The 112655-nt window shown below is 63.8% G+C and carries 112 protein-coding genes and 3 pseudogenes (1 of these 115 running past the window's edge); 52 read left to right on the forward strand and 63 right to left on the reverse strand.

Translation table 11 applies throughout. The features are described 5' to 3' along the window. The 4 genes in view from lysA to dapA are tightly spaced (at most 43 nt apart) and all read right to left on the reverse strand, a layout consistent with a single transcriptional unit that may run on beyond the window. Positions 1–271, reverse strand: partial view of a diaminopimelate decarboxylase gene (gene lysA / locus NGM68_RS11950; protein ID WP_252698369.1) — the beginning only. It extends 1106 nt beyond the left edge of the window; only the first 271 of its 1377 coding nucleotides appear in the window; the start codon lies at positions 269–271; its stop codon lies beyond the left edge, outside the window. Continuing rightward, positions 268–1107 (reverse strand): 2,3,4,5-tetrahydropyridine-2,6-dicarboxylate N-succinyltransferase, encoded by an 840-nt coding sequence (locus NGM68_RS11955; protein WP_252698371.1) that lies wholly within the window; start codon positions 1105–1107, stop codon positions 268–270. Before NGM68_RS11955 ends, lysA begins: the two co-directional genes overlap by 4 nt. A gap of 43 nt (positions 1108–1150) precedes the next feature. Next, positions 1151–1918, reverse strand: coding sequence for a 4-hydroxy-tetrahydrodipicolinate reductase (gene dapB / locus NGM68_RS11960; protein ID WP_252698376.1), 768 nt, complete (start codon positions 1916–1918; stop codon positions 1151–1153). Then, a complete protein-coding gene (gene dapA / locus NGM68_RS11965) occupies positions 1918–2832 on the reverse strand; it encodes a 4-hydroxy-tetrahydrodipicolinate synthase (protein WP_252698377.1) in 915 nt (304 codons plus the stop codon). The genes dapB and dapA overlap by 1 nt, the downstream gene beginning before the upstream one ends. A gap of 360 nt (positions 2833–3192) precedes the next feature. Between dapA and NGM68_RS11970 the strand changes: the two genes are divergently transcribed. After that, positions 3193–4017 carry a M48 family metallopeptidase gene (locus NGM68_RS11970; protein ID WP_252698379.1) on the forward strand — a complete coding sequence of 275 codons (825 nt, stop codon included), beginning with the start codon at positions 3193–3195 and terminating at the stop codon, positions 4015–4017. A 70-nt stretch (positions 4018–4087) separates the two neighbouring features. After that, positions 4088–4585, forward strand: coding sequence for a LabA-like NYN domain-containing protein (locus tag NGM68_RS11975; RefSeq protein WP_252698380.1), 498 nt, complete (start codon positions 4088–4090; stop codon positions 4583–4585). Between the two features lie 20 nt (positions 4586–4605). On the opposite strand, the gene NGM68_RS11980 is transcribed toward NGM68_RS11975, so the two are convergent. Further along, positions 4606–5076, reverse strand: coding sequence for a M10 family metallopeptidase domain-containing protein (locus tag NGM68_RS11980; RefSeq protein ID WP_252698382.1), 471 nt, complete (start codon positions 5074–5076; stop codon positions 4606–4608). A gap of 90 nt (positions 5077–5166) precedes the next feature. Further along, a complete protein-coding gene (locus tag NGM68_RS11985) occupies positions 5167–5343 on the reverse strand; it encodes a hypothetical protein (protein WP_252698389.1) in 177 nt (58 codons plus the stop codon). A gap of 278 nt (positions 5344–5621) precedes the next feature. On the opposite strand from NGM68_RS11985, the gene NGM68_RS11990 reads away from it, so the two are divergent. After that, positions 5622–6113 (forward strand): PUA domain-containing protein, encoded by a 492-nt coding sequence (locus NGM68_RS11990; protein WP_252698391.1) that lies wholly within the window; start codon positions 5622–5624, stop codon positions 6111–6113. Positions 6114–6219: 106 nt separating this feature from the next. Beyond that, positions 6220–6849 carry an SDR family NAD(P)-dependent oxidoreductase gene (locus NGM68_RS11995; RefSeq protein ID WP_252698393.1) on the forward strand — a complete coding sequence of 210 codons (630 nt, stop codon included), beginning with the start codon at positions 6220–6222 and terminating at the stop codon, positions 6847–6849. Between the two features lie 114 nt (positions 6850–6963). On the opposite strand, the gene NGM68_RS12000 is transcribed toward NGM68_RS11995, so the two are convergent. Next, on the reverse strand, positions 6964–7761 hold the full coding sequence (locus tag NGM68_RS12000; protein WP_252698394.1) for a class I SAM-dependent methyltransferase: 798 nt from the start codon (positions 7759–7761) through the stop codon (positions 6964–6966). 133 nt (positions 7762–7894) lie between these two features. Here NGM68_RS12000 and NGM68_RS12005 point away from each other — a divergent pair, with 133 nt between their 5' ends. Together NGM68_RS12005 and NGM68_RS12010 are read left to right on the forward strand one after the other, a co-directional pair. Continuing rightward, a complete protein-coding gene (locus NGM68_RS12005) occupies positions 7895–8305 on the forward strand; it encodes a nascent polypeptide-associated complex protein (RefSeq protein ID WP_252698400.1) in 411 nt (136 codons plus the stop codon). Positions 8306–8336: 31 nt separating this feature from the next. Then, positions 8337–9137, forward strand: a complete 801-nt coding sequence (locus NGM68_RS12010; RefSeq protein WP_425493620.1) for a methyltransferase domain-containing protein — start codon at positions 8337–8339, stop codon at positions 9135–9137. A gap of 111 nt (positions 9138–9248) precedes the next feature. Here the strand turns inward: NGM68_RS12010 and NGM68_RS12015 are convergent, their stop codons facing one another. Continuing rightward, positions 9249–9557, reverse strand: coding sequence for a transcription factor S (locus NGM68_RS12015; RefSeq protein WP_252698408.1), 309 nt, complete (start codon positions 9555–9557; stop codon positions 9249–9251). Between the two features lie 128 nt (positions 9558–9685). Then, on the reverse strand, positions 9686–9940 hold the full coding sequence (locus NGM68_RS12020) for a DUF5789 family protein (RefSeq protein ID WP_252698410.1): 255 nt from the start codon (positions 9938–9940) through the stop codon (positions 9686–9688). 610 nt (positions 9941–10550) lie between these two features. Between NGM68_RS12020 and NGM68_RS12025 the strand changes: the two genes are divergently transcribed. From NGM68_RS12025 to NGM68_RS12035, 3 genes are all read left to right on the forward strand, one after another. Continuing rightward, positions 10551–11510: a hypothetical protein gene (locus NGM68_RS12025; RefSeq protein ID WP_252698412.1), complete on the forward strand. Its 960-nt coding sequence runs from the start codon at positions 10551–10553 to the stop codon at positions 11508–11510. 565 nt (positions 11511–12075) lie between these two features. Then, positions 12076–14148 (forward strand): right-handed parallel beta-helix repeat-containing protein, encoded by a 2073-nt coding sequence (locus tag NGM68_RS12030; protein WP_252698414.1) that lies wholly within the window; start codon positions 12076–12078, stop codon positions 14146–14148. A gap of 237 nt (positions 14149–14385) precedes the next feature. After that, positions 14386–15183, forward strand: a complete 798-nt coding sequence (locus NGM68_RS12035; protein WP_252698415.1) for a class I SAM-dependent methyltransferase — start codon at positions 14386–14388, stop codon at positions 15181–15183. Between the two features lie 117 nt (positions 15184–15300). Here the strand turns inward: NGM68_RS12035 and NGM68_RS12040 are convergent, their stop codons facing one another. The 4 genes and pseudogenes from NGM68_RS12040 to NGM68_RS12055 all read right to left on the reverse strand — a co-directional run bounded on the left by NGM68_RS12040 (position 15301) and on the right by NGM68_RS12055 (position 18844). Then, positions 15301–15642 (reverse strand): tRNA-binding protein, encoded by a 342-nt coding sequence (locus NGM68_RS12040; protein ID WP_252698417.1) that lies wholly within the window; start codon positions 15640–15642, stop codon positions 15301–15303. A gap of 82 nt (positions 15643–15724) precedes the next feature. Continuing rightward, a pseudogene (thiD, locus tag NGM68_RS12045) lies at positions 15725–16522 on the reverse strand (bifunctional hydroxymethylpyrimidine kinase/phosphomethylpyrimidine kinase); the annotation flags it as partial. Between the two features lie 34 nt (positions 16523–16556). After that, on the reverse strand, positions 16557–17597 hold the full coding sequence (locus tag NGM68_RS12050) for an AIR synthase family protein (RefSeq protein ID WP_252698429.1): 1041 nt from the start codon (positions 17595–17597) through the stop codon (positions 16557–16559). A 209-nt stretch (positions 17598–17806) separates the two neighbouring features. Then, complete coding sequence (locus tag NGM68_RS12055) at positions 17807–18844, reverse strand: AIR synthase family protein (RefSeq protein ID WP_252698431.1); 1038 nt, start codon at positions 18842–18844, stop codon at positions 17807–17809. A gap of 144 nt (positions 18845–18988) precedes the next feature. Here NGM68_RS12055 and NGM68_RS12060 point away from each other — a divergent pair, with 144 nt between their 5' ends. From NGM68_RS12060 to NGM68_RS12070, 4 genes are all read left to right on the forward strand, one after another. After that, positions 18989–19858, forward strand: coding sequence for a dihydrodipicolinate synthase family protein (locus NGM68_RS12060; RefSeq protein WP_252698433.1), 870 nt, complete (start codon positions 18989–18991; stop codon positions 19856–19858). 211 nt (positions 19859–20069) lie between these two features. Next, entirely contained in the window at positions 20070–21182 is a 1113-nt protein-coding gene (locus tag NGM68_RS12065; protein WP_252698435.1) for a putative sulfate/molybdate transporter, read from the forward strand. 128 nt (positions 21183–21310) lie between these two features. Beyond that, positions 21311–21433, forward strand: coding sequence for a hypothetical protein (locus NGM68_RS18205; RefSeq protein WP_256469883.1), 123 nt, complete (start codon positions 21311–21313; stop codon positions 21431–21433). Beyond that, on the forward strand, positions 21426–21899 hold the full coding sequence (locus NGM68_RS12070) for a DUF7384 family protein (protein ID WP_252698436.1): 474 nt from the start codon (positions 21426–21428) through the stop codon (positions 21897–21899). The genes NGM68_RS18205 and NGM68_RS12070 overlap by 8 nt, the downstream gene beginning before the upstream one ends. Before the next feature lie 93 nt (positions 21900–21992). On the opposite strand, the gene NGM68_RS12075 is transcribed toward NGM68_RS12070, so the two are convergent. Both NGM68_RS12075 and rdgB read right to left on the reverse strand, forming a co-directional pair. Further along, positions 21993–22829, reverse strand: a complete 837-nt coding sequence (locus NGM68_RS12075; RefSeq protein WP_252698441.1) for an SDR family NAD(P)-dependent oxidoreductase — start codon at positions 22827–22829, stop codon at positions 21993–21995. Positions 22830–23239: 410 nt separating this feature from the next. Further along, entirely contained in the window at positions 23240–23845 is a 606-nt protein-coding gene (gene rdgB / locus NGM68_RS12080; protein ID WP_252698448.1) for an RdgB/HAM1 family non-canonical purine NTP pyrophosphatase, read from the reverse strand. Between the two features lie 100 nt (positions 23846–23945). Between rdgB and NGM68_RS12085 the strand changes: the two genes are divergently transcribed. The 3 genes and pseudogenes from NGM68_RS12085 (at position 23946) to NGM68_RS12090 (ending at position 27827) form a co-directional block, all read left to right on the forward strand. Beyond that, a complete protein-coding gene (locus tag NGM68_RS12085; protein WP_252698450.1) occupies positions 23946–24710 on the forward strand; it encodes a VOC family protein in 765 nt (254 codons plus the stop codon). Between the two features lie 720 nt (positions 24711–25430). Continuing rightward, positions 25431–25526: pseudogene (locus NGM68_RS18345) on the forward strand (surface glycoprotein); the annotation flags it as partial. Positions 25527–25688: 162 nt separating this feature from the next. Further along, complete coding sequence (locus NGM68_RS12090; RefSeq protein WP_252698452.1) at positions 25689–27827, forward strand: DUF7827 domain-containing protein; 2139 nt, start codon at positions 25689–25691, stop codon at positions 27825–27827. Positions 27828–28518: 691 nt separating this feature from the next. Here the strand turns inward: NGM68_RS12090 and NGM68_RS12095 are convergent. Together NGM68_RS12095 and NGM68_RS12100 are read right to left on the reverse strand one after the other, a co-directional pair. Next, complete coding sequence (locus NGM68_RS12095; protein WP_252698454.1) at positions 28519–29895, reverse strand: FAD-dependent oxidoreductase; 1377 nt, start codon at positions 29893–29895, stop codon at positions 28519–28521. Positions 29896–29988: 93 nt separating this feature from the next. Then, positions 29989–31278: a TIGR00341 family protein gene (locus tag NGM68_RS12100; protein ID WP_252698456.1), complete on the reverse strand. Its 1290-nt coding sequence runs from the start codon at positions 31276–31278 to the stop codon at positions 29989–29991. 129 nt (positions 31279–31407) lie between these two features. On the opposite strand from NGM68_RS12100, the gene NGM68_RS12105 reads away from it, so the two are divergent. The 4 genes from NGM68_RS12105 (at position 31408) to NGM68_RS12120 (ending at position 34385) form a co-directional block, all read left to right on the forward strand. Beyond that, the gene (locus NGM68_RS12105) at positions 31408–31692 is read left to right on the forward strand and encodes a DUF357 domain-containing protein (protein WP_252698458.1); all 285 of its coding nucleotides are present in this window, start codon (positions 31408–31410) and stop codon (positions 31690–31692) included. Positions 31693–31907: 215 nt separating this feature from the next. Then, positions 31908–32897, forward strand: a complete 990-nt coding sequence (locus NGM68_RS12110; RefSeq protein WP_252698459.1) for a transcription initiation factor IIB — start codon at positions 31908–31910, stop codon at positions 32895–32897. A gap of 651 nt (positions 32898–33548) precedes the next feature. Then, a complete protein-coding gene (locus tag NGM68_RS12115; RefSeq protein WP_252698460.1) occupies positions 33549–33728 on the forward strand; it encodes a DUF7836 family putative zinc-binding protein in 180 nt (59 codons plus the stop codon). Between the two features lie 420 nt (positions 33729–34148). Further along, complete coding sequence (locus tag NGM68_RS12120) at positions 34149–34385, forward strand: UPF0058 family protein (RefSeq protein WP_252698462.1); 237 nt, start codon at positions 34149–34151, stop codon at positions 34383–34385. A gap of 377 nt (positions 34386–34762) precedes the next feature. On the opposite strand, the gene NGM68_RS12125 is transcribed toward NGM68_RS12120, so the two are convergent. Then, complete coding sequence (locus tag NGM68_RS12125; protein ID WP_252698464.1) at positions 34763–35308, reverse strand: DUF555 domain-containing protein; 546 nt, start codon at positions 35306–35308, stop codon at positions 34763–34765. Between the two features lie 96 nt (positions 35309–35404). On the opposite strand from NGM68_RS12125, the gene NGM68_RS12130 reads away from it, so the two are divergent. Beyond that, positions 35405–36307: a DNA-3-methyladenine glycosylase family protein gene (locus NGM68_RS12130; protein ID WP_252698466.1), complete on the forward strand. Its 903-nt coding sequence runs from the start codon at positions 35405–35407 to the stop codon at positions 36305–36307. 194 nt (positions 36308–36501) lie between these two features. Here the strand turns inward: NGM68_RS12130 and cruF are convergent, their stop codons facing one another. The 3 genes from cruF to NGM68_RS12145 all read right to left on the reverse strand — a co-directional run bounded on the left by cruF (position 36502) and on the right by NGM68_RS12145 (position 39825). Next, positions 36502–37380, reverse strand: coding sequence for a bisanhydrobacterioruberin hydratase (gene cruF, locus NGM68_RS12135; RefSeq protein ID WP_252698467.1), 879 nt, complete (start codon positions 37378–37380; stop codon positions 36502–36504). Continuing rightward, complete coding sequence (locus tag NGM68_RS12140; protein WP_252698469.1) at positions 37373–38257, reverse strand: prenyltransferase; 885 nt, start codon at positions 38255–38257, stop codon at positions 37373–37375. Before NGM68_RS12140 ends, cruF begins: the two co-directional genes overlap by 8 nt. Positions 38258–38340: 83 nt before the next feature. Then, on the reverse strand, positions 38341–39825 hold the full coding sequence (locus NGM68_RS12145; protein WP_252698471.1) for a phytoene desaturase family protein: 1485 nt from the start codon (positions 39823–39825) through the stop codon (positions 38341–38343). A gap of 165 nt (positions 39826–39990) precedes the next feature. Between NGM68_RS12145 and NGM68_RS12150 the strand changes: the two genes are divergently transcribed. Next, a complete protein-coding gene (locus NGM68_RS12150) occupies positions 39991–40716 on the forward strand; it encodes an SDR family NAD(P)-dependent oxidoreductase (protein WP_252698472.1) in 726 nt (241 codons plus the stop codon). Between the two features lie 127 nt (positions 40717–40843). On the opposite strand, the gene NGM68_RS12155 is transcribed toward NGM68_RS12150, so the two are convergent. The 11 genes and pseudogenes from NGM68_RS12155 to NGM68_RS12205 form a co-directional block, all read right to left on the reverse strand. Next, entirely contained in the window at positions 40844–41422 is a 579-nt protein-coding gene (locus NGM68_RS12155) for a YkgJ family cysteine cluster protein (RefSeq protein WP_252698475.1), read from the reverse strand. Positions 41423–41478: 56 nt separating this feature from the next. Next, complete coding sequence (locus NGM68_RS12160; protein WP_252698479.1) at positions 41479–41661, reverse strand: hypothetical protein; 183 nt, start codon at positions 41659–41661, stop codon at positions 41479–41481. Between the two features lie 79 nt (positions 41662–41740). Further along, positions 41741–42169: a DUF8009 family protein gene (locus NGM68_RS12165; RefSeq protein ID WP_252698481.1), complete on the reverse strand. Its 429-nt coding sequence runs from the start codon at positions 42167–42169 to the stop codon at positions 41741–41743. A 60-nt stretch (positions 42170–42229) separates the two neighbouring features. Next, positions 42230–42982 carry an adenosylcobinamide amidohydrolase gene (locus NGM68_RS12170; RefSeq protein ID WP_252698483.1) on the reverse strand — a complete coding sequence of 251 codons (753 nt, stop codon included), beginning with the start codon at positions 42980–42982 and terminating at the stop codon, positions 42230–42232. Then, positions 42975–44006 (reverse strand): threonine-phosphate decarboxylase CobD, encoded by a 1032-nt coding sequence (gene cobD / locus NGM68_RS12175; RefSeq protein ID WP_252698485.1) that lies wholly within the window; start codon positions 44004–44006, stop codon positions 42975–42977. The genes NGM68_RS12170 and cobD overlap by 8 nt, the downstream gene beginning before the upstream one ends. Continuing rightward, positions 43996–45042 carry a nicotinate-nucleotide--dimethylbenzimidazole phosphoribosyltransferase gene (locus NGM68_RS12180; protein WP_252698487.1) on the reverse strand — a complete coding sequence of 349 codons (1047 nt, stop codon included), beginning with the start codon at positions 45040–45042 and terminating at the stop codon, positions 43996–43998. Before NGM68_RS12180 ends, cobD begins: the two co-directional genes overlap by 11 nt. Before the next feature lie 149 nt (positions 45043–45191). Beyond that, positions 45192–45800: pseudogene (locus NGM68_RS12185) on the reverse strand (NTP transferase domain-containing protein); the annotation flags it as partial. After that, entirely contained in the window at positions 45800–46642 is an 843-nt protein-coding gene (gene cobS, locus NGM68_RS12190; protein WP_252698489.1) for an adenosylcobinamide-GDP ribazoletransferase, read from the reverse strand. The pseudogene NGM68_RS12185 and the gene cobS, both read right to left, overlap by 1 nt. Then, complete coding sequence (gene cbiB / locus NGM68_RS12195) at positions 46639–47667, reverse strand: adenosylcobinamide-phosphate synthase CbiB (RefSeq protein WP_252698490.1); 1029 nt, start codon at positions 47665–47667, stop codon at positions 46639–46641. Before cbiB ends, cobS begins: the two co-directional genes overlap by 4 nt. Beyond that, complete coding sequence (locus NGM68_RS12200) at positions 47664–48383, reverse strand: HAD family hydrolase (RefSeq protein ID WP_252698492.1); 720 nt, start codon at positions 48381–48383, stop codon at positions 47664–47666. The genes cbiB and NGM68_RS12200 overlap by 4 nt, the downstream gene beginning before the upstream one ends. Positions 48384–48859: 476 nt before the next feature. Next, complete coding sequence (locus NGM68_RS12205) at positions 48860–49456, reverse strand: DUF7344 domain-containing protein (RefSeq protein WP_252698493.1); 597 nt, start codon at positions 49454–49456, stop codon at positions 48860–48862. Positions 49457–50540: 1084 nt separating this feature from the next. Between NGM68_RS12205 and NGM68_RS12210 the strand changes: the two genes are divergently transcribed. Next, positions 50541–51494, forward strand: a complete 954-nt coding sequence (locus tag NGM68_RS12210; RefSeq protein ID WP_252698494.1) for a transcription initiation factor IIB — start codon at positions 50541–50543, stop codon at positions 51492–51494. Positions 51495–51733: 239 nt separating this feature from the next. On the opposite strand, the gene NGM68_RS12215 is transcribed toward NGM68_RS12210, so the two are convergent. Next, positions 51734–51910: a hypothetical protein gene (locus NGM68_RS12215; RefSeq protein WP_252698496.1), complete on the reverse strand. Its 177-nt coding sequence runs from the start codon at positions 51908–51910 to the stop codon at positions 51734–51736. A 352-nt stretch (positions 51911–52262) separates the two neighbouring features. Here NGM68_RS12215 and NGM68_RS12220 point away from each other — a divergent pair, with 352 nt between their 5' ends. Next, a complete protein-coding gene (locus tag NGM68_RS12220; protein WP_425493567.1) occupies positions 52263–54242 on the forward strand; it encodes a DEAD/DEAH box helicase in 1980 nt (659 codons plus the stop codon). Positions 54243–54349: 107 nt separating this feature from the next. On the opposite strand, the gene NGM68_RS12225 is transcribed toward NGM68_RS12220, so the two are convergent. Next, a complete protein-coding gene (locus NGM68_RS12225) occupies positions 54350–54742 on the reverse strand; it encodes a hypothetical protein (protein WP_252698498.1) in 393 nt (130 codons plus the stop codon). 175 nt (positions 54743–54917) lie between these two features. Next, the gene (locus NGM68_RS12230; RefSeq protein ID WP_252698499.1) at positions 54918–55124 is read right to left on the reverse strand and encodes a hypothetical protein; all 207 of its coding nucleotides are present in this window, start codon (positions 55122–55124) and stop codon (positions 54918–54920) included. A 193-nt stretch (positions 55125–55317) separates the two neighbouring features. On the opposite strand from NGM68_RS12230, the gene NGM68_RS12235 reads away from it, so the two are divergent. Continuing rightward, positions 55318–57180 carry a helicase HerA domain-containing protein gene (locus NGM68_RS12235; protein WP_252698501.1) on the forward strand — a complete coding sequence of 621 codons (1863 nt, stop codon included), beginning with the start codon at positions 55318–55320 and terminating at the stop codon, positions 57178–57180. A gap of 136 nt (positions 57181–57316) precedes the next feature. On the opposite strand, the gene NGM68_RS12240 is transcribed toward NGM68_RS12235, so the two are convergent. Continuing rightward, positions 57317–58033 (reverse strand): class I SAM-dependent methyltransferase, encoded by a 717-nt coding sequence (locus NGM68_RS12240; RefSeq protein WP_252698503.1) that lies wholly within the window; start codon positions 58031–58033, stop codon positions 57317–57319. 186 nt (positions 58034–58219) lie between these two features. Then, positions 58220–58432 carry a hypothetical protein gene (locus NGM68_RS12245; protein WP_252698504.1) on the reverse strand — a complete coding sequence of 71 codons (213 nt, stop codon included), beginning with the start codon at positions 58430–58432 and terminating at the stop codon, positions 58220–58222. Between the two features lie 85 nt (positions 58433–58517). Between NGM68_RS12245 and NGM68_RS12250 the strand changes: the two genes are divergently transcribed. From NGM68_RS12250 to NGM68_RS12260, 3 genes are all read left to right on the forward strand, one after another. Beyond that, a complete protein-coding gene (locus NGM68_RS12250) occupies positions 58518–58868 on the forward strand; it encodes a MazG nucleotide pyrophosphohydrolase domain-containing protein (RefSeq protein WP_252698506.1) in 351 nt (116 codons plus the stop codon). 229 nt (positions 58869–59097) lie between these two features. Continuing rightward, a complete protein-coding gene (locus NGM68_RS12255; protein ID WP_252698507.1) occupies positions 59098–60621 on the forward strand; it encodes an MATE family efflux transporter in 1524 nt (507 codons plus the stop codon). 164 nt (positions 60622–60785) lie between these two features. After that, positions 60786–61934 (forward strand): tyrosine-type recombinase/integrase, encoded by a 1149-nt coding sequence (locus NGM68_RS12260; RefSeq protein WP_252698509.1) that lies wholly within the window; start codon positions 60786–60788, stop codon positions 61932–61934. 44 nt (positions 61935–61978) lie between these two features. On the opposite strand, the gene NGM68_RS12265 is transcribed toward NGM68_RS12260, so the two are convergent. The 11 genes from NGM68_RS12265 to NGM68_RS12315 all read right to left on the reverse strand — a co-directional run bounded on the left by NGM68_RS12265 (position 61979) and on the right by NGM68_RS12315 (position 73008). Beyond that, a complete protein-coding gene (locus NGM68_RS12265) occupies positions 61979–63064 on the reverse strand; it encodes a DUF354 domain-containing protein (RefSeq protein ID WP_252698511.1) in 1086 nt (361 codons plus the stop codon). After that, positions 63061–64224, reverse strand: coding sequence for a glycosyltransferase family 2 protein (locus NGM68_RS12270; protein ID WP_252698513.1), 1164 nt, complete (start codon positions 64222–64224; stop codon positions 63061–63063). The genes NGM68_RS12265 and NGM68_RS12270 overlap by 4 nt, the downstream gene beginning before the upstream one ends. A 227-nt stretch (positions 64225–64451) precedes the next feature. Beyond that, positions 64452–66308 (reverse strand): Na(+)/H(+) antiporter subunit D, encoded by a 1857-nt coding sequence (locus NGM68_RS12275; protein ID WP_252698515.1) that lies wholly within the window; start codon positions 66306–66308, stop codon positions 64452–64454. Further along, on the reverse strand, positions 66301–68271 hold the full coding sequence (locus NGM68_RS12280) for a proton-conducting transporter transmembrane domain-containing protein (RefSeq protein ID WP_252698517.1): 1971 nt from the start codon (positions 68269–68271) through the stop codon (positions 66301–66303). The genes NGM68_RS12275 and NGM68_RS12280 overlap by 8 nt, the downstream gene beginning before the upstream one ends. Next, positions 68271–69851 carry a proton-conducting transporter transmembrane domain-containing protein gene (locus tag NGM68_RS12285; RefSeq protein ID WP_252698518.1) on the reverse strand — a complete coding sequence of 527 codons (1581 nt, stop codon included), beginning with the start codon at positions 69849–69851 and terminating at the stop codon, positions 68271–68273. Before NGM68_RS12285 ends, NGM68_RS12280 begins: the two co-directional genes overlap by 1 nt. Continuing rightward, positions 69844–70221: a cation:proton antiporter subunit C gene (locus NGM68_RS12290; RefSeq protein ID WP_252698520.1), complete on the reverse strand. Its 378-nt coding sequence runs from the start codon at positions 70219–70221 to the stop codon at positions 69844–69846. Before NGM68_RS12290 ends, NGM68_RS12285 begins: the two co-directional genes overlap by 8 nt. Beyond that, positions 70214–70741: an MnhB domain-containing protein gene (locus NGM68_RS12295; RefSeq protein WP_252698522.1), complete on the reverse strand. Its 528-nt coding sequence runs from the start codon at positions 70739–70741 to the stop codon at positions 70214–70216. Before NGM68_RS12295 ends, NGM68_RS12290 begins: the two co-directional genes overlap by 8 nt. Then, complete coding sequence (locus NGM68_RS12300) at positions 70741–71280, reverse strand: DUF4040 domain-containing protein (RefSeq protein WP_252698524.1); 540 nt, start codon at positions 71278–71280, stop codon at positions 70741–70743. The genes NGM68_RS12295 and NGM68_RS12300 overlap by 1 nt, the downstream gene beginning before the upstream one ends. Further along, entirely contained in the window at positions 71277–71687 is a 411-nt protein-coding gene (gene mnhG / locus NGM68_RS12305; RefSeq protein ID WP_252698525.1) for a monovalent cation/H(+) antiporter subunit G, read from the reverse strand. The genes NGM68_RS12300 and mnhG overlap by 4 nt, the downstream gene beginning before the upstream one ends. Beyond that, positions 71684–71962, reverse strand: a complete 279-nt coding sequence (locus tag NGM68_RS12310) for a cation:proton antiporter (protein WP_425493621.1) — start codon at positions 71960–71962, stop codon at positions 71684–71686. Before NGM68_RS12310 ends, mnhG begins: the two co-directional genes overlap by 4 nt. Next, complete coding sequence (locus tag NGM68_RS12315) at positions 71962–73008, reverse strand: monovalent cation/H+ antiporter subunit E (RefSeq protein WP_252698528.1); 1047 nt, start codon at positions 73006–73008, stop codon at positions 71962–71964. The genes NGM68_RS12310 and NGM68_RS12315 overlap by 1 nt, the downstream gene beginning before the upstream one ends. A gap of 705 nt (positions 73009–73713) precedes the next feature. On the opposite strand from NGM68_RS12315, the gene NGM68_RS12320 reads away from it, so the two are divergent. Both NGM68_RS12320 and NGM68_RS12325 read left to right on the forward strand, forming a co-directional pair. Beyond that, on the forward strand, positions 73714–73980 hold the full coding sequence (locus NGM68_RS12320) for a hypothetical protein (RefSeq protein WP_252698530.1): 267 nt from the start codon (positions 73714–73716) through the stop codon (positions 73978–73980). A 155-nt stretch (positions 73981–74135) separates the two neighbouring features. After that, complete coding sequence (locus NGM68_RS12325) at positions 74136–75200, forward strand: quinone-dependent dihydroorotate dehydrogenase (protein WP_252698531.1); 1065 nt, start codon at positions 74136–74138, stop codon at positions 75198–75200. A 45-nt stretch (positions 75201–75245) separates the two neighbouring features. On the opposite strand, the gene allB is transcribed toward NGM68_RS12325, so the two are convergent. After that, entirely contained in the window at positions 75246–76610 is a 1365-nt protein-coding gene (allB, locus tag NGM68_RS12330) for an allantoinase AllB (protein ID WP_252698533.1), read from the reverse strand. A gap of 182 nt (positions 76611–76792) precedes the next feature. Between allB and NGM68_RS12335 the strand changes: the two genes are divergently transcribed. From NGM68_RS12335 to NGM68_RS12350, 4 genes are all read left to right on the forward strand, one after another. Beyond that, positions 76793–77794: an NAD-dependent epimerase/dehydratase family protein gene (locus NGM68_RS12335; RefSeq protein WP_252698535.1), complete on the forward strand. Its 1002-nt coding sequence runs from the start codon at positions 76793–76795 to the stop codon at positions 77792–77794. 309 nt (positions 77795–78103) lie between these two features. Further along, positions 78104–78457, forward strand: a complete 354-nt coding sequence (locus tag NGM68_RS12340; RefSeq protein ID WP_252698537.1) for a hypothetical protein — start codon at positions 78104–78106, stop codon at positions 78455–78457. Between the two features lie 350 nt (positions 78458–78807). Next, entirely contained in the window at positions 78808–79293 is a 486-nt protein-coding gene (locus tag NGM68_RS12345; protein WP_252698539.1) for a helix-turn-helix transcriptional regulator, read from the forward strand. A 389-nt stretch (positions 79294–79682) separates the two neighbouring features. Continuing rightward, positions 79683–81554, forward strand: coding sequence for a DUF7282 domain-containing protein (locus NGM68_RS12350; RefSeq protein ID WP_252698541.1), 1872 nt, complete (start codon positions 79683–79685; stop codon positions 81552–81554). Between the two features lie 172 nt (positions 81555–81726). Here NGM68_RS12350 and NGM68_RS12355 read toward each other — a convergent pair whose 3' ends face one another. The 3 genes from NGM68_RS12355 to NGM68_RS12365 form a co-directional block, all read right to left on the reverse strand. Next, entirely contained in the window at positions 81727–83040 is a 1314-nt protein-coding gene (locus tag NGM68_RS12355) for a DUF1616 domain-containing protein (protein WP_252698542.1), read from the reverse strand. A gap of 509 nt (positions 83041–83549) precedes the next feature. Continuing rightward, positions 83550–83825, reverse strand: a complete 276-nt coding sequence (locus NGM68_RS12360; RefSeq protein WP_252698543.1) for a PadR family transcriptional regulator — start codon at positions 83823–83825, stop codon at positions 83550–83552. A 181-nt stretch (positions 83826–84006) separates the two neighbouring features. Further along, positions 84007–84387: a winged helix-turn-helix domain-containing protein gene (locus tag NGM68_RS12365; RefSeq protein ID WP_252698544.1), complete on the reverse strand. Its 381-nt coding sequence runs from the start codon at positions 84385–84387 to the stop codon at positions 84007–84009. Between the two features lie 482 nt (positions 84388–84869). Here NGM68_RS12365 and NGM68_RS12370 point away from each other — a divergent pair, with 482 nt between their 5' ends. Together NGM68_RS12370 and NGM68_RS12375 are read left to right on the forward strand one after the other, a co-directional pair. Continuing rightward, complete coding sequence (locus NGM68_RS12370; protein ID WP_252698545.1) at positions 84870–85061, forward strand: DUF7563 family protein; 192 nt, start codon at positions 84870–84872, stop codon at positions 85059–85061. Between the two features lie 213 nt (positions 85062–85274). Beyond that, positions 85275–85778 carry a DUF7344 domain-containing protein gene (locus NGM68_RS12375; RefSeq protein ID WP_252698546.1) on the forward strand — a complete coding sequence of 168 codons (504 nt, stop codon included), beginning with the start codon at positions 85275–85277 and terminating at the stop codon, positions 85776–85778. 120 nt (positions 85779–85898) lie between these two features. On the opposite strand, the gene NGM68_RS12380 is transcribed toward NGM68_RS12375, so the two are convergent. Then, the gene (locus tag NGM68_RS12380) at positions 85899–86432 is read right to left on the reverse strand and encodes a DUF7344 domain-containing protein (RefSeq protein ID WP_252698547.1); all 534 of its coding nucleotides are present in this window, start codon (positions 86430–86432) and stop codon (positions 85899–85901) included. A 407-nt stretch (positions 86433–86839) separates the two neighbouring features. On the opposite strand from NGM68_RS12380, the gene NGM68_RS12385 reads away from it, so the two are divergent. The 5 genes from NGM68_RS12385 (at position 86840) to NGM68_RS12405 (ending at position 92965) form a co-directional block, all read left to right on the forward strand. Beyond that, entirely contained in the window at positions 86840–87436 is a 597-nt protein-coding gene (locus tag NGM68_RS12385; protein WP_252698548.1) for an acyltransferase, read from the forward strand. Beyond that, positions 87433–88542, forward strand: coding sequence for a DegT/DnrJ/EryC1/StrS family aminotransferase (locus tag NGM68_RS12390; protein WP_252698549.1), 1110 nt, complete (start codon positions 87433–87435; stop codon positions 88540–88542). The genes NGM68_RS12385 and NGM68_RS12390 overlap by 4 nt, the downstream gene beginning before the upstream one ends. Then, entirely contained in the window at positions 88539–89531 is a 993-nt protein-coding gene (locus tag NGM68_RS12395; RefSeq protein ID WP_252698550.1) for a Gfo/Idh/MocA family protein, read from the forward strand. The genes NGM68_RS12390 and NGM68_RS12395 overlap by 4 nt, the downstream gene beginning before the upstream one ends. Beyond that, the gene (locus tag NGM68_RS12400; RefSeq protein WP_252698551.1) at positions 89528–90994 is read left to right on the forward strand and encodes a nucleotide sugar dehydrogenase; all 1467 of its coding nucleotides are present in this window, start codon (positions 89528–89530) and stop codon (positions 90992–90994) included. Before NGM68_RS12395 ends, NGM68_RS12400 begins: the two co-directional genes overlap by 4 nt. Before the next feature lie 357 nt (positions 90995–91351). Next, positions 91352–92965, forward strand: a complete 1614-nt coding sequence (locus NGM68_RS12405) for an alkaline phosphatase family protein (protein WP_252698552.1) — start codon at positions 91352–91354, stop codon at positions 92963–92965. Here NGM68_RS12405 and NGM68_RS12410 read toward each other — a convergent pair. After that, complete coding sequence (locus NGM68_RS12410) at positions 92956–93708, reverse strand: Lrp/AsnC family transcriptional regulator (protein WP_252698553.1); 753 nt, start codon at positions 93706–93708, stop codon at positions 92956–92958. The two genes, NGM68_RS12405 and NGM68_RS12410, sit on opposite strands and share 10 nt — an antisense overlap. Before the next feature lie 148 nt (positions 93709–93856). After that, positions 93857–94054 carry a hypothetical protein gene (locus NGM68_RS12415; RefSeq protein ID WP_252698554.1) on the reverse strand — a complete coding sequence of 66 codons (198 nt, stop codon included), beginning with the start codon at positions 94052–94054 and terminating at the stop codon, positions 93857–93859. A 383-nt stretch (positions 94055–94437) separates the two neighbouring features. Between NGM68_RS12415 and NGM68_RS12420 the strand changes: the two genes are divergently transcribed. After that, positions 94438–95403 carry a glycosyltransferase gene (locus tag NGM68_RS12420; RefSeq protein ID WP_252698555.1) on the forward strand — a complete coding sequence of 322 codons (966 nt, stop codon included), beginning with the start codon at positions 94438–94440 and terminating at the stop codon, positions 95401–95403. Positions 95404–95480: 77 nt separating this feature from the next. Here NGM68_RS12420 and NGM68_RS12425 read toward each other — a convergent pair whose 3' ends face one another. Beyond that, complete coding sequence (locus NGM68_RS12425; RefSeq protein ID WP_252698556.1) at positions 95481–96416, reverse strand: polysaccharide deacetylase family protein; 936 nt, start codon at positions 96414–96416, stop codon at positions 95481–95483. Between the two features lie 310 nt (positions 96417–96726). On the opposite strand from NGM68_RS12425, the gene NGM68_RS12430 reads away from it, so the two are divergent. The 4 genes from NGM68_RS12430 (at position 96727) to NGM68_RS18355 (ending at position 99690) form a co-directional block, all read left to right on the forward strand. Beyond that, positions 96727–98322 (forward strand): alkaline phosphatase family protein, encoded by a 1596-nt coding sequence (locus tag NGM68_RS12430; RefSeq protein ID WP_252698557.1) that lies wholly within the window; start codon positions 96727–96729, stop codon positions 98320–98322. 183 nt (positions 98323–98505) lie between these two features. Further along, positions 98506–98922: a DoxX family protein gene (locus NGM68_RS12435; protein ID WP_252698558.1), complete on the forward strand. Its 417-nt coding sequence runs from the start codon at positions 98506–98508 to the stop codon at positions 98920–98922. Positions 98923–99352: 430 nt separating this feature from the next. Beyond that, complete coding sequence (locus NGM68_RS18350) at positions 99353–99535, forward strand: DUF7344 domain-containing protein (RefSeq protein WP_425493568.1); 183 nt, start codon at positions 99353–99355, stop codon at positions 99533–99535. A gap of 14 nt (positions 99536–99549) precedes the next feature. Further along, a complete protein-coding gene (locus NGM68_RS18355; protein ID WP_425493569.1) occupies positions 99550–99690 on the forward strand; it encodes a hypothetical protein in 141 nt (46 codons plus the stop codon). Between the two features lie 458 nt (positions 99691–100148). Here NGM68_RS18355 and NGM68_RS12445 read toward each other — a convergent pair whose 3' ends face one another. Next, positions 100149–100805, reverse strand: coding sequence for a helix-turn-helix domain-containing protein (locus NGM68_RS12445; protein ID WP_252698560.1), 657 nt, complete (start codon positions 100803–100805; stop codon positions 100149–100151). Between the two features lie 140 nt (positions 100806–100945). Further along, a complete protein-coding gene (locus NGM68_RS12450; RefSeq protein WP_252698561.1) occupies positions 100946–102358 on the reverse strand; it encodes a hypothetical protein in 1413 nt (470 codons plus the stop codon). A gap of 368 nt (positions 102359–102726) precedes the next feature. On the opposite strand from NGM68_RS12450, the gene NGM68_RS12455 reads away from it, so the two are divergent. Then, positions 102727–104520: a hypothetical protein gene (locus NGM68_RS12455; RefSeq protein WP_252698562.1), complete on the forward strand. Its 1794-nt coding sequence runs from the start codon at positions 102727–102729 to the stop codon at positions 104518–104520. 131 nt (positions 104521–104651) lie between these two features. Here NGM68_RS12455 and NGM68_RS12460 read toward each other — a convergent pair whose 3' ends face one another. After that, the gene (locus tag NGM68_RS12460; protein ID WP_252698563.1) at positions 104652–105266 is read right to left on the reverse strand and encodes a VOC family protein; all 615 of its coding nucleotides are present in this window, start codon (positions 105264–105266) and stop codon (positions 104652–104654) included. A gap of 186 nt (positions 105267–105452) precedes the next feature. Between NGM68_RS12460 and NGM68_RS12465 the strand changes: the two genes are divergently transcribed. The 3 genes from NGM68_RS12465 (at position 105453) to pstB (ending at position 108219) form a co-directional block, all read left to right on the forward strand. Then, on the forward strand, positions 105453–106571 hold the full coding sequence (locus NGM68_RS12465) for a thiamine pyrophosphate-dependent dehydrogenase E1 component subunit alpha (protein ID WP_252698564.1): 1119 nt from the start codon (positions 105453–105455) through the stop codon (positions 106569–106571). 238 nt (positions 106572–106809) lie between these two features. Next, complete coding sequence (locus tag NGM68_RS12470) at positions 106810–107301, forward strand: hypothetical protein (protein WP_252698565.1); 492 nt, start codon at positions 106810–106812, stop codon at positions 107299–107301. Between the two features lie 60 nt (positions 107302–107361). Further along, entirely contained in the window at positions 107362–108219 is an 858-nt protein-coding gene (gene pstB / locus NGM68_RS12475; protein WP_252698566.1) for a phosphate ABC transporter ATP-binding protein PstB, read from the forward strand. Positions 108220–108315: 96 nt separating this feature from the next. Here the strand turns inward: pstB and NGM68_RS12480 are convergent, their stop codons facing one another. Next, positions 108316–108525: a ribbon-helix-helix domain-containing protein gene (locus NGM68_RS12480; protein WP_252698567.1), complete on the reverse strand. Its 210-nt coding sequence runs from the start codon at positions 108523–108525 to the stop codon at positions 108316–108318. Positions 108526–108670: 145 nt separating this feature from the next. Here NGM68_RS12480 and NGM68_RS12485 point away from each other — a divergent pair, with 145 nt between their 5' ends. Both NGM68_RS12485 and NGM68_RS12490 read left to right on the forward strand, forming a co-directional pair. Beyond that, positions 108671–109000, forward strand: coding sequence for a DUF5789 family protein (locus NGM68_RS12485; RefSeq protein ID WP_252698568.1), 330 nt, complete (start codon positions 108671–108673; stop codon positions 108998–109000). Positions 109001–109446: 446 nt separating this feature from the next. Beyond that, positions 109447–109884, forward strand: coding sequence for an ester cyclase (locus NGM68_RS12490; protein ID WP_425493622.1), 438 nt, complete (start codon positions 109447–109449; stop codon positions 109882–109884). A 277-nt stretch (positions 109885–110161) separates the two neighbouring features. Here NGM68_RS12490 and NGM68_RS12495 read toward each other — a convergent pair whose 3' ends face one another. The 3 genes from NGM68_RS12495 to NGM68_RS12505 all read right to left on the reverse strand — a co-directional run bounded on the left by NGM68_RS12495 (position 110162) and on the right by NGM68_RS12505 (position 112448). Then, complete coding sequence (locus NGM68_RS12495; protein WP_252701426.1) at positions 110162–110593, reverse strand: YeeE/YedE family protein; 432 nt, start codon at positions 110591–110593, stop codon at positions 110162–110164. 83 nt (positions 110594–110676) lie between these two features. Then, positions 110677–111234, reverse strand: a complete 558-nt coding sequence (locus tag NGM68_RS12500) for a YeeE/YedE family protein (protein WP_252698570.1) — start codon at positions 111232–111234, stop codon at positions 110677–110679. A 20-nt stretch (positions 111235–111254) separates the two neighbouring features. Next, entirely contained in the window at positions 111255–112448 is a 1194-nt protein-coding gene (locus NGM68_RS12505) for an MBL fold metallo-hydrolase (protein ID WP_252698571.1), read from the reverse strand. Between the last annotated feature and the right edge of the window lie 207 nt (positions 112449–112655).

The following is a 112655-nucleotide window of genomic DNA, read 5'->3' on the forward strand; positions in this document are numbered from 1 at the left end:
CGAGTTCGCCGGCGGAGGCACACTCGATGCCCGCACCCGCCTCGAGGAGCGTCTCGAGGACGTATCCGAGGGCGTTCGCCTTCGCGGCGTACAGGATTTCGGCGTCGGGGAACGCCGCCTCGAGTCGGGCGTAGTTCTCCCGTACGCGCCCGCGGTCGAGCACGTACAGCGGGGTGTCGTGAGCTTCGGCCAGCGCTCGAAGCTGGCTCCCGTCCCAGTCGCCGAGGCGGCGAACTGGCGGGTTCGATACCCCCGAATCGGCTGCGGTCATTGGTCTCGTAACACCTCTTCTCGTTCCGAGCGCTCGAGGGTACGATCCTCGAGGGCCGTCGCGACGACGGCTGGCTTGTAGGCCCCGCCCTCGAACAGGTCGTGTTCGCCGATGGATGATTCGACGAACCGCGTGAATGCCCGCCGTTCGGGTGGCAGTTCGCCGTACAGGATCTCCTCCTCGACGAGGTCGTAGACGGGGATTCTCGGCGTGAGCAGTGTATTCTCCCCCACGACGGAGTCCTCCCCGACGACGAAGCCCGAGGTGACCCGACAGCCGGCTCCCAGCGAGACGCCGTCCTCGACGACGACGGGGGCGCTCTCGACGGGCTCGAGCACACCGCCGATGAGCGTGTTCGCGCCGAGTTTGACGTTTGCGCCGATCTGTGCACAGGAGCCGACGGTGTCACAGGAGTCGACCAGCGCGCCGTCGCCGACGTACGCGCCGATGTTGACGAACGCCGGACTCATCAGGATGCAGTTCGATCCGACGTGGGCACCTCGTCGGACGACCGTTCCGTCGGGCGTATTTCGGGAGCCGCGCTCGCCAAAGTCGCTCGAGTCCGCGAGCGGGAGGACGTCGTTGTACGTGACGTCGCCGTACTCGCGGGTGCGGGTCTCACGTAGCCCGAAGTTGAGGAGGATGCCCTGTTTCACCCAGGCGTTCGCCTCCCAGGTGCCGTCACGAGGTTCGGCCGCCCGCACCTCGCCGGCCTCGAGCGCGTCGAGGAAGGCATCGAGGGTTGCGTAGTCGCCCTCGGTGGCGGTCTCGGCGGCGACGTCGTCGGTCTGATAGCGGTTCCAGAGGTCGGTGATGTCGGATTCGAGCGTGGTCATGGTGGTTGGCTGGTGGTCACAGGCGAAGGGTATAGATCGGTAGTCATGCAGCGATCACGTCCGAAAAGTCGTACTGTCCGGGATCCTGGTCGGCGAGCCAGACGGCCGCGTCGACGGCGCCGGCGGCGAACACGCCGCGGTCTTCGGCGCGGTGGGTGAGCCGCAGTTCCTCGTGGTTACCGGCGATCACGATCTCGTGTTCGCCGGTGACGTCTCCCGCTCTGAGAGCGTGGACGCCGATCTCGCCCCGTTCGCGTGGCTGGTCGCCCTCCCGACCGTGGGTTCGACCGGTGAAGTCGCCGGCGGCTTCGATCTCCTCGAGCAGTCGGTTGGCCGTCCCGCTCGGGGCGTCTCGCTTGCCGTTGTGGTGCGTCTCGACGAGTTCGACGTCGTAGCCCGGGAGGCTCGCGACGGCGTCGCCGATGATGTCGACGAGCGTCTGCACGCCGCGGGCGAAGTTGGGTGCGTGCAACAGGGGAATCTGTTCGCCGTACGACTCGAGTTGGTCGCGTTCACCGGCCGAAAACCCGGTGGTGCCGGTGACGAAGGCCACGCCGGCCTCCGCGCAGGCGGCGGCGTACTCGAGGGCCGATTCGGGGCCGGTGAAGTCGACGACGACCCCGGGCTCGCGCTCGGCCAGTAGGGGACCGAACTCGAGGGCGGATTCGATCTCGACGTCGCCAATTCGTTCGGGGTCGGGACGCCGGTTGACGGCGAAGGCCACCTCGCAGTCGGGACGTTCCGCGACGATGGCGAGGACGCGTCGGCCCATGCGGCCCGCGGCCCCCGTGATCCCGACCCGGATTGCCATCACTCGGCCTCCGCCCGGGAGACGGGACGGTTCTCCAGATCCTCGAGTACGGCCTCGAGGTGGTCGCGGTGTTCCTCGTCGAGTCGGGTGAGCGGCGAGCGCATCCGCGCCGGGCCGTAGCCGCGGATTTCCATGGCTTCGTTCACGGGGATCGGGTTGGTCTCGACGAACAGCGCGCGCATCAGCGGGCCGAGTTCGTGGTGGATCGCGCGTGCGCGCTCGTAGTCCCCCTCGAGGGCGGCTCCGACCTTCGCGACGGTTCGCTCGGGTTCGATGTTGGCGACGACGCTGATCGCACCGTTGCCGCCGACCGAGAGGATCGGGACGTTGAGCGGGTCGTCACCCGAGAGGACGGCGAAGTCCTGATCGGTCGTCCGCTCGACGATCTCGCCGATCGCGCCGAGGTCACCTTCGGCGGCCTTGTACCCCGCGATGTTTGGATGGCTCGCGAGGTCGACGACCGTGTCGGGTTCGATCGTTCGGCCCGTCCGGGACGGGACGTTGTAGACGATCTGTGGGACGTCGACCGCGTCGGCAATCGTCCGGTAGTGCTCGAGCAGTCCCTGTTGTTCGGGCTTGTTGTAGTACGGCGAGATCAGGAGGAGGCCGTCCGCGCCGGCGTCCGCCGCGCGTTCGGAAAGCTCCAGGGCCTCGCGGGTGTTGTTCGAGCCGGTACCGGCGATGACCGGTACGTCGTCGACGGCGTCGATCACCGCCTCCACGACGCGAACGTGTTCGTCGTGGGTCAGGGTGGCCGATTCGCCGGTCGAGCCGACGGGAACGAGTCCGTCGACGCCGGCAGCCTCGAGGCGCCGGGCGTCAGCTTGCAGTGTGTCGAAGTCGATGCGTTCGTCGGCGTCGAACGGCGTACACATCGCCGGAAAGACGCCAGTGAAGTCGATGTCGTGTGTCATTGGTCTGGATCTGGATGCTGTGGTGTGGTCGAAGCGATGCAGCCGATCCGGCTACCGCTTCTCGGTGGTAGTTCTGGTGTGCGTTCGATCCGGGTCGCGCCCAGGACGAGGATGCCAGCCTCGCAGCGAGCGCTCTCACGCACGTTTTTTCGATTTTGTGGGGGAAAAACGGGAAGCCGCGCCGCTCGAGGACATCGGGCGAGTCTCGAGTGGGGCGCGGCGCATACACAGTGTACGGAAGCCGGGGGACTTATCGGTTGTGACTTTCGTCAAATGCTGCCGCGTGTGCTACCACGAAACACGACAACGCTTCGGAGTTCCCGCGGCATTTATAGGTTCGAATTGCTTACTGTGGGGTGTATGACTGACTTTGGATTGAAAGTTCGAATGGCCGTCGTGGGAGCGATCCTGTTTGGTTTCTACATGCTCGTCGCGACGTTCGGCCTGATGATGCTCGGCCCGGGTGCGTGGCCGATCGTCCTCATCGGGATCCTGATCCTGCCGGTAATCCAGTACAAAATCGGCAAGTGGGCGGCCCTCAGAGGGGCCGAGGAGATGCCCGAGGAGGGACAGTTCCAGCAGATTCACTTCATGACCGAATCGCTGAGCCGGAAGATGGGCATCGACAAGCCCAAACTGATGGTCATGGACATGGGTACGCCCAACGCCTTCGCCACCGGCCGCAAAGGCGCCGGCGTCGTCGTCGTCTCGACCGAACTGATCCAGTTGCTCGACCAGGACGAACTCGAGGGCGTCATCGCCCACGAACTCGCCCACATCAAAAACCGGGACGTCGTCGCCATGGTGGTCGGCAGTTCGATCGCCATGATGGTCGGCTACGTCGCCTACTTCGCGGTGCTGTTCGGCGGCCAGCGCAACATCGCCACCTACGTCCTCGCCATGGTCGCCTCGATGCTGGCGAACATGCTCGTGATGATCTTCGTGCTCGCCATCTCCCGATACCGCGAGTACGTCGCCGACGACGACGCCCGGCAGGCGATCGGCTCCGGCGACCCCCTCGCACGCGCCCTCGAGAAGATTTCACGTGGCGCGCAGGGCCGCGAGTCGAAACTCGAGGACAGTGTCAACGCGATGGCGATCTTCAACGCCGACACGAGCCTCCTGTCCCAGTTGTTTGCGACCCACCCGCCGGCCGAAAAACGCATCCAGAAACTCCGGAACTAACCCGGTCGAGTAATTTTCACCCCTCACATCGAGGGAAGCGGTTTTGACACTGGGCCACAGAGAGATCGGTATGTCGGATATCCATCCGGGCCAACGCGTCGCGGTGCTCGTCGACGCGCAGAACCTGTACCACACGGCCCAGAGTATTTATAGCCGCAATATCGACTACTCGGAACTGCTCGAGGGGGCGGTCGGCGAACGCCAACTCTCGCGGGCGATCGCCTACGTCATCCGCGCCGACTCGCCCGAAGAGGAGAGTTTCTTCGAGGCGCTGTACGATATCGGCTTCGAGACGAAGATCAAGGACATCAAGCGATTTTCGGACGGAACGAAGAAGGCCGACTGGGACGTCGGGATGAGTCTCGACGCCGTTACGCTCGCCAACCACGTGGACGCGATGGTGCTCTGTACGGGGGACGGCGACTTCTCGCGACTCTGTTCGCACCTTCGTCACGAGGGCGTGAAAGTCGAGGTGATGGCTTTCGAGGCCTCGACGGCCGAAGAACTGATCGCGGCCGCCGACGACTTCGAGGATCTGGGGTCGGATCACGAGACGTACCTGCTGTAGCGCGTGTGATAACGGGAGGATCAGGGGCGGAACTCTCCGTGATATCTTTGCAGTTTCTCACGGGCGCACGTAGAGAAGTCGAACGAGAGGTAGTAGTTCCCGTCGCGTCTCTCGGGATAGAGTCCCCCGCAGGCGCATTGATCAGCGGAGAACTGTCCCCGCTCGTCCACCCACGCGTAGGTACTCACCATCGGGCTTGCAACAGTGCCCTCGTCTATACTCTCGATCGATCCGTGTTCGTGTGCCAGTCCCAGCACGTGACCGATTTCGTGGAGGAGCACCTGCATGACCTGCATTGAGGACTCGTATGGCACGATGTCGGCAATTTCGGCTCGCGGTGGGACGCGTTCGAGATAGCGGGCCCCGCCAACGGACGCGAGATTGTACACCCCAATCCCGGTTGGCGCGTGCTCCATCGCCCCGTCTGTCACGAGCAGGTTGACGTCGGTAACGGGATCAATGCCATTTGTTCCCTGATGTCCGTGGAGCACTCGTCGTGGCCACTCACCACTCCTCGTGACACCGTACCCGTGCTCGGTCTGTACGGGTACGACGCCACCAAACGACAGGTCGACCCCGTCTTAGACTGCCGTGAACGCCGTTTCGACGTACTCCGTGATGCGGTCGTGTACCTCGTAGTCGGCACCTCGGTCACTGAGCCAGTATCGAATCTCGATCGATTCACGTGGCTGTCGCCTGGCGTACCAGACGCCTCCCCCGACGCCCCCCAGGGCAGCGAGGAATCGTCGTCGCCTCACTCGTTCATACTCGGTAATCGGACAGTTATACCTTTTTTCGCTCACGCCTGTGATTCACTTCGAGCGACTCGAGTTAACGACAGACTCGAGTCAACGACGATCGGTTCACTCTGCTCGAGTCAACCGACTGGCCTGGAATCGCTCCACTCGAGCGTCTGAGAACCACTCTACTCGAGCGTCTGATCAGACCGCACGCCAGAATCCGACACTTGCACCGACGTCCCCCGGGAACGGACGAACTCGAAGGGCTTTCCTCACGCCACCGCGAACGACCGACAATGACCCAGCACGCTGGCGACGGTGCGGGCGAGGCGTACGCCGACCTCCGAACCATCGCCGACTACCAGTTCGGTGCCGGGGCCGGCGAGGCGTTGTTTCCCGCCGACGAATCCCTGCGCATCGAACGCACGACCTCCGGTCGTCCCCAGCAGATTCACGCCGACGCCGGCCGCCTCGTCTCCTTCGGTACCGACGGCCGGTTCACCCTCGGACTTGAGGGTGGGCGACGACTGCAAGAGGTCCTCGAGCACCCGGCCTATCGCGTCGTCGTAGACGACGAGAGCGAACCGTTCGTTCGCGACGGCAAGAACGTCTTCTCGAAGTTCGTGCTCGAGGCCGGCCCCGAGATTCGGCCCGGCGACGAGGTGCTCGTGGTTCACGAGCGGGGCGACCTGCTCGCGGTCGGGCGGGCGGAACTCGACGGGGAGTCGATCCTGGATTTCGAGACGGGGATGGCGGTGAACGTTCGGAGCGGTGCAGAATCTGTCTGAGGGGGACTGAAGTCGGCGCAGGGAATTAGAGCGGCGTTCGTGTTCGTTTTCCTACTGATACTGGTTTCAGGAATCGTTTACCTCCCCTCGAGTTCTCGGTTTACCTATGACGAACACGCTGTGGATTCTGGGCGGATCGGGGGACATCGGCCGCGCCGTTGCCCGTCGGTTCGGTGACGAGGGGCGGTCAGTGTGGCTGAGCGCCCGTACACCTGCTCGACTGCAGGATGCCGCCGACGAACTGGTCGCCGACGGCATCGACGCACGAGCGACCCGGGCGGATGCGGCACGGCGGGATGACGTGACGCGTGCGGTGCCCCGACTCGAGGAACTGACGGACTCCGTGACGGTGTTCGTCTACAACATCACCCCGCAACACGATCCCGACGAGCGGCCGCTCGAGGGGTACCTCCGCCACACGGTCGAGGGGTTCGCGACCGCCGTGGATGCGCTGTTCGACGCCGGGATGGGGGCCGAGCAGGTGGTCGTCCCGACTAGCTCGAGGGCCCGGAATCCGGATCGCCTCTCACCGGCTTCGTACGCGGCGAAACAGGCGTTGTTCGGCTACCTCCGGGGGATCAGTTCTGAGCGAGAGACGACGGGAACGGTACTGTGGCTGGGTCGACGCGGAACGGAGACCGATTGGCGATGGCTGCGCCCCCAGGAGATGGCCGAGAGTGCCTGGGAATCCTACGAGGATCGACCCGACGAACTGCTCGTGGGGGATCTGTACTGACTCCTACTTATTGTCCACCGTCAACCTACGTTCGCGGAGTAACTCGAGGTACCGATGAGCACCAGGGTTACATCGCCACGCCCGAACTGACCGTTCGGGGCGTCGTCGACCGGTTTACTCGAGCAAACGCGCTCGGATCAAACACTTGTGGTTCGCGAACGACTCCACCCGTCCGTCCACCTCCTCGATATCGAAAGCGGCTTTCGCGTCGGGGCTCGCCTCCCGAAGCAGCCGTTCGACCTCCTCTCGAGGCTCGCCCGTACACGACTGGCCGTCGGCCCAGTCCTCGAAGTCGAGGCGCTTTTTCATGCGCTCGGTCGTCTCGATCTCGAACCCAGCGGCGCGCAGCCACTCGAGCCACCGCTTGATCGTGTAACACTCGACGTGGGTCGGATCGCGAAGCCGCTCGACGCGGTTGATGAACGTCCCGAGCGACTCGTCCTCGGGGGCTACCGAGTCCTCGAAGGCAAACGTGCCGCCGGGCTCGAGGACGCGGGCGACTGCCGAGACGAATTCGACGGGATCGGGAAAGTGGTGGGCCGCAATGCGACAGGTGACCGCATCGAAGGCTCCGGACGCGAACGGCAGGCGCTCGGCGTCGACGACCGCCCCCTCGAGTCCGTCGTACGCCTCGAGCGTCGTCGCGACCATCGACGGGGCGGCGTCGGCGGCGATTACGGAGTTGACGCCCCGGTCGGCGACCGCGCCCGCGGTGTGTCCGGCACCAGTCGCGACGTCCAACGCCCTCGTCGCGTCTCTGCACCAGTCGGCTAGCCGCTCGAGGTCGGCCCCTCGGCGGTGGACGTCGCTCTCGAGGTAGTGTGCCGCGGCGTCGTCGAACGCGGCGGCGGTCGCCCGCTTTCGTTCGTTGGCGGGGCCATCCGATTCGTTATCCACGGCGTCGTCGTCCATATTCTCGGTGGGTTCGCGGGGGCCGTGAACGTACCGTTTGGAACGACTTTTCGCCCCGAGAACGGGTAACCAGGCCGGCGACGTCGGGTACGGTTCCGGTGGGTTTTTGGCCGCGGCTGGCCACGTCTCGAGTATGTTCGGAGGAGGCGGCGGACTCAACCCGCGAAAGATGGAACAGATGATGAAGCAAATGGGCATCGACGTCGACGAACTCGACGCCGAGGAGGTCATCATCCGGACGGCGGAACACGACCTCGTATTCACCGACGCGGACGTCACGAAGATGGACGCACGCGGCCAGGAGACCTACCAGGTCATCGGCACCCCCGAGGAGCGCGAGCGCGGGAGCGCCGGTGACGCCGGTGGCGCTGGTGGCGACGCCGACGCCGGATTCGAGGACGACGGTGGATCCTCGGGGAGCGCCATCCCGGACTCCGACATCGAAATCGTCGCCGCCCGAACTGGCGTCAGCGAGGACGAGGCCCGCGACGCGCTCGAGGCCGTCGACGGTGACCTCGCCGCTGCGGTCGACCGACTCGAGTAAGCCGTTTCCTGTATCTATCGTGACGACACCAATCGACGGCGAGACTGATGACTCGAGTGGATCCGACGGCGAGGCCCAATCCGACGACAACATCGACCGTCCACCCGTCGTCCTCATCCACGACGATCGAGAACACCTGGTACAGCCTGGCGAGGAGTTCGGCTCCGATCTCGGCGTGCTCGAGGTACCACCAGACGTCGAACCAGGGCAGGTACTCGAGACTCACCTGGGATCCGAGTTTCGCGTCCGTCGACTCCGCGGCCCGGATCTCTTCCATCACTTCGAACGCACCGGCGCGCCGATGGTGCCCCGCGACGTGGGGTTGATCATCGGCGAGACAGGCGTCGGCGTCGGCGACCGCGTTCTGGACACCGGCACCGGGACGGGCGTGCTTGCCGCATCGCTGGCCCGTGCGGGCGCGTCGGTCGTGAGCTACGAACGCGACCCCGACTTCGCCGACGTGGCCCGGGAGAACATGGCGCTGGGCGGCGTCGACTCGGACGTGGACGTGCGAACGGGCGATCTTCGGGACGATCTCGAGGATCTCTCGGCTGGCCCGGGATTCGACGTGCTCACACTCGATACGGGGAACGCCCCGGAAATCGTCGCCCACGCGCCCGACCTCCTCGTCGAGGGTGGGTTCGTGGCCGTCTACAGTCCCTTCGTGGAGACGGCCAGGGCGGCGACCGAGACTGCTCGGGAAGCAGGGCTCTCGGGAATCGTCACGCGCGAAACCATCCAGCGGGAAATGACCTTCGACGAGCGCGGCTCCCGGCCGTCGACGGCTCCCGTCGGTCACACCGGCTATCTGTTGATCGCTCGATCGGAGTGACCGGCTGTCGCGTTTTCGCTTTCGGCTGTCGCTGTTCGACCGGTAGTCCCTCTTCCCGCTCGAGTCATTGGTTGTCGGTAGGAAGCGCCGACTCGAAACGGATGAGTATAATTAGTTGTCGTCCTCGCGCCACTTGTACTCACAGGCGGTGCAGATGAAAAAGCGCGTCTCGGACTCGTCTGCCGAGCGGATCTGCTGGAGATACCAGTAGGCTTCCTCGTTCCCACACTCGGGACAGCGGGTTTCCGTTTTAGGGAGGGCGGATTCCTCGGAGGATTCGATCACTTCGGAGGCTTCCTGGTCTTCCGTGACGATGTAGGCGTCGCTGTTGCCTTTCGGCTTCGTGAAGTCACAGCTGCCACAGACCCACAGTCCGTCGTCCGCTTTCATCATCGAGCCGCATTCGTCGCAGAACTCCATGTATCCGGCTACAGCGGTCGAGACACATTAATGGCGCGTTCTCCCGCTGGGCGCTGGCCGACCGCGGCCATCTCGAGCGACGGCAGGAATTGATCGGGGATGCTGGAGCGACGATCTCGGTTGGGTGGCTACCCCTCTCCTTCCGACTGGTACGGCTCGCCGATGGCTTCCCGCGGGAGCACGTTGTACAACGAGTCTTCGAGGGCATCTGCGGAGTCGTACTCGTCGCTGTGCGTGTCCGCAATGGCGTCTCCCAGGTTGGTTTCGCCGTCCGCCAGCAACAACGTCACGTCGTCGAACGCGCTAGCGGCCTCCGCCCGAGAGACAGGGTAAGGGAGTTCCTCGAGGATCTGTTCGACCCGGCTGAGTTTGACCTCGTCCATACCTCAAGTGTCGACTCCCCCGGCCTTGTACTGTGCTGGCTATTCACATGAGTGTCAGTTCCGGTGATGCATTGGTGTCCCGCGAGGGCGCTCGTTCCGTCGATAGGACGTCGACTACGTTGGTGTCGTGGCGATAGGGCGTCGACTGCGTTGGTGTCATACGCGCGAGCACGCATTCGCGCATTATGCAATAAATCGCCTCGAGGATCAGCTAATCGGCTCGAGGTCAGTGGAGGATCGACACGACCCCGGTGAAGCCCGTCCCCCGGTAGGTCGACGTATCGGGCTCAGTTGCCAACTGTTTCATTCGGTAGTAGTGGCTTACACGTACAGCGGAATTCGTATGATCGTGTTACGACCGGTTCGAGCGTCGTAATCCCTGCATACAGGAGAGCGATAGCGCTATCAGAGGGAAAATGATTGCCTGGAAGCGCGTAATCGTCGCTTATTCGGCCGACGGAGGCCTGTCCAATCGATCCGTATGTTCTTCTCTACCTGATCATTCGTCCAAAAAATCGTGAACGAACAGTCTGGTTCGAACTACAATATGTAAATTTAATGAATGTGCAACGAAAAAGTTTATGTGTGAAAGGCCAGGTTACGCAAATGCATGGCGAAGAAGTCTCCCACTACCGACGTTGAATCTTCGACTTCCACCCGTAATTCGGTCTTACCCCGCCGATCGTACCTCCGTTCGATCGCGACGGCCGCTGTCGCGACGGCCGCGGTCGGTGCTGGCACCGCTGCCGTGGCGGCCGACACCGACGACTACGAGACGGTGACACTCGATGCCGGTGAGGATCTCCTGGTCACACTCGAGGACGGCGAGACGCTGGAGAACGTGCTGTACGACTGCACGGCCGAGGGTGCGCGCGTGACGATCGCCGCGCACGCGACCGACTGGACGGTTCGCAACGTCGGTATCAAGGGCGAGTTCGACAACGGCGCGCCGGACGCCGCGTTCGGCATCTCCGACGTCGGCGGCGGCTCGAGCACGATCGAGAACGTTTACGTCGCCGACGGCGCGGTTCACGGTTCCCAGGCAGTCGGCGAAACGGCGTTCTGGGTCGCTCCGGATCACAACGGACACATCGATTTCAAGCGCGTCAACGTTCAGAACTTCCCAGACAACGGCATCTACGCCTCCGCGCCCGCCGGTAAGGGCGGCGGCTCGATCCACATCGATCAGTGTTTCGCGGCGAACAACTACGTCTCCAACTTCCGGATCGGTTCTGAAGGCAGCGCCGTGACGAACTCCAACGTCTACGTCGACCGTGACGGCTACGGCGGTCGCGGGATCTGGGTCTGGTCACCCGGCACCTGCGAGATCGAGAACTGCCAGCTCGACATCAACGGCCACAATTACGCGATCGACGCCGGGGCGAACGGCAACGGTACGACGGTCGAGGTCGAAGAAACCGACTACAGTACGGACTTCCACGGTGGGGTCAACGAGACGGCTGGCTCGACGGTTCACCTCGGCGACGACGTCGGGACGGATCCCGATCCGGTCATTCCCAACGGCGTTCCAGAAACGCCCGAGGAGGCGGCGGCTGGCGACGACGCCTGATTCGACGATCATACGACGCTGACGTGTGCGGTGGTTCCTGCTGACGCGTGCGGTGCGCCCTCCTACGCCTGGTGCATACACCGATTCGGTGCAATTCGGTCTCGCTGTTTTCCCGGCTTGCTGCTGACTCACAAGAGGCGGTATTTTTGTTTTCGTACGGCTCCTAATGTCTGTTTCCAGACGTCGCACGTACGCTCACCTCTTCTCTCGCGTGTGAACTCGAGCACTGCCTATTCCAGTGTTCGACGGAACCTCTTGCTCCTGCTTCCGGTAATCGCTCCGTGATAGTCTCCGTTCCCGAGGGGTAGTAGCTCGTTACCCGGATGTTACTCACTCGAGCAGAACTATCTCGAAGGTGGATACATCGATTCGTTCGGGCTAATTCGGGCGTCTGGCCTGGTAATACCATATTAGACGTCTTGCTTCCCCAAGTTGAGATATAAAGAATTGTGGGAGTTCAACCATAGTTTCTTCGAGATAAATTCTCACAACTGTTAGTATCTGTAAAATCAACTGTTAATATCTACGGAAGATTTATGTTGGTATGTCCGGATTACCAACTTGCATGGCACGCGACTCTTCGGAACTGGATAGCGACGATTTGGCCGCAGGATGCGACGAAAACGGCGATTTTACCGGTAATAACGGATTACTCCACCGACGAAGCTACCTGAAGCTCGCCTCGGCGAGCGCGATCGCGAGCACGGCGATCGCCGCAGGCGCAGGCAGCGCCGCCGCGTCGGAGTACGACGTCATTTCCGTCGGTGCGGGACAACGACGCGTAATCAACGTCGACTCGAACGAGACGCTCGAGAACGTGTTGATCGATTGTACGGCTACTGGTGCGCGCGTGACGATCGCCGCCCACGGCACGAACTGGACGATCCGAAACGTCGGGATCAAAGGACGTGTGACCGGAACGAACGCGACGTTTGGTGTCTCCGACCGGGGCGGCAACACCTCGCGCATCGAGAACGTCTACATCGGCGACGGCGCGACGAGCGGCCACCGCCACGGACTCGGCATCTGGGTCGCCCCCCAGCACAGCGGGCACATCGACATCGACCGGGTCAACATTCAGGAGATGGGTGACAACTCGTTTTACTGCTCCGCGCCGATGCACGGCGGTGCCGGTGGGACGGTCGACCTGTCGAACTGTTACTCCCGGGACTCCTGGGTCTCTCACTTCCGCCTCGGCGAGGGCTCGGTGACGAACTGTACCGCCGTCAACACGGCCGCACACAAAAACGGCCGTGGCGTCTGGGCCTGGGCACCCGGCATGGTCACCGTGGAGGACTGTCAGCTCGCGACGGGCGGTCGCCACTACGCGGTCGTCGCCGGGGCAAACGGCCGAGGAACCAGCGTCCACATGCGTAACACGCAGTACGACACCGGATTCAACGGCGGTCTCAGGCGGACGAGCGGCGCGACGATCGACCTCCAGTCGGGCAACGGCACGAACCCGCGCGATATGGTCCCCGACGGCTGTCCGACCAGCGCGGAGGAAGCCGCGGGCGGGTCGGCGTCCTCGAGCGCCGACGGTCAGAGCCAGGCGAGCGGTCAGGAGTCCACCTCGAGTCTGCCGAACACCATCGTCTTCGACGGCCGCGAGGCGACGGCCGAGACGACCGAGTACGAGTTCACGGCCAGCGGTGCGGTCGAACCCAGCACGGACGACGACGCGACGATCGACGCCGAAGCCCAGGTCGACGGGAGCCACGCCGAGGGTGTCGTCGCCAACTACCTCGACGCCTTCCGTTTCGAGGGGTCGATCGTGTCCCTCCGCGTCGACGGCGACGCAGCGGTTCGGGTCAATGGCGTCGAGATCGACCCCAACCGGTTCGACGACCGACTCGAGAACGTCCTGCTCGTCGAGGGCAGTGACGAGTCGGCTTCCCGGTACGAGTTCACCGTCGACGGCGAGCTCGTTCCCTCGACCGACGAGGGCGCGACGATCGACGACGGGCTCGAACTCGAGGACGGCCACGTCCAGGGAACCGTCGCCAACTGGCGCGACGCCTTCCGGTTCGATGGCGACCTCGAGCAACTGACGATCGACGGGCCGGCCACGGCTATTCTCAACGGCGAGGAGATCGACCCCAGCGACTACGGCGTCGACCGTCCGAACGTTCTCGAGATCGAGGGTACCGGCGAGCCTGCGAGCTTCGAAGTGACCGTCGACGGGACGATCGCCTACGACGGCGACGATGTCGAGGACGTGACGGTCGTCTCCGGGACGACGGTGCAGAGTTCGATCACCGACTCGACCCAGCGATTCACCTACTCGGGCGCGCTCACCGACGTCACGTTCACCGACGGTGACGCAACGGTTCGAGTCAACGATGACGCCGTCGACGTCGCGGACATCGGCGACCACGAACTGCTCCCTCACGCGATCGTTATCGACGGGACGGAGACAGACGATCCGGCAACGTACTCCTTCAGAACCACCGGGAACGTCGTGAAATCCGACTATCGGAACGCCTCGATCGACGAGGACGACATCATCGAGGGTCGGGCCGTCCGCGGTGCCGTCGGCAACTGGCTCGACGCCTACTGGTTCGACGGCGAGGTCGAGGACGTGACCGTCCTCGGTGACGCCGACGTCGACATCGTCTACAATGCCCGCGATCAGTAGACCATAGACACCGTCCCGACCTGACCACTCTCGCTGTCGCATCAGTATCGAGGTGAGACTCGCGCTTTGAGGACGCGTCTTCTGGATACCGGGGTGCGATCAGGAGAACGGGTGTCCGACGTGCCGAACGTATCTGCTACGCATTTTATCATTCCTACTTATATAATGGCGATTATACTTCCGGGAAATTGGTCAATACTAATGACTTTGAGCCCAGTTTTTCGGCACTGAAGGGAAATGAACGAGATCGAAGTAGGCCAGTATTTTGATACAGCGTCAGAAACATACACGCACGAGAAATCCGTAGAAGAAATCAGTTCCTGGCCCATCGTCGATGAGTTTATCGCCGACCTGAGTAGCGAGGGCGACCGGCTGCTGGAGATTGGGTGTGGCGACGGACTCTTGCTCGAGTACGCGTTGAACCAAACTGACGTGACGGAGGCGTACGGACTGGATCTCTCGACGACGATGCTCCCCGACCCGAACGACGCCGTTCAGGCCCGCTATGTCCAGGGATCAGCAACGGATCTCCCGCTGCCGTTCGAGCCGGAATCGTTCGAGTTTGTCGTCATGAGTGATGTTCTTCACCACCTCGTTGGAGCGAACCGGTCGCAGTCGAAACTGAAAGCTCAAGCCGCATTGATCGAGGCGGTGAACCTCCTGAAGGAGGGAGGCCATCTCATCATCAAAGACATTTATCACCCGAGCCACGTTGGGCCCGACAAACTGGTACCGTACGCCATTTTTTACGGGCTCAAGTACTTCGTCGAGATCGCCTCTGCAATCGACGAGGAAGCCACACGGGGGCTATTGGTATCGTTTTACACGGCGGACGAACTGGTTGAGATGCTCCAGCAGGCCGGAACGACGGTCGTGAAAGAAGAAGAGGTCAGTCGAGGCAAGCAGAAAACCGTGGTGAGGCGCGCTCTCATTGGCGAGTCGACCTGTATCCGATTGTACGCCAGAAAGCAATCGAGACAATTGGAACGAGCTCGTAGTTCTCATAATACCCACCGAAAGTCAAAACATACCTGATCGCAATCAGGGGATACGATCCGTGTATACCTCGTTGCAGTTGCTGCTCTATTTATTTGGATACTTTGGTGATGAACCGAATTATGTGGGGAAGCGATTCACGTACAAATCGTATGCTCAGTACAACACGCCGCCGAGGGGGATTTCGCTCCCGACTTCGAAATCGGGCGTCACCAGTACCGGATACCCGTCCTCGCTCGGGACGCCGACGGTGAGTACCTCGGATGTGAATCCGGCGATCCGAACCGAGCCGAGGGTCGTCGCACACAGCACCTGTCGCCCGACCAGTTCCTCGGGGTCGTAGTGGTAGTCGTGCTGGCCGGCCGACTGCACCGTGCCGTGTTCTTCGCCGAGATCGATCCAGAGCTTCGTCATGTACTCCTTTCGCGCCTCGGGGAACGCCTCCGCGCGGACGACCTCACCGACGACGATCTCGACGTCGAATGGGCTTTCGGGCATGCGTCGAGTCAGGGCCGCCGGCGGCATAATCGTGCTGGCAGGGGCGAGTGCTACCGCGGTTGCACGTCACCCTTCACTCGAGCAGGTCGACGAACGGATTCACCGCACCGGGCCCCCGGCCCACGTCGTAGTGGGAGCGGACGGCTCGCCCGACGAACGCGGTCGACGCCTCGACGGCGGACTCGAGGCCTTCCCCGCGTGCCAGTCTGGCGGCAATCGCCGCCGAGAGAGTACACCCCGAGCCGTGGGTCGCTTCGGTGTCGATCCGTGGGTGGGTGAACGTCGTGGCGCCATCGGGAGTAACCAGCAGGTCACGAACGGTGTCGCCCGGGACGTGGCCGCCTTTTACCAGCGCCGCGTCGACGCCGAGGTTGAGCAGGGCGTCCCCGGCGGCACGGGCACTCTCAGCGTCCTCGACCAACACGTCGGTCAGCACCTCGGCTTCGTCGGCGTTGGGGGTGACGAACGTGGCTTCGGTCAGCAGGTGTTCGTAGGCCGCCTCCGCTTCGGGATCGAGCAACCTGTCGCCCGAGGTGGCGACCATGACGGGATCGACGACGACCGGCACCTCGAGTTCGGCCGCGTGGTCGGCGACGAGATCCACGATTTCGGCGGTCGCGAGCATCCCCGTCTTGACCGCCCGGACGTCGAAATCGTCGGTGACGGCGCGAATCTGGGCGTCGATTTCCTCGAGCGGGAGGACGTGTGCGGACTCGACGCCGCGGGTGTGCTGGGCCGTCACCGCCGTGATGGCCGTCGTCCCGAAGACCCGGTGGGCGGCCATCGTCTGGATGTCGGCCTGGATGCCCGCGCCGCCACCGGAATCGCTGCCGGCGACGGTGAGCGCGACCGGTCGCGAAATCGGCGTGGCTCGTTCCATCAGCGGTCACCTCCACTCGAGGCGTGTTCGGCCATCACCACTCACCTCCGCTCGAGGCGTGTTCGGCCATCGCCTCGAACGCACCCCAGAACGGGTCGGTTCCCGGGTGGTCGATCGACTCGCCGTCGACGGTCACGCCGCTCCCGTCGGTGACCTCGCCGACGATCGCTGCGGGAATCCCCTCGTTCTCGAGGGCCGAGAGGACGTCGTCGACGCCTTCGGGGGCGACCGTCGCCAACAGGGTGCCCTCGCTGATCGAGATCCAGGGATCGATGCCGACGGCGTCGCAGGTCTCGAGCACGCCGGACAGGACGGGAATTCGGTCGCGTTCGATCGCCATGCCGACGCCGGCGGCCCGGGCCATCTCGAAGAGGCCGCCGTAGACGCCGCCCTCGGTGGCGTCGTGCATCGCGGTGACGGCATCCCCGGCGACCGAGGCCGTGAGCATCGCCTCCTGGATAGGACTCATGTCGAAGTAGCGGTCTTTCGCCGCCTCGAGCACGTGGGGTGCGAGGTCGTCGGCGAGGACATCCCCGTACTGGATGGCCATGAGGCCGGTCGCCTCGACGGCCGGCCCTTTGGTAACGACGACGTGATCGCCTGGCTGGGCACCGTCTGGACGGATTAGATCCTCCATATCGCCGACGGCGAGTGCGGTAGCGCCGCCGACCATGGGGTAGTTGCACCCGGCGTAGCGAGCAGTGTGTCCGGTGACGACCGAGACGCCGAGGTCGCGAGCCTCGCGGTCGAACGTCTCCCAGACCGTCGCGAACTCCTCGTCGGTGATCTCGGGCGGGAGGTTGAAGTCGATGCTCAGGTACGCCGGCTCGAGCCCGGAGACGGCGACGTCGCTGAACAGGATGTGGAAGGCGAACCACGCGGCCCGCTCGAAGCCGAGCGAGGGCATGATGAACACCGGATCGGTCGCCATCGCGACGGCTCGTCCGCCGACGTCGATCACGCCGAAGTCGACGCCGTGGGCCGGCGAGAGCCGGACGTCCTCGCGGTCGGCACCGAGGTTCGGGTAGATGTACTCCTCGAAGAACGCGCGGTCGGCTTTGCCGAGTTCGTCCATACTGGTGGTATTACTTGGTTGTACAAATGGCTACTGCCTCGGCTGCTGTATGGTCTCGAGATCCTGTGGGTCAGTGATACTGGACGATTTCTGCCCCTGATCGTCGGATCGAGACCGGCGTGTTGGTTCGGTTCGTTCCGTCGGCTCTGCTCGAGGTGGCTCGAGACGACTCGAGTTGGTTCCACCTGCGCCCTGCTCCTGTGGAAGCCCTACTCGTCGGCCAGTCTGGCGTACACGTCCCAGGACGGATCGGTTTCGGGGTGGGGGAGGGGCTCGCCGTCGACGACGACTGCGGGGGCGTCCGCGTCGCGCTCGTGAACCGTCCCGATGGGGGCGACGGTCGTTCTGCGGCCCTCGAGCGCTGCCAGTACGTCGTCGACGCCCTCCGGGTCGACGGCCAGGACGAGCGAGCCACAGCTGGTGGCCGTCCAGGGGTCGAACGCGAGGGCGTCACACACCGATTCGACTGCGGGTCGCAGGGGAACGGCCGACCGCTCGACGTCGAACTGGGTGTTCGAGCCGGTCGCCATCTCGTTGAGCGCACCGGCGAGCCCGCCCTCGGTAACGTCGTGTATCGCCCGCACCGGGCCGGCCGCGGCAGCCGTGAGCGCGTCCCGAACGCAGTAGACGTCGTCGAGGCAGGACTGGGCGGCCTCGAGCGTCGTCCCCGAGACGCCGACGCGCTCGCCGAAGAGGGTGCTCAACAGGCCGACGGCTTCGACGGCGGGGCCGGTGGTCACGAGCAGGCGGTCGCCGGGTCGAGCGCCGTCGGGGCGGATTACCTCGGCGTGGTCGCCGACGCCGAGGACGGTAGCCGCTCCGACCCATGGGTACGCACAGTCGGAATAGCGGGCGGTGTGGCCCGTCGTCACCGCGACGCCGAGATCGGCGCACTCGGCGTGGATGGTCTTCCAGACGGTGGCAAACTCGGCGTCTGTCATCTCCGGGGGGAGCGTGAAACAGATCGAGAGGTGGCTCGGTGGGATCCCGCTGACGGCGACGTCCGCCAGGATCAGGTCGAGGGCGAACCGCGCCGCCCGCTCGAAACCGAGGTCGGGAAGAATCGACACGGGGTCGGTCGCCATCGCGACGGCCTGGTCGCCGACGTCGACCACCCCGAAGTCGACGCCGTGAGTCGGCCCGAGGGCGACGTCCTCGCGATCGGCACCGAGACGGGTCGCCACGTGGCGGTCGAAGAACGACCGGTCGATCTTGCCGAGGGCGGGCTCTGAATCGGGATCAGTCACGACCGTCGGTTCTCGAGGCGCGGGCTTAGAATTGCTGATCTGACGGGACACGTGGTCGGTCGCCGGCTGTCGTCCGGTGGCTACAGTGGTGACGTCACCTGCCGCGACCCCTCGAGATAAACCCCCGCCGACCGAACGGCCGCTATGCACGGCACTGGCGTCCCACTGGCAACGCCGTTTACCGAGGCGGGAGCAGTCGACCACGACGCGCTGGCGTCGCTCACTACCTGGCTCGAGGACGGCGGGGTCGACTTCTTCGTCCCCTGTGGCTCGACCGGCGAAGCACCGCTTTTGACCCTCGAGGAACGGACGCGGGTCGTCGAGACCGTCGCGGCCGCTACTGACAAGCCGGTGCTCGCGGGCACCGGTCACGAGGGGTTCGAGCCGACGCTCGAGGCGACCGAGCGCGCCGCCGAAAGTGGTGCCGATGCGGCGCTCGTGGTCACCCCTTCGTACTACGGCAGCGACGACGCCGCGCTGGGGCGATACTACCGGGAACTGGCCGACGCGTCGCCGATCCCGATCTACTGCTACAGCGTCCCGAAGTTCACCGATCACGCGCTCTCGCCGCGAACGGTCGAGTCGCTGGCGAGCCACGAGAACGTCGCCGGGATCAAGGACTCGAGTGGCAGCCTCGAGTCGATACAGCGACTCGTCCGGTTCACGGACGATGCGGACTTTTCGGTGCTCGTCGGTAGCGGCAGCGTTTATGCAGCGGCGCTCGACACGGGTGCAGCGGGTGGGGTGCTGGCGCTGGCCAACGCCGTCCCCGAGCGAGCCGCGACGGTGTTCGAGCGCCACCGGGGTGGGGATGTCGATGGGGCACGGTCGCTGAACGCCGACCTTGTCGAACTCAATCGCGCGATCACAGCGCGCTACGGCGTGCCGGGCGTGAAAGCGGTGCTGTCGCTCCGGGGCCAGCCTGTCGGATCGCCGCGACGGCCGCTCGAGCCAGTCGACGACGACGTGGAGGCCGAACTCGAGACGTTGCTATCGGTTGCGCTCGAGGCCTGACGCTGTCGACTGCGCTCGAGGGCGACGCTGGCAACAATGCTCGAGGTTCAATGCGGACGGACTCGCATTTTCTCGCGGTGTTCGGAACGACTGGTGTAACTGGTTTGGTGCAGCTGGTTTGGTGTAACTGCTTTCGGTTGCGTATACGGCATCTCTTACCCGCCCTCGGTTGCGAAACTGCTACCCCAACTGAGGCCGTTCGTTTGTTCTAATGGCACTCTCGAGCGTCGACCTCCCGGGACGCCCCATCGAGTTCACCGTCTCGGAGGTAACCGGTGCAATTGGGGATTCGGTTACGGTCGTTCCACTCATCGTGGCCCTCGCCGCGACGACCGACGTCTCGTTGGCCCACATTTTCGTCGGCTTCGGCGTCTTCCAGATCGTCTGGGGACTGGTGTACGGGATGCCGATGTCGCTTGAGCCGATGAAGGCGCTGGTCGGACTGGCAATCGTCGGGTCGCTGTCGGCCCCCGAACTGGCCGGAGCCGGGTTGCTCGCCGGGGCCGCGTTGCTGGTCGCCGGCCGGATGGGGCTCGTCGGCCGACTCGAGGCGATCGTCGGCGAACCCGTAGTACGGGGGATCCAGCTGGCCGTCGCCCTCTTGCTCCTCGAGGCCGCGTTCGACCTCTCGATGGCGTCGATGCCCGTGGCGCTCCTGGGCGTCGCCCTCGTGATCGCTCTTTCCCTGGTCGGGTTTCGGCGGGCGAGCGCGCTCGTCGTCCTCGGGATCGGCGGTGGCGTCGCCGTCTTCGCCTACGGCGTTCCAACGCCACGACTCCCTGCGCTGGCGATCTTCCCGAGCGGGGTTCCCACCCTCACGACCGGTGCGCTCGAGGGGATGGTCGCCCAGCTGGGAATGACTCTCGGGAACGCCGCCATCGCGACGGCGCTGCTGTCCGCGGATCTGTACGACCGACGAGTGTCGCCGGACGACCTCGCCCAGAGCATGGGAGCGACGTGTCTCGCGGCGATTCCCGCCGGGGGCCTGCCAATGTGTCACGGCAGCGGTGGCCTCGCCGGAAAGTACGCCTTCGGGGCCCGGACGGCCGGGGCGAACCTTATCCTCGGCGGGGGCTACCTCGCGCTCGCGCTCGTCGTCACCGGGGGTCTCCTCGCGGCGTTCCCGCTCGCGCTACTCGGCGTCTTGCTCGCCGTAGTCGCGGTCGAACTCGGGCGGAGCGCGCTGGCCCCGCTGTCCGGTTCCCGCGAGTGGGCGGTCGTCCTCGGGGTCGCCCTCGTGGGCGCGTTCGTCAACATCGGCATCGCCCTGGTGGCCGGCCTCCTCGTGTGGCTGGTACTCGAGCAGGCGTCGACAGGGGCGTGAAACCGCTACCAGTAATCCGGTTTCACCCATCAGTTCGGACTTGGATAGCACGAGCGCTCGAGTGGTGGGAAGCATTGGTACTCGAGCGACGGGAAGGGCTTTTTCCTCGCGCACGCGAGTAACGAGATATGACCGAGAGTGGTATGACCGAGAACTGGCAAGCGCTGTTCGAGCGCGGGGCGACGTTCGACGTCGATCGGGAGGCGATCGCGACGGCGCTGGCAACGCGGCGGGAGGACGACGATGCCTGAGCAGCCGAACCCGGCCCGGGTGGTCGCCGACGCGGACGTGCTCGCGGCCGATGTCTTCCTCGGCGGGCCGGCCCGGGAGGCCATGGATCAGGTTCGGCGTCACTCCTGGGTCGAGCTGGTCGCCTCCGACGAGTTGCTTGCGGATACGGAAGCGATCGTCGCCGAGCTGGGGGATCGCGACCTGGCGGCGGCCCACCGCGAGCGACTCGAGGCCGAGCGCGTCCGGGTCGAACAGCCACCGGGGGATCACCCCGCGCTGGCTTCGGCCTACCAGGGCCGGGCCGCCCACCTGCTGTCGTTCGACGACCGGCTCACGTCGGCGAAAGCCGGGCTCACCCTCCAGCCACGGGTGTCTGTGAGCGTGCGGCCGCCCGACGCGTTCGCCACGCTGTTCGATCCCGAGAGCCTCTACGAGGCAGTCGAAGGCGGTTCGTATCCGGGGCCGGATCGGAATCCGCGCGCGTGAGCGGTCGTCAGTAATCGGCTGGGGCTTGTGAACCGGTGCTCGAGCAGCAACTGGCAGCGAGGCCGCGAGCGATGTCGCTCGGTCTCGAGACGCTCACTCCTGTTTCCGCCAGGGAATCACACCGGGGACGACCACCCACCGTCCGAAGCGACGCCGCAGGCGATGGGGGAGCAGGCGGGCGAACGTGGCGAGGATCCGGTTTCGGCGGCCGGGAATCACCATCCCGTCACCGCGCTTTGCGCCCCGATAGCCCGCCGCCGCGACCCGTTCGGGGGTGAGCATGAATCGACGCTCAAGCCACGACGACCCCCGACCGCTGCGGTCGTGGATGCCCGTCGAGACGGGCCCGGGACAGAGGGTCGTGACGGTGACGCCTGAATCCCGGCACTCCTCGGCGATGGACTCGGTAGCGGAGACGAGCGCGGCCTTGCTCGCGTGGTAGCCGGCCATGTACGGCCCCGGCTGGAAGGCGGCCGTCGAGGCTACGGTGAGGATGAGCCCGTCGTTTCGCTCGCGCATGGGCGGCAGAAACTGGCTGATGAGCGCGAGCGGAGCTTCGACGTTGACCCGCAGGAGGTTACGTTCGGTCTCGAGGTCACTCTCGGCATACGGGCCGTAGGTCGCCGTGGCGGCGTTGTTCACCAGGGCGTCGATCCGGATCTCGCGTTCGAGGAGGTGATCGCGGATTCGCTCGGGGGCGTCGGACTCGACGAGGTCGATCGAAATCGCCGTGACGGCGACGTCGTACTCGTCGTGGAGGTTCCGGGCCGCTGCCTCGAGTCGTTCCTCGTCTCGAGCGACCAGCACCAGCTCCCAGCCGTCGGCGGCGAACTCGGCGGCCAGGGCGCGACCGATGCCGCGGCTACCGCCGGTGATGAGGGCCGTTTTTGGGTGGCGCTGGTCGCTCGAGCCCGACTCCTGAGTGGGCATGCTCGAGGGTAGGAGGGTGGGATCGAAAAAGCGCGGGGGTTCTCGTGTGTGTGGATCTATTGGGTTGGGCGTGCTGCGAACAATCGAATCGCAGTGTAATCACCGCGAAAGCCCCTGGCACGCTCGACCCACCGGGGCTCCATGCGCGCGCTCGCGTCGCTCGCGTGCTTTAGTCGCCCGGGAGGGATCGACCGCGCCAGCCCCTTTCATTCCCACCCATGTCAGCTGGCCGAACAGGCATTGCGGGTGGGAATGAGGGGCTTTCGCGGTGTTCGATGCGGTTACAGATCAGTCTGTGTGTACGCTGACCACCACTCTTTGACCACTATTGATTCGAACTTTCAGTCGTTGACCACGCACGCGAGGACTCGAGCGTATGAGCTGAGAGCAGTACGACCTGAACCGGATCGTCAGCGTTCGGCGTACCAGTCGGCGAACGTTGCCAGGGCGCGTCCGCGGTGGGAGATGGCGTTTTTCTTCGCGGCGGTCATCTCCGCGAGCGTCTGGCCGTTGTACTCGAAGATTGGGTCGTAGCCGAAGCCGCCCTCGCCGCGGGGGGCGACGAGCGTTCCGGCGACCGAGCCCTCGAAGGTTTCGACGCCGTCGGCGTCGGCGTAGGCGAGGACGGTTCGGAAGTGTGCCCGGCGGTCGTCCTCTGCTTCGCTTTCGGCGAGTCGCCACAGCCGTTCGACGCCGACGGTGTGCTGGACGTAGGCCGCGTAGGGGCCGGGAAAGCCGCCCAGCGCGTCGACGAACAGGCCGGTGTCGTCGACGAGGACGCCCTCGAGGTCGCGATCCGGATCGTCCTCTCTGAGGGCGTCGTAGGCCTCTCGAGCACCTCGAGTGGCGATGTCGGCGAGCTCGTCGCTCTGGATTTCGGTGTAGTCGTAGCGTACCTGTTCGACGTGTGCCAGGCCCTCGAGGTACTCGCGGGCTTCCTCGACTTTGCCCTCGTTGCTGGTGACGAATTTGATCGTCGGGATCGAGGCCGAGGTCGGGTTCGCGGTCGGGGTCATACTCGATGGCCTGTCTGGGAGGGTCAAAGCGTCGTCGGTTGCCGTCGTCCAGATCGCCGTCTCCGCTATTCTTTTGCCGCCGGCGACTGAGGATTCGGATATGGACGCAACGCTCGATCACGTTATGCTTCGCGTCGAAGACCTCGAGGAATCGCTGGAGTGGTACCAGACGCATCTGGACTACGAGGAGAAGGGCCGCTGGGAGGCCGACACCTTCACCAACGTTTTCCTCGGATCGGCGGACATGCACGACGACGGCTCGCTCCTCGAGCTCACGTACAACCACGACGGCCGGAGCTACGAGATGGGCGACGCCTGGGGGCACATCGCCGTTCGGGTTCCGGAGGACGAACTCGAGTCGAGCTACCAGCAGCTGATGGACGAGGGCGTCGAGGACTACCGCGATCCGGAGTCCTGCGGGAACCGCTACGCCTTCGTTCAGGATCCGGACGGGCACGAGATCGAGATCGTGAAGCGCGACTACGGCGCGAAGTGGTCGCTCGATCACACGATGATCCGCGTCGAGGATGCGACTGAGGCGCTCGGCTACTGGACGCGGACGTTCGAGTACGACGAGATCGGTCGCTGGGAGGCCGACACCTTCGCGAACTACTTCGTGCAGCGCGAGGGGGCGGCCGACGAGGAGATGACCGTCGAGCTGACGTACAACTACGACGGGCGGAGCTACGAGATGGGCGACGCCTGGGGCCACCTGGCGGTTCGGGTCGACGACCTCCACGACGTCTGGGAGCAGGTGCTCGAGCGCGAGAGCGAGGACTATCGCGATCCGGAGTCCTGTGGGGATCGGTACGCGTTTACGAAGGATCAGGACGGGCACGAGATCGAGATCGTGACGCGGGATTGAGGCGGTTTCAGGAGGGTTCGTTTTTTGACGGTGGATCGGTGGCCTCGAGTCCTGTGTTTAACTCTTGGTGCTGGGTTGGCTCGAGTCGCCGTACCGATTCAGGATACAGGGCTGGCTCGAGTTCTCGGTCTGATTCGGTACGCTATGTGGGCTCGAGCATTCGTTCGGGATCGCAGGGACGGGTTGGGTCGTAGCGACATCTCGGCTGCGTAGACGAGTGTCGAGTCTGCGCTCCCGATGGGAGTCGGTCGGTCGCGTCTCCACCCTGATGGGTTTCCCACACTCTCAGACGCGTTCGAAACTGTGAGCGTGCGACGTTCCTGATTGTCTCGAGTCCGGAGACTACACTTTCATTTTCTGATCTCTGGGATGGGAAAAACTACGCAAACCGGTGTTTATATCGCTCGAGCGACGCGTTTTGCCGGTGTTTCGTGCTGTCAGCCTCGCTGAGTGTTTCACGCTCGACAGTCACGGGACTTTATATGTGATCTCGCGGTGATTTGTCGATCACGTCTCGAGTAATACAGGCTTACACTGCTCCTCGAGGCCATTTGTGTGGGTTTCGCACACCCCAGACCCACCACAAAGCATTTATAATTATAGGCCATCGGTATCTAATACCCCTACCCAGGGTGACAGTAGTAAGTAGGGCCTCACACACGGTAATGTGTGATTGGGCACGAACGATACTGTTGCCGTAACAACAATACAACGATAACAATGACAGGAACGAAACAGAAAGTTAGCTCAGCCCTGATGGCTGTGCTGATGGTGCTTTCCGTTGTTGCCATCGGTGGCGCTGCCTTCGCAGGCTCCGCTGCTGCTGCGCACAATGACGGTGAGCGCACAACCACATTTGAGAATATCTCCTCAGATGAGGACTATTACCAGGGACAGACTATCAACGTAACCGAACTCGGTGCTAACGCTGACGCGGTTAACGTCATCGAAGGTACAAGTGGCAGCGAAGGTGACAGAGTGACCACGCTCCGTGTGAGCGATGAGTCCGTCACCCTTAGCTCCGCTCTGACCGAAGACCTCGATGGTCCGTACTACCTCGAGGTTGAGTACGATGACACGACCGCTGACGAAGACTCGAGCACCATGTGGTTCAGTGAGCAGGTCATTGAGGTTGACTGGGACTCTGAGGAAGTCAATGCTGGCTCCTCCGCTACCCTCAGCTACGATGATGTTAGCGACCAGCCACGCGACGAAGTTGACCTCTACGTGAGTGCCGAGGACGCTGACGGCGATGCTGTCAGCGCCGAGGATCTCAACGCAACCTTCGGTGACGCTGCTGACACCATGGAAGACGTTGATGACGCAGTCGTGATCGAGGGTCACACCGCTGACGAACTCGACGCCGACTTCACCGGCTGGGCCGAGGGCGACTACACGTTCACCGTGAGCGTCTCGGACACCACCGCTGAGGACACGGCAGAGATCAGCGTCGGTGAAGCACCTGACTTCGCAACCAGCTTCAGTGCTGACAACTACGACGGTATCACCGGCGACTACGTCGAGTTCACCGTCGAATTCGATGGTGGTGACTCCGCAAACGTCACGATCTTCGACGACAGTGAAGAATACTACGAGGCTAACCTGACGGTTGAGGACGGCAGCGGTGACGGCGAAGTCACCGTCCGTATGAACACGTACCTGGCCGGTCAGGGCGGAACTGATGCCTTCGAAGCTGTTGACGAGGACGACACTGTTACTGTCGAAGACGACAACAGCCTGGAGGAATACGACGATGCGCGCCTCCCAGCAGACATCCTCGAGATGCACGTCTTCCCAGACGGTGAGACGGAGGACGAGGATGACATTGCGTTCATCACGCTCGAAGCCGGCTCCGTTGGCGACCTGAACACCTACGTTGTCTCCGAGCCTGCTGCCGATGACGATCTCGAGGACATCCTCGAGAACGCGCTCGAGCGCAACAACGTCGCTGAAGGTGACCACCTCGTCTTCGAAGTTGAGGCAACCGGTCTCTACGGATACCTCGACGCTGATGACTTCGACGACGACGAAGGTCTCGAGATGATCTTCCAGGACACTGAGGAGCCACGATTCGGCTCGGCTGACTCGGTCAACCTGAGCGACGCTATCTCCGCCGAATGGGCGGAAGTCCACACGGACGCTGACAGCGGCGCGTTCTACGTCGTCGTTGATCAGGAAGCAAGCAACGCTAGCGTTGACCAGACCTGGGACGTGACGTTCAGCATCGACGCTGACGAGAACGTATACCACGACGAGGACGTCGAAGTCTCGGACACCTTCTCGGTTGAAGAGCGCTCCGTCGAACTCGTCGGCGACTTCGACGAGGACGACCGACTCCAACTCACCCATTCCGATGAAGCAGTCATCGAGGGTGAGACCAACATCGCCCCCGGTGGAGACAACGCTGAGTTCCGTCTCCGCTTCGCCGAGAGCGTCGCACGCACGTCCGCTGACGTCAACGATGACGGCTCCTTCGCCGCCACCGTTGACCTGAGCGACCGTGCAGTTGGCGACGAGTTCGAAATCCGAACCACGCTCGGTGACGACCGGATCTACAACGACGCAGTCGTCGTGGACGCCGAGCCTGAGCCAGAAGCTCAGTTCGAAGCCACGCACGACGTAACCGTTGACGAGGACACGGCCAACATCGACGTCGAAGTCTCCAATACTGGTGACGCCGACGGCGAGACCACGGTCGAGTTCGTCTTCGACGGCGAGTCCGTGATCGACGAGGAAGTGTCCCTCGAAGCAGGTGCCTCCGAGGCATTCAGCGAAGCAGTCGCTGACCTCGAGGACGGTACCTACGACTGGACGCTCTCCCTCGACGGTGAAGAACTCGACAGCGGCTCCGTCGACGTCGAAACTGAGGCCCCTGACGATGACGAGGCCCCTGACGACGACGATGACGAAGCCCCTGACGACGATGACGATGACGCGGCACCTGACGACGACGATGACGACGATGCCGCACCTGACGACGACGACGATGACGATGTCGTCGACGACGACGATGACGACGACGAGACCGATGACGACGGTCAGCCCGGATTCGGTGTCGCCGTCGCCCTCGCAGCCCTGCTCGGAGCCGCCATGCTGGCACTCCGCCGTCAGGACTAACGTCGTAACCTAACCACCGGATTCACTCCGGCCCGCGGTTTCACTTTTATTGAACGCTACACTTCGTAGCCGCAGTACTATCCTCCATAGCGACCGCTCACCGCGAGTCCTGGCGTTGCTTCGAGTAACGGGTGCAGGACGTTAGCGAAACCGCACTGTTCCGTCTCGCCGTTTCACCCTATCCGATGACCTAGCCACCGATACACCACTCTCGCCTGCTCGATCCTCGATCGCCCCCAACAGCGGCTCACGTTCGTCCCCGACAGCCGGCTCGAGTGGGTCGATCGCGATCAAGATGGGTCACGCTATCGGATGGCGTGTTCCGCAACTGTTCCGCTATTTTCATTCATCACGCGTACCCGCGCGAGGATCTGAGTCAGGTCGTGATGAATGGACGTGTACGGTGGATCGTGATGAGTAGACGAGTATGATGGTGGAGAGATCGATCAAGTAGCTGTCCATCACACTCGAGCCTCACGCGGACACTACTACAGACACGGTCGGGCACCTAACAGACACGACTAGGAACGCTCCACGGTACACCATCGCAACTGGCACAATTCGGATCGACGGCTCGAGCAACTCGGATCCGACTCGCTACAGTCGCTAACCAGCGTTAACACACGCACCAAACGCGCACCAAATACACACTACAACCGCAACACAAACCGAACCTCGATCCAGGCCCCAATCAGTCGTCGGCCGCCGGCACGTCCGCTGTCTCCTCAAGCTCGCTCTCGCGCTCGCGCTCGAGATACTCTAGATACTCGTCGGCGTCGATTGCCGCCTTCGAGCCCATACCCGCCGCGGTCACGGCCTGCTGGTAGTGGAAGTCGACAACGTCACCTGCACCGAAGATGCCCTCGACGCCCGTCGCCGTCTGGCCGCCACCGTCGCCTCCGCGGGTCTGGAGGTAGCCCTCCTCGTCGAGTTCGACGCCGGTGCCCTCGAGGTACGCCGTGTTGGGGGTGTGGCCGATGGCGAAGAAGACCGCGCCGACCTCGAAGTCGAACTCCTCGGTTTCGGGATCCTCGAGGCGGTCGGTGGGGTGGCCCAGTTCGTTGCGCACGAGGGTGGCGTGGTCGATGCCGTCCTCCGGCGAGCCGTGGATCTCGATCACCTCGGTGTTCTTCATGATCTCGATGTTCCCGTCCTCGACGTGCTCGTGGACGCGGTCGATCCAGTAGTCCTCCGCGCGGAACTCCTCGCGGCGGTGGGCGATGTAGACCGTGTCGGCGAACTTCGTGAGGAAGGAGGCTTCCTCCATGGCGGCGTCACCCCCGCCGACGACGAGCATGTCCTCGTCGCGGAAGAACGCGCCGTCACAGGTCGCACAGGTCGAGAGCCCGTAGCCCATCAGCTCCTCCTCGCCGGGGATGCCGAGGGTGCGGGCGCTGGCACCCGAGGCGGCGATGACGGCGTCCGCGGTGTACAGGTCGCCGTTGGTCAGCTCGACGCAAAACGAGCGGTCGGAGGCGCCGGCTTCGTGGGCGGCGTCACGGCTCTCCGCCCGCTCGGAAACGCGCTGGACGTCGGTGACGATGCCGTTTTTGAACTCGGCACCGAACTGGCGGGCCTGGGCTTTCATGTTGTTCACCAGCTCCGGGCCGCTGATTCCGTCGGGGAAGCCGGGGTAGTTGGCGACGTCGGTCGTCAGGGTAAGCTGGCCGCCGGGTTCGTCGCCCTCGATCACCAGGGGGGCGTTGTTCGACCGACCGGCGTAGATTGCAGCGGTCAGGCCGGCGATGCCCGTCCCGGCGATGAGCAGGCGTCGGTGCTCGACGATCTCGCAGTCGGGGCGTTCGATCCCGAGTTTCTCGTCGAGTTCGCCGGTCTCGTCGAGGGCGCTGGTCTCGTCCCAGCCGCCGACGAGCTCGTCGTCGATGAACACCTCGGGGGCGGTCTTTCGCCCCTCGGCGCGCTCGACCATCTCCTCGAACAGGTCGTCGTCGCCGGTGACGTTGTAGGTCTCGTACTCGATGCCCTTGGCGTCGAAGAGATCCTTCGCCTTCTCGCAGTAGGAACAGTCATCTTTGGTGTAGATTTCGACTCGAGGCTGGTCGCTCATGTTCTACTGTTCGGCGAACACGGCGTAAAGCCTTACGTTCGCGGAGCGCGTTTCCCGCCCGGCCGCCTAGCGGAAGCGAGGCACACAAACGACCTACGTGCCATCCACCTGATCGACAAACTCGACGGTGACGGCGACGTCCCGATCGGTTCGTTCCTCGATGGCGGTTTCGAACGCCTCGACGAGATCGGGATAGCTGACGCCGTCGGGTCGGCGGACGACGATCGTGACCGCATTGGTCTCGGCGAGGTTTGCCCCGGCGAACGTCGACTGGACGTCGACGAGTTCGAGTTCCTCGTAGGCAGGATCTTCGAGCACCTCGCGGGCCTCGTCGTTGACGGCGTGTTCGAAGAGGACGTGCTGACCGAGGACGCCGCCGGTGACGAGGAGGGCCGCCATGAGAATTGCGAGCGCCGGAGCGACGTTCGCGAGGTGTTCTCGGCTGAGGTTGGCCCGGAACGCCCCGCGTGTCCAGTCGTCGGGGCGATAGCCCAGGTACCAGAAGACGAGCAGGCCCGAGAGGACGATCGAGACGGTGTTGATCGCGAGCAGGACGAACGCGCCGAAGGCGACCGTGAGGCCACCCCACGCCAGGCCGATGCCGACGGCGGCGGCCGCGGGGATGAGTGCGGCGGCGATCATCACGCCGACCAACGAAACCGGGAGGGCGGTGGCGAGGCCGAACGCGCCGGCGGCTCCCGCACAGATGCCGACGATCAACGAGAGGAGTCCTGGGGCGATGCGGGTGCTGACCTGGTTGATAGCCGTGATCTCGAGCGTCGTCGGGACGACGCCACCGTAACGAAGGAGCCAGGCGAAGACAAACGCACCCCCCATCGCCGCCACGAGGCCGCTGACGAGCGAGGAGATTCCGCCCACGATCATCCCCCGGTCGTTGAGCACCATCCCGACGGTGCCGGTCAGCGCGGCGCTCACCTGGGGGGCGATGACCATCGAGCCGACGACGATGGCGGGCGAGTCGAGCAGGAGGCCGGCCGTCGCGACGATGGCGCTCAGGACGGTCATCGCGTAGTAAGTGAGCCGACTCGGCGTCATGTTCAGCGCCCGCGTCCGAATCTCCTCGGAGAAGATGCTGTCGTCGGTTTCGGTGCCGCTGACGAACCGCTCCTCGAGATCCTCGATACCCGGCGTCCGGGCGGTTTCGATCGAACTCACGATGACGAACTGATCGTCGATTCCGGCTTCCTCGAGGGATTCGAGCACCTCCTCGACGGCCTGGGTCGGGAGCGGAAACTGGACGAGGACGTCGGCGCTATCCGTGCTGTCCTCGGTGACGACCACGTAATCGATCCCATCGGACTCCAGCGCGGACAGCACCGCCTCCCGGTCGTCGCTCGAGACGAGCACCTCGATGAGTCGCATCGGTGGCGATATCACGCCGAGCGGGATACGTCTTTGGCGCGATCGCATGTGCTGGTGTGACACGGTCATACGGGAGAGGAGATGATCTCGAGTCGACGCGTTTACGGCCGCGTCGGACGTCCAACCAATATGGCCGCAGATCTCGAGGAAAAGACCGATCGCTACGGAACGCTACTCGCGGAGGCCCTCGAGGCAGCGACGGTCGCCCCACCAGCGGAAACACCGATGGCAGTGGCCGCCGAGGAGTGTTACGAGATGGCCGAATCGTACCTCGAGGACGGCCGTCACTTTCGGGACGACGACGATCTGGTGAACGCGCTCGCGGCGTTCTCCTACGGCCACGCCTGGCTCGATGCGGGTGCTCGTGTCGGCCTCTTCGACGTCCCCACGGAGGGACACCTTTTTACTGTCTGACCTGGTGGAGCACGCCAAGTGGCCCCTGCTGGACGCCGTAATTATCAATGATCGATCATCCTATAACCGAAACGCACATAACTGTTCCGGGGACTGTTTATATAGTAGCCGAAAACTTTATATACTTTTCGCCCTTACCATGTGTTAGCTGAGGCGACCGGGTTTTCTTTCTGGTTCCCCCACCCGGCAGCCTTGAGTAACCAACCCGATTCACCATGACAGATACGACACTCCGAACCTACAGTGGCGAGACACAGCGAGAGCAGGAGCCACGGTCGACCGAGAGCGAGCACGAGCACGAAGACGAGAGCGAACACTGCCCCGAGTGTGGCGGCCGGCTCGTCTCCGACAGCGAACACGCCGAGACGGTGTGTTCTGATTGTGGCCTCGTCGTTGAGGAAGACGAGATCGACCGCGGGCCCGAGTGGCGTGCGTTCGACTCCGCCGAAAAGGACAAAAAGAGCCGCGTCGGTGCCCCGACCACGAATATGATGCACGATCAGGGACTGTCGACGAACATCGGCTGGCAGGACAAAGACGCCTACGGCCGCGCCCTCTCGAGCCGCCAGCGCCAGAAGATGCAGCGGCTTCGCACCTGGAACGAGCGCTTCCGCACCCGCGACAGCAAAGAGCGCAACCTCAAGCAGGCCCTCGGCGAGATCGACCGTATGGCCAGCGCACTCGGACTCCCGGAGAACGTCCGCGAGACCGCCAGCGTGATCTACCGCCGGGCACTCAACGAGGATCTGCTCCCCGGCCGCTCGATCGAGGGCGTTGCGACGTCGTCGCTGTACGCGGCGGCCCGCCAGGCCGGCACCCCGCGCAGCCTCGACGAGATTGCCGCCGTCAGCCGCGTCGACCGGATGGAGCTCACCCGCACCTACCGGTACATCGTTCGTCAGCTGAACCTCGAGATCAAGCCCGCTGACCCCGAAAGCTACGTCCCGCGGTTCATCAGCGACCTCGACCTCTCCGACGAGACCGAGCGCCGTGCCCGCCAGCTGCTCGACTCGGCTCGCGAGGAGGGCGTCCACAGCGGTAAGTCGCCGGTCGGCCTCGCCGCCGCCGCGGTGTACGCCGCCGCGCTGTTGACCAACGAGAAGGTTACCCAGAACGAGGTGAGTTCCGTCGCCAACATCTCGGAAGTAACGATCCGGAACCGGTACAAGGAACTGCTCGAGGCCGGCGACACGATGACGGTCTAAGGGTGGCGATACAGTCGCTGTCGATGGTGGTGCAAGTACGGATGTCGATGGCGTGAGCGATTTTGTTTTCGGACGAACGTCCCAACCACCAGTCCAGCATGTGCTCTGACAGCGCTATGCATGGACTGTCCGAGTGCTCTCGAGCGGTCACTGGTGGTTGGTGGTAACTCGTGTGGTCGTTCGTGTCCAGTCCAGTGCTGGGTTCCCCGGACGTACTGACTGGTCTACGACCAATTCGAACATCACGAAATCCCCTGCGGTTCCTTCGGTCACGACACGCTGCCCTCGTTTTCTCCGCTCGCGACAAACTGCCCCTCGTTTTCTCCGTTCGCGAGGACGTCTCTCGCCCGCCGAAAGCGACAGCGACTCCCGGAGTCGAGCGAGTCTGCCCCTTTCGTGGTGATTGCACCGCGTACCGAGTACTCGTGGTCATCTCTGAACACGGCCGTCCAGTGCAATCAAATCGGCCGTAACCGCCACTTACCGCCGAGAAATTCGGACGATAGAGACTCGAGGCTGCCCGAAAGCCGACGACAGACTGCCCAGAAGTGTCGACAGACGGCCCGGAAGTCGACGCCACAGCTACTCGGCGTCGGTGTCGCTGTCAGTGTCGCGGCAACGTTTTTGAGGGTGGGTGTGTATTGCCATAGCATGGTCGAAACGACCGTTCAACTATTGTGTCCTGAATGTGTGAAAGAGTGGCAGGTCTCCCCGGGCGAACTCCCGTCCTCCACATCGATGTTTCACTGTCCGAACTGCCACGCCTCCCGTCGGATGGCCGAGTTCATGCGAACCGATCGTGACCTCCGAACGCTGAAACAATTAGGCTAGCGCTACCGACTCCTGGCAGCGCACACGTTCAGCTAGCACTTCTCGAGCGGCTGGTGCGGGTACTGTCTCCACGTTTCACGTTTCGAGTCACTGTTTCTCTGTTCCGTCGAGTGTCTCCGGTGTGGTGCCAACGGTGTGAACGGTTCCTCCTCGCGCACGCGCCGTGCACGCCAGGATCTGTCGCCGAGACCTGTTCGAGTACGTGACTGTTTCGGCCTCGATTCCGTCGGTTTCCACCAGCACCGGGATAGTAGGGATCGGCAACGAGCTGTTAGGCTGTCCCTGTCAGTGGGTTTCCGTCGGACGTATTTCTCAGTCAAACGGTCTCGAATAATGATATCCTGGGTGGCCATTAACAGGTGCGTGTTAACGCGACTCAAGATAATAATATAACCCTGCAGTGGATAGGATTGCATGGTTATGAAGAAACAAGAGCTCATTCACCTTCACGGCCTTCTTGCCGAAGTATCGAACCACTGTGCCAACTGGGATGACTGTCAGATTTCGCTCGATGAATACGAGTCTCTTGGTATTCGACCGACATCAATTCACAAATCGAAAACTGATCACAAAGCGGCTGTTTTTGCACTTGCGGGGGGAATCACGGAACCGATGCGAGAGGGGGAAGCCGAGGCAGTCGCCGCCACGGCCGACTGAGTTGCCTGTGACACCCTACGCGTAGTCTACAGCCCGAGCGGATGCGCTTTTCTCTCTCCTGTCTTGCCGTGTTCGGTTCGTTCTCAACAAGTGGTGGTGTCTGTAGTACGTCCGTACGATTTCAACCGCTGCTTTCGATCGGTTCGCGGTTTGGACGATCACGACATTGTGGCGGTCTGTAGGTGCTACTGCACGTCTATCCACACCCGATCGCAGACTCATCTTGCGATCGGTGTGTACATCGTTTCGGTTGGTACGATAGCGTTTCGTGAGAACGGTCGTCGAGAAACGGCCCGCGTCACAGCCGTTCGAGTCGAGGTCGTCGGAATACCGTGTTCGCTGGGTTCGTCGTAGGGTTCTCTACCCGGCTTACATGCCTACTCGAGGAGGTCTTCGAACTCGGGGAGGACGTCGTCGCCTTCTTCGTTGTCGGTATCGGTGTCTCCGTTGTCGGTATCGGTGTCGCTGTCGTCGTCGGTATCGGTCGTTTCCGGTTCGTCGATACTGTCGTCGGCTGACTCGGTATCCGCCTGGTCTTCGTCGACTTCGTCGACATTATCGCCATCGCCGTCATCGTCATCGTCGTCCTCTTCGATAACGACGACCGAAAGCACCTCGAGCGGGATATTCGCCAGACGCTGACCGATCTCCTTGCGGGCGATGCGGGAGGCGTGTTCCTCTCGCTCGACGTTGAAGACGGTCATCTCGAGTTCGAGGGCGACGAGAGCCTCGTCGGCGGCGATGAAGGCGGGCGGAAGCTCCTCACCGGAGGGGGAGGTGCGCTCGCCCATGTTGATTTCGACGTAGTTCAGGTCAGGGTTTAGCATCTCGCCAGTCTTCGAGATCGCGATGCGGATTGCCTCGTCTTCCGTCTCGACGTCGTACACCGGCACAGCAGCTTCGACGACAACCCTGCAGTGCATAGGTAGGTATTGTATCGCATGTGGTATGAAGGTTCGCCCGCCGACCATCTTCGACACTTCGAAAGGCCCATGCCCGCCCTCGCTCACGCTCCGGGCATGGAAACGGGCGTCATCTCGAGCGACGAACTCGTGGGTGGTTTCGACCTGTATCTGACCCTCGAGAGCGGGCAGTCCTACCTCTGGACGCGGAACGACGGCGCGATGTACACCGGTGAGCGCACCCCCGAGGCGTGGTACCAGACGGTCGTCGATGGGACGCCGATTCAGGTGCGCCAGCCGACGGGAGCGGCCGACGGGAACGTCGAGTGGCGCTCGAGTACCGACGCCGACCCCCTCGTCCGGCGGCTGTTGCGACTCGAGGACGACCTCGAGGCCATCGCCACCGACGCCCCCGACGATCCGCTGATCAGAGAGGCCTACACGACCCACGACGGGATGCGACTGGTGGCTGATCCGGCCTTCGGCACGCTCATCTCGTTTATCTGTTCGGCGCAGATGCGGGTCGGTCGTATTCACGGCATGGTGTCGACCCTCGCCCGCGAGTACGGCGACGCGTACGCCCTCGGCGGGGAGCCGATCCACGCCTTCCCGACCCCCGAACAGCTCGCGACGGCGAGTGAGGCCGACCTGCGCGACCTGAGCCTCGGCTACCGGGCCCCCTACGTCGAACGCACCGCCGAGATGGTCGCTACGGGCGAGGCTCACCCGGCGGAGGCCCGCGACCTCGAGTACGAGGCCGCTCGCGACTCCCTCACCCAGTTCGTCGGCGTGGGCGACAAGGTGGCCGATTGTGTCCTGCTGTTCGCGCTCGGATTCGACGAGGCGGTTCCCCTCGATACGTGGATCAAGACGGCCATCGCGGAGTATTACCCCGACTGCGACCGCGGGAACTACGGTGACACCTCTCGGGCGATCCGCGAACGTCTCGGCGGTCGGTACGCGGGCTACGCCCAAACGTACCTCTTTCATCATCTTCGAACGGGTGCAGTCGACGCGTAAGGGACAGCCGGGGCACTTGTCGGATCGGAACGCAACCGGTTCCGGTGAACTGCGTCCGTTGGCCACAACTATAGTATTTGCACCATATCGATACAGATAGTGTACTATTATCGCTCAACGCTCGTCGGTTTTGGATAGAGCGTCGACTCGCTCTCGCTCGAGCGACGAAATCGTCTCTGATCGCCGTTGGCTGGTCACTCGCCGACTCGAGCCCGAATCGGGCCCGGAATCGCCTCGAGCACCATCGTCCGATCGTACCGGCCGGTTCGGATCAGGCCGAAACAGAACACTCCGGCGACGCCCGCAGCGATCCAGTTGCCGTACAGGAGGTTGATCGACCCCCACAGCACCACGAAGCTGACCAGGTCGTCGAGGATGAAGCGACAGGAGTGGACGCGCTGGAGCAGCGCCGCCCGGTCGAAGGCGATGTCGACCAGCACGACGGCGACGGTGCCCGAGATGAGCCAGCCAACGTAGTTCGAGACGGGGACGCCGTAGTAGACGCCGGACTCGAACGACCAGAAGCCCACGGCGACGGCGGCGGGGTCGAGCACGAGGTCGACGGCGACGACCGCGGCGATGGCTGCCGGGAGGCGCACGAGGGCGCTCTCCGCATGCGACCTGCACACCAGCAGCGTGAGCAGGTACGCGTTCAACACGAGCGGGATGAAAAACAGCGGGAGCGCAAGGGGCACCTCCCCGAAGAGCATCGGCCCGAGCTGGATCGTGTACTCGAACGCGCCGTAGGGCCAGTCCGTGCGAACACCCACGAGCTCGATCGCGTAGGTGTACGCCGTCAATAGCCCCAGGCAGGCGAGCGCCCACCGGCCGATTCGGGGCAACAGGCCGACGATCAGCGGGGACCGCATCACGAGCGTCCCGAAGAGGATCAACAGCGGGTTGTACGCCAGCGGCGCGGGTAACAACCCCTCTGCGCTGCCGACCAGGGTGATCGCGCCGACGAGGGGAAAGATGACGGCGATGGTAAACCGGTTGTTCGTTATCAGGGTCTCGAGGCGACGCTGGACGGTTGCCCTGTCGACCGTCTCGGATCGTGCGGAGCGATCAGCCATAGAACACCCTCCAGAGCCCGCCCATCGTCAGCGTGGCGCCCACGACGGTGTTGATCGCCGGGAACCACCAGTACGCCCTCGAGACGGCGACGCTCGAGGTGGCGATGGCGACGACGAGCGCGGGGTAGACCGCCATCGCGAGGCCCATGCGATAGTCGATAGCGCCGAAGGCGACAGCGCTGCCGAGCCAGCAGCCCCCGCAGTAGGCGTAGGTTCGCCGTTCGCCGAGTACGGTCGCCGTCGTTCTGATCCCAGCCTGCCGATCCGGCTCGATGTCGGGAATCGCCGAAAACGTGTGCATCCCCATCGCCCACAGCCACGCGCCGGCGACGGCGAGGAGTGGGGGCTGGGTGCCCGCCACGGCGGCGTAGGCGGCAGCACCGGGGACGATGTAGAGCCCGTTCGAAACGGAATCGAGCACCGGCGTCGTCTTGAAGCGCACGGGCGGCGCGCTGTAGCCGGCTCCGAGAGCGAGGAAGAGGGCGATCCAGGGCCAGGACGGACGCGGAAGCCACGGGAGCAAGAGCAGTGGCGCGACGGCACCCACGACGACGGCCACCGGTACGATCCGATGGCCCGCATACCGCGCCTCCCGGTCGTCCTTTTTGGGATTCTCGGCATCGATCTCTCGATCGTAGATGTCGTTGATCCCGTACAGAAAGACGTTCGCCGGGATCAGGAAGTACGCGAACAGCACGATCACCGCCGGCGTGACCAGATCGGTCGGCGTCTCGGCCGCGTAGGCGACCCCGACGAGTACCGGCCCGGCCAGATAGAGCCAGAAGCGTGGTCGGGAGAGCGTGAGCAGGTACGAAAGCTGGTCGACCCAGCGACTCGAGACATCCTGGTCGACCAACTCGTCACGGCGTCCCGTCACGGTGACTCACCGCCTGGGGGTACCAGCACGCGTGACTCGCAGTGGGTCGACGGGACACGGTAGGGTGACGGAACGACCATAGGCTATTCGCCGTGATCCTCGAGCACTTTTTCGGCCGTCAGTTCGCCGCTGATCAGACACATGGGGACGCCGATTCCGGGCGTCGTGTACGAGCCAGCAAAGTAGAGCCCGTCGACTTCCTTCGAGCGATGCGGTGGCCGGAAGAGCGACGTCTGTCGGAGTGTGTGAGCCATGCCCAGCGCCGTCCCCGCGTAGCTGTTGTACCGATCGGCGAAGTCCTCGACGCAGAACGACTCCTCGAAGACGATGCGATCCCGGAGGTCGGTGCCGGTGTTGTCGGCGATGTCCTCGAGTACCTGGTCACGATAGGACGACCGCAACTCGGGGGTGTCCTCGAGGCCCGCGGCGATGGGCACGAGGACGAACAGGTTGGTGTGTCCCTCGGGCGCGACGGTGTCGTCGGTTTTCGAGGGCACACAGAGGTAGTAGGCGGGGTCGTCCGGCCAGGCAGGATCGTCGAAAATCTGTGCGAAGTGCTCGTCCCACCCGGTGGGGAGGACGAGCGTGTGGTGGGCCAGCTCGGGGACGTCTCCCTCGACGCCGAGGTAGAGCAGGAACGCGGATGGGGCGTAGGTTCGCGACGCCCAGTAGTCGGCGGCGTAGCCTCGGCGTTCGGTTGCCAACAGCTCCTGTTCGGTGTGAGCGTAGTCGGCGTTACTCACCACGTAGTCCGCCGTGAGCGGGCCGTCCGGCGTTTCGACGAGGAACGACCCGGCGTGGCCTTTGATCTCGGTCGCGGGTCGTCCCGTCTCGTACTCGACGCCCAGTTCCGAGCCGAGGTCGGCGATGCCGTCGATGACGCCGCCCAGCCCGTTCTCGGGGTACCAGACGCCCAAGTTGAAATCGACGTGACTCATCAGGTTGTACAGCGCGGGCGTGTTCCTCGGAGAGCCGCCGAGAAACACCAGCGTGTACTGCATGATCTGCTGGAGCTTCGGGTGGTCGAAGTATTTCTCGACGTGGCCCTGCATCGAGCCCAGTAACGAGAGCCCGCGGGCCTGACGGGCCACGTCCAGATCCAGGTAATCGCGCAGTCGTTCCCGATCCTCGTAGACGAAGTGTTTCATCCCGACCTCGTAGTTCTCTCGGGACGTCTCGAGGTAGCGTTCCAGAGCGTCGCCAGCACCGTCTTCGTACGCCTCGAACACGTCCTTCGTCCGCTCGAGGTCGGGCGTGATGTCGACTCGATCCCCGTCCTTGAAGAAGATCCGATAGTGGGGGTCGAGGTGGGTCAACTCGTAGTAGTCCGCGGGCGTCCGATCGAAGGTCGCGAAAAAGCGCTCGAAGACGTCGGGCATCAGGTACCACGACGGCCCCATGTCGAAGCGAAAGCCGGCTTCCTCAAGGCGACTTGCCCGGCCGCCGAGCTGGTCGTTCTTCTCGATCACCCGGACAGTCGCACCGGCGTCGGCGAGGTAACACGCCGTCGACAGTCCACCGATTCCAGCGCCGATGACGACGACCGACGCTCCCGCCAGCGATTGCATGGTCGTCTGTGGTCTCGGCTAGTTGATAAACCTGTGTCATACTTTGGGAGGGGTGGTATAAACACGCGTAGGGAGCGCGACCATACACAGCGAGGGATGGAACCCAGTCGACGCTCACCAGCCGGTATCCGGTGGCTTGGTATTCCCGGCCGTCCTCGAGCCCGTATGGACGAATCAACTGTCGTCGTCACCGGCGGCACGGGCGGCATCGGCAGCGCGGTGGCAGCGGCGTTTCTCGAAGCGGGCGCGACGGTCGTCATCGGTGCTCGAGACGCCGCCGAAATCGAGGAAACGGTCGACTCGCTGGCTAGCGATGGCGACGGTGACGGTGACGATGACGGGCACCCACAGATCGAGGGGCTCCGAACCGACGTCCGCGACGAGTTCGACCTCGAGCGCCTGATGGAGACTGCCTCGAGAGCAGGAAAAACGGGCGGCATCGACGTCGTCGCCGCCTGCGCGGGCGTCTACCACGGAACGCCGGGCGAGACCCCCAGCGATAGCGAGCCCTACAGCCGGTTCGACGATCACCTGGCGACGAACGCGAGAGGTGTGTTCGGAACGATCACCGAAGCGCTTCCCCACCTGAACGAGGGGGCTCGCGTCCTCGTCCCCACGGGGGCCGTTGCCCGCGAGGCCAAACCGGGCTACGGCTCCTACGCGATGTCGAAAGCCGCCGCCGAGGCCGTCGTGCGGGGATTCGCCGCCGACACCGATTTCGTCGTGGGCTGTCTCGAGCCGGGCCAGCTCGCCACGGAGCTGACGAACGGGCATGGCCGCGACCCCGAGACGGTTGCTGGGATGTTCGTCTGGGCGGCGACCGAGTGCATTCCGGCGACGTTGGATGGTGCCGTCGTCGATCTGAAAACGTGGAAGCAGGCGACGCGGTAGCGGGTACTCGTCGTTCACCGTTTGCTGGTGGACGTTCGCCGTTCACCGTTCGTGGCTCGTCATTTGCCGTTCGTTACGCTCTGCTCGAGCGAATACGTCAGACTTCTCGAATTCGAACCAGGAACCGCTACAGCGTCCGATCGCTGTCCGGATTCTCGAGCTCCCACAGCAGTTCGGGTAAAAACGCCTCGAGGTTGTCGATCACCCGTCGGTCGCTCACGTCCAGTCCCTCGCAGTGGTCGTGAGCCGACTCCCTGATGTCGACGTGGAGACCGTCGTCCTCGAGCCAGACCCCGAGGGGGAACACCGAACACCGCGTCGGCTTCCAGTCGTGCTCGAGGTGGAGCGAACACAGTCCGTCCTCGCGGAGAAATGCACAGGCCTGGCCGTCCTCGGCGACGTGCTCCTCGCGTTCTTTTTCCTCGCGGGTGACGAACGGCTCACCTCGAAACTGGGTCGTCGTCTCCGCAAGGTTCGCCCGCTGGGCCAGCTCGAGGAGGTCGCGGTCGTACAGCAACACGCCGTGGTGACAACACCAGGTACAGTCTTCGACGCACTCGAAGGTGAGGTCGGGATCGAACTCGACGACGACCTCGCGGTCGGGGTAGACTTCGACGCGGCGGTTCCCGTCGTCGTCACTCGAGGCCTTCGTTGCACCATCGCCATCACTCGAGCTATTCCTCGCCTCGTCGCCGTCGGTGGACACGGCTGGACGCAGGGGTTCCGCAGGGAAGTGCCTTTGCTCTGCCCCTCGTGATCCACTCACTCACCGACGACCAGGTACGTGCGCGAACCGCGGTGCTCGAGGGAGACGTCGTCGGTGTCGACACTGGTGCGGACGAACTCCTGGACACCAATCGCGTCGAGGTCGCTCACGTCGATTCGCCGGGCTGTCGCCTGGCTCGAGTCAGTTTCGTCGCCATCGATCATCGATACGCTGTGCATACTCGGGCATTCGACCGACGGTATGTGAAGTCGATCCGTCCAGAGTGAAAGTGAAAGTAGCCGACTGGGTCTGGAACGGTCACGACTGTCCCAGCACCGACACCGAGACCCGGTGGCTCCCGGTATCGGTCTCGAGGTCGACCGCACCGACGATCGCTGCCCGCGCTCGCCGTCGCCAGGCATCGAGCGCGTCGGCGTGGCGCTCGCGGACGGTCTCGGGATCGGCCGACTCGTCCATCGTCGCGGCGACGGACTCGAGCGTCGGATAGGCGTCGACGGCCTCGTCCTCGAGCAGCCGCTCTGGCTCGAGGTGAATCGCTCCCGTTTCAGGCGAGTCGTCGACCTGGAACACGTGCAGACGGGCGCGCATCCGACCGTGAAACGGTGGCGTCACTCGAAGGACGGCCTCGCCAGGGTTCTCACGGGTGTAGCCGAACGCGTCGACGACGTCCTCAGCGGTGACCGCGAGCGAGCGAATCGGCGTCGAATCGTCGCGTTCGTCCGCCATCACTGGAGGAAGGGAACGGAGGCGGTTAACAGTACTGTCAAATGCCCCAACTGAACGCCGCTACAGCCGAAAGACCGTCGCTCGAGCGTCAGTCGAGACGCCATACGTTGCGGCCGAAACGGACTCCGGAACCGTCGCGTCCGTTGTCTCGTATCGGGAGGTGAGCGCCGCCGTCACGGCCTCCCGGACACATGCTCGCGTGGCTGCACCGACGTCCGTTGCGCTGCCCGAAAACGGCCGCGATTGTCCCGCCGGGTCGTGGCCGACGACGATCGCGTCAGTCGTGGTGCCGGGAAAGCCCGTCCGAGTCAGCAGGGTCGCCGCCTTGGCTTCGGCCGCGACCGCGAGCAGGTTCTCGAGTGCCCCGGCCTCGAGTGCCCGCGTGGTGCCGACGACGAGGTTGACGGTGCCGGGTGGAGCGGTCGTGTCCGATTGCCCGCTCGACGACTCCTCGAGACGGTGGCGATCGCGTTCGCCGCTCGGTTTCATCGGCAGCGCTGCCGGGTTCGAGACGCCTGCGGTGGCGTAGACGGTGACCGAGTCGTGGTGGGCCCCGCGGGCGTGCTCGAGGTCGACACCAGTGAGGAGGACGGGCGCCTCGTCACGTGGGTAGCCCGCATCGGCGAGTCGCGCATCGACGTAGGGCGCGAGGTCGTCGCAGTTCCACCCCTCCGGGACGGAGATGTTGTAGGTACAATCTGCTCCCGTTCGGCCGCCGTTCCAGCCCGTCGAGAGCCACTCGGTGTCGGGTCGACTGATGCGCAGGACGCCGTCTCGTCGCTCCGCCTCGTACGCGGGCGCTGACTCAGCCATCGGTCAACACCTCGAGCAACCGATCGTTGGAGGCCCGATCTTTGATCGCCACGCGGACATGGGAGTCGAGGCCGCGAAAGGAGGTCGCGTCGCGGATGACGACGCCAGCCTCTCGGGTTCGTCGACACAGCGAATCGACGTCCTCGTCGCCAATGACCTCGAGCAGTAGAAACGGTGCGTCCGACGGGGTGACCTCGTAGCGGTCGTCCGCGGCGAGCGTGTCGGTCATACGTTCCCGTTCCTCAGCGACCTCCCGTCGCGTCCCCCGGACGAACTCCGTCTGACGCATGCAATGTGCACCAACGGCGGCCGTGGGCGTCCCCAGGTTCCACGCGCGTCGGGCGATCTCGAGTCGTTCCCGGATCTCTCCAGTGGCGACCGCGAACCCGGCCCGTAGTCCCGGCAGGCCGAACAGTTTGGTGAGCGACCGGGCGACGACGACGTGATCGTCGTGGCCGGCCATCGACGGCTCGTCGGTGAACCCGAGGAAGGCTTCGTCGACGAGCAGCGTCGTCTCCGCCGCACGACAGCGGTCGGCGAACGTCTCGACTCGCGAGCGTGGGGTGAGTTCCCCGGTCGGATTGTTCGGGGTGCAGATGATGACTAGCGAGGCCTCCAGAAGCGTCACATCGTCGACCTCGCACAACTCGTCGTGGGGCACGAACCGGGGCGTCGCCCCTTGCAGTCGAACCTCGCGGGCGTACTCGCCGAAGCTCGGTGCCGGTACCAGGACCGTCTCGCCGGGCTCGAGGCAGGCCTCGAGCGTCAGTCGAATCGCCGCGAGGCCGCCGGGGGTCGGGATTACGTCGTTTTCGCTACAACCGACGTAGTCCGACACAGCGGCCCGGTAGTCCGGATACGCGTCGTCAGGGTATCGTCGAGCCGTCTCGAGCGCATCCGCGTACACGTCGATGACCCTGTCCGGAATGCGGGGATTGGTGTTCGCCGAGAAATCCAGCAGCGACCGGTCGGGCTCACCCCCGTGGGGGACGCGAGATACGGTCTCGACGCTGTCAGGATTCATCGCCGACCTCCTCCGATATCGGTCGTTCGTCCTGGTGCGTCGTCTCCGACTCGTCCTCGATGCCGAGGCGCTCACAGACCGTTTCGATCCGCCCCCGCACCGTCGCGAACGAGCCGTCGGGGACGAGCGAGAGTGCCCCGCCCATCGCCACGCCCTCTTTCGCCTCGCCGGCGCAATAGCGCGTCATGGCGACGTGATCCGCACGATCGAACCCGGGATCGGTGACGGTCACCTCGAGATTGAATCGGTCGGCCGCCTCCGCGAGGTCGACGGCGGGGTCGTCGGCAACGAAGGCGGTCGTCGCCAGGGAGAGCGGATCGTCGATCCCGGCGTGACGAAGGATCGCCGCGGCGGCCACCAGCTGGGTGCCGCCGCCGAGCGTGACGTCGATGTCGGCCTCGAGTGCGCCCGCGGCGACGCCCGCGACCGCGGCTTGGACGGGATCGCCGACGTCCTCGATTGCCGCCACCGGCTCACCCGCACACGCACCGGGCTCGAGATCGCTCGACTCGAGTCCCGACGAGACGACCGTGCGCTTTCGCTCGAGCGGGTTCTCGGGCAGGGACGAGGAGACCGACAGTGGCTCGCCGAGGGCAGTCATCACGCCAAGGGCCGTCGTCGTCCCGCCCGGGATCGTCTCCCCGATGAGGAGTTCGTCGTCGGGGAGACTCGAGCCGAACGTCACCGCGCGGTCGTAGATCGCTGTGGCGTCTGAAACCGCTGTGGCGGCTCTGATATCGGCGCCCGGCTCGGCTCCGACCGAGACGGTCGGCGCGGCCGTCGATTCAGCCAGTCCGGCGTCGAGAACGGTCACGTCGAAGCCGACGACCTCCCTGACGGCGCGGGTGATCGCCGCCGGGGTCGGACAGCCGGTGGGGCTGACCGGTGTTACCGGTGCGGCCGTGGGCCGACCGTAAACGAGGATTTCGGCGTCTGCAGCGGGGGTGTATTTCATCACGTCGGCGGCGGCCCCGGCGGCGCTGAGGCCGTCGATGAGCCCCGTCGCGGTCGATCCGGCGGCGAGGATTACTCGCATCGGTCGCCCTCCGATGTCGGTGTCGTTTCAGTCGTCGGCTCGTCCCCGAGCACTCGTTCACTGTCTGTCCCGTCCCCGAGCGACCGTCTGCTGGACGAACCGTCCTCGAGTGTTCGGTCGGTGCCCGTCGGCCCACCCTCAAAGCGGGCCAGCAGTGTCGCCGCCGCCCGGGCCTCCGATCGTCTGTTCACGTTGCTCGCCAGTCGCCAGTCGGTGATCATCTCGGTCATAGGTTGGGTCGACTCGCCGACGATGTTGACCCCGGTCGGCGCGAGGTGTGGTCGCTCCGGAAGCGTCGTCCCGACGCCGAAGCCGAGGCGGCGTTTCATCGCCACCGGGACGCAGACTGTGAGCGATCTGTTGGCTTCCCCGTCCGCGGTCGTTTCCGTTCGCGTTCGTCGCCGGTAGCGCTCGAGCACGGTGTCGATCACCGCTCCCTCAAGCAACGGGAGATCGGCGGCGACGGTCAGTACGGGCGTTGAGAGTGAGTTCGAGGGTGACTCGAGGATCGACTGGAGATCGGCGACGTACCCCTCACCACGTGTCTCGAGAACCTCGACCTCGAGCCCCGCGGGGGACTCGTTCTCGAGGAGATGGGCCCGGGTATCCGGCGCGTTCGGTGAGACGGCAGCGACCACCGTCTCGACCTGGCTTTCCCGGAGTGCCTCCAGGACGCGATCGATCATCGTCACCCCGCCGATTTCGAACAGCGGCTTCTCGACCGGGCTCTCGAGGCGCGACCCCTCGCCGCCACACATCACCAGAACGTCCACGCGATCACCCCCACGTGAAGCCCGAGGATGCGGCCGATCTCGTTCGCTGCGCCGAACACGTCGCCGGAGACGCCCTCGAGGTGGCGGTGGGCCCACCACCACGGGAGTGCGGTGCCGAGGAGTCCGCCAGCGAGTGCCAGGCCGGCGACCGGTTGTGGCCACGTCAGGGCGAGTACCGGGATCGACAGCAGTGTGGGAACCACGAACGCGCTGGGATCGGTGGCGCTCGTCAACTGTGAGCCGAACCCGTCGTGTGCGGCCGTTCCGAAGCAGGCCATGGCGGCCATCCCGAGTTTGGCACCGACCTCGGCGGCGATGACGGCCGCGACAGCGACCGCGAGCGGGATGCCCGCGAGGGAGAGCCCTGCCATGAGAAGTCCCGCGATGACGACGACGACCGCCAGGACGGCTCCGACACCCGCGGTCGTATCCGTCATGACGGCTCGTCTGCGCTCGGTATCGCCGTGAACGACGACCGCATCGCCGAGGTCGGCGACGCCGTCGAGGTGATTGATACCGGTCAGGAGGTAGATTCCGACCAGGTAGGCCACGGTTACCGTCGGAGCCGGCAGCCCGGACGTCAGAAACACCAGCAGTCCCAGCAGCGAGCCGACGAGCCAGCCGACGACCGGGATCGTCCACGGCCGCGATCGGAAGGCGTCCCAGTCAGTTGCCGCCGCACCGTCGGCACCACCACCTGAACCGACCCGTGGAACCGGGAGCCGCGTCAGAAACGTGACCGCACCCCGGAGCGCTTGAAGCCAATCGCCGACGATCGACCCTTGGGATCGGTTCGATTGTCGCGATCGTCGCGGTCGTCGCGTCATCCAGTAGCCTCCGCCTCGAGCGCCAATTCGAGAGCACCTGCCTCGAGATGCTCCGGCTGTCCAGCGGCGAGGGCTTCGAAAGACGACCCGACCACCCACTCTAGTGCTGGAGCGACGACGGCGAACAGTGCCGCGAGACCGACCAGACACACCGCGGCGAGGCCGACCACGGAGACCGCCCGTCGGCCGTCCGCGAGCGTGGGTGGCGACGCGTCGGGACACAACACGTACGCGTCGGGCTTCTCGAGTCGAACGTCGAGCCCACAGGCCAGCGTCGCCATCGGCCACCCCGAGTTCGGCGAGGCGGGCACCCGCGCCCACCGGCGCGCTTGAGCGAGCGCCCGGGGGCGTCTCGAGGCGAGGGCGAGACACAGCGCGGTGGCTCGAGCGGGGAGGTACATCATGGCGTCGTCGAGGCGGGCGCTCGCGGTACCGATCGGCTTCTCGGGGTAGCCGAGCATCGAATCGAGCGTGTTGACGCCTTTTACCCAGGCAGCGACGGCGGCCGCGGTCGGGAGCGAAATCGGTGCCAGCAGCGCGAAGGGAAGGAGCGTCGACGCGAAGCCATCAGCGAGGTTTTCGGCCGCGCTTTCGATCGCCGCCGAGCGGACGTCCTCGTCGGTGAGCGTCGTCGCGTCGCGGCCGACCAGTCCGCGAACGCGCTCGCGGGCGGTCTCGAGGTCGGCGGCGGTCGCCTCGATCACCTCCTGAGTCAGATCCAGGAGCATCCGAACGCTCGTCGTCAGGGCGAGGACGACGGTAGCGGCGAGGATGCCAGCAAACGGATGGAACGCCGTTGCGAGGAGGACGAATCCGCCGGCGACGGCGGCCGGGAGCAACGGCAACGCGAGCGCGACGCCGACCCCGAGCCATCGCTCGGTACCGGGTTCGAGCGTCCACTCCCGATCGACGAGGGCCACCACTCGCCCGAACCAGGCAACGGGGTGGAACGCCGTTCGCGGTTCGCCGACCACTAGGTCGAGTCCGAGCGCCAGGCCGATAACGAGGAGGGTCGTCGCCGTCATCCTCGATCGTCCTCCGGCTGGCAGTCAGTCGTCTCGGCACCGGTATCGACGGAATCGCACTCGAGCGTGTCGAACGCTTCGGGCGTTTCGAGCGAGTCGAGCGAGTCGAGTCGGCCGGGAACCGCCTCGAGGGGCGTCTGTTCGAGGAGGATCGCGGTACCGCCGATGGCCTCGATCCCGCCATCGGTTCGAGGGTCGTCACCGACGTGGATCAGGTTCGTGGGGTCGACGTCGAGTCGTGACGCCGTCACCTCGAACATCTCAGGAGCCGGTTTGCGCCAGCCACAGCCGATACTGGTGACGATTGCGTCGAAGTCGTCCCGGTCGAGGCCGGCCCTGATGAGGGTTCGACCGACGAGTTCCGGTACGCTACAGTTCGAACAGAGGCCGACGGAACCTCGTTCACGAGCGGCCTCGAGTGCCTCGGGCGCTCCGGGGCGAATCGCGACGACGGGATCGAAGGCGGCGACGACTGCCCGACGAACGACGTTCCCTTCCCACTCGATTCCCGCGCTCGCCAGTGCCCGACCAACGTGGGCTGGCAGCGGGACTTCGGCACCCTCGGGGGCGTCGACCCACGGACGTGCGTAGCGCTCGTGCCAGTCTTCGGGGATCGCAACGTCCCGTTTCTCGAGTTCGGCTGCCACCGCCGTCGCGGGGTCTGCTGGACGCTCAGTACGGACGAGCGTCCCGAACAGGTCGAACGATACTGCCACGTGCGTGTAACTGGTACAAGTTTACTTGAGTTTCGCGGTCGCACGTCGGGGCGGTGGCTACCGAACTCGAGTGACGTCCACTACGTAGAGAAGGCGGCTCCCGCGTCAGGGAACAGATTGCTGGCACGCGAACTGCTCCGGTACTGGATGACGGTCGTCGGGAGCCAGTTACTGGTACGAACTCGAGAACTAAAAGTCCTTCTGGGTATTACAGCCCCTGGTACGTCGGGCGGTTACAGTGGCAGATTTCTCGGCGATGTGACGGAACGTGTTGACACCGGCTCGAGCCGGGGTGAGTACCGAGAATCGTGCCCCGTCGAGTCGGAAATCGATTCCCGTAGAGATCGGTGCGGAACCGGTCGCCTCACTATTCGGGGTGATCGATGAGTCGACCCTCTCTCCGTTCAGGGTGGGGGATACACTACTCAGATCACGCTCCGAGGGGTGGTCGACGAACCGGTCGCGTTGCGTTCCGATCACGTGATCCGCGCCAGCTTCTGCTCCACGACCTGCTGAACCCGATGGTTCACGAACACGTGAACGGCTGACAGGACGAGGAAGGCGGCGATGACCACGCCGGCGAGAACGGTCATCGGGAGGGCGGCAAACCCGGGGACACCGAGCGCTGCGGCGGCGAGGATCGTTGCGCCGATGAGGCTCGTCGCTGCGTACCATCGATCCCACCGATCCCGTTGGTGGGTGTCCGTATCGAGGTACATCACGAGCAGGTCGGCGTTGTCCGAGAGCGTGATGAGGCCACGATCCTGGTCGTAATCGACGATTCCCGCGTCGTCCATCTTCGGCAAGTGCGTCTGGTAGAGGGCTACGTAGACGCGTTTGCGCTGATCGGAACTCAACGCGTTCACGTCGGTGTCGTTCTCCCAGGCGGCGATCTGTTCGGCCAGTTCACCCAGGGTTACCGTCTCCTCGGCGTCGAGGAGATAGGTCAGTACCTCACGCCGCCGTCGGTTTTTCAGCAACTCGAAGATGACGTCTTTCGAGAGCGTTTCGTCAGTATCGTTGGCCGTAACGGAGGTAATCTCTTCGGGGAGGGAGGTATCGATCGAGGACATTACTGACACCTCTCGGTTGCTTCATACGGATTGCTGTAACTTTTCACCGGTGATTGCCCCACCGGGTCGGAAATCACCGGTAAGAGACTACCGCAAACCGTATCGGGGCTATACGCTGGTCGAGGCAGTTCCGGTCGCCACGGTTCATCGGTCGCGTCGTTTCGCTCGAGCAGTTGGCTGCGTATCGCAACCATAACACCGTCAAATCCCTCTGAATGCAACCGCTGCACTGGCGAGGGGAAACTCGCAGTCACGTTTGACACACCATTTCTTACGCCAACGGTGACTCTCTTAAACACGGTCACGTTTTGCATGGGTTGCGAAGGCGGTACGCGCCCACTTCGATGCTCGAGGTGCGGATCTGTCGGTGGATCGGACTCGAGGTGCGCAGTGGTCGAACCAGCGGGTGAGTTCTCGAGCGTCGCCATAGACCCGTAAACGGTGCCAATCGGTCGTTTGGTAGTCGTTTCGGACGACCGACCGATGGTATCGAATCGTTGCACAGGGTGCGGGTTTCGGTGACGGATCGGAACGCGATCGTTCGTCGGCGATGAACGGGTAGGTGTGACATACGCGGGGGTGGTCTGGTCTGCGATCTCACTCGAGCCTTCGTCGAAACCCATGGTACCCGAAGCGTGTTGCCGGCGTGTACGCGCCACACCCTCCCACCTTCGTGGTCGACTGCTTAACGGTCGTGGTCGGTTCGCCATCGAAGCCCGAGTTTACTCCGTACAGTCGACTGTTACCGACCGATTTCGATGGATCGACACTGACTGCGCGACCGCCGCGATTCCATTGCGTTCGTTGGCGACGCCAGGGGTGTCAGGTGGCGTTGTCGGCACCCATCGGTGCAGAACGGACGAACAGTCCAGGGGCGTCTTCGTCCGCGAGTGTGTCCGGCTGTGGGAACGAGCATCGTCGCAATCGGTACGTACCCTGTGTCGTCGCTCGAGGCCGTAGGATCGGTTCAGGGGCGAACCACTGGTGACTTTTCGTTCGGAACACATAGCGTTTGGAAAGTCGGTGTTACCATCGAAACCATCTGTGCCCCTTACAACCACGGCTGGGTTCTCACCGCGTACTGATGACGCGGTCCGTTAGCGAACAGATACGAGACGAGTCACCGCGGACGAACACCGGCCGGTGTCCAGATTGCGAAACGAGCACAGTCGTAAGTGACCCCGACCGCGGCGAGCTGGTCTGTCGGGAGTGCGGCCTCGTGTTGAGCGAGGATCCCATCGACTACGGGCCAGAGTGGCGGGCGTTCAACGCCAAAGAGCACGATCAGCTCTCACGCGTCGGCGCACCGCTCACCCAGTCGATGCACGACCGCGGTCTGACGACCACTATCGACTGGCGCAATCGTGACGCAAACGGACACACGATGTCGGCCGACAAACACGGCCAACTCCACCGACTTCGCGTCTGGCAGGAGCGCATCCGGACGAAGAACGCCGGCGAACGCAACCTCAAGTACGCTCTCTCGGAAATCGATCGGATGGCGAGCGCACTCGGGCTCCCCAACCCGGTCAAAGAGACCGCGAGCGTGATCTATCGACGGGCACTCGATCAGGATCTCATTCGCGGCCGATCGATCGAGGGCGTGGCCACGAGCGCCCTCTACACGGCCTGTCGGGAGGAGGGGATTCCTCGCAGTCTCGAGGAAGTAACCGCCGTCTCACGCGTCGACCAACGCGAGATCGGTCGCACCTACCGTTACATCGCCGACGAACTGGATATCAACCTCGAGCCAACGAACCCGCGCCAGTTCGTGCCCCGATTCTGCTCGGAACTCGAGGTCGGCAACGACGTCGAATCGAAGGCGATCGAAATCATCGACGCGACGACCAGGCAGGGACTCCACTCCGGCAAATCTCCGACCGGTTTCGCCGCCGCCGCGATCTACGCGGCAGGATTGCTCTGTAACGAGACGATTCCACAGCGGGCGGTCGCCCAGACGGCGCAGACGACCGTCGTCACCGTACGAAATCGCTATCGGGAACAGCTCGAGGCGATCGGTCACGAAGAAATCGCGTGATGGTGGTGTTCTTTTCGCGTCGGTCACGGTCGCGTCGACAGCGACGGTCGCTGTCGCCGGCATAGCGTCGAGTTTCATCGAGGTCGGTCTGTCTCGAGCGGTTGCCACGGCCAGTTTCAGGGTAGCAGTCGGTCTCGAGGCTTCGGCCTGTGGCGAGTTTAGGCGGTGTCGAGGCCGGGGTCTATGGCGAGTTTAGGCGGTGTCGAGGCCGCGGCCTGAACCTGTGGCGTTCGGCCAGCTTACATAATCGATCGTTCGTCACCGGTATACACGTCCTCGTTGAGGAGTGCGTGTAGGTTCTCGTAGGGGACAAACGCGATGAACTGCTCGTCGTCGTCGTACAGCTCGAGTCCTTTGTCGGTTCGGTCGTACCGTTCACAGCGAATCTGGCCTTCGGGTAAGATAGCACGGTACATACGTACGGTTACGTCACCAGGCCCTATAGCGGTTTGGCCGGTCGGTTGTAGTCTCGTACCGAAAATCGCCTGTACCGTATCGGTGATTTTTGGAAAACAGTTACAACCGACCGTATGAGCACAACCATTATCAGTTTGAATCCGGAACGTCTGAATGGCGCATACGTCCACCATACCACCTACCACTGTGCGCCCGGCTGTGTCCATACAGCCGTTTTTGGCGAAACCACTCCTTACTCACCGTCGATTTAATTCCCTCGAGACGCACTGCCGATTCGACTCCCTCGAGACGAATCGTTCGCCCAACTGCACGAACGAAATCTGTTTACCGCCAAGCCCGATAGCATGGACAGTGACCGACGAACAGCCCTCCCCATCGGATGACGAACCCGTGGATTCCGCGGATTCGACGGCTGCCGAGGACGACCTGACCGGACTCTCGCTCTCGCAGTTTCACGACGCTTGCCAGCGAGCGGGTCGGCCGGTCGTCACCGCGTCGGAAGTCGCCCGCGCGGTCGAGCGCGCACAGACCGCGGTGAGCGACGATCTGGAATCCCTCGCCACGGACGGTGTGCTCGAGCGATTGGCCGTCTCGCGAGATCCCGTCGTCTGGTTCCCGTCGGAACTCGAGGATCTCACCGAACGCGAGCGGGTGGTCGTCTTCCCCAAACGCCGTGAGATCCTCGTCGATCAACCGGAACAGTTCACCCGCGCCCAGCTTTCGCAGTTCGCCCACCTCGCGGATACGAACGGCGAGGGTGGATACCGGTACCTCGTCCGCCCAGAGGACGTCTGGCAGGCGCCACACGACTCGTTTTCGGGGCTCCGTCGAACGATGCGCCAGGCGCTCGGCCAGCGATCGGACGCCCTCGAGGACTGGGTCGAGAGCCAGTGGGATCGCGCCAGCCAGTTCCGACTCACCACCCATCCCGACGGCTACACGGTGCTCGAGGCGCGATCCCCCGAGATAATGGGCAACGTCGCCAGACAGAAACTCGACGAATCGCACGTCCACGCGCCCATCTCCGACACCGAAGACTGGGTGCGAGAGGGATCGGAGGCGGCGATCAAGCGCACCCTCTACGAGGCGGGGTACCCCGTCCGGGACGACCGCGACCTCGAGTCCGGGGAGCCCCTAGAGTTCGCCCTCGAGGTCTCACTCCGGGACTACCAGCAGACCTGGGTCGATCGCTTCCTCGAGCAGGGCGAGGGCGTCTACGTCGGCCCGCCGGGGAGCGGGAAGACGATCGCCGCCATTGCGACGATGGAGCGCGTCGGCGGGGAGACGCTGATCCTCGTCCCGAGCCGTGACCTCGCGCGTCAGTGGGCCGAAACCATCGTCGACGTGACGTCGCTCGACCCGAGCCAGGTCGGCCAGTACCACGGCGGCCAGAAGACGATCCGGCCGGTGACGGTCGCCACCTACCAAATCGCGGGGATGGATCGCCACCGCTCGCTCTTCGACGAGCGCGAGTGGGGGCTGGTGGTCTTCGACGAGTGCCAGCACGTCCCTTCGGACGTCTACCGCCGTAGCACCCACCTCCAGTCCCGTCACCGACTGGGATTGTCGGCGAGTCCAGTGCGGGAGGACGACCGCGTCGCCGAAATCTTCACCCTGATCGGGCCGCCGATCGGCACCGACTGGGAGGCGCTGTTCGAGGCCGGCTTCGTCGCCGAACCCGAACTCGAGATCCGGTACGTGCCGTGGGGAGACGACGAACACGGAAACGCCTACGGCTCAGCCGACGGCCGCGAACGCTACCGGCTCGCGGCGACGAACCCCGGCAAGGTACAGGAGGTTCGGTACCTGCTCGCCGCCCATCCCAACGCACGGGCGCTCGTGTTCGTCGACTACCTCGAGCAGGGTCGCGACATCGCGGCGGCACTGGACGTCCCCTTCCTGAGCGGCGAGACGCCCCACCTCGAGCGCCAGCGACTGCTCGATGCGTTCCGGCACGACGAACTCGACACGCTCGTCCTCTCACGGGTGGGCGACGAGGGGATCGACCTGCCGAGTGCGGATCTGGCGATCGTCGCCTCCGGGTTAGGTGGGTCGCGACGACAGGGAACCCAGCGAGCGGGTCGGACGATGCGACCCGCTGGCGGCGCGCTGATGTACGTGCTGGCGACGCGCGGGACGCGAGAGGAGGAGTTCGCCCGGCGACAGCTCCAGCACCTCGGTCGACAGGGGGTGACGGTTCGCGAGGAGACCGTCGAGCGCGACCTCGAGGGCGAGGACGAGGCCGAGGTCGACGCCGAGGGTGGGGTCGACACCGAGCGTGATGCAGAGACCGATGGTGACTCGACGGCGACGTCCGATGAACCTAGCTGAACTCGGTAGTCGCGGCTGTTTCACTGTTTGTTCGCGCTCCGATCGAGACAGGTTCGAGAGACCATCCGAACGACTGCTATCTCCTCGAGAGCGCGTCTGAGCAACCGCTACAGTTCCACGCGAGGGGTGGCGACCTGGCCGTCGGGTTCGGCCGCAGCCTCGGCCTCCGCGTCGGCTTCGACGACCGCGGCTCGCTCGGCCTCGGCGGGAACCCGGGTCACCTCCTCGACGGTTACACCGAAGGCGTCGTTCAGCTCGCGTCTCACGAGCGCCAGATCCTCGCCACGCTCGCCGACGAGGTCGATCCGGGCCTCGAGCGTGACGGTCGTATCGTTCAGGCCGGGCTCGAGGCCGCGGACGGTGGCGTCGACGACGCGGTCGACGGTCGCGACTCGTTCGACGATTCGTGCGCCCGCAGTGACGAGGTCGCCAGTCGCGTTCACGGGAACGCGCACGGCGAGCGTCGCCACGACGGTACGTGGGTAGTCTGTTCGTGCCATGAGTCCCCCGCCGCGAGTCGAACGCGGCGGGTGGGCGGTGCCCACGCGGTGTCCAACACCGGGGGAAACCGCGTGATTCAGACTCGTCGGCCAAACGGGAGCGTCGAGACACCGACCACCAATAGCAGTGTGGGGCCAGTGTGTGAAGACAAACCGTCCGGCCGGACGAATGAACCTACGCGGCGCGGACGGTGACCCCGTCGACCATGTTCGACGGAATCGGGTGACCGGATTCCAGTCCACGACCTGCGAGTCCGGGGGTACCGGAGTCAGCGGTGACGCCATACCGTCCGGAGACGGCGGCGACACCGACCTTCCCGGCCCACGCGTTGCCACTCGGGGTGGCGCTTGCGTCGGTCGGGACGGTCGTGGTGGTGATCATCGGTGGTCGTGATCGCTCGGTGGCGATCAGCTATCGAACACATCTGGCCGGAGTGTCATAATCGTTTCCCCGGGTTGACAGAAGTTCGCACACCTCGAGGGTCGCGACTGTTACGAAGAGGCGAACCTTCAAGGTAACACGTGGGCAGTGTGTCGATAATGAGCGAGTTGCGTGCACGTGGTGGGGTGAAACGGTGAGCGAGACCCGCGAGGTTCTCGTCGGCGAATCGGCAGCGGGAGACGACGTCACACTCCCCGTGGTCGAACTGCTGACCGGCCGTGGGTTCGTCACCGGGAAGTCGGGATCCGGGAAGTCGAACACGGCATCGGTAATCGCCGAGGAGTTACTCGAGGCGGGCTTTCCCCTGCTCATCGTCGACACCGACGGGGAGTACTACGGGCTGAAAGAGGAGTACGAGATGCTCCACGCGGGTGCCGACGAGGAGTGTGACATCCAGATCGGCCCCGAACACGCCGAACAGATGGCGTCGCTGGCGCTCGAGGAGAACGTGCCCGTGATCCTCGACGTGTCTGGGTATCTCGACGAGGAAGAGGCCGACAAACTGTTGCGGGAGACGGCCCGACAGCTGTTCGTCAAGGAGAAGAAGCTCAAAAAGCCGTTCTTGCTCGTCGTCGAGGAGGTTCACGAGTACATCCCGGAGGGGGGCGGCATGGGCGAAACCGGTCGATTGCTGATTAAAATCGGCAAACGCGGCCGCAAACACGGTCTCGGCATCCTGGGCATCAGCCAGCGGCCAGCGGACGTCAAAAAGGACTTCATCACGCAGGCGAACTGGCTGGTCTGGCATCGACTGACCTGGGAGAACGACACCAAAGTCGTCGGGCGGATCATCGATACGGAGTACTCCGAACTCGTGTCGGAACTCGACGACGGCCAGGCGTTCATCCAGATGGACTGGATGGATGCGGGCGTCAGCAAGATTCAGTTCCGGCGCAAGCGAACCTTCGACGCCGGGGCCACGCCGGGGCTGGACGACTTCGAACGTCCCGAGTTGAAGTCCGTCTCCGACGCGCTGGTCGACGACCTCCAGAACATCTCCGAGCGGAAGAACCGCGAGGAAGACCGGATCGAGGAACTCGAGAAACGGCTCGATTCGAAGGAGTCGCGCATCGAGAGTCTCGAGGACGAACTCTCCTCCGCACGAGACGTCTCGGAGGCGGCCCGACAGATGGCCGACGCGCTCTCCCAGGCCGACACGGTACAGACGACGTTCCCGGATTCCGGCGGCGATCTGCGTCGATTGCACGACGAACTGGTCGAACTCGAGGAGAAGCGGGACGAACTCACCGAACGGCTCGAGGAACGCGAGGCCGAAAACGAGGAACTTCGGGAGGAACTCGAGGAGCGCGACCGGTGGGTGACCGAACTCGAGGAACGAATCGAGCACCTCGAGGCCGAAAACGACGAACTTCGCGAGCGCTGTGTCGAACTCGAGTTGTGGCTCGAGCCCGCCGATGGTGAGGAGCCCGACAATATTCTGGTTGCGCCTGTAGACGACGACTCGAGGGCTGGCGACGTGGGCCAGGCGGACGGGGCCGATGGGTGCGATGGCAGCGACGGAGCCGAGGAACGCGAAGAGACGCCCATCGTCCACGCCGGCGGTGACGACCTCGCGTTCGGCTACACCGACGTCGAGGACGCGAGCGACGAGGAGATCCTCGAAGGCGACGAGCGAACGGTTGCGGAGGTTAGAGAGCGTGAACGCGAACGCGACCTGCTCGTCGCCGACGAGTACGAGACGATCGACGGCCTGCTTGGCCTCGAGGAGATCGAAGCACGCGTCCAGGCGGCCTGTGACGACTCACGGTGTGGCGAACCGACGGCCCGACGCGTCATCGAGACGGTCGCGATCGACGGGCCGCTCGAGACGGAGGCCGTCGCGGCGGCGGTCGACCGGTCACCCGTCGCCGTCCAGAGTCTGCTCTCCGAACTGCGAACCCGAGACGTTCTCGATCGACGGGACGACGGCACCTACGTGCTGGATCGGTGGTTGCTCGAGGCGCTCGAGTCGGTTCCGTCGCCGGAGTCCGACTGAACGACGAGACTCGGCCGACGGTGTCGACATTCTCGATCAGCGACCGGTTCCTGTAATCGTCCCGAATACGTAGTGCACGAGAGTAAAGACGGATCGCCCGCTTCATCGCTGCTATCCATGATAGATCGTTTCTGAATCACCCGACTACCGCTTTCGTCAGTTGGTACGTCATGGGGACGGTATTGTGCGTCTCGTCGAAGTACGCCTCGATAGTCTCGATCGTGTCCTCACGGAGGGTCGGGCGATCGTCTTTCGCAACGTTTTCGAGTGCAACGATGAACATCCCGGATTGGGTCACTGCGGCCTCCCAGTAGTGCGCTGGCGAGAGAACGGGCGTCCGTACCGTCCCGGTCTCGAACGCGATTTCGTCGACGTCGTCACCCAGTCGTTCCCGTACGACGTCGGGATCGCCCCACAGAACGGGTGGATCCGGTGCGTCCGAATTCGGTGGCAGGTATTCGGCCACCGTCTTCCCCATCGCCGGGACGACGCTCGTGGGCGTCCACGCCGTGAACGCGATCTGGCCACCCGATCGCGTGACGCGGATTAGCTCTCGTGCGGCAGCAGTGGGTGGGTCGGCGAACATGTGGCCGACGCACGAGAGCGTGGTGTCGAACGTATCGTCGTCGAAGGGAAGATTCGTCGCAGTACCGTCACGCCAGGAGATGTCCTCGACGCCTGCGATCGCGGCGTTCTCTCGGGCCGCATCGAGCATGGCCGGGGTGATGTCTAGCCCGGCGACGCTGGCACCTCGTCGGGCGGCCGTGATGGCGACGTTTCCGGTTCCACACCCGACGTCCAGCACGACGTCGTCCGAACCGACGTCCGTGGCATCGACGAGGTGCGCTGCCATGGACAGGAATTGTGGTGCGATGTCCGAATACGATCCGAGCGACCACACGCGTTTTGCCTGTTCGTCTGCCGGTGACGTTTCTTGCCCCATGATAGCAAACCACACTATCGACTCGCATAACGCTATGCGTCGAGCAATACCGGAACAACTGCAACGGTGTACACCCCGTCAGTGCGTCCAGATCGGTCACGCGTCCGGATCGTGTAACAGAATCCCGAGATAGATCGAGACGATGGCGGCGGCGACCCCGAGTCCGAAGACGATCGTAAAGACCGAACCGGTGTCGAGGATCGTCGCATCGGTCGTCAGAAAACCGACGAAGCCGACCGCGAGCAGGATAAACGCAAGTGACCGACAGAGGAGGGGAACTCGCTCGAGGGCGTCGCGGGTGACCGTCATCAGCTGTGCAAAGACGTGGCGGACACGAAAAGCTATCGTTCACTTGATCGACGGATATTTGGGTGGATCTCTCGACCGCTCGAGTATGAACGATTCGACCCCGTCCGGAACAGGCGGTGGCGAGAGCGAACTGGACGCCCAGCACCGTGTCGCCGCGTTTCTCGAGGCCAACGACCTCGAGACGGGGCCGTCCTATCGCGTTCTCGACCTCGTTTCGGAAGTCGGCGAGGTCGCAAAGGAGGTGAACACGTCGACGAACTACGGCGATGACCCCGAGGCCGTCGACATCGCTCGTGACGAGATCGGTGACACGTTGTTCGCGCTGCTCGCGCTGTGCGTGGAGGCCGATATCGACGCCGGGGCCGCCTTCGAGGAGGCACTCGAGAAGTACGAGCGGCGGCTGGACGCGGGCGGTAGTGCGGGTTCGGGTTCGTAGGCGAGGGGGTACCTGTCTTCGCTCGTTCGAGTGTCTCTGTTGTTCACTGCCAGTGTCGGGTTGCCAGCCGCCAGCTGCCGTCGTTCGTCGTTCATCGTTCGTCGTTCGTCGTTCGTCGTTCGTCGTATGTGAGCATCACCCGTGACAGATGGTTTCGAATCGAAAGCGGTCGGGACTGCCGCCTCGAGAAGTCCTTTTTATCGGGCTTGAGTAGGGCCCGGTAGTTCTCGTGGCCAGTCGTGTCCCCAACCCGTTCCGACTGCTGATCCTCTGGATCGGCTACGCCCTCGCTCGAGTCGGCCTGATCGAGCGCGAGCGGGCGCGCCGGACGACCGACCTCGCCTGGCCGCGGATCGTCACCGGTATCGCCAGGATGTCAAAAAGCGCCGTCGACGTCGCGATGGTCGGCATCGCGGTCGGCTCGGCAGCGATTGCGGGCGTCGGGTTCGCCGGCCCGTTCTGGGGGCTGGCCTTCTCCGTGGGTGGCGGCGTCGCCGGCGGTACGATCGCGCTCGTCTCCCAGCGCTTTGGCGCCGAGGCCTACGAACAACTCGGGCAGGCGATTCGCTCGAGCGTGTTTCTCGTGATCGTCGTCTCGCTGCCGGTTACGGCGACGTTCTGGCTGTACGCAGAGTCGTTCATCTCGCTGATCACGTCCAATCCGGACGCGATCGGCCACGGCGCGGACTACCTCCGGATCGTCGCCCTCGGTATTCCGTTCGCCGGCCTCAACCTCGTCGGGAGTCGCGTCTTCGTCGGAATGGACGACGCCTGGACGCCGATGCTGGTTCGGGCCGGCGGTGCCGTCGCGAACATCGGGCTCAACGCCGTGTTGATCTTCGGGCTGGATCTCGGCGTCGTGGGGGCGGCCCTCGGCACCGTCTTCGCGAACGTTGCCGTCACCGCTACCTTCGCGATCGGCCTAATCGCAGGGCGCCTCCCCGGCGCTGGCACCTTTCCCGTTCGAGTCGACCCCTTCGGGAGCTACGTCCACGCCTCGACGCTTCATGATCTGGTCACGATCGGCCTCCCGGTGTTTGGTACCAATCTCGTGTGGACGATCGCCGAATTCCCCATGCTCGCCATCGTCGACGTCTTCGGGGAGGACACCGTCGCCGCCTACGTGATCGCCCGGCGCATCTGGGGCGTGATGAACACGCCCGGCTGGGGCTTCGGTCTCGCCTCCTCGAGCCTGGTCGGACAGGAACTGGGGACGGGCGACGAGTCGACGGCCGAACAGTACGGCCGGGAGATCATCCGCTTCGCCGTCGCGGTGTACGCCGTTTCGGCGATTCTCGTGTTTACCTTCGCCGAGCAGATCACGCTGCTGTTTACCGACAACCCGAACGATCCGGCGGTGCCGATCGCCGTCTCGCTCGTCTACGCCGCCTGCGCCGCCGTCATTCTCAGAGGCGTCTCGGGCGGTGCGGCCGGGCCACTCAACGCCAGTGGCGACACCCGGTGGCCGTTCTACAGCCAGTTCCTCGGGATGTTCGGCTTTGCAATTCCGCTGGCGTACCTCGGTGCGAACGGCCTCGAGCTCCCCCCGCTCGAGATCGCCGTTCCCGTCGTCGATCTGTCGGCGACGGTGCCAGGGGTCTCGATTCCTGCGCTCGGCCTGATGGGGCTCTACCTGGCGTTTATCGCCGAAACCGCCGTGCCGGCGGCGGTCAACTACTATCGGTTTACGACCGGGAAGTGGAAGCAGATCAGTCGATCGTACCGGCCTGACACCCCTACCGCCGACGACTGAGACTGACTTTCTTTCCGACCACTGTGACCGAAACGCAGATGTAGGGGGCTCGAGTATGTTGACCCGACAATGACGGTCGACGCTCACTGGACTGGCGGTCGAACCGAACGCGACGCATCGATCGTCACTCGAGGGGGGTCGCTGGTGCAGCGCGTGATCGATCCATGAGTGAGGTCAGGGTTCGCGTAGCCGACGCCGTCGACGCCTACCTCCAGCGGAAGGCCGTCGGCAACCCCGATGGCCCCGGTGCAGGTACCTACGCCTCGAACGCCGAGTCGATCCTCCGGCGCTGGACCGAGTGGCTCGAGCGCGACCACGAGGTGGCCTCGCTGTTCGACCTCGAGGACGTCCACATGCGCGCCTACGCCGAGGAACTGGCCGACCGAACCAACCGCGGGGAGTACACCGCATCGACGGCCGGCACGTACTTCGCCGTCGTCAGGGCCTTTCTCTCCTGGTGTGTCCACGGCGGCATCCTCGAGACGAACCCGGCCGCGACCGAGACCGCCGAGTCGGCGCTCCCGGTAGACGACGGCGATTCGGCGGAGACCCACTGGACGCGCGAGCAGCGAGAAGCGCTCGAGTCGTTCGTCCGCGAGCGCTCGGTCGAGGCCGAGGACGCTCCGCGTGCGGAACGGCTCGCCCGACTTCGCGAGTACGCCATGGTGGTCGTCCTCGCCCACTCCGGCGTCCGTGGCTCGGAGCTGTTTCGCGTCCCCGAGGACGATCGTCGAACCGGTGCGACCTGGGACGACGTCGACTTCTACTCCGGAACGATCCGCGTCCTCGGCAAGTCACAGCGCCTCGAGGACGTCCCGTTGCCGGCTGCCGCTCGGACGCCGTTGCGCCGATATCGCGTGGTACAGGATCCACCGACCAACGAGTGGCCGCTGTTCCCGACGCGACACGCACCGTCGGTTGCGCGTCGCGTACGAACCGTCCTCGCCGAGCGCGGGTTCGACGAGGCCGAAATCGACGCCCTCTGCGAACAGTGGACGGCCGCCGAACTCTCCAGACGGTACGCAATCGCACCCCCAGCGATCACGACCGAGGGGGCCCGATCGATCCTGAAACGGCTGTGTGAGGCGGCCGAGATCGACGTCGGTGGCGACTACCTCACACCCAGAGGTGCTCGCCCGGGACTCGGCGAGCGAACCTACCCCTCAAAGCAGGCGACGGCCGAAACGGCCCTGCGTGAGAGCATCCACGATCAGTCGATCGCGGTCGTGGAGGAACCGCCGGTGTTCGAAAGCCCCGATGGGCACTCGAGCGAGGAAGAGACGCCGGTCTCGGAATCCAACACGGAAGACTGAATCGCATACCGCTAATTGAGTCGCGAACTGAAGTCTGATTCGCACTACCGCGTCGCCACGGCAGTCGCAGGGCTCGCCACTGGCTGTACCGGCGCACCACCCTGATCACAGAGCAGCGCCGTCACGTAGGCAGTGACGTCGATTTTGTCCTCGAACAGCCGATCACGCCGATTACGCCAGCGCGCGCTCGTTTCCGGATCGTCGACGATCTCCCGAATCAGTTCGAGCCCGCGTTCCTCGTCGGGCGTCGACCGCATCAGGTCGTAGGACTGCTCGAGCTCGACGAAGTTGCTCATGTCTGCCTCACGGGCGGCGAACGACTGAATGCGAACTGTCGGCGTCCCAAGGAGGGCGGATTCGGTCGCCATCGTCGCGGAATCGCCGGCGTAGCAGTCGGCGTAGTAGAGCAGGTCGTGGATTCGCGTGGGGGACACCGGTAGCTGGTAGGCCTCGAGATCCGCGGGCAGCTCGTCGGTGCTCGTGATGTACACCGAGCCGTACTCCTCGAGCATCGAGACGAGCCGTCGTTTCCCCTCGAGTGAGAGGCCCGCTTCGCCGACGTCGTGCAGGGCGTCCCACCGCCGGAACCGGAGGACGAAGTATCGATCGTCGGGATCGACGCCGGCCTCCCTGAGCGCGTCGGGATCGGGCTCGAAGTACGCCGGATGGAGGTAGGCGAGTTCGTGAAACCCGTCGTAGCGGACGTGGTTCGGCCCGTACTCCTCCTCGTACCCGCGCGGCGTGGCGACTACGTGGGCGAACGGGGTCGTGATCCGGTGGGAGGTCGTTCCCTCGTTGTCGACGAAGACCACGCTCCGGGCGCCGACCAGCGGCGCGACGTGCGAGACGGCGACGCCACCGATGGCCGTCATCACGTCCGGATCGATGGCACGAACCCGCCGTAGCAAGCGGAGTTCGTACGCCAGTTGCACCCTCGCCAGCTCCGACAGCGAGTCCTGCGGGCCGGCGAGCACCTCGTGGGGGATGCCGTAGGCGTTGAGCAACGGGATCGCGAGGTCGTTCTCCCTCGCGAAGACGAACACCTCGTGACCCCGAGCCTCAAGTTCGGTGATGACGTGCCGGTAGAAGTGGACGTGAGCGGGGTGCTGGATCGTGACGACCGCCTTCATCGAACGGTCACCACGGTGTCGGCGTTCTCCGCGTGGTCGAGGGCCATCGCGAGCACGAGGCAGATAGATCCGAGAAAGGCGTAGAGAACGGTCATCCCGACCCAGACTGCGCGGCTGTTCGTGCGCGTTCTCGTTGCTGTGGCCCAGGCGAGGCCAGCCGATGCGAGAAGCCAGCCCGCGACGCCGAGGCCGTAGACGAGCACCAGCGGGTGGAACTCGCGGACGACGTAGCGTCGTCCGAGACGACGAAGGAAGCCGGTGAGCAACAATTTCGAGAGCCGTGGGACGAACGTGCGGTACTCGATGTGGCTCTGTTCGTCGCCGTACACCGCCGGCATGGAGACGTCCGCAACCCGAAAGCCGGCGGTGTTGAGTTCGACCAGGAGATCGTTCGCGAAGCCGTACGCCTCGTAGAGCGTCTCGAGGTCGACGGCCTCGAGTGCCTCCCGCGAGATGGCCGTGTAGCCGTTCTGGGGATCCATCATCTCCCAGTAGCCGCTGGCGACTTTCGTGAGGAAGGTCAGCGTGAGGTTGCCAAAGAGCCGCCAGCGAGACATCGAGGCGTAATCGTCTCGGCCGGCGAGTCGGTTGCCCTTGGCGTAGGCAGCCGTTCCGTCAACGACCGGATCGAGCAGTCGATCCAGCTGGTCGGGATCCATCTGAGCGTCCCCGGCCATCACGGCCGTGACGTCCATCCCGTCGGCGAGCGCGTGTTCGTAGCCGGTTTTGATCGCTCCGCCGACGCCGCGGTTTTCGGCGTGGCGTATAGGGATTACCGTCGTTCCAGCGTCGTCGTGATCGTCGCTCGAGTACGCTTCGTCGGGTTGCCGTGGTGTGGTTTCGAGAGCGGCCTGCCCATTTCCGTCGCTCATCTCTCCAGTGTTCGGCGGAACCGTCGCTGTCGAACCACCATCAGCGACCGGGTCGCTAAGGGAGTCATTCGAGGCGTCCCGCGTGTCGGTGGCCCCGCCGTCGGCACGTCTTTGTTCCGGAAGTGGATCGCAGTGGCGTTTGATCTCCGCCCACGTGTCGTCGGTCGATCGATCGTCGACGACGTAAACCCGATCGACGAACTCGGGCATGGTGTCGATGACCGTGCTGACGAGCCCTTCCTCGTTGTAGGCGGGCACAACAACGCCGACGGTGTGATCACGGTACACGGTGATCACCTCGTCTCCGCGCGCATCGCTTGCTCGAGCCGGCGACGTGTCGGTAACTGCGTGCGGGTGGACGTGTGTCTCATCTACGACTCTCGTCCGTTCGGTCGCTCATTGTTATGCGACGCTTGCACGAGGAGTAGCCCGAAGCTATCTCAGCTGCGTACGGGAAGTGGCCGAAACCAGCCGAATCGCCCCTTCTCGAGACACGGTAGGCGAACGGTATCGGCCTAGAGAACGAGCAACAGCGCGATCGTCAGTGCCAGCGTAATGAGCAAGACGGTGAATCCGATCGACGCACGGAGGCTAATCGTGGATGGGCGACCGCCGTCTGCCGAACGACGCTCTTCGACGTCGACGAGCCACGACGGAAGCCGGCGAGCACCGCCCTCGACGGCGAGTACGGGGTTGTTTCCGATCCAGTAGCCGGTTCGTACGAGCGAGACCGCCGTGCGGTCGACGGCTGCGAACGTCTCGGTGACCAGCAGCATCGACCAGCGGCCGGTCGTGTACCCGAGTTTGTTGACGACCAGCGCCGGGTCATCGTACTCGAGTTTCGAGAGCGGTTTCCGGATGATCGGGAACGCGATCGCGGAGATGACGAGCAGGAGCACCGCGTCCTGTAAGTGGCCCATACTGTAGGGGTCGAGCGTTCCCTCGACACCGAGGCCGGCGAACTGCGTGCCGTCGATCACCGGCATGAGGTCGGTGAAGATCGGCCAGCCGATCGCCGGAATGCCAAGGATGACACAGGCACCGCCGACAGAGAGCATCGCGGTGGTCTGACCGGGTCTGGCGTCGCGAACCTCCCGGTCGCTCTCGCCGTGGAAGAACACGTAGTAGCCGAGTTTGATGAACGAGAGGAACGTGCCGACCCCGCCGATGAACAGCAGGACGAACAGCGGCCAGTGGGCGTCCCCGCCGAAGTAGCCCGTGGCGGCGTCGAACACCATCCCCTTGCTGATGAAGCCGCTGAAGCCAGGGACGGCGGTAATCGAGAGGGCGCCGATGAAGAACGCGACGGCAGTGATCGGCATCTCGCGCCAGAGGCCGCCGAGTTTGTACAGGTCGTTCTCCCGGGTGCGGTAGATGACGACCCCGACGGCCATGAACAGCAGGCTCTTGTAGAGGACGTTGTTGAACAGGTGCCCCATCGCTCCGGCGACGCCGATGGCCGACCCGAGGCCGATGCCGGCGACCATGTACCCCAGCTGGGCCTGGATGTGGTAGGACAGCAGCGCCCGCATGTCGTGCTGGAGCAGCGCGAAGATGACGCCGTAGACGGCCATCAGGCCGCCCATGTACGCGAGCCACAGGTGCCCTTCGGGGAACGCCCGGAGCAGGACGTAGGCGCTCGTTTTCGTCGTAAACGCCGCGAGGAACACCGAGGCCGCAAAGTGCGGTTTGGGGTAGGTGTCCGGCAGCCAGGTGTGGAACCCGATGAAGGCGACGTTGACGCCGATTCCGAGCACGGCGAGCAGGGCCGGAATTCCCGTGGCGATCCCGCCGTCGATGAGCAGGTCACCGGTGTAACCCGTTGCCCCCTCGCCGTACACGAACGTCCCTGCCTGGGCGTAGTGGGCGATGACGGCGAACAGGACGAGGCTGCCACCGATCCCGTGAGCCAGCGCGTAGCGATAGCCCGCGCGGACGGCATCGCGGCCGTAGTGCCAGACCAGCAGCGTGCTCGTGACGGCCATGATCTCCCACATGAACACGAGCACGAGCCAGTCGCCGGCGAAGACGGCTCCCAGCGCGCTGGCGACGTACGCGAGCGCGAAGGCAGCCATCACTCGGGGTGCCTCACTCGAGTAGGCGTAGAGCACCGCGAAGGTTCCCAAAAAGCCCAACCCGATGGCGACGAAGCGGGTGTACTCGTCGACGAGGTACGGCTGGACGTCGAAGCCGAGGAACGTCATCGACACGTGCGAGCCCTCGGGGGCGACGAACGCGATGGCCGTCACTGCAGCGAGGCTGAGTGCGCCGAGGGCGAATCCGGCGATTCGGGGCAGCACGAGCATCAAGAGGGCGGCAGCGAAGACCAGCAACGGCGGATAGATCGCCGTCATGGCGTCGATCTCAGTCAAGGACGCTCACCCCCGTGACACCCTCGACGATGGTGTTCGCCAGCTCGAGGAAGACGGCGTAGTCGGGGACGATCCCGAGGACGACCGCGCCGGTGACGATAACGGCGATCGGCATCAACATGAGCCAGGTACTCTCGCCGAAGGAGAGGCCAGAGTGGCGTTCCCAGCCGCCGGGCGGTGCGCCACCGTGGTGGTGATGGTCGTCGTGGTCGTCGTGGTCGTCGGCGTGTTTCTCGTGGCCGTCGCCCTCGTGGGCGGGCTCGTTTCGTTCGTCGGCGGTGCCGTCGTCGCCCGAGCCTGTGCCGAATGGAACGTCGGCGTCGCTCGGGTTCGTGTCGACGGCGTAAGCGGGTTGGTCTTCGCGGTCGTCATCGTGGGATTCCTCGTCGTGACCGGCGTCATCGTCGCCCCCACGCCCGCCATCGGTCGCAACCGCCTGTTCGTCCTCGTGGGCGAGCACGCCGTAGGACTCCCGTTTCCCGCCAGCAGGGAACTCGAGCAGCGGCTTGGCGTCGTGGCGATCCTCGCTCTCGAAGAACGCGGTGTAGACGACCGGCCAGAGGTAGGCGATGTTCAGCACTCCGGAGACGATGAGCGACGCGGCGAAGATCCACAGCCAGGTGGCCTCGAGGCCGAACGCCGTCACGTCCGCGCCGCTCGCGGCCCCGATCAGCAGGTAGAACTTGCTGACGAAGCCGGCGAGCAGCGGGATGCCGGCCATGCTGGCCGCCCCGAGGGCGAACGCCGACATCGTGACTGGCATTCGTTTCCCGATACCGGCCATCTCGCTGACGTAGTCGGTGTGGGTCTCGACGTGTACCGCCCCGGCACAGAAGAACAGCGTGAGCTTGCCGAACGCGTGCGCCGGGATGTGCAACAGTGCGCCAAGCACCGCGATCGGGTGGAGCATCGAGAGCCCCAGTACGATGTAGGACAGCTGGGCGGTCGTCGAGTACGCCAGCCGACGCTTGAGGTGATCTTTCCGGAGCGCGATGATGCTCGCCGCCGTGAGCGTGAACGCGGCGAGGATCGCCACCGGCACGTTGAGCGGGACGTCGCCGACCACCGGGGCCGACAGCGGGAACGCCCGCGGGAACTCGAGGCCGAAGACATCCAGGTAGACGCGGGCGACGCCGAACGCCCCGGACTTGACGACGGCCACGGCGTGGAGCAGCCCGGAGACGGGCGTCGGCGCGACCATCGCGTCCGCGAGCCACGAGTGTAGCGGCATCACGGCTGCCTTCACGCCGAAGCCGGCGATCAGCAGGTAGAACGCGGCTTGGGCGATGGCCGGATCGGCCGCAGCGGCGTCGGTCAGGAGTCCGATGCCGCCGGCCTCGAAGGCGAGGGTCGCCTCGCCGGCCTGGTTCGTCAGCCAGTAGACCAGGACGGTGCCGGCGAGCAGGAACACCCCGCCACCGAAGAACGTGTAGGTGAGGTACTTCCGGCCGGCGATGCGCGCCTCCGCGTCCTCGTTGTGGGCGACCAGCGGGTATGTCACGAGCGAGAGCAGCTCGTAGAACACGAAGATCGTGAGCAGGTTCGAGGCGAACGCGATCCCCACCGCCGTCGACAGGCTGGCGGCGAACGCCGCGAAAAATCGCGTCTGGGCGTGTTCGTCGAGCCCGCGCATGTACCCCGCCGCGTAAAACGAGGTAAAGATCCAGAGGAAGCTCGCGAGCAGCGCGAAGAGCATCCCGAGCGGATCCGCTCGCAGGGCGAAGTCGACGCCGGCGACGAATTCGAGGCCGGTCGCCTCGCTGAAACTCCACTGGTAGATCGTTCCAGACATAACGCCCGGCAGCATGCTCGCGACGATGGCGAACTTCGAGAGCGCGGCCAGGACGGACCACCCTTCCCGGACGTTCGGATGACGATACGACGCGACGATGAAGACCACAGCGATCGCCGAGACGAGCACGGCAGCCAGCGGTCGCGGGTCGGTAACGACGTGTTCAGACATCAGGCAGACACCTCCAGGTCAGCGGATTCGACGAACGGCGCGAGCAACTCGAAGAAGACGTCCCCGGCGAAGCCGAGGGCGACGGCCAGGACGGCAGTGACGACGAGGACACCGAGCATCCCCACGGTGACCTGCCGTGTTCCCGTCGAGTGGCCGCCGTCGGTGACGGGCGTTCCGGCGCCGTGATCAGGATCGTGGTCGTGGTCGCGACCACGGCCGTGGGGTAACTCGAGTGCGGACGACGGCGTGAAGTACATCTTCTCGAGCAGTCGGGCGACGTACGCCAGCGTGAGCATCGTGCTGAGGAAGATGACGCCGGCGACCGTCCAGGCCTGGGCCTCAATGGCCCCGACGGCGATGTACCACTTGCCGATGAAGCCGATCGACGGCGGGATGCCGACGAGGGTGATCAGGAGGACGGCCATCGAGCCGGCGGCGAACGGCCGACTCGAGGCGAGGCCGGCGTACTCGTCGACGGTTCGCGCCCCGTAGCCGAGGGCGACGACGCCGACGGCGATGAACAGGCCGGCTTTCATCAGGCCGTGGCCGACGAGGTGGATCAGCGCGCCCACCAGCGCCGTCTCGGTGAGCAGGCCGTAGGCGGCGACGATGAGGCCGAACTGCGACACCGAGGAGTACGCGAGCATCCGCTTAACGTCGGTCTGGATGACCGCGAGAACGCTGCCTGCAACGACGCTCACCGCACCGACGGTGACCACGAGTTCGGTCGCGTACGGCGTCGACGCGATGAAGTCGGCGCCGAAGACGGTGAACATGAGCCGAGCCAGCGCGTAGGCCGAGACGGTCGAGACGAGCGCGGCGATCAGCGGTGTCACGCCGTCGGGGGCGTGCTGGTAGGCGTCGGGTTGCCAGCTGTGCAGCGGCCACTGGGCCACCTTGATCGCGAATCCGATGAAGATGAACGCGAACGCGGCCCGGGCGAGTTGCAGGTTCTGGCCCTCGAGCGTGGGCACTGTTGCGGCGAGGTCGATCATGTTTAGGGTGCCCGTCGCCATGAAGAGGAAACCGACGCCGATCAGGTAGATCGACGCGCCGACGGTGCCGATGATGAGGTACTTGAGTGCGGCGACCGCCGATTCGGGCCCGTCGCCGCTCGAGATCAGCGCGTAGGTGCCGAGGCCGACGATTTCGAGGAAGACGAACATGTTGAACACGTCGCCGGTCATCGTGAGGCCGAGCAGGCCGCCCACGAGCAGCAGGTAGCCGCTGTAGAACGTGTTCCCGCGGGGGCCGCCGACGCGGGTGTACGCGAGCAGCCCGAGCGCGGTGCCGGTCACGAGCAGGGCGATCATCGTCGAGAGGGTGTCGGCGACGAGTTCGATCCCCATCGGCCGGGGGAAGCCGCCGAGCTGGTGGATGACGGCGACCTCGAGGTTCGATCCCGACGCGCCGTAGACCCGCGTGGCGAGGTAGACGGTTCCGGCGAACAGGGCGATCGTCGTCGCGAGGGTGACAGCCCATCCCGTCCGGTCGTATCTGAGTCCGAGCGCGATCGGCACGGTGGCCATCAGAATCGGCACGACGACGAGCAGGGCCGGCAGGAGGTCGACGCTACTCATCGGCACGCACCTCCCGGAGGGTGTCCTCGCGAAGCGTCCCGTACTCCGAGTGGATCCGGACGATCAGCGCCAGGCCGACCGCCGTGAGCGCGATCCCGACGACAATAGCCGTCAGGACGATCACGTGCGGGAGCGGGCTGGCGAGCAGAAGTTCGCTCGAGCCCGGATCCGGGTCGGCGGGAACGACAGGCGATCCACCGCCTTCCACGTAGGCGACGGCGACGAAGAACAGGAAGATCGCCGTCTGGAACAGGTTGACGCCGATCAGCTTCTTGACGAGGTTCTCGCTGGCGATGGTCATGTAGAGACCGATGCCGAGCAGGACGAACATCAGGGCGTACGCGTAGTGGGTACCGAGCAACTCAATCATCGTCTGAGACCTCCGTTCGATCGTTCGTTTCTCGTTCCGGCCGCGACCGGCGCCGCTGCGGGGTGAACCCGGCCGCCGTCGCGAAAAAGAGCGTGATGACCACGCCCGCGACGATCAGGGCGATGCCGCCGACCTCGATGGCTTCCATCCCCCACTTCGTGCCGTCAGGGATGCCGAGGACGGTGTCGAACAACCGGTACTCGAGGAACGCCCCACCGAGAGCGATCGTCGCCAGGCCGACGCCGACGAAGATGGCGACGCCGCCGGCGACGAGACCGACGAGGACGCTGTTTTTCAGCCACTGGCGGGTCGGCTCGATGCCGAACGCGAACGCCAGCATCAGGACGGTGACGCCGATGATGGCCCCGCCCTGGAAGCTTCCGCCAGGGGTGTCCGCCCCGTGAAGGGTCATGAACATCCCGTAGGTGAGCGTGAACGGGGCGATGATCTTCACCGCCGTCAGGATGACCTGACTTTCGGTGTAGGTGTCCTCGTAGCCGGTCGTGTTCCGGTCGGCCATCAGGCGAACACCTCCCGTTTCAGTACCAGGAGCGTCGCAATACCGGCGGCGAAGACGACGACTGCCTCGCCGAAGGTGTCGAACCCTCGGTAGGCCGCCAGCACCGCCGTGACGGCGTTCTGGACGCCCGTATCGTCGTAGGTCTGCTCGAGGTACGCCTGGGTGACCTCAGGGTTCGACCAGACGGGGGCGTCGGGGTCGCCGACGGCGTACATCTCCGGCAGCAGTTGTATGGTGAGGACGAGGACGAACGCCCCACAGACGACGACCGCCGGGACGTTGACCGACTCGAACAGTTTGTCCGTGCTCGGTCGGGTCGTTCGGGCGATGGTCAACAGCAACAGTATAGTCGTCACCCCGGCACCGATCGCGGCTTCGGTCATAGCGACGTCGGGGGCGAGCAGGAACGTGTAGAGGATCGCCATCCCGAGGCTGTAGGCGCCGAAGACGACGATCGCGGAGAGTACGTCCCGGAACAGCGCCGTGGCGACGGCCGCCAGGAGGATGAAGATCGCGAGCGTGTACGCGACCGCGCTCATCGGTTATCACCCCCGGTGGCGTCCTGTGACGGCGCATCGTCACGTTCGTCGGCTTTGTCGGCGCCGCCGTCGCTCTCGAGGCGCTCGTTCGCCTCCCCATCGTCGGCCGTCCAGGGTTCGATCCCCATATCGGCCGCCGAGCGGGCGATGGCGTGAGCCGCCGTCGGGTTCGTGATGAACACGAAAAACAGCAAGAGGACGGTGTACACCGTCGCGTGCTGCCAGCCCAGTGCGAGGGCGACGGCGGCCAGGGCGAGACCGGCCCCGAGCGTGTCCGTCTGGGATGCGGTGTGCGCCCTGGCGTAGACGTCCGGCAGTCGGAGCACGCCCACCGCGGAGACGAACGTGAAGAACACCCCCAGTGCGAGGAGTACGACGATCGCGCCCACGTAGAGCGTCTCGATCACAGCACCCCACCCCGTTCGACCGTGAACTTCGAGATGGCGACGGCCATCAGGAAGTTGAGAAGCGCGTAGATCAACGCGACGTCGAGGAACCAGGGCTGCTCGAGCCCCGCTGCCAGTAGCGCGAGGATGACGACGGTGTTCGTCCCCAGGACGTTGACCGCGAGCAGGCGATCCTGCGTCGTGGGGCCGGCGACTGCCCGGTAGAACATGGCAATCGCGAGGACGACGAACACCGCGGCGGCGATCAGGAACAACTCGTTCACGTCTGCCGGGATCACGACTCCTCACCTCCGGCCTCGAGAACTTCCGTGTCGCCCCGTTCGCGCGGGCTCGCAATCGACGCCGAGCCACGGCCGTGGAAGACGAAGCGAATCGCCCGCTCGAGGCCGCCGTCGAAGAGATCTTCGCGGGCGTCGTCGATCAAGGTGTGAACCAGCAGGCGCTGGTCGTTCGCCCGAACCGTGAGCGTGCCGGGCGTGAGCGTGATGCTGTTGGCCAGTGCGAGCAGCGGCAGGCCGCTTCGAACGCGGGTCTTCACGCGCGTCATTTTGGGGTTTATCGGCATCGACGGTCTGAGAATGACGAGCGAGATGAGCAGGTTGGCCTTGACGATCTCGACGATGAGATAGGGGACGTAGATACTGAATCGGAGCACCCGTAGCGGTGACGTCGGAAACGTCGGTGCCGTCGTGAACGTCACGTGTGAGAGCGTCAGGGCGACGATCAAGCCGACCGCGGTGCCGGTTACGAGGTCGAACCAGTAGGTTGGATCGCCGAGAACCAGGTAAAACGCGAAGGAAACGCCAAATAGTGAGAGGAAACGGCTCCAGCTCGCCGTCCCGACGAGGCGTTCGTGCTGGGCCGGTCGCTCGACCGGGGCCTCCACGAACGGGAGGCCGACCCGCTCGAGTTCGCGCTCGAGCGGTTGGAGCAGGGGTGCCGACGCGCCGGGGTGGTATTCGGGGTCGAGCACCAGTCTATCCAGGTCGTGATCGTCGGCGTAGGCGGCGAACGTCTCGGCGTAGTCCTTCGGGCCGAAGAGGTACTCGTCGGTGCCAAGGACGGCCGTCTCACAGGAGACGTCGGCATCGACGTCCGTCGCGTCCTCCTGTACCCACGTCATCGCCCGATCGAGCAATCGATTCGCCGCCTCGAGCGTCTCGCGCTCTTCGGGCACCTCCGCTTCGTAGGGGACGGCGACGACGAGGTGACACGTGAGCGCCTCGGGGGCTCCCTCGAGGCCGGACTGTACCGCGTAGGCGACCGTCTGTCGGACGGTTGGCGACTCGGAGAGCGGAATCAGCAGGCGCTCACTGCCCACGGGGGATCCCTCCGGTCACACGAAATATGTTACTCATGGCTCTGCTGTCTGTTAGTCGACCCAAGCGGTACCCGTAGGAAAACTATTTCGTTATCCGCCGGAGAAAGGCTGTTCGAGGGCGATATTTGCGACGTTCGTGTTGGACGTACGTCGAATCATGTTTGGATTGACTGGTAGAATATCAAGACCGACTCGAGGTTCGCACACGTGCCTTGACACTTGCAGGAGAGTCGTTGAGGGCGACGACGATCAGCTGTTTCCCCACGTACCTGCCAGTCAGCCCTTTATTCTGCATCACTCGCAATTCCAGGGCGTGGGTCGGGTTCGTCCGCTCACCCGACAGTGATCGCTCTATGACGGGACGGTTGTGGCAGCGACCGGCTTCACCGGCTGTAGCGGGTCGGGTACGGCACGACAGGAAAAGGATGACGGGCAGCCGGATCCTGACGTAACCGGCCCACGGGCCGATTCCGGGGAGAAAACGGACACCGGGAATGGGGGTGCGGAAACGACCGTTGGCAATGGGGATGCAGAAAATGGACGACGACAATGAAGATACGGATGATGCTGAGAGCGGCGCGACGAGAACGTCTGGCCCGTATCCAGACGGATGATCGCCCTCGAGGGACGCTCCACCAACCCTACACTCGACTGGCGTGTACCGGCCGCCTACTTATCTGAACGCGACCGGAATCGCCCGGTACGATGTCCTCGAACGAGTGTTCTCGCCGACGAGTTATCCGTCTCGGTAGCGCCGCGACTGTCGTCACACTGCTGGCGGGCTGTGCCGGACCTGGCGACGATGGCGAACCCGAAGCAGAGGAAGGAACCGGAAACGGGCAGGATCGCGAGGAGGAAGACGATCACGAAGCGGTCGACGACGATGACGACGGTGACGATGACGACGTTGCAGGTACGGACGACGATGGGACGGATGCTGAGGAAGACGAAGAGGAGGACTCGAACAGTTGATAGCGCCCGTTGGAGGCAGTCTCTCATCCGGAACGGCCGTCGACCGCTCGAGCCTCGACCGACGTATCCCTCGAGCCCGACGATCGTTCCGGATCGAACCCCACCCACACCCGTATTCGAGCGTTTTAGGTACCCCGAGCGTCGAGTACGTACCGATGACGCTGTACTCGCGGCTTCGGCCGCTCGCGTTCGCGCTCCCGCCCGAGACGGCCCACGACCTCGGAAAGCGACTGCTCCGGGCGAGCCAGTCCACGCGGCCGACGCGAGCAGCCCTTCGTCACGCCTACCGGTACGACCACCCCGCCCTCGAGATCGAGCGCTTCGGCTCCCGGTTCCCCAACCCGGTCGGGGTCGCCGCCGGTTTCGACAAAAACGCCGAGTGTACCCACGCGCTCTCGGCGTTGGGCTTTGGCTTCGTCGAAATCGGAACGGTGACGCCGTACCCCCAGCGAGGCAACGATCGCCCGCGGCTGTTCCGCCTGCTCGAGGACGACGCGATGGTCAACCGAATGGGGTTCAACGGTCACGGGATGGAACGCGTAAAAACGCGGCTCGAGGCCGATGGGATCCCGAACGTCCCGCTGGGAGTCAACGTCGGGAAGATGAACACCTCGAGCGAGGACGAAGCGATCGAGGACTACCGGCGCGTGTTCGATCGGCTCTCCCCGTTTGCCGACTACGTCGTCGTCAACGTCTCCTGTCCGAACACACCCGAGACATTCGACGAAAGTTCCCCCGAGCACCTCGAGGCGATCTTCGAGACCATCGCGGCCGAAAACGACGCCGACGTGCCGGTTCTCGTCAAGATCGGCCCAGATTCGCCCGACGAGTCGATCCTCGACCTCCTCGAGATCGTCGAGTCGGAGGGCGTCGACGGCATCGTCGCGACGAACACGACGACCAGCCGTGACGGTCTTCGGTCGCCCGAACGCGAGGAGTGGGGCGGAATGAGCGGCGCGCCGCTGTGCGATCGCTCGACCGAGGTAATCCGCCTCCTGGCGACGCACACCGACCTGCCGATCGTCGGCGTCGGCGGCGTCGACTCGGCCGAGAGCGCCTACGAGAAGATCAGGGCGGGTGCCTCGCTCGTCCAGTTGTACACTGGGTTCGTCTACAACGGCCCCACGACAGCGCAGGAGATCAATCGCGATCTGGTCTCGTTGCTCACGGCGGACGGCTTTTCGTCGGTCGAGGCGGCGGTTGGGGCGGATCTCGAGTAGTCCGATCACCCGATCGAGTTCCCCTGCTTCTTTCACCAGTGTCGATCAGTCCACGTCGACTCGCGTCCCGAATCCTGCCTCGCCGACGACCTCGCCGTCGTCGTAGACGACCTCTCCGCGCACGATGGTCGTCACCGCCTTCCCGGTGAACGACTCGCCCTCGAACGGCGTCACGGGGTGTTTCGAGTGCAGTTCGCTCGGATCCTCGAGCGTCCACTCGAGATCGGGGTCGACGATCGTCACGTCGGCGTCGGTACCTACCTGGAGCGAGCCCTTCTGCGGATACATACCCCATATCTGGGCGGGCCGAACCGAGTGGTGATAGACCCACTCCTCGAGAGTAAGTCGCCCGTCCGCGACGAACGAGAGCATGACGGGAATCTCGGTCTCGAGGCCGACGAAGCCCGAGATGGCGTCCCAGGTGTTTCCGAACGGATCGTCGACCAGTTTCTCCTCGGCCGTGTGGGGTGCGTGGTCGGTGGCGATGCTGTCGATGGCTCCGTTCTCGAGGGCTGCCCAGAGTCGGTCGCGCTCGTCGGCGTTCCGGATCGGCGGCTGGATCCGGGCGACGTTCCCCTTCTCGCGCAGGACGTCCTCGGTGAACCAGAGGTAGTGCGGACACGTCTCCGCTGTGACGTCGATCCCCCGATCCTTCCCGCGGGCGACCGCCTCCGCCCCCGATCCCGAGGAGACGTGGTACATGTGGATCTTCGCTCCAGTCTCTTCGGCGAAGGTGCACATCCGTTCGATCGCTTCGCGCTCGGCGATCACCGGCCTCGAGCGGGCGAAGTCGATCGGCCTGTTCTTCCCGTCCGTTTTGAACTGCTCGGTGGTGTAGTCGACGATCTCGCCGTTTTCCTCGTGGAAGCCCAGCCGTTTGCCCGTCTCCCTGATGCGTTCCATCGCCTCGATGATCTCGCCGTCGTTCGGCGGTGGGACGTCCCCGACGGTGGAACCGAGAAAGATCTTGTAGCCGAGCGCGCCTGCTTCGTCGAGAGCGGAAATCCGCTCGAGGTTCTCGGAGGTGACGACGACGAAACTCTGGAAGTCGACGTGGGCGGACGCCTCCCCGCGGTCGAACTTGAGCTCGAGGTGTTCCGGGCGGTCGATGACGGGATCGGTGTTCGGCATCCCGACGACGGTCGAGACGCCGCCGGCGGCCGCCGCCCGTGTCGCGCTCTCCCAGTCTTCTTTGTACTCGAGGCCCGGTTCCCGGTTGTGGATGTGGCAGTCGACGATGCCGGGGACGATCACGTTCCCCGCGGCGTCGAGGGTACGCGCTGCCTCGGGTAACTGGTCGCTCTGGCCGACGGCGACGATCGTTCCGTCTTCGATGGCGAGGCCGGCGTCGATGCTGGCACCCGCCGGCGTGACGACGGTACCGTTTCGAACGACGAGATCGACGGTCATTGTCGGGAGTTCCAAAGCAGCGGGCAAATAGCTTCTGTTGACGATGTCGGCTGCGACGGGCGGCTGTGGCACGGTCGGGAGGCGCTGGCCTGTGGGTTCCTCTCGAGAACCGTGCCGTAGGTGGCGGATACGAACCGGTACGCCGCCTATACTAAACCGCGGACGGCTGGTGGTCAGCGCCGATGGAGACACCACTCGCCGGCAACACGGTTCTCGTCACCGGTGGCGCCGGCTTCATCGGCAGCCACCTCGTCGACGCGCTGGCCCCCGATAACGAGGTGCGCGTCCTCGACAACTTCTCGAACGGCACCCGCGAGCACGTCCACGAGGAGGCGACCGTCATCGACGGCGACCTGCGAAATCCGATGGATATCCAGCGAGCAGCCCGCGACGTCGACGTGATCTTCCACCAGGGAGCGGTCGTCAGCGTTTCCGAGAGCGTCGACGCCCCACGGGCGACCAACGAGATCAACCTCGAGGCCACCCTCGACATGTTCGAACAGGCACGACTCGAGGACGCCCGGGTGGTCGTCGCCTCGAGCGCTGCCGTCTACGGACACCCCGTCGAGGTGCCGATCACCGAGTCTGCACGCCTCGAGCCGACGTCGCCCTACGGCGTCCAGAAGCTGGCTCTCGACCACTACGCCCGTCTGTACAACGACCTGTATGGACTCGAAACAGTTGCCCTGCGCTACTTCAACGTTTACGGCCCGCGGCAGCAGGGCCCCTACAGCGGCGTGATCTCGACGTTCCTCGAGCAGGCTCGCGCCGACGAACCGATCACTATCGAAGGTGACGGCGAGCAGACGCGCGATTTCGTCCACGTCGATGACGTCGTCCGGGCGAATCTGCAGGCGGCGACGACGGACGCCGTCGGCACCGCGTACAACGTCGGCACCGGAACTCGAACATCGATCGGCGAGCTCGCAACCCTCATCCGGGAGGTAACCGACTCGTCGTCACGAATCGTCCATCGTGATCCTCGAACGGGCGATATCCGCCACAGTGTCGCCGACATATCACGAGCCGGCGATCGCCTTGGATTCGAGCCATTGATCGACCTCGAGACCGGACTGCGCGGACTCGTTTCTAGTTCCAAACGAACGACAGCAGCGGCCGGTGCGGACGACGATGCTGCCGGTCAAGGAGGCGATACCCCTGAGCCGGTCGGCACTGGAGAGTAAACGCCGTTCGACCGCGTGCTTTGAGATGGGTGGGTTGGGGGAAGGGACTTGAGGCAAATGGGGTCTTCCGATGGAACGGCGTCCCTGTACTCTGGCTCGCTGGGTCACTCGTCGATCAGCTTCGACGAGTGTCTCTCCTCAGTAACTGTCACCGGTTCCTCTCACTCTCGACATGAACTGGTTATCGGTGGGCTGCCTGCTCGAGACGAAGTCAGCCCACCGTTGAAACGTTCCCGAAGGGAGAGGAGTCAGGCACGTGATTCTGTAGGCCGGCGATAACTAACCCGCTGTCTCGGTATAGTGACCGGTATGATATCCAGCATCATCGTATTCGTCGTCAGCTTGCTGATCGGTGCCCTCGGCATCTACGTCGGCGCTCGCATCATTGTCGATACGGAAGACTACACATACGCGCTCGTAACTGCCCTCATCGGGGCGGTCGTGTGGGCCGTCGTCGGGTTCTTCCTTGGGTGGATCCCGCTGCTCGGGCCTGCACTCGTCCTCCTCGCGTATCTGGCAGTGATAAACGCACGCTACCCCGGCGGCTGGATACAGGCGGCGGCGATTACCCTCGTCGCCTGGGTAAGCGTCCTCGTCGTCCTCTACGCCCTCGCGTTCCTCGGCGTGACGACGTTCGATGCAGCCGGAGTTCCGGGCGTCTAATAGTGTGGTCACGTACCGCCGATCGGTGACCGGAGATGGGCGACCGGCGGTGCATCGTCTCCCCATCCCCTATGATGAGTCGGTGATTTTGACATTCACGCGACCGGTACGTTCCAGTTCCTCGTTCTCGCCACCTCGAGCGTGGGCCACACCCGTACTCTCGGCCGACGCCGTTCGAACCGATCACCGGATCGAAACTTACGTCGCTCGAGACTGTCGCCTAATACAATATCACTTGTGTACTTATAAAAACTACTTTGGCAGCGCGTGTCGTTGGGTGTTGACGTACGTTCCATAGCCACTATCTTCCCAACGCCACGCCGACCAAAACCACCCTATCCGATCGAATAATGCCACTCACACACCTACCAATCAGACACGTTTTACCGGCACTGGATCGGTTCACAGTCTACCTCGAACCGCCACTGCTCGTGCTCACGCAGTTGCAAAGCCAGGGCCAGAGCGACGAACTGTCACACGTCGCTGCCGTGTTCGGTATCCTGGTGTTGGGACTTCTGGGTGGCGTTCTCTTTCTTCGGAACCGGCTAGCAGAGTCGAGTCCGACACAGCGGTCACACGAACCCCCGACAGAGTCGCTTCTTACCGACCGCGAGCGGGTGTGCTCGCTCATCGAACAAAACGGCGGCCGGATGAAGCAGTCAGCGATCGTCGACTCCGTCGACTGGTCGAAGGCGAAGGTGAGTCGTCTGCTGGCGGAGCTGGAAGACGACGACGAGATTACGAAGCTTCGACTCGGGCGGGAGAACCTCGTGTGTATCCGCGGGAACGAACCCTCACTCTCACAGTCGAGTGAGCCACCCAGTGACGTCCACTGATAGGGAATCCTGTACCAATGTACCGCCGATCACCTATCCGGGATCGATGATCAAGGGTGCGTGACGACACCGATCTCTAAAGCGGTCGGAAAGCGATTTGTACCGACAGCGAGCCCGTTTCGGTTAGTGTGGTGACACGACCAGTGTCCCTGCAGGTCAGCACGTCGCTACGTGGCAGCCCCTATCGCTAATGAGGGGTTTCGACGTCGCTTGCTCGTTGAATCCGCCACTATGAGAGTCAGTTTGGAATTACCCCTCGAAAGCGTAGAGTCGGTTTATACGAGCTTTCGACGACCCTCAAACGCCGTAACGGCACGAGAGACATGAGCTTACAGAAACAACTAGTCGTTGTGCTCGTCGCCTTGATGGTGCTATTCAGTGGTATCGCCATGGTGGCGGGTGCCACGGCAGCATCGGCGTCGAGTACAGCCGTACAGGACGACACGGACGAGGAGGAGGACGCACAGCCGTCTGCGAGCGTCACATTGAGTGACCAGACGACGGACGGGAACGCTGTCGTCGTCGACGAAGTGACCATGGACGAAGGTGGCTTCGTGACGATACACGACAGCACCTTGCTCGAGGGGAACGTCATCGGGAGCGTAGTCGGCGTCTCTGCGTACCTCGAAGCTGGTACTCACGAGAACGTCGAGGTCACCCTCGATGAGTCACTCGAGGAGGACGAAACCCTGATCGCGATGCCGCATCAGGACACGAACGACAACCAGGAGTACGACTTCGTCGAGACTGAGGGTCAGGAAGATGGCCCGTACCTCACCGAGGAAGGTGAGCCGGTGACCGACGACGCACAGGTGACCCTCGAGGTCGAGGAGCCGGTTGAGGAAGACGAAGAAGAGCCAGAGGAGGCTCCTGAGGAAGACGAAGAGGAGCCGGTTGAAGAAGACGAGGAGGAACCGACTGACGAAGACGTCGTCATGGAGCCTGATCACGACGCCGTCGAAGACGGTGTTGCGATCGTGGGTCCGATGTCGGTGACTATCGAACAATTCACGGTCGAACAATTCACGATCGAGAACGCCAACATCTCTGTCTTCGTCCTCGATGAGGACGGTGAGTATGAAGAGGTCGATGAGGTAGACGAAGAAGAAGACGATGTTGACGAGGTAGACGAGGAAGAAGACTACGCTGACGAGGAAGAAGACGACGTTGACGAAGTCGATGAGGAAGAAGACTACGCTGATGAGGAAGAAGACGACGTTGACGAAGTCGATGAGGAAGAAGACTACGCTGATGAGGAAGAAGACGACGTTGACGAAGTCGATGAGGAAGAAGACTACGCTGATGAGGAAGAAGACGACGTTGACGAAGTCGATGAGGAAGAAGACTACGCTGACGAGGAAGAGGAGGACGTTGACGAGGAAGAAGATGTCGATGAAGTAGATGAACAAGAGGTGACCATCGAACAACTCACGATCGAATCCCTCACCATCGAGCACGTCGAGATCCACGTCTTCGTTCTCGATGACGACTTTGACCTCGATCGACTCGAGGAGATCATGAGTGACGAAGCCATTGATGATGTCGACGAAGAGGAGGACGTTGACGACGTAGATGAGGAAGAGGAGGACGTTGACGAGGTCGACGAGGAAGAAGACTACGCTGACGAGGAAGAAGACGACGTTGACGAGGTTGACGAAGAGGAAGAGGACGTTGACGACGAAGACGAGGTCGAAGATGACGTTGACGAGGTAGACGAAGAAGAAGACGCCGATGAGGTTGACGAAGAGGAAGAGGACGTTGACGACGAAGACGAGGTCGAAGATGACGAACTCGAGTCCTTCACCGTCGAAAACCTCGAGGCACCGGAGAACGCGGCGGTCGGTGACACGATCATGGTCAACGCGACCATCTCGAACCCGAACGATGAGGAAGCCACCCAGGACGTGCAGTTTCGACTCGAGGGTGACCTCGTCGAGTCACAGTCGATGACGCTCGACGCGGGTGCCAGCGAAACCGTCGAATTCGAAATCGACACCACAGACGTTCCGGCCGGTGAGTACGTCCACATGATCCTGACGGACGCGTTCGGTGAGGTCGACTTCATCGAGCTGACGGACGAGATGGAGGATGACGAAACCGATGACGACGAGGTAGACGACGAAGAAACGGATGACGAAGAAACCGATGAGGACGAGATAGACGACGACGAGACAACGGATGAAGAAGACACGGACGATGACGATACCGACACGGACAACACGTCCGACCGAGTCGCCATCGTCCTGAGCGGACTGGTCTGATTCGGTTTCTCGAGCAGTATTTTTCCTGCAGTATCCGCGAACCAGTCGATGTGAACCTGTGAAACGCTATTTCTCGACCGGTCAGTGATTCCGAAAATCAACAGGGTGTTCTACGAGTGCTTCCCCGAGCGGTGAGTGACCGGCGTTTCCTACTGGGTTGGGTTACGGGTTTCTAATCGTCGCTGTCGTCGGTGTCATCTGCATCGTCGCTGTCGTCGCTGTCATCGGTGTCATCCGCATCGTCGGTGTCGTCGCTGTCGTCGCTGTCATCATCATCGTCGGTGTCGTCGCTGTCATCATCATCGTCGCTGTCGTCACTGTCGTCATCATCGGACACAGTATCGTCACTATCATCGTCATCCGCCGTGTCCGTATCGTCGTCAGTACCAGCGCTATCGTCGTCACCATCGACACTATCGTCATCCGTTTCATCGCCTCCTTCCTCACCCGGTTCATCCGTCGAGTCCGAGTCCGCACTACCCGGCGCGTCCGGCGGCGTCTCTATCGTGACCCAGAAGTACGTGTACTCCATGGCGTCCTCCATCGACGGGGTGGCAGGTGCGTCGTCTTCGAACAACATGACGGCAATACGGACGGTCTCACCGTCCTCTGAAACCGGCGTCACCGTTCGCTCGGCGGTGATCTGCCCGGCGTCCGTCGACCGGCTGATCACCGTCACCTCCCGATGGGTAATCCGCTCGACGACCTCGCCATCTTCGACCACCTGCTCTTGCATCACGAGCGTATACTCCATCTCCTGGCCTTCGTTGTTGTGGATCTGGAACGTGATTGGAATCTCGCTTCCCGGAGCGACCGTCGATGGCATATCCGCGACGAGTTCGTCGTCGTCGTGGGCCGTATAAATCCCAAGCTGGGTGAACCCGCCGGCGGCCATCGGCGCTGCGAACGCGTACAGGAGCATCCCGATGGCGGCGATAACCGTAATCGCCAGCACAACCGCCGAGGCCCGGGTCGTCCCAGTTCCGACGGCGTGGGAGAGACGATTTCTGAACGCAGTCAGCGAAACGGAGAACCGATCGGACTCGGGCACTCTGAGTCGCCGAATCACGCCAAGCTGGGCCAGTACGAGCGTCACGAGCGCGAGTGCGCCGACGACCGACCCTATCTCGAGTCCCCACTCTGTCAGCGGGAGCACGAGGACGATCATCGGGACGATGGCGATGGACAGGCCGAGGCCCAGGGCGACGCGTTCGACGACGTCAATCCCGCCGGGGCGGTTTTCGCTCATCGACTGCGAGCCGACGGCTCGTGCCCGGGCTGCGACCGGAAAGAGCACGGAGACGAGCGCGTAGCCGGGGAGGAAGGCGACGAATGCGAGCGCCGCGACCAGTCGAATGTTGCTGCCGGACGGCAGGGTTATCACGAGCCAGTAAGCGACGACGGCTGTGAGCGAAACGATCGCGAGGTCGCTTGGGTACCGAAACACCGCGTCGACGGTATTCTGTGTCCTGGTGGTGAGACTCATCGTTGCCTCGGGTGTGGAAGTCTGTTACGAACGCCGGACATACTCGAATCAGTGAAGCGCTTGTTCCAGTCGGGCTTTGTTATGGACGGATTACCGTCGGGACGGTCGTTCGATCGACCGAAAGACGCTCTTCTGGCCCGTCTGACGACCCGTTCCAGAACAAGTGCAGCCGTGACGGTGGTCGCTGGAAGGATCCTCGCTGTAATAGATTCGTCACGAATCGATGCTGTGTGGCTGTATACTGACGCTTCTCGAGGCTCAGGTTCGTGGTGTCTACGCCGCCTCAGGTGCATGGTATCTTCGCCGCGCCAGATCGTGGTGTCTTCGCCGAGGTAGCCGTGCAATCCGTAATCTCGCATCCAAAACTAGTGACGGGTGGCCAACCGAATGAAGTGGACGGCTGGCAGACTGGATGATGTGAGCGGATGGGGCGACTGAAATGACCGGGAGGGCTCTCGAGCAGTAGCGCCGACCAGGTGGTCGATCGTCGTCGGTGTTTCGGGAACTCGTCAGGCGTTAACGTACTGACTTTCCCACTCCCGGCGCTCGTGGATCTGATCGACCCCCGCGTCGGTAATCGCGTAATAGTTCGTCCGTCGATCGAGCTGCCCTTTCTCGACGAGTTCCTTGTTGACGAGGGTGTCCAGGTTCGGATACAGGCGTCCGTGATTGATCTCGGAGCTGTAATACTGTTCGACTTCCTCTTTGACTGTCTGGCCAGACGGTCGATCCGCGCCGGCGATTACGTACAGCAGGTCACGCTGAAACCCGGTCAAGTCATGCATTGCTCAATCACATTGACCGTTCCGTTGAGTGGATATTTGTTATCCGCATCATACAGATTCGGCAGGCTGCCGTTCACGACATCGGACGTGACCGTTTCGCAGCTATGAGCGGCTTACTCTCGATGAAACAGTGTGTATCGTGACGTTCGCAGGGACGGTCGTTCGGCCTCGATCCGCTCAGCTACTGATCGCTTGGACACGATGGTTCGATCAGCGCTCTTGTCTCGACGCTCGAGTCGCTGTGGGCTGCGGAGACGGCGATCCCGTCGGAGCCGATCTCGACGTGAAGGTGGTCGATCGTCGCTTCGTATGCCGTAGTGTGCGAGCCGTTTTTCTCGAATCGGATGCACTCAGCGAGCAGTTCGCTTTCGAGGAGGTTGTTGATTCGTCGATAGACCGTCGCCGACGAACAGTCTGCTTTCTCGGTGAGTTCTTTGGCCGTCCGTGGCCCCTCGCTCGTTGCTATGAGGATCGTCCGTGCACACTCGTCGCCGAGGACGTTGAGCTGTGTTGCTGGGTTGACTGCCGATTCCGCCGCCGTATTGTTTGCGTGAGTAGACATTGGTTGCATCACCGTGTTGGCTCCCTGATCGACACATCAGGGGATGTACCGATGGTCAACCACCGACACTGCTAGACCATCAGCACCTTCCTGTGTTCTAACTCGTAAGGGGTAGTGGTATTTTATAACGAACTACCTTATCCGGTATAGGCTGGGATTTCATTTTCGAAACCTTGGATTTCTTTACGGAAAGTTAGGCTTTCATACGACGGTAGGGTGTGTTTTCTCGATGAATTCCAGCCAAATCGGGAACATTCCGCGAGAGGATTGTCTGTATATAGGGCCCGTAATCGGGCGAAAACGTGTACAGAGGTCGTTCAACCGGGAGAAAACCCCGTGTTAACCCGGTGATTACGGAGTCACCCACCTGAACGGTCGTCCGCTTTTATTCGGATCTGAGAACGCTCGTTGTACGTTGCTCGGTGGCGCCGCGCCACTCGAGTATCGATCTCACCCCCATCTCGATCCCACGCCCCACTGCCATGACATCAACCCGACTCACCTGGACGCCGAAGGAATCGTCGACGACTGGAACACGCTGTAAAAACTGTGGAACACACGTAACACAGCAGTTCGCTCGAGTATTCGGTGACAACGGTGACGTTGTCCACGGGTGCCCGTCGTGTACGACGTACCGAGAGATGCAATCCGGCGGACATCTCCCGTCGCGCTAATACGCAGTATTGACACGTCGTTCGTCACGAAATCGTACTTTTCCAAACGTGAACTCACGACGTGAAGCGATCGACCCACACTAGTTGAATTTACCCCAATCTGACACTATATTTTACATCAGATTGAAGAGTGTTGTAGTCGAAGGCCGTAGCAATACGATGGTAGGTGGTGGAATGTGTGCGAACGGAACCAGTCGTTGGAGCACCTGAGTAATGTCCGTACAGGAGCGCCGAACGGAGACTCTCGCGGAAAGTGAGGTCTTTCACATCCTCGGAAACGACCGGCGGCGAGCAATCGTCCAGTTGCTCGCCGATCAGCCGGGTCAGCTAGACGTCTCTGACGTTGCCTCGGAGATCGCCGAAATGGAGTCCGACGCCGGCTCCGTCCCGAACAATCTCTATAAGAGCGTCTACGTCTCTCTGCAGCAGACGCATCTCCCGCAACTCGAGGAGGACGGCGTCATCGCGTACGATTCGACGGCGAAAACGATCGAACCTGGTGTCCACTTCGAGGACGTGTACCGATACGTCGACGGTGCCCACACCGAGTACAGCCCCGTCCTGGTGAGTCACCTATCGCTGTGCGTGCTCGGTCTGCTGGTTATCGCGCTCACCGGACTCTCGTTGCCCGTAGTGTCGAGCATCGATCCAGTGCTCTCGAGCGTACTCATCCTGCTCGCAATCGGTGCGAGCAGTCTGTATCGGCTCCTGGGTTGATGCGATTTGCTGTACCTTTTTACCGGGTATTCCCCTACCGGGTCGGCAATACGCGGTAAGAGACTGCAGCAGATCGTATGAGGCGAGCGGTTGAAAAGCGAACGACGGACTGTTGGACTCTTATCGCCGAGAGAGAAATGCCAGCGAGTGCCCCGGCCGCTGGGTGGTGTGATGAAGGAGTGCGAGAACGAACACGAGGAGACACACTCCCAGGACGACGAGGGGGCCGATGGTCGGCGACATCGAGCCCACGGAAAACGAGGCGAGGGTGAACACGATCGCCCCGGCCACCGACAAGGAGGCGTAGTACCAGTGCCAGGGTCGCTGATTCTGGAGGTCGCGATCCAGATATGGTTCGAACGTCTCCTCGTTTGGGACGAGTTCGATCCGGTGGGCGTCTGGATCCCAGTTGACGATGCCGTGATCCTCGAGCATCGGGAGGTGGGTTTGATACAGGGAGATGTAGACCCGGCGGCGCTGGGCTCGCGTGACGTCGTCCGTGCTGATCTCGTTTTCCCAGGCGGCAACCTGTTCGACCAGTGGCGCGAGGTCGCAGGTTCCCTGCTGGCGCTTGAGGTACTGTACGGTCTGTCGTCGTCTGGCGTTGCTGAACACGTCGAACAGCTCCGCCTGTGAAAGCGTGCCGTCGGTCATAGTCCTCGAGGCCCTCGAACGGCGGGAGTCCGATCCCAGGTGTACAACGTCATCGAAATGCTCACGAGGCCTACTCCAACCGAGTGTCACTTTACTATCTCGCGTCTACCCCGTCGAAATCGCCATATACCGGTCGGATACGGTGAGTAACACGACAGTCGACACCTTCGATCGGACGCGAGTCAAAAACCGCGTTCCGCGCTCGAGTCCGTGCGTCCTGGCCGTGTTCGCAACCTCCCGTCGTGACCCCGTAGTCGGGTACTACTCACCCCTCAGGTCGGGGATAACAAAGCCCGGTTGCCCGAAGTACCTACGTGATTACCCGAACGGGTACTGATCTCCATGTACAGCAACGTATTCCATCGACGAGACCACGGTGACGTATCGACCGCTCGAGGTGACCGACGATGACGAGGGCCGAGCGTCCATTTGAAACGGGCGAAAACTGCACTATCGACGACGAGGCGACGATTGGCTACGGTGTCGACGCCGGGCGTACCCCGCCGCTGATCGGACACAATGCGACCATCAGACACGGATCGATCATCTACGGTGACGTCGTCATCGGCGACGACTTCGTGACCGGCCACGACGTCCTCGTCCGCGAGGAGACAACGATCGGCCACGACGTCCTCATCGGGACGAAGTCGATCGTCGACGGGCGTACCGACATCGGCTCGCACGTGAGTATTCAGTCGGCCGTCTACGTCCCGACCGACACGACGATCGGATCTAACGTCTTCGTCGGCCCCGGTGCCGTCCTGACGAACGACCAGTATCCGATCCGAACCGAGAGCGGTCTCGAGGGGCCGACGATCGAGGATGGTGCCTCCATCGGCGCGAACGCGACGTTGCTCCCCGGGGTCACGATCGGCGAAAACGCGTTCGTCGCCGCGGGTGCGCTCATTACTGAGGACGTTCCACCAGACACGCTCGCCGTCGGTGCACCGGCCGAACCACGACCACTCCCGGCACCCCTCGAGGGGCCAAACCAGCTAGGATGACCGAGATAACTATCGCCGATCCCGACCTCGGCTCGGCCGCATACGATCGGGTACACTCGGTTCTCGAGAGTGGACAGCTCGCCGACGGGCCGGAAGTTCGTCGGTTCGAACGGGAGTTCGCCCGGTACTGCGGGGCCGATCACGGCGTCGCGACGACCAACGGGACGACCGCGCTGGTGACGGCGCTCAACGCCCTCGGCGTCGAGGACGGTGACGCCGTCGTGACGACGAGCTTTTCGTTCGTCGCGAGCGCGAACGCGATTCGATTGGCGGGGGCGACGCCGCTGTTCGCCGATATCGATCCCGAGACGTACACGATCGATCCAGACGACGTCGCCCGGATCGTGCGCAACCGGCCCGACGTGGTTGGCATCCTCCCGGTACACCTCTACGGGTTGCCCGCGTCGATGGATCGGCTGCTCGAAGTGGCCGACGATCACGACCTCTTCGTTCTCGAGGACGCCTGCCAGGCCCACGGTGCTGCAATCGACGGCAGGCCGGTCGGGAGCCTCGGAGACGCGGCCTGCTTCTCGTTTTACCCGACGAAGAACATGACGACGGGCGAAGGCGGGATGATCACGACGACCCGGGAGGACGTTGCCCAGGCTGCGGCGGGGTATATCAACCACGGCCGTGACGTGACCGGCGACCGCGGCTACGACCACATCGCACTCGGGCAGAACCACCGGATGACGAGCCTGGCGGCCGCCATCGGGCGCACTCAGCTCGAGCGCCTCCCCACGTTTACTGCAGCCAGACAGAACAACGCGGCTGCCTACGACGAAGGGCTGGCCGACCTGCCGGTTACCACACCGACCGTCCCTGACGGCATGGAACACGTTTACCATCAGTACACGGTCGGGGTGGACGACCGCGACTCGCTCGCGACGTGGCTCGAGAATCGAGGGATCGGCACGGGCGTCTACTACCCGACGCCGATCCACCGCCAGCCGGCGTACGAAACGGTGAGCACGGCTGCGGCAACGCTCCCACACGCCGAGCGGGCGGCCGACCACGTACTGTCGCTCCCGGTACACCCGAACATCGATGCGGACGACCGAGAGACGGTTCTCGAGGCGATTGCTGCTTACTACGACGGACAATGACACGGGATACGACGACTTCATCGACGGAACCGATCCGTGCCGGCGTCATCGGCGTCGGCGCAATGGGCGAGAATCACGCACGCATCTACGGCGAACTCAGGGGTGTCGACCTCGTCGGCGTCACCGACCTCGACGAGGCACTCGCCGAGTCGGTCGCGAGCCGCTACGACACCGCGGCGGTGCCCATGGACGACCTGCTCGCGACCTGCGACGTCGTCACTGTCGCCGTCCCGACTCAGGCCCACTACGAGACGGTGTCGACCTGTCTCGAGGCCGGGGTTCACGTGCTCGTCGAGAAACCGATCGCGGAGACGCTCGATGAGGGACGAGCGCTGATACGAACGGCCGAGGACGCCGGTCTCATCTTGCAGGTCGGACACATCGAGCGGTTCAATCCGGCCGTCGAGACCGTCGCCGCGGTGATCGAGGAGCTAGACGTAATCGCCGTCGAGGCCGAACGACTCGGGCCGCCGGTCGACCGCACGACGACCGACGACGTCGTCTCCGATCTGATGATTCACGACATCGACGTGGTCGGGTCACTGCTTGAGGATACGCCGACGGTTGTGTCGGCGATGAGTACCGACGACGGCCAGTACGCGACGACGACCATGCTGTCCGACGGCGTCATCGTCTCGTTGACGGCGAGTCGTCGAACGCAGAAGAAGGTTCGTCGACTCACGATCACCGCCAGCGAGTGTCTCGTCGAGGTCGATTACCTCCAGCAGTCGGTGTTGATCCACCGCGACTCCTACCCCGAGTACGTGACCGACGAGGGAACCAACCGCCACCGTCACGAGAGCGTCGTCGAACGGCCTCGCGTCGAGAACGGCGAACCACTCAAGCGGGAACTCGAGGCGTTCGTCGACGCGGTCAGAACCGGCTCGGAACCGCCCGTAACCGGGGAGGACGGACTGGCCGCCCTCGAGACCGTCGAACGCATCGAACGGCTGTGTGCCGATTCCGATCGGGAGGTGATCGCCCGATGAGCAGGGAGCCGATGGGGCTGTACGGCTACGGGGGAACCGAGTCGGCCCAACGGCGGGCGCTGACGCGCGGGGAGGTTCCCGTCGCCGTCTACGGCCTCGGGAAGATGGGGCTCCCCCTCGCGGGCGTGTTCGCCGAGGTGACCGGCGCGGTGACGGGTGTCGACATCGACCCCGCGGTCGTCGACGCGGTGAACGCCGGTGAGAGCCACGTCGGCGGCGAACCCGGTCTCGAGGAACTGCTGGCCGACCAGGTCGCTCGCGGGCGTCTCGAGGCGACGACCGACGGCGCGAGCGCGGCGACGAACGCGCGAATCCACGTCATCATCGTGCCGACGCTGATCACGCCCGACGATCAGCCCGACCTGTCGACGATCGAATCCGTCGTTGCGGACGTCGCTGGCGGCCTCTCGAAGGGCGATCTCGTCATCGTCGAATCGACCCTTCCCCCGGGCACCTGTCGGGACGTCATCGCCCCGCATCTCGCCGCCGAAAGCGGTCTCGAGCCCGGTTCCTTCGGCGTCGCCTTCTGTCCCGAACGGACGGCCTCCGGCTCCGCGCTGCGGGACATTCGCGGGCAGTACCCGAAGGTCGTCGGCGGCGTCGACGACGAGAGCGGGCGCGCGGCGGCGCTCGTGTACGACGAACTCTCGAGCAACGCCGTTCACCTGGTCTCGGACGCGACGACGGCCGAGGCGGTGAAGGTGTTCGAGGGGGTCTACCGAGACGTCAACATCGCGCTGTCGAACCAGCTGGCCGGCACCGCGCCCGAACTCGGAGTCTCGGTTCGCGAGGTGATCGAGACGGCCAACCACATTCCGATGTGTCACCTCCACGATCCGGGGCCGGGCGTCGGCGGCCACTGCATTCCGTACTACCCGCACTTCCTGCTCTCGCAGGTGGAGACGCCGCTCGAGATGGTCGAACTCGGCCGGCGGGTCAACCGCGAGATGCCTGCCAGAACGGTGACGATGCTCGAGGACGCGCTCACGGCGCTGACCCGATCCGGGCGTGACGATGGCGACGTGCTCGAGGACGCCGCCGTGCTCGTTCTCGGCTTCACCTACCGGCCGGGCGTCGAGGAGACCAGGGCCTCACCCGCGATCGATATCGTCGAGACGCTCCGCGAGCGGGGTGCGGACGTCTGGGGCTGTGACCCGCTGGTCGACCCGGCCGACTTCGGCGCCCAGGCGATCGACGTCGACGACCTCGCGTCGGGGCCGACGTTCGACGCGGCGATCCTCGTGACGCCTCAGTCCGACTTCGAGCGGATTCCGTGGGCCACCTTCGAGCCGATGGTCGTCCTCGACGGCCGGGACGTCCTCGCGCTCGAGGAGACCGACCACCGCGTCGTCACCCTGGGCGGCGCTCGCGGCAACCGGCCGACGGTCATCGACGGCGACGTGCTGGCCGAAACCGGGACGTCGACGATCGGTCGGCCGGCGGCGTTCGATGCGTCCCGGTAGTGACAGTGCCACAGCGACGGAACGACGGTGTCGCCCTCGAGTGAGCACCGACATACCGCCATCCTCGAGTGGTGCACCGAGATACCGTCATCCTCGAGCGGGCACCGGGATACCGTCATCCTCAGATGAGGGTCAGATACCAGTAGCTGGTCGGTACGGCCTGCTTCTCGTTTGACAGGCACTCGCTACTCGAGCGGCCGCTCGAGTATTCGTCTCCGACCGTCTCGAAGCCGATCAATAACGAAACGCTCGGTACTGGTCACCCCGAGTGATGACCGACTGCTCGGGCTCGGGACAACCCACCCGCGACGACGTGACTGGTCGATCGAGTCGGTACCGGCCGCGACGGTGGCACCGATGACCGTCGTCGTCTTCGCGTTCGAGGGGCTCGACGAGGCGTCTCTCGAGCGGTTTGCACCCGACGTGCCGACGATCGCCGACCTTCGCGAGCGTGGGGTCTCGGGAACGCTCGAGCCGACGGTACCGGCGACGCCCGCCAGCGTGTGGACGTCGGTCGTGACGGGTACGGATCCGAGCTATCACGGGATTTTCGACGAGACGACCGCCGAGGGCTATCCCGGTGCCGGCCGTCCCGTCTCCGCTATCGACGTTCGTCGGCCCACGCTGTGGGACTACCTGACCGGCGAGGGGGCCAACACGATCGTCTGTGGGTTGCCGCTGACCGATCCGCCGGGGCCGATGAACGGCGTCGTCGTCCCGGGACGCACGGCCGGCGACTCGAGCGCTGTCGCGCTTCCGGTCGCCGATCCGGCGGACGACGAATCACCACCTCCCTTCCAGGAATCGAGACGGGGAACGATACCGAACGCCTCCGACACCGGCTTACCCGCGGGCCGCCCGTGGACGGTCGCCGACCTCGAGGGGCCGGCCGAACTACCGTCGCTCATCGACGCCAGACGCCGCTTGAGCGTCGACCTCCTCGACACCGAACCGTGGGAACTGGCCATCGTCCACGTCCCGGTGGCCGATCCATCGGGAAGACTGCCCGACGGAACGACTGATACGAGTCGGGCGATTTACCGCGCTGCCGACCGCCTCGTCGCGTCCGTCCTCGAGACCGTTCCGGACGAGACAACGGTCGTCGGCTGTTCGCCGTTGGGTGCGCCCCAACCGGTCGAGTACCGCGTGCACGTCAACGAACTGCTCGCAGCAAACGGGTTGCTCGAGCGCGAGCCGAAACGCGGGTCGGGGACTGGATCCGGCCTGGTGCCATCGCTCGAGTCACTCCTCGCGACCGCCTCGAGCGCGTTCAGTCGGGCCACGAGCGCGTTCAGTCGGATCTCGAGAATGTTCGGGCGGGCCTCGATGCACCACCATCGGAACGACGAGGACTGGACGTCGGCGTACCAGTGGGGTCGTTCCCTGGCGTTCTGTCCGAGTGCGAGCGGTGCGGGCGTTCGCCTCAACGTGGCCGGCCGCGAACGGTACGGCCGGGTCGTCAACTCCGCCTACGAGGAGACGAGAGCGGCCGTTCTCGAGGCGTTGCGCGACTGTCGTGACCCGGACGGCAATCCGGCGTTTGAGTTCGCCTGCAACCGCGAGCATCTGTACGATGGCCCGTTCGTCCGGGAGGCTCCGGACGTGATCTGTTCGACGGCCAGGACGGCGTGTACGCTCGCTCCGGAACCCGGCAGGCGGTCGTTTACCCCAGCAGCGGGTGCCACCCAGCCCGGCCCGGGAACGTTCTTCGCGGCCGGGCCAGCGATTCGAGAGAACGGGAACGCCAACGAGAACGGCCCGCTGACCGCCGCCGACATCGCGCCGCTGGTGATCGCAGCACTCGGTCGTCCCGTCCCAACGTTGATGACGGGTTCGGTTCCCGAGGAGGTGGTTCGTGGCGCCATCGGGTATGGCACGTACACGACGGTCGCCCACGGGACGGTACTGACCGACCCAACGTTCGACGATGCGCTGCTGGGGGATCACCTCGAGGAGTTCGACTACCGGTGAGCCGTGCCCGTCTGAAACGCCGCGAGCGCTTCGTCGGTCACGCCCTCGCGTGAGAGCAGCGTGAGCAGGTCGTCCGCCCGGATGACGGACTCACCGCGCGGCGTCAACACGGCGTCGTCGCGTTCGATCGCGATCACGAGGACGTCGTCTGCCAGCACGCCTTCCCGGCCGGCGCGCTCGAGAGAGAGTCCGGTGATCGGTGCCTCCTCGTCGACGGTCACCTCGATGATCTCCGCCCCGCCGGTGAGGCTGATGTAATCGGAGAGTGGTTTCGGCGTTTCGTCGTCCGGGCCGAACGGGCGATACGCCTGGAAGTGTTCGGTCTGTAGCAGGTCTTCGTCCTCGATGTCGATCCCGAGGGTGGCGATTTCACGGGCGATCCGCCGGAGATCCTGGGTGTCGGTGCCGACAGCGAGGACGTGAAGGTTGCGCCGGCCGGTCATCAACTCGCGGACGTTGATGACGCCGGGAATCAGCCGAACCTGGTGAGCGAGGCGCTCGCGGTCTTCGACCGGCGCGTTACAGAGATACAGGTTGCGCAGTCGACCGTCCCCCCGCTCGAAATCGACGACTGCGTGGTAGCCCTCGATCACGCCGGCGTCCTCGAGCTGGCCGATGCGGTTGCGGATCGTCGCTGGCGAGACGCCGACCTCGTCGGCGATCATCGGGGCCGACGTCGTGCGCGCGTCCTCCATCAGGGCGTGGATGATGCGCTTGTTGACCTCGTCGAGGCGGATGTCCATGGTGGTGCCTTCTCAGAACGGATACTCGAGCCTTTCGCTCGCCGGCCGATCAGTTGGGGTTCGATTCATCGGGAACGTTGTACCAATGAACCGCCTATCGCCGACCCCTTGGCGGGCGATCGGCGGCACCTGAATACGACGATTCCTCTCAGTCGACGGGATACTCGACGATCTCGTCGTGATCACAGCACGGACAGACGACCGTCTCCGGGGTGACCGTCGTACCGCAGTTTCGACACTCATAGACGTGCGACGACGTCTCCGCGGTGGACTGATTCGTCGGTGTGTCGGGCGAGCGGGTATTGGTTCCCGACAGGAGATCGGTGACGAGATCGGAGAGGGCCATGTATGGTCTCGTCCTCGGCTTCAATACTAGTCCGTATAAGTATTTCGTCGAATATCGTCACGAGTTATATATACTCGAGTCGTGGATCAACAACGACGGGGTCATCAGATACGGTATCCGTGACTGTGGTCGCGAACCCGGGACGACGATCGGTGGTTCGTCGGAGGGATACGAGTTCCGTTCGATGCGCCCGCCCGTGGTCGGCTGCCGTTTTGCCATTCGGGGAATCGAGTGCCAACGGATGGACGGTGGTTCGGTCACGCCATGACGTCTCGCCGTCGACCGGTTGGTCGCCGCTGCTCTCGAGTGGACTCACTGCTATCGGTCAGGACGCGTCGAAAGGGATCCTTAACAAAGCCGACAGCCGGCGGCCGTGCACTCGAATGAACGTTCTCACCCTGACGAACGCGGCGGATGCGCCGTTTATGACCCAACAGATGGCCGCGCTCGAGCGCCGCGGTGTTCGCTTCGAGACGCGATGTGTCGCCGGGGACGTCTCCGCCGACTCGCCGAGTGAGTCCCGGGGACTGCGCGAGTACCTCTCCTTTTTTCGAACGGTGCGCCAGGAGGTCGACGGCGGCTACGACCTGATTCACGCCCACTACGGGCTGACGGCACCGATGGCACTCGCTCAGCGACAGGTTCCGGTCGTCCTGTCGCTGTGGGGGTCGGACGTTCACGGCCCCGTCGCACCGATCAGCCGAACCTGTGCGCCTTTCTGTGACGCCGTGATCGTCATGTCCCCCGAAATGCAGAATGCGCTCGGGCGCGACTGTCGCGTCATTCCCGACGGGGTCGACCTCGAGTTGTTCACTCCCGGAGCCCAGTCGCTCGCCCGCGACCGCGTCGGCTGGCCGGACGAGACGTACAACGTTCTATTCCCGTACGCTCCGGATCGCGCCGTGAAAAACTATCCGCGGGCCGAACGAATCGTCGACGCCGTCGACGGTACGCTCGACCGGCCGGTCGCCCTGCAAACGGTTTCCGGGGTCGATCACGCCGATATGCGCCACTACATGAACGCCGCCGACGCCCTCCTGTTGACTTCCCACAGCGAGGGGTCGCCCAACGCCGTCAAGGAGGCGATGGCCTGTAACTGCCCCGTGGTCGCCACCGACGTGGGTGACGTTCGAGAACGCCTCGCGGACGTCTCGCCCTCGTGTGTCGCTGCCAGCGACGAGACGCTGATCGACGGCCTGGCGCAAGTACTCGAGTCGGGCACGCGCTCGAACGGGCGCGACGCCGCTCGGGAGGTCAGTCTCGAGCGAACGACCGACGCGATCCTCGAGGTCTACGGGGACGTGACGGGACTCGAACGACCAGCGAAACGACCGGTAGCATCGCCGTAGCTACTCGCTACGATAACTATAGTGTATGGATTCGAATAATATAGTTTTGGCCGAGCAAGCGATATTCGTCAAATCGTTTACGTCGGCGAGGAGGTCGCCTCGAGGCCGGGGTCAGCAGCCAGTACCCGATCGGCGACGTCGCCCATCGTTTCGACGACCAGATCGGTTTCCCGGCGGCGACGGTCGAGGTGCTCGAGGATCGCCCTGATCCGCTGGTCGTCGCGTTCGGTCACCAGGTTGTTCGGATGCAGCCAGAGGTGACAGAGTCGACCGTCGTCGGCGACGACCGCCTGGTCGATCGCACGGCAGGCGGTGACGACCATCGGATCGGCCCAGACGGTCTCGACGGTTCGGCGGGCGGTTCCCTCGAAACCGAACAGAAACAGCGAGGCCGGGACGTTAAGCAGACCGTACTCGTCGACGTGGGGCTCGACGAGCACCGAGCGATCGAACAGCCCCGTCTCGAACACCGACCGGAACCCTTCTGGCGTCGACGTCCGACCCCGGTAGGCGGTCATCCCGGACGCCGCCAGCGCTTCTCGGTGCCCGACCTCGTTGCGGGGATAGACGAACGACGAACACTCGAGTCCCCAGTCATCGGCTAGCTCGAGCGCCCGTTCGAACTCGGCGGACGCGATCTCGGACGTCGTCTCCGAGGAGTCGAACAGCACGTGAGAGAACGAGTGGCTGGCGAACTCGTGATCGACCGGCGACTCGATGATCGACTCGACGAGATCGGGGCCGAACCGGAGATCCGGTCGATCGCGCCAGTCGGTTCGCTCGCGCTCGAACCAGCCCGCCGGTGCCGGGTGGTCGGCGTGAGTGCCGTCGCAATCCTCGAGCATGAGGTGGCCGACGACAGCCCAGGTCGCCGGGACGTCGTAGGTTTCGAACAGCCCGCGGAGGGCGTTCCAGCCACGACGGCCGCTTTCGAGCCGATCCGTGGGTGGATTCTCGAGGTCGTGAAAGCCCCAGCCGAGTTCGGCGTCGACGGAGATGACGACGCTACCCACGACGGTCACCTCCCGTGTCTCTCATAGCGACACTTGCAGTAATCGCTCCCATATCCCGTGCATGACCACGAGTCGGTTTTGTTATGGAGCACCTGCAGCATCGGTCGGGTTACTCGAGGGTGGCGATTCGGCGTCTCTGCAGGGGGCACGGCACGACTGACGGTTTCCGGCACTACACCTCTCGGTGACCCTCTCACCCCTCCGACAGTGTCCCGTTCGTGGCCGTTTCCGACCTGCAGTCGCTGGATAACAAAGGCAACGCTGGGCTATGTGACCGGTAACAGGCGTTGCTAACGCCTCGATCATCATCATGAGCGGATCTATCACCCCACCGGCATCCGAGCGAGCGTTCGTTCTCGGACTCGATGGCGTACCGTGGCATCTCATTGACCGCTGGAGCGACGACGGCACCCTGGAGAACTTCGCTCGGCTTCGATCGGAGGGGGCAACCGGGCCGCTCGACAGCACTCGTCCGGCGACGACGCCGTTGGCCTGGCCCTCGATCGCGACCGGCGTCTGGCCCGATAAACACGGGATTTATGGCTTTCAGAAGCTCTCCTCGTCGTACTCCCACCGGATGTACACGAGCCAGGACTGCACACAGCCCCCGCTGTGGGAGCAACTCGAGCCAGCAGTCGTCGGAAACGTGCCGATGACCTACCCGGCGACCGAAATCGACGGCGAACTCGTGACGGGGATGATGACGCCCTCGACCGACCAGAAGTTCACCCACCCGCCCGACCTGGCCGACGAGATCGAGGAGGCGATACCCGACTACGAGATCAGCCTCAACTACCCCGAGTACGCCGATCGGCTGGAGGACTTCGAGGATGCCGTCGCCGATATTCTGGACAAACGACGGCGGCTCATGCGCCTCCTGATGGACAAGCGCGAGGACTGGGAGCTGTTCTTCTTCGTTTACACCGCTCCGGATCGCTTCCAGCATCTCATCTGGGACGAGGATCGGATTCTCGAGCACTACCGCGATCTCGACGACATCCTGGGCGAGGTGATGGACTACACCGACGAACACGACGCCGACCTCTACGTGGTCTCCGACCACGGCTTCGGTCCGATCGATCGGCTGGCCTACCCGAACCACTTCCTCGAGAGGGAGGGGTACCTGTTCCAGACCGAGGACGATGGAACCCGCGGGGCGCTCGCGAGCCTCGGCATCTCGCGTGAGCGGGTAACCAGCGCGCTCAGTCGGGTGGGCATCTCCGAGGAATTCTTGGTGTCGGCGCTGCCGCGACAGCTGGTCGACTCCGTCGCGTCCCAGATCCCCGGCCAGCACGCCCTCTACGACGTCGACTACGAGCAAACGGTCGCGTTCGTTCACGACGCTGGCAACCTCTACATCAACGACACCGACCGGTTCGATCACGGTGTCGTCTCGCCCCGGGAAATCGACTCGCTCAAGACCGAACTCACCGACTTCTTCGAGTCGATCACCGACGAGTCGGGCGAACGCGTGTTCGTCGTCTACGACGGCGAGGATCTGTTCCCGACGGATTCGAACGCGCCGAACCTGATCGTCAACGGCGCGGGCACCTACGAGGGCCGCAACGCGATCACCGACGAACCGTTCGGCGACCCTACCCCGACCGCCGCGAGCCATCGCCCCGAAGGGATCATGCTCTGTCGCGGCCCCTCGATCGAACCGGGGGCGACTCTGCGGGGCGCTCGCGTGGTGGACGTCGCACCGACGCTCCTCCACGGGATCGGCAAGCCGGTGCCCACGAACGCCGACGGACGCGTGCTGTTCGATGCGTTTCGTCCGGACGCCGAGCCGACCGGCACGAAGGTCGAGCGCAAAAACGTCACCAGCGATCGCAACCGGACGGACGTCGACGACGACTTCTCCGGCGTCGAAGACCGATTGAAAGGGCTTGGTTACATGGAGTGACTGTCCGGTAACGCGACCGTTACCCGGTTGCACCAGTGTCCGCGAACCGATATATAGGTTCGAATACGTACCTGGTAACGTAATGCAACCACAACTGTCCGCTGCACTGTTTCGCTCGAGAACTGCTGACGACCGCGCCGCTCGCGACCACGACCGCAACCGCGACCTCGAGGTGAGCGCCTGATGTTCGAGGCAACCGGTGCCGACGTCCTGTTCGTTCTCGCACGGGTGCTCTTCGGCGGCATCCTCGCGTTCATGGGACTGAACCACTTTCTGAACCTCGAGTCGATGGCGGGCTACGCGGAGTTCAAGGGCCTTCCCGCACCGAAGGCGTCGGTGCTCCTCAGCGGCGGGTTGCTCGTCTTCGGCGGCCTCTCACTGATCCTCGGTGTGTTCCCGGCGATCGGTGCGGGCGCGCTGGCCGTGTTCCTGTTCGTCTCGGCCGTGAAGATGCACGACTTCTGGAACGCCGAGGGCGAGGAGGCCCAGAACGAGATGACGAGCTTCCTGAAGAACGTCTACGGGGCGGGTGCGGCGCTGCTGTTCCTCGCGGTTAGCTCCGTGCAGTGGCCGTACGCGCTCAACGTTACCGTCTTCTGACGCGGTGCGAGTAGACGTCGTTCGCGGTCTGATTTGAGTTAGGCTTTGCGGATCGAAGACGTCATCAACATCGCCCCGACTCCTACCGAAGCGCCGAACTGTACAGTTCCACTGCTCGATCACGCTGAGCCTTGGCTATCAAACTGTGGATTCCTCTCTCACACTGCCCAACTGGTGGTGCGCCTATAGAAACAACTGAAACGATCCACCATTGATTGCCGACACGTCTGGCGGTCAGATGTTCAATGACGTGCAGTGGCTACTCGTGTATACCCCTTCCCGAACCACCCATGTTTCGCCGGGAGGATTGCAGGACGGTCGATTTCATTATCTCACTCACGTACTTTACGCTATTAGGCCAGTCCCAACCGGCTACGTATTAACTGCGTCACGTACTAACTATTGACTTGGGTGGGGCAGAGTATTCAAAGTGGTATCATTAGACCGGATATTTGACCTTCTAAGCAACGAACGACGACGGTATGCGTTGTACTATCTTGACCAAAAGGATGGGCCGGTTCCCGTAGATGAAGTCGCTGAGCAAGGTACTGAGTGGGAGACTGAGGGCGCGCCATCATCGATTCCGGGGGAAAGTTCGACCGTGTTGAACTGAGCCTCTATCATACTGTGTTGCCGAAAGCGGCTGAAGGTGAATTCGTTGAGTATGACCCTGACGAGGGAGTGGTAGACGTTACCGGCACGCCCGTAGAGGTGGACGCTCTCATCACGGTGGCCAAGGTCATCGAACGGCCAGACCGAAACCCATAGTCTGGATCGTCTACGCTCTGTATTGATGGATTTCCCCCGTCACACTGGACGTTCGTGAGACTTCCGCGCTATGAGTTCAGCACAGGGTGTTCGAATTCTCGGCTTCTGTCAGGAGTGGCGTGACCGACTCAGAGCAGACGTTCACCACGATAGGTTCGCGTAATTCCTCGGACTGATCAGGAGCCGGGTGTATCTCACTCGTCGGCCACTTCAGTCGTCACTAACCTCCGAAGAACTCGTCTTTTCGACGGCCTGAAACTCCGTCGATCCACATTGGCACCCGGTTCTCGCCCCGATCGGTTGTGCCGTGCCGTCAGGCCACTGTACCGCTGCATAGGCGGCACCACAATCGAGACATTCGGCGATTGTACGCTTGCTCTCTCCCGGGGGCATACTCCTTGTTGGACGGGTAACGCTGTCAGCGCTACTGTTGGGTATCCAATACCTTTTTGTACGGTTCATCGAGTCGAATCCGTGGCGGGAAGGGTGCTCCCGAGGATGTGTTTCATCCCACGACGGAGGCGAGACCCGAGGGCTTGCTGGGAAATACCGAGTTCGTCGCCGAGTTCTTTCATCGTCACCTCACGCGGGGATTCGAAGTATCCACGCTCGTAAGCGAGTTTCAGCGCGTCTTGTTGCGCCCCAGTGAGTGCTGCCTCGACTTCGGTCTCAACCGGTCGCAGTGCGTGCAGTTCCGTCAGCGTGACGGGAATCGCCACCTCTCGACAGCGGGAATGGAAGGTAGCAACATCGCTTCGAGTATCCCCGCGAATGTCGAACGTCCACTCCTGGTTCGTGCCGGTCGCTTTGATGAGCGGGACGTCGGTCTCGGTCAGCACGCTCAGCACGTCGTCGTACTCGAGCGACCACTCGACACGCAGGAGATACTCGTCGTCGATAGAATCGACGAGCTGAATGTGCCGCACGCCTGGATGTTCGGTAAACGCGCCCTCGATGTCGTCAACTTCTGTTCCTCGCACCCAGAAGTAGGGGATCACCACGTCATGCGAGGGGATCAGTCGCTCCAGTTCGACCGTCACGTCCGGGAGGTGGGTGAAGACGGTTCCGAGGGGGAACTGATCGGATGGAACGGTAAAGGTCGCTTCAGTCGCCATTATTCGAACGATGTTGCGTTGGTTGTAAAACCTCTTCTGGCCAATCTGGCAGTCGGACAAACGACTCCGTCAATCTGCTTTTTGTCGGCGATCGAGTTGCTGACAACGCGCTGTGTATCCAGCAGGAATCTTGAACCCGATCACTGCGGACGGAGTCGCTGGTACCCCGATTTCGCAACCGTCCAGGCCGGATACAGCCTCGAGTAGACGGCATCGGGAGCGTTCCGCGCCCCTGCACGAAGAACTCGGTGGTGGAGCGGCGACCCCGAGTTGTCCACGATCGAGGAGAGATCCGCCTGATCCAGCCACTCGAAGAACGCTCGCTCGGCAGGTGACTCGGGTTCCGTTTCCCGCGACCGGTCGCGAATGTCCTCCCACATGTATCGTTCGTCCTCGCCGAGTATCCAATGCCCCTCCTCGAGCGCGCGCCGGATCTCCGGATACTCGTCCTCGGAAAACGGGTAGCCGTGGTCGCTTGGCTCGAGGCCCGACAGCCGAAGGCCGACGGCCGTCCGGTAACACTTCTCGCAGGTGCCACAGTTGCCGTCCATCCGGTTGTTACAGGTCTGCAACTCGAGGCCGGGCGCATCGCTGTCGACGTACGCGGCGATGGCGTCGAGACGCTCCTGTCGAGTCAGGTCGTAGCAGTCGTGGTGACACTGCGTCCCGCCCCAGCGGACGTGATCGTCGATGTCCGGTCGCGATCCCCACTCGAGGTCGATCCCCTCCCAGTGGGTCGCGGCCATGTAGAGATCGTCGATGCCGCGGGCAGCCGCCATCGGGGCACAGAGACCGAGAAGCCCGAGGCCGTGGCCGACGGAGCTGTACCAGCCGCCGTCGACGTAGCGCTTGTAGTGAGCGAGCAACATCGGGTGGTCGAGAAACGAGAGCATGTTCGCCTCGACGAAGGCCGTCTCGAGGCTGCGTTCGTCGGCGAAGTCGGTCACCCGTCGGGTGAGGTGGTTCCACTGCTCGTCCCCCGAGGAATCCGGCGAGATCGTCCAGCCGCGGATGCTGATCAACGTCGGGGCTTCCTCGCGATGGCGGACGTACGAACAGGTCGAGTCGACACCGCCGGTGAAGAGGAGGCCGCTCTCGCCTCCCGAGGACGGGTTCCGCTCGTCCAGGCCAATGCCGTCGGTCTCGACCGGGCGGGCTGACTCGGCCGACGTAGGCGATGGTGGCGCGTCGGCGGACTCGAGGCTTCGTTCGTTGGCGAAGTCGTTGTCGACTACTTCGCGCGCGTAGAGCTCGCCACCCTCGAGGAAGTCGTACATCTCGAGCATCGTCGCTTTGATCTCCTCTACGGCGGCGACGAAGGTCGCGTCGACGGCATCGGCGGTGACGTCGGCCCCGTTGGCCCAGGCGACCGGGCAGACCTGTGCGAGCGCCGGGATGACCAGGATCGACTCCGGCACGTCCTCGATCGAGGTATCGTAGGTGATCTCGAGCGGGTCGCCCGTGAAGAAGCGCGCGAGGTCGCGAGAGGGCTGGACGGTCGTTCGGAGGGTTCGGTCGGTCGTCGTCGGTGTCTCGATGTGTATCGATGGCATAGGTGATGTGCTCTGGCCGTCGGAATCCCGGCGGCGCGGTCGTCATCGAGGCCACCACACAGGGGGGTAAAAATAGCCACAATCGTTGAACCGTCACGAACTGCAGAAATCACTCCCTAGCGACGGATGGCCGTCCGTACTCGAGAATCCTGGGACGACCGGCTACCGGTATCGGTTCCGTTACCGGACGTATCTCGCCGGTGTCGGGTTATCTCCCGGGCGTTCCGTCGGTGCCGATCCCCGCTCGAGCCCCGAACCACCGCTTGCGCCCGGTAGGGGCGATATAACAAACCCTCGCGTACGCAACCCCTCACAACGATGCGAACTGTAGCTCCAGTGACTGACCGTCCGTCCGTCGGAGTGATCCGATGAGACGCACGTTATTGAACCTCGTGCTGGCGGCTGGCTTTCTCGGCGTCGCGGTTGCAATCGCCGTCGCCCGTCGATCTCCGCCCTCGGGATACGAGACGTCGATCTACACGGCGACGCCGACGATCACCTGGGTCGGGTTCGGCCTGGCACTCGCCATCGCTATCGGGTTGACGATCGGCGCTCGAGACTGGTATCAGGGCGGGGCGATCGCCCTCGGCGGCCTGACCGTGACGAGCATCGTCAGCCTGCCGGTGATCCGAAACTACCACTTCCAGGGGAAAGGGGACGCGCTCACCCACCTCGGCTGGGTGCGTGACTTCGTCCAGGGGACGATGCAGCCCAACGAGCTGTTCTATCCTGGGTTGCACTCGATCGCGTCGGTACTCCATCTCGCTGGCGGCGTCTCGATGCAACGGGCGCTCCTGATCGCCGTCATCATTCTTTTCATCCCGTTCCTCGTGTTCGTTCCGCTCATCGCGCGGGACATCACGGGCACCAACGCGGCCGCCGGTTTCGCCGCCATCGCTTCCTGGATGGTGTTGCCGATCAACAACGTCGCCACGCACATGGGCCCGCACACGAACTCGAACGCGCTCTTCGTGGTACCCGTCGCCCTCTTTGCGATCCTCACCTTTATGAGCCGCCGGAGCGACCTCGAGCGGCTTCCGTTCGGCATCTCGCCGTTTACGGTCGGCGTGCTCGTCACTGGAATTGGGCTGTTGCTCATCCACCCCCAGCAGATGATCAACGTGGTCGTCCTGCTCGGGGCGTTCGCCGGCGTGCAGTGGCTCGCCCGCCGGCGATACGACGATCATCCGATCGTCCACCACCCGTCGATGTTTACTCCAGCGGTCTTGCTCGGCGGGCTCTTTATTGTCTGGGCGGCTGCAAACGAGCGGTTCCGAACCGCGTTCTCCGGGCTCATCTACGGCCTGTTCGCCCAGGACATCGGGACGGGAACGACCGTCGACCAGCGGGAGGGGTCGCTGGCGGAACTCGGTGGTAGCCTGATCGAGCTGTTCGTCCTCCTCTTTCTGGTTGCGGCGGTTATCGGGACGATTGCGGGGCTCTTCGTGCTGGCGACTTGGCTCGGTCGGACGCGGCTCGACCCCGATGGCCGGTCGTACGTCACGTACCTGGCGCTCGCCCTGGTGCCCCTGGGCGGGATGTTCCTCGTCTACTTCTTTGGAACGCCGACGATGGCGTTCCGGCAGGTCGGGTTCATCTACGTGTTGCTGACGATCCTCGGCGGAATCGCGCTCGCTCACCTCTTCGGCTGGCTGACCGGCCCGCTCACCACGCCAGGGGCGAACGCCCTCGCCGCGGTGTTCGTCTCTGCGTGTCTCGTCCTGACGCTGATGACGCTATTCACCTCGCCGATCATCTACCAGCCGACCCAGCACGTGACCGAACAACAGCAGTTCGGCTTCGACACCACCTTCGAGCACCGGCTCGACGACCAGCGCTTCGCCGGCTTCGGCTACGGCGTGAACCGGTACGGCGACGCCTATCACGGTACCGAGGCTGGACGGGAGATCAATTACGACGCCGGTGCCGGAGGCCAGGTACTCGTGGACGAGTTCGAGTCCGGGAACTACAGCGGTGCGTATCACGGACTCGATTACTACTTCACGGTGACCGCCTACGACGAGGCCCGGGAACTCGAAGTGTACGACGAACTCCACCACTCGGAAGCCGCACTGGCGGAACTCGAGAACGACCCGGCTGCGAACCGACTGATCTCGAACGGCGAGTTCAGGCTGTACACTGTCGAAGGGCTCCCGTCCTGACGCTGCGGGCCTGGATACGTTTCGACGCGCTCGATTTCGAGCCGATACGAATCACTTGCATCACTCGAGTCGTTTGAAGCGATCGCGGCTCCTTAGGCCGTTCGACCTACTCGAGCGAGAACGCGACGTCCCTAATCGTCGACGCCGGCACCCGTTGGCGCGTCCGGTAGTTCCTGTTTCTCGACCTCGATGCCGAGTTCCTCGAGCGCTGCCTCGAGGTGGCGCTCCTCGGCGAAGTCGCTCCCGTCTTCCTCGCGGAGGCGCTGTGCAGTCGCGAGCACCTCGCCCCGCCGCTCGTCCGGAACCGAGAACTTGTCGGTCGACAGTTCGATCGTCAGCCCGTTGTTGTCGCGGGTGTACAGCGAGTGGAAGATGCCGCGATCGAACTCGTTGTAGCCGTAGCCCGCTTCCTCGAGCGCCTCGCGGGTGTCCACGAAGCGCTCTGGATCGATGCTGAACGAGAGGTGGTGGACGGAGCCGATCTGGTGGCGAAGCGGGGCCGCGCTCGAGGGCCGGTCGTCGCTCACGAAGAACGTGATGATCCGGCCGTCACCGGTGTCAAAAAACAGGTGCGTGGAGGTCGGATCGTCGAGGTTCGGTTGTTTGAGCACGAGCGGCATTCCGAGGACGTCGCGGTAGTACGCGATCGTGTCCTCGGCGTTCGAGCCGATGAGGGTGATGTGGTCGGTGCCAGTCGTTCGAATCGGACTGTCGGGTCGATCGGCCGTGATTTCGTAGTCGTCCATACTCCCTGTAGGAGCCGGATCTACATACCTTCCCGCTAACAGCGGTGTCACCGGCCCCGCTCGAGTGCGATAACCGAACGTCTTCACAGTGATCGGGCCTGGCCTCGGCGTTATCGCCCTCGATAGGGGCATCTTTTGCGCCCGTTCGACAGGTTAAACCCACCCCCGTTCGTCGGTACGTCCCAGATGCCGCGAGCCGTCTTCGACCGGGAGCCGACAGACATGGTGCAGGTACTCGACCGTCACGGGGAGATCGTCGATCCCGTGCTCTTTCCGGATCTCGAGGACGAGACGTTCGTCTCGCTCTATCGGGACATGCGCCGGGCGAGACGCTTGGACGAGCGCCTGATCAGCCTCCAGCGACAGGGGCGGATGGGAACGTACGCGTCGCTGGCGGGCCAGGAGGGGGCACAGATCGGATCGACGTACGCCCTCGAGGCGGCCGACCAGCTCTTTTTCCAGTACCGGGAACACGCGACGCTCGTCGCTCGAGAACTGCCCTGGGAGTACGTCCTGTACTGGATGGGCCACGAAGACGGGAACGCAGCCATCGCGGACGCGAACGTGTTTCCGCTCAACATCACGATCGGTGACCACATCCCGCACGCCGTCGGCTGGTCGTGGGCGTCGAAACTCGCCGGCGACGAGCACGCGACAGTCGTCCACTTCGGCGACGGCGCGACGAGCGAGGGCGACTTCCACGAGGGGCTGAACTTCGCTGGTGTGTACGACACGCCGACGATCTTCGTGTGTAACAACAATCAGTGGGCGATCTCGACCCCGAGCGAGCGCCAGACGGCATCCGAGACGTTCGCGCAGAAGGCCGACGCCTACGGGTTCGACGGCGTCCTGGTCGACGGGATGGATCCGCTCGCGACCTACGCCGTTACCCGCGCCGCTCGCGAGAAAGCCCTCGAACCGGACGACGGGGAGGCTCAGCCGACGCTGATCGAGGCCGTCCAGTACCGCTACGGTGCTCACACGACGGCCGACGACCCGACCGTCTACCGCGAGGACGAGTCGGTCGCCGCCTGGAAGGAGCGCGACCCGCTCGAGCGACTCGAGGCGTTCCTCCGTGACTGTTCCCTGCTCGACGACGAGATCATCGCCGCGATGGACGAGGAGGCAGACGCGTGGATCGCCGGCTTGATCGATCGAGCAGAGGCGAAAGCCGAAGAGGCCGACCCGCTGTCGATGTTCGACGACGTGTACGCGGAACCCACTCCTCGAGTCGCCGAGGGTCGCAACCACCTCCAGTGGCTGCGCGAGGAATACGGCGACGCGGCGTTGCTCGAGGAGCGATAGCGTTCGAGTCTGATGAACCGTCTGTCAGAAATCGATCGTCGTCGTGGGTTTCGAGGTTGTTGAGAATGTCATGGGTTTCGTGGGTGTCGTGGGTGTCAAGGATGTCGAAGATGTCGCGATATAGTGACTGTCCCCTCGAGTCGACAGTCATGAGATAATGACACAAAATCGACTATTTAATGGCCGAATCTGGACAGCCACACCCCTACGAACCTCGAGTCGTGAGTGTCCGGTACGAATGTCACTCGAGCAGTCTACACGCCAATCCACCTGGAACGGAACCGTTCCGAACGCGTTCGATCTTCGTGTCATCGCCCTCGTGATCGTCGCCGCCGGCTTTGCCGCCTCCGTCAACGTTCCCTACGGGGGGCTCGAGGTCGCTATCGTCGCCTTCGGCCTCCTGGTTGCTGCCGGGACGGTCGGCCACCTGCTCGGCCAGCGCCGCGTTCGGCGCGTCACGGCCGCCCTCGTCGACCAGTGGGCCGAGGCGGGCGGCCAGATCGAGGACGTCACCCGCTCGTCCTCCTGGCTTCGAACGGAGTGGCTGGTTCACACCCCCGAGGGCCCGGTCGCGGTCGGCGGCATCGCGCTACTACCCATCTCTCGTGTCTCGATCACGTGGCGTGGAACGGGCGACTCTCTGTCGGTTTCCGACGCAGAAGACGGCCTCGAGAGGCTGGCCGACGACTGGTACGACGAGGTGTTCGCGGGCCAGATCAACGACCGATGAGCGGGACGCGTTCGTTCCGGAACAGGTAACTGCGCGAAGGCCAACGTTCCGATAACGCGCATGACCGCTAACCGAGTCGAAACCGGTTCACGCACGGAGGAGGCCAGGGATACCGACGCCGCCTCGAGGATCGCCACGGCCGGGCCGCTGGGTTCGCCGCGAGTCGAGAATCCGATCATCGAGGCACGCGATGTCGACGTCTATTACGGTGACACACAGGCACTCAACGGCATCTCGATGGACATTCCCGAACGCCAGGTCACCGCTCTGATCGGCCCTTCGGGCTGTGGGAAATCGACCTTCCTGCGATCGATCAACCGGATGAACGACCTCATCGACGTCGCTCGCGTCGAGGGTGACCTCCGTTTTCACGGGAAGAACGTCTACGACGACGACGTCGACCCCGTCGCCCTCCGACGAAAGATCGGCATGGTCTTTCAGAAACCGAACCCGTTCCCCAAGAGCATCTTCGACAACGTCGCCTACGGGCTTCGGGTTCAGGGCAACGACGACGACCTCGAGGAGAAGGTGAGGACGGCTCTCGAGCGGGCGGCGATTCTCGAGGAAGTCGAGGACAAACTCGACGCGAGCGGCCTCGACCTGTCCGGTGGCCAACAACAGCGGCTGTGCATCGCTCGAGCGATCGCGACCGACCCGGAGGTCATCTTGATGGACGAGCCCGCCTCGGCGCTCGACCCCGTCGCGACCTCGAAAATCGAGGATCTCGTCGAGGAACTCGCCGAGGACTACACGGTCGTCATCGTCACCCACAACATGCAGCAGGCGGCCCGCATCTCGGACAAGACCGCCGTGTTCCTCACCGGCGGCGAACTCGTGGAGTTCGACGACACCTCGAAGATCTTCGAGAACCCAGAGAGCCAGCGCGTCGAAGATTACATTACGGGCAAGTTCGGGTAGTGGGTGAACGACCGGTTCTCGAGACGGCGCCCCGGGCGGACGGCCGCTTCATCGTTCCGGTTCGGTGCTCGAGTCGGTAGCCGGAATCGTGAACCGTCAGTCCAGGTACCCAAGCCCTCGAAGCTGTTCGGCGATCTCCTCGAACTCGGCTTCGGTTAGCTGGCCGGACTTCTGGTGCTGGATGACGATGCTCCGGAGGAGAAATCTGGTGAGGTCGCTCGTACTCTGAAAGCTCGTCCCTTCGATCGTCTCTTCGACGCGTGCGGCAAGATCCTTGGGAATCGAGACGGTTGTGTAATCGGTCATATCGGTCTATTCGGTGGTTTGGTAGTTAACGATTCCTCGTCCGTCTCTCGAAGGCGATATCGATCGCGATGCGGATACTGATACTGATTCCGATGCGGATGCCGATGCCGTAGTGATTTTTGGGGCGGCGTGTGAAAGGCCAGGTATGGGAGTACGGCCACCAACGAACGGATCGGACGACGAGCCGACGAGCATCGAATTCGGGATCGCCGCCGTCGACGCCACGCTCAAACGGTCGGATCTCTCGTTTCCTGCTTCGAGCGACGACGTCAGGGGCGAACTCGGCGACAAAAAGATCCCCTACGACGTCCACGGGAACGCGATCCCCCTCGAAACGGCGCTCGAGGAAGTACCCCAGAGCCAGTTCGAGAGCCGCCAGGAGTTGCTCAACGCGTTACACCCCGTGTTCGAGACCTTTCGAGAGGAGCGCTCGAGCGGGTTCGTGCAGCAACTTCGGTCGCTGTTTCCGTTCTGAACGGGTCTCGGGCGAGGTCGTTCCCTTGCGGGCGGTTCCCACCGTAGTGAACCGTTGGATGTGAATCGGACACGATGCGGTGACCTGCCTCAATTGCGTTTCGCCGCTCATTTGCGTGGTTCACGCACCGATCACTCCCACTGCGAACGTACCAATGCGATTTCCGTCGCATATTGAGACTGTTGGGCAGGTCGTGGTGAATAGAGGAGCGAGTGATACGAGATGATGGGCAGTCATCACGGACGGGTGTTCGTTCAGTCCAGGGCGAACAGTGACCAATTTTTCTTTTGGGTGGGACGTTTTGACCATCGTCTTCTACCACTTGTATGATGGATGTTAACGTTTAACATGGCCGAGGGTGTACTACGAATTTGCGCGCTGAACGAGGTCACGCCAACTTCGTGGAAAGAAGGCGAACCGAGTCGGCGCTGTCACCGGAGGAGACAATGTCACCAACCACTCACGCTGAGGGAAACAAGCATATCGCAAGACGGTATCCCGAGGAGGTCGCTACAGACCGGAATATCGATCTCATCGATGAGTTGAGCACCGATCATTTTGTCGAACACGGACCGTTCGGGCAAGAAACACACGGGCCGGAAGCCGACAAGGAGCAAATGCGGGCGTTCCTCGACGCATTTCCCGACTTTGAGGCCACGGTCGAAGATATCATCGCCGAAGGAGACACCGTTGCCATGCGCGTTACACTTCGCGGAACGCACGAGGGGGAGTTCATGGGCATCGAAGCGACTGGGAACTCATTCGAGATACAGAATATGGTCTTCACTCGCATTGAGGATGAAAAGATCGCCGAACGGTGGGTTCAACCAGACTCGTTCGGGCTGATGCAGCAACTCGGCGTCGTCGAACTACCTGCAGAGTAATCCATTGCTGTGCCTGGACGGACGAAGAACAACCACGAATCGCCCCGTCTATACGCTTTTCAATTGGCGTAGACCTGTATCCTGCTGGAAACGCTTCCATCTGTCCTGACCGCTGAATGTGGCACCGTTTCCTCGACTGCGATTAACTGGAAGAAAGCTAGCGCTCGAGCGGTCCGTTCAGTAGAGGCTCCCAGTCGCGTGTGTTCACCCAAAGCAATGGATTCGTGTCGGCTCACCTATGGGGCACTGGGACGGAAAACGGTACCCGTTCTCGAGATCAGTCCGCACTGACAGAAGACGTGCTGGCAGCCCGCTGGCTGCGCCAGTAGCCCTGGATGTAGGCACCGACGAACATCCCGGCCAGCGCCCAGAGGATGGTAACGTTGCCGACGCCCAAACTCGCGTAGGCTGCACCGGGACAGATCCCTGACAGCCCCCAGCCGACCCCGAAGATGGCGCCGCCGATGAGGACGTTGCGGTCGAACGACTTCAGCCGTCGGCCGTAGGTGTCGCCCGTGAGTGGTGCTCGCTCGCGAAGGCGGGGCATCACGGCGAAGGCGATGCCAGAGACGATCGCCGCCCCGAACATCACGAACAACAGGCCGAAGTCCTCGAACTGCAGGAAGTGCAGGACGACTTCTGGCTGGGCCATGTGGCTAAACCCCAGGCCGAATCCGAAGATCAGGCCGCCGACGAAGATCAGCGGCATGAAGAGCGGGTGGCGATCGCTCGCGGGTCGGTCTCCGTCCCGCTTGCCATCCCGAGACGCTCGCTTCGCTCGAGTCTCGCCGTTCATGGTGACACCCCCAGCGCCATGACTACCTGGGCCGTGCCGATCGCGACGGCGAGGAACGTCATCACGCTGACAATCGAGGTCTTCGATGCCGAGCCGACCCCGCAGACGCCGTGTCCGGAGGTACAGCCCTTCCCGATACGGGTGCCGATGCCGACGAGGATCCCGCCGAGGAACAGTCGCCAGGGCTGGACGTCCGTCAGCCAGATCGTCAGCCCGCCGACCTCCCGGAGTTCGCCGGTCGTTCCAGGCTGGTAGAGCGAACTCGAGACCAGCCCCGACTGGAACGTCAGCGCGTAGACGAACGCGCCGGCGATGATCCCCAGCGTGAAGACGATGCGCCAGTCCCGAGAACTGCGATAGCGCTGAAACCGCGACTGATCGGAGACGTACGAGAGCGTCGACTCGAGGAACGTACTCGCACCGGCCGCGATGCCGGTGCCGAGGTAGATGACGACGGCCCCGAGGCCGACGAGCAGCCCACCGACGGCGTAGCGACTCACGCCCTCGGGGAAGAGGGTCTCGTACAGTGCCGGGTCGATGAGTTCACTGACCATGCAACGATGAATGTACGAGATTAGTCATCGGCGAGCGATCCCTGGCTCGCTGCGCAGTTGTTCGGGCCGAGCTCGAGTTCGAACGCTTCGTCGTCGTCGACGTCGTGCTGGCCGAGGTTGGTCTCGATGATGTCCACGTAGTTAGCCGGCCGGGGCGGCATGTCCGAGAGGATCAACTCGACGAAGTCGTCTTCGTCCATCGTGAGCGCGGCCATCTTCTCCTCGAGTTCGCCGATGGGGGCGGTGTAGGTGCCGTCGTCGGCGGGCACGGCCGAGTCGCTGACGTGAGCGCCGCCGATGAGCGTGTCGTCGGGCAGGGTCAGCACGCGCTCTTGCAGCGATTCGTAGAGCTGGCTGGCAGCTTCGGGGGCTCCGTCGTCGCCTTCCTCCAGATCGGGACGGGCGACGCTCTCGATGAACAGGCCGTCGCCGGTGGCGAGCAGCGAGTCATCGATGAGGTAGGCGGTCATTCCGGAGGTGTGGCCGGGCGTGGAGACGGTCTCGATGGTAGCGTCGCCGACCTGGAACGCGTCGCCATCGGCGGCGAGGGTCATCTCGTCGGCGTAGGTCACACCGCGGTCGACGGCGGCGTCGGGGATGACACCCTCGACGCCTTCGTCAGCGAGCGCGCGGACGCCGGAGATGTGGTCGGCGTGGATGTGTGTGTCGATCGCGTACTTCAGCTCGACACCCAGGTCGCCGGCGTCCTCGAGGTATCGGTCGGTGAACGCCCGCAGCGGGTCGATGACAGCGGCCTCCTCGCCATCGTAAACGAAGTAGCCGAGACAGCCCGAGGACGGGCGCTGGTACTGGAGCAGGGTGCCGGCACCGTCGTAGCGCTCGACCTCGACGGACTCGTAGATGCGTGCCCAGCCGTTCATCCCGTCCTCGAGGTGGTCGACGTCGTAGCCGCGTTCTTTCAGCGCGCCCGCGACGAACTCGCTCGCACCCCCTTTCGCACAGAGAACGGTGACCTCGCGGTCGTCGGGGATCTGTGCAAGGACGTCGTCGTCGATCTCGTCGTCGAGGAACTCGAAGTAGGGGACGTTAATCGTCTCGACGTTCTCGCCGTCGATGTGCCACTCCTCGTAGTCGCTCTGCATGCGTGCGTCGAGGATGGTGACGTCCTCGCCGGCGTCGATAGCGGCTTTCAGTTCGTCTGGCGTCAGTGAGTCGATCGGAACATCCGGTGTCGGGAAGTCCATCTCGTTCATTGGTACAACCTCCTGTACCGGTTCGTCGCACATAAGAGTTTGCATAGTAATTCCCTAATCGCACAATACAGTGGTGTGTGTTTCTTTCTAAAGTAGTGTATACGCACGACCTCCGGCTTGCAGCCATATACATCCGCCCCCACAGCATAACGGGTGTTCATAACTGGCACAATAATCGATATTCTTTTATAGCCGCACCCAATATTG

The sequence above is a fragment of the Natronosalvus vescus genome, assembly GCF_023973145.1.
GTDB classification, from domain to species: domain Archaea; phylum Halobacteriota; class Halobacteria; order Halobacteriales; family Natrialbaceae; genus Natronosalvus; species Natronosalvus vescus.

Bases quoted from the DNA above. Each gene is read 5' to 3' on its own strand.
- NGM68_RS11955 (WP_252698371.1), bottom strand. From the start codon at position 1,107: ATGACCACGCTCGAATCCGACATCACCGACCTCTGGAACCGCTATCAG.
- dapB (WP_252698376.1), bottom strand. From the start codon at position 1,918: ATGGCAATCCGGGTCGGGATCACGGGGGCCGCGGGCCGCATGGGCCGA.
- dapA (WP_252698377.1), bottom strand. From the start codon at position 2,832: ATGACACACGACATCGACTTCACTGGCGTCTTTCCGGCGATGTGTACG.
- NGM68_RS11970 (WP_252698379.1), top strand. From the start codon at position 3,193: ATGACTGACTTTGGATTGAAAGTTCGAATGGCCGTCGTGGGAGCGATC.
- NGM68_RS11975 (WP_252698380.1), top strand. From the start codon at position 4,088: ATGTCGGATATCCATCCGGGCCAACGCGTCGCGGTGCTCGTCGACGCG.
- NGM68_RS11990 (WP_252698391.1), top strand. From the start codon at position 5,622: ATGACCCAGCACGCTGGCGACGGTGCGGGCGAGGCGTACGCCGACCTC.
- NGM68_RS11995 (WP_252698393.1), top strand. From the start codon at position 6,220: ATGACGAACACGCTGTGGATTCTGGGCGGATCGGGGGACATCGGCCGC.
- NGM68_RS12000 (WP_252698394.1), bottom strand. From the start codon at position 7,761: ATGGACGACGACGCCGTGGATAACGAATCGGATGGCCCCGCCAACGAA.
- NGM68_RS12005 (WP_252698400.1), top strand. From the start codon at position 7,895: ATGTTCGGAGGAGGCGGCGGACTCAACCCGCGAAAGATGGAACAGATG.
- NGM68_RS12015 (WP_252698408.1), bottom strand. From the start codon at position 9,557: ATGGAGTTCTGCGACGAATGCGGCTCGATGATGAAAGCGGACGACGGA.
- NGM68_RS12020 (WP_252698410.1), bottom strand. From the start codon at position 9,940: ATGGACGAGGTCAAACTCAGCCGGGTCGAACAGATCCTCGAGGAACTC.
- NGM68_RS12025 (WP_252698412.1), top strand. From the start codon at position 10,551: ATGGCGAAGAAGTCTCCCACTACCGACGTTGAATCTTCGACTTCCACC.
- NGM68_RS12030 (WP_252698414.1), top strand. From the start codon at position 12,076: ATGGCACGCGACTCTTCGGAACTGGATAGCGACGATTTGGCCGCAGGA.
- NGM68_RS12035 (WP_252698415.1), top strand. From the start codon at position 14,386: ATGAACGAGATCGAAGTAGGCCAGTATTTTGATACAGCGTCAGAAACA.
- NGM68_RS12040 (WP_252698417.1), bottom strand. From the start codon at position 15,642: ATGCCCGAAAGCCCATTCGACGTCGAGATCGTCGTCGGTGAGGTCGTC.
- NGM68_RS12050 (WP_252698429.1), bottom strand. From the start codon at position 17,597: ATGGACGAACTCGGCAAAGCCGACCGCGCGTTCTTCGAGGAGTACATC.
- NGM68_RS12060 (WP_252698433.1), top strand. From the start codon at position 18,989: ATGCACGGCACTGGCGTCCCACTGGCAACGCCGTTTACCGAGGCGGGA.
- NGM68_RS12065 (WP_252698435.1), top strand. From the start codon at position 20,070: ATGGCACTCTCGAGCGTCGACCTCCCGGGACGCCCCATCGAGTTCACC.
- NGM68_RS18205 (WP_256469883.1), top strand. From the start codon at position 21,311: ATGACCGAGAGTGGTATGACCGAGAACTGGCAAGCGCTGTTCGAGCGC.
- NGM68_RS12070 (WP_252698436.1), top strand. From the start codon at position 21,426: ATGCCTGAGCAGCCGAACCCGGCCCGGGTGGTCGCCGACGCGGACGTG.
- NGM68_RS12075 (WP_252698441.1), bottom strand. From the start codon at position 22,829: ATGCCCACTCAGGAGTCGGGCTCGAGCGACCAGCGCCACCCAAAAACG.
- rdgB (WP_252698448.1), bottom strand. From the start codon at position 23,845: ATGACCCCGACCGCGAACCCGACCTCGGCCTCGATCCCGACGATCAAA.
- NGM68_RS12085 (WP_252698450.1), top strand. From the start codon at position 23,946: ATGGACGCAACGCTCGATCACGTTATGCTTCGCGTCGAAGACCTCGAG.
- NGM68_RS12095 (WP_252698454.1), bottom strand. From the start codon at position 29,895: ATGAGCGACCAGCCTCGAGTCGAAATCTACACCAAAGATGACTGTTCC.
- NGM68_RS12100 (WP_252698456.1), bottom strand. From the start codon at position 31,278: ATGCGACTCATCGAGGTGCTCGTCTCGAGCGACGACCGGGAGGCGGTG.
- NGM68_RS12105 (WP_252698458.1), top strand. From the start codon at position 31,408: ATGGCCGCAGATCTCGAGGAAAAGACCGATCGCTACGGAACGCTACTC.
- NGM68_RS12110 (WP_252698459.1), top strand. From the start codon at position 31,908: ATGACAGATACGACACTCCGAACCTACAGTGGCGAGACACAGCGAGAG.
- NGM68_RS12115 (WP_252698460.1), top strand. From the start codon at position 33,549: ATGGTCGAAACGACCGTTCAACTATTGTGTCCTGAATGTGTGAAAGAG.
- NGM68_RS12120 (WP_252698462.1), top strand. From the start codon at position 34,149: ATGAAGAAACAAGAGCTCATTCACCTTCACGGCCTTCTTGCCGAAGTA.
- NGM68_RS12125 (WP_252698464.1), bottom strand. From the start codon at position 35,308: ATGCACTGCAGGGTTGTCGTCGAAGCTGCTGTGCCGGTGTACGACGTC.
- NGM68_RS12130 (WP_252698466.1), top strand. From the start codon at position 35,405: ATGGAAACGGGCGTCATCTCGAGCGACGAACTCGTGGGTGGTTTCGAC.
- cruF (WP_252698467.1), bottom strand. From the start codon at position 37,380: ATGGCTGATCGCTCCGCACGATCCGAGACGGTCGACAGGGCAACCGTC.
- NGM68_RS12145 (WP_252698471.1), bottom strand. From the start codon at position 39,825: ATGCAATCGCTGGCGGGAGCGTCGGTCGTCGTCATCGGCGCTGGAATC.
- NGM68_RS12150 (WP_252698472.1), top strand. From the start codon at position 39,991: ATGGACGAATCAACTGTCGTCGTCACCGGCGGCACGGGCGGCATCGGC.
- NGM68_RS12160 (WP_252698479.1), bottom strand. From the start codon at position 41,661: ATGCACAGCGTATCGATGATCGATGGCGACGAAACTGACTCGAGCCAG.
- NGM68_RS12165 (WP_252698481.1), bottom strand. From the start codon at position 42,169: ATGGCGGACGAACGCGACGATTCGACGCCGATTCGCTCGCTCGCGGTC.
- NGM68_RS12170 (WP_252698483.1), bottom strand. From the start codon at position 42,982: ATGGCTGAGTCAGCGCCCGCGTACGAGGCGGAGCGACGAGACGGCGTC.
- cobD (WP_252698485.1), bottom strand. From the start codon at position 44,006: ATGAATCCTGACAGCGTCGAGACCGTATCTCGCGTCCCCCACGGGGGT.
- NGM68_RS12180 (WP_252698487.1), bottom strand. From the start codon at position 45,042: ATGCGAGTAATCCTCGCCGCCGGATCGACCGCGACGGGGCTCATCGAC.
- cobS (WP_252698489.1), bottom strand. From the start codon at position 46,642: ATGACGCGACGACCGCGACGATCGCGACAATCGAACCGATCCCAAGGG.
- cbiB (WP_252698490.1), bottom strand. From the start codon at position 47,667: ATGACGGCGACGACCCTCCTCGTTATCGGCCTGGCGCTCGGACTCGAC.
- NGM68_RS12205 (WP_252698493.1), bottom strand. From the start codon at position 49,456: ATGTCCTCGATCGATACCTCCCTCCCCGAAGAGATTACCTCCGTTACG.
- NGM68_RS12210 (WP_252698494.1), top strand. From the start codon at position 50,541: ATGACGCGGTCCGTTAGCGAACAGATACGAGACGAGTCACCGCGGACG.
- NGM68_RS12215 (WP_252698496.1), bottom strand. From the start codon at position 51,910: ATGTACCGTGCTATCTTACCCGAAGGCCAGATTCGCTGTGAACGGTAC.
- NGM68_RS12225 (WP_252698498.1), bottom strand. From the start codon at position 54,742: ATGGCACGAACAGACTACCCACGTACCGTCGTGGCGACGCTCGCCGTG.
- NGM68_RS12230 (WP_252698499.1), bottom strand. From the start codon at position 55,124: ATGATCACCACCACGACCGTCCCGACCGACGCAAGCGCCACCCCGAGT.
- NGM68_RS12240 (WP_252698503.1), bottom strand. From the start codon at position 58,033: ATGGCAGCGCACCTCGTCGATGCCACGGACGTCGGTTCGGACGACGTC.
- NGM68_RS12245 (WP_252698504.1), bottom strand. From the start codon at position 58,432: ATGACGGTCACCCGCGACGCCCTCGAGCGAGTTCCCCTCCTCTGTCGG.
- NGM68_RS12250 (WP_252698506.1), top strand. From the start codon at position 58,518: ATGAACGATTCGACCCCGTCCGGAACAGGCGGTGGCGAGAGCGAACTG.
- NGM68_RS12260 (WP_252698509.1), top strand. From the start codon at position 60,786: ATGAGTGAGGTCAGGGTTCGCGTAGCCGACGCCGTCGACGCCTACCTC.
- NGM68_RS12265 (WP_252698511.1), bottom strand. From the start codon at position 63,064: ATGAAGGCGGTCGTCACGATCCAGCACCCCGCTCACGTCCACTTCTAC.
- NGM68_RS12280 (WP_252698517.1), bottom strand. From the start codon at position 68,271: ATGTCTGAACACGTCGTTACCGACCCGCGACCGCTGGCTGCCGTGCTC.
- NGM68_RS12285 (WP_252698518.1), bottom strand. From the start codon at position 69,851: ATGAGTAGCGTCGACCTCCTGCCGGCCCTGCTCGTCGTCGTGCCGATT.
- NGM68_RS12290 (WP_252698520.1), bottom strand. From the start codon at position 70,221: ATGATTGAGTTGCTCGGTACCCACTACGCGTACGCCCTGATGTTCGTC.
- NGM68_RS12295 (WP_252698522.1), bottom strand. From the start codon at position 70,741: ATGGCCGACCGGAACACGACCGGCTACGAGGACACCTACACCGAAAGT.
- NGM68_RS12300 (WP_252698524.1), bottom strand. From the start codon at position 71,280: ATGAGCGCGGTCGCGTACACGCTCGCGATCTTCATCCTCCTGGCGGCC.
- NGM68_RS12320 (WP_252698530.1), top strand. From the start codon at position 73,714: ATGTCCTCGAACGAGTGTTCTCGCCGACGAGTTATCCGTCTCGGTAGC.
- NGM68_RS12325 (WP_252698531.1), top strand. From the start codon at position 74,136: ATGACGCTGTACTCGCGGCTTCGGCCGCTCGCGTTCGCGCTCCCGCCC.
- allB (WP_252698533.1), bottom strand. From the start codon at position 76,610: ATGACCGTCGATCTCGTCGTTCGAAACGGTACCGTCGTCACGCCGGCG.
- NGM68_RS12335 (WP_252698535.1), top strand. From the start codon at position 76,793: ATGGAGACACCACTCGCCGGCAACACGGTTCTCGTCACCGGTGGCGCC.
- NGM68_RS12340 (WP_252698537.1), top strand. From the start codon at position 78,104: ATGATATCCAGCATCATCGTATTCGTCGTCAGCTTGCTGATCGGTGCC.
- NGM68_RS12345 (WP_252698539.1), top strand. From the start codon at position 78,808: ATGCCACTCACACACCTACCAATCAGACACGTTTTACCGGCACTGGAT.
- NGM68_RS12350 (WP_252698541.1), top strand. From the start codon at position 79,683: ATGGTGGCGGGTGCCACGGCAGCATCGGCGTCGAGTACAGCCGTACAG.
- NGM68_RS12355 (WP_252698542.1), bottom strand. From the start codon at position 83,040: ATGAGTCTCACCACCAGGACACAGAATACCGTCGACGCGGTGTTTCGG.
- NGM68_RS12360 (WP_252698543.1), bottom strand. From the start codon at position 83,825: ATGCATGACTTGACCGGGTTTCAGCGTGACCTGCTGTACGTAATCGCC.
- NGM68_RS12365 (WP_252698544.1), bottom strand. From the start codon at position 84,387: ATGTCTACTCACGCAAACAATACGGCGGCGGAATCGGCAGTCAACCCA.
- NGM68_RS12370 (WP_252698545.1), top strand. From the start codon at position 84,870: ATGACATCAACCCGACTCACCTGGACGCCGAAGGAATCGTCGACGACT.
- NGM68_RS12375 (WP_252698546.1), top strand. From the start codon at position 85,275: ATGTCCGTACAGGAGCGCCGAACGGAGACTCTCGCGGAAAGTGAGGTC.
- NGM68_RS12380 (WP_252698547.1), bottom strand. From the start codon at position 86,432: ATGACCGACGGCACGCTTTCACAGGCGGAGCTGTTCGACGTGTTCAGC.
- NGM68_RS12385 (WP_252698548.1), top strand. From the start codon at position 86,840: ATGACGAGGGCCGAGCGTCCATTTGAAACGGGCGAAAACTGCACTATC.
- NGM68_RS12390 (WP_252698549.1), top strand. From the start codon at position 87,433: ATGACCGAGATAACTATCGCCGATCCCGACCTCGGCTCGGCCGCATAC.
- NGM68_RS12395 (WP_252698550.1), top strand. From the start codon at position 88,539: ATGACACGGGATACGACGACTTCATCGACGGAACCGATCCGTGCCGGC.
- NGM68_RS12400 (WP_252698551.1), top strand. From the start codon at position 89,528: ATGAGCAGGGAGCCGATGGGGCTGTACGGCTACGGGGGAACCGAGTCG.
- NGM68_RS12405 (WP_252698552.1), top strand. From the start codon at position 91,352: ATGACCGTCGTCGTCTTCGCGTTCGAGGGGCTCGACGAGGCGTCTCTC.
- NGM68_RS12410 (WP_252698553.1), bottom strand. From the start codon at position 93,708: ATGGACATCCGCCTCGACGAGGTCAACAAGCGCATCATCCACGCCCTG.
- NGM68_RS12415 (WP_252698554.1), bottom strand. From the start codon at position 94,054: ATGGCCCTCTCCGATCTCGTCACCGATCTCCTGTCGGGAACCAATACC.
- NGM68_RS12420 (WP_252698555.1), top strand. From the start codon at position 94,438: ATGAACGTTCTCACCCTGACGAACGCGGCGGATGCGCCGTTTATGACC.
- NGM68_RS12430 (WP_252698557.1), top strand. From the start codon at position 96,727: ATGAGCGGATCTATCACCCCACCGGCATCCGAGCGAGCGTTCGTTCTC.
- NGM68_RS12435 (WP_252698558.1), top strand. From the start codon at position 98,506: ATGTTCGAGGCAACCGGTGCCGACGTCCTGTTCGTTCTCGCACGGGTG.
- NGM68_RS12445 (WP_252698560.1), bottom strand. From the start codon at position 100,805: ATGGCGACTGAAGCGACCTTTACCGTTCCATCCGATCAGTTCCCCCTC.
- NGM68_RS12450 (WP_252698561.1), bottom strand. From the start codon at position 102,358: ATGCCATCGATACACATCGAGACACCGACGACGACCGACCGAACCCTC.
- NGM68_RS12455 (WP_252698562.1), top strand. From the start codon at position 102,727: ATGAGACGCACGTTATTGAACCTCGTGCTGGCGGCTGGCTTTCTCGGC.
- NGM68_RS12460 (WP_252698563.1), bottom strand. From the start codon at position 105,266: ATGGACGACTACGAAATCACGGCCGATCGACCCGACAGTCCGATTCGA.
- NGM68_RS12465 (WP_252698564.1), top strand. From the start codon at position 105,453: ATGCCGCGAGCCGTCTTCGACCGGGAGCCGACAGACATGGTGCAGGTA.
- NGM68_RS12470 (WP_252698565.1), top strand. From the start codon at position 106,810: ATGTCACTCGAGCAGTCTACACGCCAATCCACCTGGAACGGAACCGTT.
- pstB (WP_252698566.1), top strand. From the start codon at position 107,362: ATGACCGCTAACCGAGTCGAAACCGGTTCACGCACGGAGGAGGCCAGG.
- NGM68_RS12480 (WP_252698567.1), bottom strand. From the start codon at position 108,525: ATGACCGATTACACAACCGTCTCGATTCCCAAGGATCTTGCCGCACGC.
- NGM68_RS12485 (WP_252698568.1), top strand. From the start codon at position 108,671: ATGGGAGTACGGCCACCAACGAACGGATCGGACGACGAGCCGACGAGC.
- NGM68_RS12490 (WP_425493622.1), top strand. From the start codon at position 109,447: ATGTCACCAACCACTCACGCTGAGGGAAACAAGCATATCGCAAGACGG.
- NGM68_RS12495 (WP_252701426.1), bottom strand. From the start codon at position 110,593: ATGCCGCTGATCTTCGTCGGCGGCCTGATCTTCGGATTCGGCCTGGGG.
- NGM68_RS12500 (WP_252698570.1), bottom strand. From the start codon at position 111,234: ATGGTCAGTGAACTCATCGACCCGGCACTGTACGAGACCCTCTTCCCC.
- NGM68_RS12505 (WP_252698571.1), bottom strand. From the start codon at position 112,448: ATGAACGAGATGGACTTCCCGACACCGGATGTTCCGATCGACTCACTG.